Annotated in this window: 102 protein-coding genes (1 of these 102 cut by a window edge); 62 read left to right on the top strand and 40 right to left on the bottom strand. The window is 71.2% G+C overall.

Annotation, left to right across the window (positions count from 1 at the left end):
• The 4 genes in view from nudC to VMR06_RS05620 are tightly spaced (at most 59 nt apart) and all read right to left on the bottom strand, a layout consistent with a single transcriptional unit that may run on beyond the window.
• Positions 1-813, bottom strand: the 5' portion of a protein-coding gene (gene nudC / locus VMR06_RS05635; RefSeq protein WP_325373906.1) for an NAD(+) diphosphatase. It extends 147 nt beyond the left edge of the window; the window shows 813 of its 960 coding nt (coding positions 1-813); its start codon is at positions 811-813; its stop codon lies beyond the left edge, outside the window.
• On the bottom strand, positions 810-1,178 hold the full coding sequence (gene erpA, locus VMR06_RS05630) for an iron-sulfur cluster insertion protein ErpA (protein WP_325373904.1): 369 nt from the start codon (positions 1,176-1,178) through the stop codon (positions 810-812). The genes nudC and erpA overlap by 4 nt, the downstream gene beginning before the upstream one ends.
• Positions 1,179-1,237: 59 nt before the next feature.
• Complete coding sequence (locus tag VMR06_RS05625; protein WP_325373901.1) at positions 1,238-1,651, bottom strand: polymer-forming cytoskeletal protein; 414 nt, start codon at positions 1,649-1,651, stop codon at positions 1,238-1,240.
• Positions 1,641-2,363 carry a DUF6776 family protein gene (locus VMR06_RS05620; RefSeq protein WP_325373899.1) on the bottom strand — a complete coding sequence of 241 codons (723 nt, stop codon included), beginning with the start codon at positions 2,361-2,363 and terminating at the stop codon, positions 1,641-1,643. Before VMR06_RS05620 ends, VMR06_RS05625 begins: the two co-directional genes overlap by 11 nt.
• Positions 2,364-2,499: 136 nt before the next feature.
• On the opposite strand from VMR06_RS05620, the gene VMR06_RS05615 reads away from it, so the two are divergent.
• The 3 genes from VMR06_RS05615 (at position 2,500) to VMR06_RS05605 (ending at position 8,008) form a co-directional block, all read left to right on the top strand.
• Complete coding sequence (locus VMR06_RS05615) at positions 2,500-2,916, top strand: CopD family protein (RefSeq protein WP_325373897.1); 417 nt, start codon at positions 2,500-2,502, stop codon at positions 2,914-2,916.
• Positions 2,917-3,036: 120 nt separating this feature from the next.
• On the top strand, positions 3,037-5,712 hold the full coding sequence (locus tag VMR06_RS05610) for an EAL domain-containing protein (protein WP_325373895.1): 2,676 nt from the start codon (positions 3,037-3,039) through the stop codon (positions 5,710-5,712).
• Positions 5,696-8,008, top strand: a complete 2,313-nt coding sequence (locus tag VMR06_RS05605) for a hybrid sensor histidine kinase/response regulator (protein ID WP_325373893.1) — start codon at positions 5,696-5,698, stop codon at positions 8,006-8,008. Before VMR06_RS05610 ends, VMR06_RS05605 begins: the two co-directional genes overlap by 17 nt.
• 19 nt (positions 8,009-8,027) lie before the next feature.
• On the opposite strand, the gene bfr is transcribed toward VMR06_RS05605, so the two are convergent.
• The 4 genes from bfr to VMR06_RS05585 all read right to left on the bottom strand — a co-directional run bounded on the left by bfr (position 8,028) and on the right by VMR06_RS05585 (position 10,119).
• Positions 8,028-8,498: a bacterioferritin gene (gene bfr / locus VMR06_RS05600; protein WP_325373891.1), complete on the bottom strand. Its 471-nt coding sequence runs from the start codon at positions 8,496-8,498 to the stop codon at positions 8,028-8,030.
• Between the two features lie 118 nt (positions 8,499-8,616).
• The gene (locus VMR06_RS05595) at positions 8,617-8,826 is read right to left on the bottom strand and encodes a (2Fe-2S)-binding protein (protein ID WP_325373888.1); all 210 of its coding nucleotides are present in this window, start codon (positions 8,824-8,826) and stop codon (positions 8,617-8,619) included.
• A gap of 48 nt (positions 8,827-8,874) precedes the next feature.
• The gene (locus tag VMR06_RS05590; RefSeq protein WP_325373886.1) at positions 8,875-9,414 is read right to left on the bottom strand and encodes an RNA pyrophosphohydrolase; all 540 of its coding nucleotides are present in this window, start codon (positions 9,412-9,414) and stop codon (positions 8,875-8,877) included.
• 114 nt (positions 9,415-9,528) lie between these two features.
• A complete protein-coding gene (locus tag VMR06_RS05585) occupies positions 9,529-10,119 on the bottom strand; it encodes a hypothetical protein (RefSeq protein WP_325373884.1) in 591 nt (196 codons plus the stop codon).
• A 170-nt stretch (positions 10,120-10,289) separates the two neighbouring features.
• On the opposite strand from VMR06_RS05585, the gene VMR06_RS05580 reads away from it, so the two are divergent.
• From VMR06_RS05580 to VMR06_RS05560, 5 genes are all read left to right on the top strand, one after another.
• Positions 10,290-11,615, top strand: a complete 1,326-nt coding sequence (locus VMR06_RS05580) for a Zn-dependent exopeptidase M28 (protein WP_325373882.1) — start codon at positions 10,290-10,292, stop codon at positions 11,613-11,615.
• A 57-nt stretch (positions 11,616-11,672) separates the two neighbouring features.
• Positions 11,673-12,224, top strand: a complete 552-nt coding sequence (locus VMR06_RS05575) for a LemA family protein (RefSeq protein ID WP_325373880.1) — start codon at positions 11,673-11,675, stop codon at positions 12,222-12,224.
• Positions 12,221-13,972, top strand: coding sequence for a DUF2207 domain-containing protein (locus VMR06_RS05570; protein WP_325373878.1), 1,752 nt, complete (start codon positions 12,221-12,223; stop codon positions 13,970-13,972). The genes VMR06_RS05575 and VMR06_RS05570 overlap by 4 nt, the downstream gene beginning before the upstream one ends.
• Before the next feature lie 87 nt (positions 13,973-14,059).
• Positions 14,060-16,588 (top strand): circularly permuted type 2 ATP-grasp protein, encoded by a 2,529-nt coding sequence (locus tag VMR06_RS05565; protein WP_325373876.1) that lies wholly within the window; start codon positions 14,060-14,062, stop codon positions 16,586-16,588.
• Between the two features lie 10 nt (positions 16,589-16,598).
• Positions 16,599-17,522, top strand: a complete 924-nt coding sequence (locus VMR06_RS05560) for a transglutaminase family protein (protein WP_325373874.1) — start codon at positions 16,599-16,601, stop codon at positions 17,520-17,522.
• Between the two features lie 70 nt (positions 17,523-17,592).
• On the opposite strand, the gene VMR06_RS05555 is transcribed toward VMR06_RS05560, so the two are convergent.
• The 3 genes from VMR06_RS05555 to VMR06_RS05545 form a co-directional block, all read right to left on the bottom strand.
• A complete protein-coding gene (locus tag VMR06_RS05555; protein ID WP_325373872.1) occupies positions 17,593-18,978 on the bottom strand; it encodes a hypothetical protein in 1,386 nt (461 codons plus the stop codon).
• Positions 18,979-19,153: 175 nt separating this feature from the next.
• Complete coding sequence (locus VMR06_RS05550) at positions 19,154-21,595, bottom strand: winged helix-turn-helix domain-containing protein (RefSeq protein ID WP_325373870.1); 2,442 nt, start codon at positions 21,593-21,595, stop codon at positions 19,154-19,156.
• Positions 21,596-21,689: 94 nt separating this feature from the next.
• Positions 21,690-22,850: an acyl-CoA dehydrogenase family protein gene (locus tag VMR06_RS05545; protein ID WP_325373868.1), complete on the bottom strand. Its 1,161-nt coding sequence runs from the start codon at positions 22,848-22,850 to the stop codon at positions 21,690-21,692.
• A 155-nt stretch (positions 22,851-23,005) separates the two neighbouring features.
• On the opposite strand from VMR06_RS05545, the gene VMR06_RS05540 reads away from it, so the two are divergent.
• The 4 genes from VMR06_RS05540 (at position 23,006) to VMR06_RS05525 (ending at position 28,281) form a co-directional block, all read left to right on the top strand.
• Positions 23,006-23,935, top strand: coding sequence for a metalloregulator ArsR/SmtB family transcription factor (locus VMR06_RS05540; RefSeq protein ID WP_325373866.1), 930 nt, complete (start codon positions 23,006-23,008; stop codon positions 23,933-23,935).
• Positions 23,932-25,017: a homocysteine S-methyltransferase family protein gene (locus VMR06_RS05535; protein ID WP_325373864.1), complete on the top strand. Its 1,086-nt coding sequence runs from the start codon at positions 23,932-23,934 to the stop codon at positions 25,015-25,017. The genes VMR06_RS05540 and VMR06_RS05535 overlap by 4 nt, the downstream gene beginning before the upstream one ends.
• Entirely contained in the window at positions 25,014-27,728 is a 2,715-nt protein-coding gene (metH, locus tag VMR06_RS05530; RefSeq protein ID WP_325373862.1) for a methionine synthase, read from the top strand. The genes VMR06_RS05535 and metH overlap by 4 nt, the downstream gene beginning before the upstream one ends.
• A gap of 115 nt (positions 27,729-27,843) precedes the next feature.
• Positions 27,844-28,281, top strand: a complete 438-nt coding sequence (locus VMR06_RS05525) for a hypothetical protein (RefSeq protein WP_325373860.1) — start codon at positions 27,844-27,846, stop codon at positions 28,279-28,281.
• Between the two features lie 11 nt (positions 28,282-28,292).
• On the opposite strand, the gene VMR06_RS05520 is transcribed toward VMR06_RS05525, so the two are convergent.
• The 9 genes from VMR06_RS05520 to gcvPB all read right to left on the bottom strand — a co-directional run bounded on the left by VMR06_RS05520 (position 28,293) and on the right by gcvPB (position 36,544).
• Positions 28,293-28,781 carry a TPM domain-containing protein gene (locus VMR06_RS05520; protein WP_325373858.1) on the bottom strand — a complete coding sequence of 163 codons (489 nt, stop codon included), beginning with the start codon at positions 28,779-28,781 and terminating at the stop codon, positions 28,293-28,295.
• Between the two features lie 11 nt (positions 28,782-28,792).
• Positions 28,793-29,689 (bottom strand): YgcG family protein, encoded by an 897-nt coding sequence (locus VMR06_RS05515; RefSeq protein ID WP_325373856.1) that lies wholly within the window; start codon positions 29,687-29,689, stop codon positions 28,793-28,795.
• 11 nt (positions 29,690-29,700) lie between these two features.
• Positions 29,701-30,309, bottom strand: coding sequence for a LemA family protein (locus tag VMR06_RS05510; RefSeq protein WP_325373854.1), 609 nt, complete (start codon positions 30,307-30,309; stop codon positions 29,701-29,703).
• A gap of 120 nt (positions 30,310-30,429) precedes the next feature.
• Positions 30,430-30,738 carry a lipid-A-disaccharide synthase N-terminal domain-containing protein gene (locus VMR06_RS05505; RefSeq protein ID WP_325373852.1) on the bottom strand — a complete coding sequence of 103 codons (309 nt, stop codon included), beginning with the start codon at positions 30,736-30,738 and terminating at the stop codon, positions 30,430-30,432.
• 225 nt (positions 30,739-30,963) lie between these two features.
• Positions 30,964-32,874 carry a sulfate adenylyltransferase subunit CysN gene (gene cysN, locus VMR06_RS05500; RefSeq protein ID WP_325373850.1) on the bottom strand — a complete coding sequence of 637 codons (1,911 nt, stop codon included), beginning with the start codon at positions 32,872-32,874 and terminating at the stop codon, positions 30,964-30,966.
• On the bottom strand, positions 32,874-33,776 hold the full coding sequence (gene cysD, locus VMR06_RS05495; protein WP_325373848.1) for a sulfate adenylyltransferase subunit CysD: 903 nt from the start codon (positions 33,774-33,776) through the stop codon (positions 32,874-32,876). The genes cysN and cysD overlap by 1 nt, the downstream gene beginning before the upstream one ends.
• 54 nt (positions 33,777-33,830) lie before the next feature.
• Positions 33,831-34,574, bottom strand: a complete 744-nt coding sequence (locus tag VMR06_RS05490; RefSeq protein WP_325373846.1) for a TerC family protein — start codon at positions 34,572-34,574, stop codon at positions 33,831-33,833.
• Between the two features lie 109 nt (positions 34,575-34,683).
• A complete protein-coding gene (locus tag VMR06_RS05485; RefSeq protein WP_325373844.1) occupies positions 34,684-35,055 on the bottom strand; it encodes a diacylglycerol kinase in 372 nt (123 codons plus the stop codon).
• Positions 35,056-35,080: 25 nt separating this feature from the next.
• The gene (gcvPB, locus tag VMR06_RS05480; protein ID WP_325373842.1) at positions 35,081-36,544 is read right to left on the bottom strand and encodes an aminomethyl-transferring glycine dehydrogenase subunit GcvPB; all 1,464 of its coding nucleotides are present in this window, start codon (positions 36,542-36,544) and stop codon (positions 35,081-35,083) included.
• Positions 36,545-36,694: 150 nt separating this feature from the next.
• On the opposite strand from gcvPB, the gene VMR06_RS05475 reads away from it, so the two are divergent.
• The 9 genes from VMR06_RS05475 to VMR06_RS05435 all read left to right on the top strand — a co-directional run bounded on the left by VMR06_RS05475 (position 36,695) and on the right by VMR06_RS05435 (position 45,599).
• Entirely contained in the window at positions 36,695-37,330 is a 636-nt protein-coding gene (locus tag VMR06_RS05475) for a phosphatase PAP2 family protein (RefSeq protein WP_325373840.1), read from the top strand.
• 187 nt (positions 37,331-37,517) lie between these two features.
• Entirely contained in the window at positions 37,518-38,057 is a 540-nt protein-coding gene (locus VMR06_RS05470; RefSeq protein ID WP_325373838.1) for a hypothetical protein, read from the top strand.
• Positions 38,021-39,049 carry a M12 family metallo-peptidase gene (locus VMR06_RS05465; protein ID WP_325373836.1) on the top strand — a complete coding sequence of 343 codons (1,029 nt, stop codon included), beginning with the start codon at positions 38,021-38,023 and terminating at the stop codon, positions 39,047-39,049. Before VMR06_RS05470 ends, VMR06_RS05465 begins: the two co-directional genes overlap by 37 nt.
• Complete coding sequence (locus VMR06_RS05460; protein WP_325373834.1) at positions 39,036-40,478, top strand: hypothetical protein; 1,443 nt, start codon at positions 39,036-39,038, stop codon at positions 40,476-40,478. Before VMR06_RS05465 ends, VMR06_RS05460 begins: the two co-directional genes overlap by 14 nt.
• A gap of 72 nt (positions 40,479-40,550) precedes the next feature.
• On the top strand, positions 40,551-41,255 hold the full coding sequence (locus VMR06_RS05455; RefSeq protein WP_325373832.1) for a response regulator transcription factor: 705 nt from the start codon (positions 40,551-40,553) through the stop codon (positions 41,253-41,255).
• Position 41,256: 1 nt separating this feature from the next.
• Positions 41,257-42,657: an ATP-binding protein gene (locus VMR06_RS05450; protein WP_325373830.1), complete on the top strand. Its 1,401-nt coding sequence runs from the start codon at positions 41,257-41,259 to the stop codon at positions 42,655-42,657.
• Positions 42,658-42,723: 66 nt separating this feature from the next.
• Entirely contained in the window at positions 42,724-43,737 is a 1,014-nt protein-coding gene (locus VMR06_RS05445) for an alpha/beta hydrolase (protein WP_325373828.1), read from the top strand.
• Position 43,738: 1 nt separating this feature from the next.
• Positions 43,739-45,049: an ATP-binding protein gene (locus VMR06_RS05440; protein WP_325373826.1), complete on the top strand. Its 1,311-nt coding sequence runs from the start codon at positions 43,739-43,741 to the stop codon at positions 45,047-45,049.
• Entirely contained in the window at positions 45,042-45,599 is a 558-nt protein-coding gene (locus tag VMR06_RS05435) for a response regulator transcription factor (RefSeq protein ID WP_325373824.1), read from the top strand. Before VMR06_RS05440 ends, VMR06_RS05435 begins: the two co-directional genes overlap by 8 nt.
• A 263-nt stretch (positions 45,600-45,862) precedes the next feature.
• On the opposite strand, the gene VMR06_RS05430 is transcribed toward VMR06_RS05435, so the two are convergent.
• Entirely contained in the window at positions 45,863-46,738 is an 876-nt protein-coding gene (locus VMR06_RS05430) for a pirin family protein (protein WP_325373822.1), read from the bottom strand.
• A 164-nt stretch (positions 46,739-46,902) separates the two neighbouring features.
• Between VMR06_RS05430 and VMR06_RS05425 the strand changes: the two genes are divergently transcribed.
• Positions 46,903-47,397 (top strand): DUF2782 domain-containing protein, encoded by a 495-nt coding sequence (locus VMR06_RS05425; RefSeq protein WP_325373820.1) that lies wholly within the window; start codon positions 46,903-46,905, stop codon positions 47,395-47,397.
• Positions 47,398-47,443: 46 nt separating this feature from the next.
• Here the strand turns inward: VMR06_RS05425 and hemF are convergent, their stop codons facing one another.
• The gene (gene hemF / locus VMR06_RS05420) at positions 47,444-48,349 is read right to left on the bottom strand and encodes an oxygen-dependent coproporphyrinogen oxidase (protein ID WP_325373818.1); all 906 of its coding nucleotides are present in this window, start codon (positions 48,347-48,349) and stop codon (positions 47,444-47,446) included.
• 154 nt (positions 48,350-48,503) lie between these two features.
• Between hemF and VMR06_RS05415 the strand changes: the two genes are divergently transcribed.
• Positions 48,504-49,250, top strand: coding sequence for a glycosyltransferase family 2 protein (locus tag VMR06_RS05415; protein ID WP_325373816.1), 747 nt, complete (start codon positions 48,504-48,506; stop codon positions 49,248-49,250).
• Positions 49,251-49,339: 89 nt separating this feature from the next.
• On the opposite strand, the gene VMR06_RS05410 is transcribed toward VMR06_RS05415, so the two are convergent.
• Positions 49,340-50,290 (bottom strand): acyltransferase, encoded by a 951-nt coding sequence (locus VMR06_RS05410; RefSeq protein ID WP_325373814.1) that lies wholly within the window; start codon positions 50,288-50,290, stop codon positions 49,340-49,342.
• Positions 50,291-50,378: 88 nt separating this feature from the next.
• Between VMR06_RS05410 and VMR06_RS05405 the strand changes: the two genes are divergently transcribed.
• The 19 genes from VMR06_RS05405 (at position 50,379) to VMR06_RS05315 (ending at position 67,619) form a co-directional block, all read left to right on the top strand.
• Positions 50,379-51,116: a beta-ketoacyl synthase chain length factor gene (locus tag VMR06_RS05405; RefSeq protein WP_325373812.1), complete on the top strand. Its 738-nt coding sequence runs from the start codon at positions 50,379-50,381 to the stop codon at positions 51,114-51,116.
• The gene (locus VMR06_RS05400) at positions 51,109-51,930 is read left to right on the top strand and encodes a lysophospholipid acyltransferase family protein (RefSeq protein ID WP_325373810.1); all 822 of its coding nucleotides are present in this window, start codon (positions 51,109-51,111) and stop codon (positions 51,928-51,930) included. Before VMR06_RS05405 ends, VMR06_RS05400 begins: the two co-directional genes overlap by 8 nt.
• A 95-nt stretch (positions 51,931-52,025) precedes the next feature.
• Positions 52,026-52,289, top strand: coding sequence for a phosphopantetheine-binding protein (locus VMR06_RS05395; RefSeq protein ID WP_325373808.1), 264 nt, complete (start codon positions 52,026-52,028; stop codon positions 52,287-52,289).
• Positions 52,286-52,552: an acyl carrier protein gene (locus VMR06_RS05390; protein ID WP_325373806.1), complete on the top strand. Its 267-nt coding sequence runs from the start codon at positions 52,286-52,288 to the stop codon at positions 52,550-52,552. The genes VMR06_RS05395 and VMR06_RS05390 overlap by 4 nt, the downstream gene beginning before the upstream one ends.
• An 87-nt stretch (positions 52,553-52,639) precedes the next feature.
• A complete protein-coding gene (locus tag VMR06_RS05385; protein WP_325373804.1) occupies positions 52,640-53,194 on the top strand; it encodes a hypothetical protein in 555 nt (184 codons plus the stop codon).
• Positions 53,191-54,885: an AMP-binding protein gene (locus VMR06_RS05380; protein WP_325373802.1), complete on the top strand. Its 1,695-nt coding sequence runs from the start codon at positions 53,191-53,193 to the stop codon at positions 54,883-54,885. Before VMR06_RS05385 ends, VMR06_RS05380 begins: the two co-directional genes overlap by 4 nt.
• Positions 54,882-55,619, top strand: a complete 738-nt coding sequence (locus tag VMR06_RS05375) for a glycosyltransferase family 2 protein (RefSeq protein WP_325373800.1) — start codon at positions 54,882-54,884, stop codon at positions 55,617-55,619. Before VMR06_RS05380 ends, VMR06_RS05375 begins: the two co-directional genes overlap by 4 nt.
• The gene (locus VMR06_RS05370; RefSeq protein ID WP_325373797.1) at positions 55,616-56,554 is read left to right on the top strand and encodes an acyltransferase; all 939 of its coding nucleotides are present in this window, start codon (positions 55,616-55,618) and stop codon (positions 56,552-56,554) included. Before VMR06_RS05375 ends, VMR06_RS05370 begins: the two co-directional genes overlap by 4 nt.
• The gene (locus tag VMR06_RS05365) at positions 56,535-58,079 is read left to right on the top strand and encodes an aromatic amino acid ammonia-lyase (RefSeq protein ID WP_325373794.1); all 1,545 of its coding nucleotides are present in this window, start codon (positions 56,535-56,537) and stop codon (positions 58,077-58,079) included. The genes VMR06_RS05370 and VMR06_RS05365 overlap by 20 nt, the downstream gene beginning before the upstream one ends.
• A complete protein-coding gene (locus tag VMR06_RS05360) occupies positions 58,072-58,503 on the top strand; it encodes an acyl-CoA thioesterase (RefSeq protein ID WP_325373791.1) in 432 nt (143 codons plus the stop codon). Before VMR06_RS05365 ends, VMR06_RS05360 begins: the two co-directional genes overlap by 8 nt.
• A 29-nt stretch (positions 58,504-58,532) precedes the next feature.
• Positions 58,533-59,210 (top strand): outer membrane lipoprotein carrier protein LolA, encoded by a 678-nt coding sequence (locus tag VMR06_RS05355; protein ID WP_325373789.1) that lies wholly within the window; start codon positions 58,533-58,535, stop codon positions 59,208-59,210.
• Complete coding sequence (locus VMR06_RS05350; RefSeq protein WP_325373786.1) at positions 59,203-61,557, top strand: MMPL family transporter; 2,355 nt, start codon at positions 59,203-59,205, stop codon at positions 61,555-61,557. Before VMR06_RS05355 ends, VMR06_RS05350 begins: the two co-directional genes overlap by 8 nt.
• A 184-nt stretch (positions 61,558-61,741) precedes the next feature.
• Positions 61,742-62,968: an NAD(P)/FAD-dependent oxidoreductase gene (locus VMR06_RS05345; protein WP_325373784.1), complete on the top strand. Its 1,227-nt coding sequence runs from the start codon at positions 61,742-61,744 to the stop codon at positions 62,966-62,968.
• Positions 62,956-63,519, top strand: a complete 564-nt coding sequence (locus VMR06_RS05340) for a DUF3261 domain-containing protein (protein ID WP_325373782.1) — start codon at positions 62,956-62,958, stop codon at positions 63,517-63,519. Before VMR06_RS05345 ends, VMR06_RS05340 begins: the two co-directional genes overlap by 13 nt.
• Positions 63,516-64,703, top strand: coding sequence for a beta-ketoacyl-ACP synthase (locus tag VMR06_RS05335; protein ID WP_325373780.1), 1,188 nt, complete (start codon positions 63,516-63,518; stop codon positions 64,701-64,703). The genes VMR06_RS05340 and VMR06_RS05335 overlap by 4 nt, the downstream gene beginning before the upstream one ends.
• Entirely contained in the window at positions 64,700-65,161 is a 462-nt protein-coding gene (locus VMR06_RS05330; RefSeq protein WP_325373778.1) for a hotdog family protein, read from the top strand. The genes VMR06_RS05335 and VMR06_RS05330 overlap by 4 nt, the downstream gene beginning before the upstream one ends.
• Positions 65,154-65,885, top strand: a complete 732-nt coding sequence (locus tag VMR06_RS05325) for a 3-ketoacyl-ACP reductase FabG2 (RefSeq protein WP_325373776.1) — start codon at positions 65,154-65,156, stop codon at positions 65,883-65,885. Before VMR06_RS05330 ends, VMR06_RS05325 begins: the two co-directional genes overlap by 8 nt.
• Positions 65,886-65,895: 10 nt before the next feature.
• Positions 65,896-67,146 (top strand): beta-ketoacyl-ACP synthase, encoded by a 1,251-nt coding sequence (locus tag VMR06_RS05320; protein WP_325373774.1) that lies wholly within the window; start codon positions 65,896-65,898, stop codon positions 67,144-67,146.
• Between the two features lie 29 nt (positions 67,147-67,175).
• On the top strand, positions 67,176-67,619 hold the full coding sequence (locus VMR06_RS05315; protein ID WP_325373772.1) for an excinuclease ATPase subunit: 444 nt from the start codon (positions 67,176-67,178) through the stop codon (positions 67,617-67,619).
• Here VMR06_RS05315 and VMR06_RS05310 read toward each other — a convergent pair.
• On the bottom strand, positions 67,598-68,245 hold the full coding sequence (locus VMR06_RS05310; RefSeq protein ID WP_325373770.1) for a hypothetical protein: 648 nt from the start codon (positions 68,243-68,245) through the stop codon (positions 67,598-67,600). The two genes, VMR06_RS05315 and VMR06_RS05310, sit on opposite strands and share 22 nt — an antisense overlap.
• Before the next feature lie 117 nt (positions 68,246-68,362).
• Between VMR06_RS05310 and VMR06_RS05305 the strand changes: the two genes are divergently transcribed.
• Positions 68,363-70,564: a hypothetical protein gene (locus VMR06_RS05305; protein WP_325373768.1), complete on the top strand. Its 2,202-nt coding sequence runs from the start codon at positions 68,363-68,365 to the stop codon at positions 70,562-70,564.
• Between the two features lie 101 nt (positions 70,565-70,665).
• Entirely contained in the window at positions 70,666-73,110 is a 2,445-nt protein-coding gene (locus VMR06_RS05300; protein ID WP_325373766.1) for a winged helix-turn-helix domain-containing protein, read from the top strand.
• A gap of 90 nt (positions 73,111-73,200) precedes the next feature.
• On the opposite strand, the gene VMR06_RS05295 is transcribed toward VMR06_RS05300, so the two are convergent.
• Complete coding sequence (locus VMR06_RS05295) at positions 73,201-73,551, bottom strand: GFA family protein (protein ID WP_325373764.1); 351 nt, start codon at positions 73,549-73,551, stop codon at positions 73,201-73,203.
• 227 nt (positions 73,552-73,778) lie between these two features.
• On the opposite strand from VMR06_RS05295, the gene VMR06_RS05290 reads away from it, so the two are divergent.
• The 5 genes from VMR06_RS05290 to VMR06_RS05270 all read left to right on the top strand — a co-directional run bounded on the left by VMR06_RS05290 (position 73,779) and on the right by VMR06_RS05270 (position 82,149).
• Positions 73,779-75,233 (top strand): choice-of-anchor J domain-containing protein, encoded by a 1,455-nt coding sequence (locus VMR06_RS05290; protein WP_325373762.1) that lies wholly within the window; start codon positions 73,779-73,781, stop codon positions 75,231-75,233.
• Positions 75,234-75,310: 77 nt separating this feature from the next.
• Positions 75,311-78,799 carry a S8 family serine peptidase gene (locus tag VMR06_RS05285; protein WP_325373760.1) on the top strand — a complete coding sequence of 1,163 codons (3,489 nt, stop codon included), beginning with the start codon at positions 75,311-75,313 and terminating at the stop codon, positions 78,797-78,799.
• A gap of 173 nt (positions 78,800-78,972) precedes the next feature.
• Complete coding sequence (locus VMR06_RS05280; protein ID WP_325373757.1) at positions 78,973-79,536, top strand: ECF-type sigma factor; 564 nt, start codon at positions 78,973-78,975, stop codon at positions 79,534-79,536.
• On the top strand, positions 79,533-81,722 hold the full coding sequence (locus VMR06_RS05275; RefSeq protein WP_325373755.1) for a protein kinase domain-containing protein: 2,190 nt from the start codon (positions 79,533-79,535) through the stop codon (positions 81,720-81,722). The genes VMR06_RS05280 and VMR06_RS05275 overlap by 4 nt, the downstream gene beginning before the upstream one ends.
• Positions 81,723-81,825: 103 nt before the next feature.
• The gene (locus tag VMR06_RS05270; protein WP_325373753.1) at positions 81,826-82,149 is read left to right on the top strand and encodes an EF-hand domain-containing protein; all 324 of its coding nucleotides are present in this window, start codon (positions 81,826-81,828) and stop codon (positions 82,147-82,149) included.
• A gap of 49 nt (positions 82,150-82,198) precedes the next feature.
• On the opposite strand, the gene VMR06_RS05265 is transcribed toward VMR06_RS05270, so the two are convergent.
• From VMR06_RS05265 to VMR06_RS05255, 3 genes are all read right to left on the bottom strand, one after another.
• Positions 82,199-82,918 (bottom strand): pseudouridine synthase, encoded by a 720-nt coding sequence (locus VMR06_RS05265; RefSeq protein ID WP_325373751.1) that lies wholly within the window; start codon positions 82,916-82,918, stop codon positions 82,199-82,201.
• Entirely contained in the window at positions 82,915-83,985 is a 1,071-nt protein-coding gene (locus VMR06_RS05260; RefSeq protein ID WP_325373749.1) for a class I SAM-dependent methyltransferase, read from the bottom strand. The genes VMR06_RS05265 and VMR06_RS05260 overlap by 4 nt, the downstream gene beginning before the upstream one ends.
• An 81-nt stretch (positions 83,986-84,066) precedes the next feature.
• A complete protein-coding gene (locus VMR06_RS05255; RefSeq protein ID WP_325373747.1) occupies positions 84,067-85,548 on the bottom strand; it encodes a hypothetical protein in 1,482 nt (493 codons plus the stop codon).
• Positions 85,549-85,845: 297 nt separating this feature from the next.
• On the opposite strand from VMR06_RS05255, the gene VMR06_RS05250 reads away from it, so the two are divergent.
• The 4 genes from VMR06_RS05250 (at position 85,846) to VMR06_RS05235 (ending at position 94,176) form a co-directional block, all read left to right on the top strand.
• Positions 85,846-88,227: a TonB-dependent receptor gene (locus VMR06_RS05250; protein ID WP_325373745.1), complete on the top strand. Its 2,382-nt coding sequence runs from the start codon at positions 85,846-85,848 to the stop codon at positions 88,225-88,227.
• A 12-nt stretch (positions 88,228-88,239) separates the two neighbouring features.
• Entirely contained in the window at positions 88,240-89,835 is a 1,596-nt protein-coding gene (locus VMR06_RS05245) for a tetratricopeptide repeat-containing sulfotransferase family protein (RefSeq protein WP_325373743.1), read from the top strand.
• 128 nt (positions 89,836-89,963) lie between these two features.
• Complete coding sequence (locus VMR06_RS05240) at positions 89,964-91,964, top strand: serine/threonine-protein kinase (RefSeq protein ID WP_325373741.1); 2,001 nt, start codon at positions 89,964-89,966, stop codon at positions 91,962-91,964.
• Positions 91,957-94,176, top strand: a complete 2,220-nt coding sequence (locus tag VMR06_RS05235; RefSeq protein ID WP_325373739.1) for a hypothetical protein — start codon at positions 91,957-91,959, stop codon at positions 94,174-94,176. Before VMR06_RS05240 ends, VMR06_RS05235 begins: the two co-directional genes overlap by 8 nt.
• A 61-nt stretch (positions 94,177-94,237) precedes the next feature.
• Here the strand turns inward: VMR06_RS05235 and VMR06_RS05230 are convergent, their stop codons facing one another.
• From VMR06_RS05230 to hemB, 10 genes are all read right to left on the bottom strand, one after another.
• The gene (locus tag VMR06_RS05230; RefSeq protein WP_325373737.1) at positions 94,238-95,788 is read right to left on the bottom strand and encodes a DHA2 family efflux MFS transporter permease subunit; all 1,551 of its coding nucleotides are present in this window, start codon (positions 95,786-95,788) and stop codon (positions 94,238-94,240) included.
• A gap of 24 nt (positions 95,789-95,812) precedes the next feature.
• Positions 95,813-97,009 carry an efflux RND transporter periplasmic adaptor subunit gene (locus VMR06_RS05225; protein WP_414648063.1) on the bottom strand — a complete coding sequence of 399 codons (1,197 nt, stop codon included), beginning with the start codon at positions 97,007-97,009 and terminating at the stop codon, positions 95,813-95,815.
• A gap of 32 nt (positions 97,010-97,041) precedes the next feature.
• Positions 97,042-98,490, bottom strand: coding sequence for an efflux transporter outer membrane subunit (locus VMR06_RS05220; protein ID WP_325373735.1), 1,449 nt, complete (start codon positions 98,488-98,490; stop codon positions 97,042-97,044).
• A 22-nt stretch (positions 98,491-98,512) separates the two neighbouring features.
• Complete coding sequence (locus VMR06_RS05215; RefSeq protein ID WP_325373733.1) at positions 98,513-98,971, bottom strand: MarR family transcriptional regulator; 459 nt, start codon at positions 98,969-98,971, stop codon at positions 98,513-98,515.
• Between the two features lie 138 nt (positions 98,972-99,109).
• Positions 99,110-99,295, bottom strand: a complete 186-nt coding sequence (locus VMR06_RS18180) for a DUF1156 domain-containing protein (RefSeq protein ID WP_414648062.1) — start codon at positions 99,293-99,295, stop codon at positions 99,110-99,112.
• Positions 99,292-100,008, bottom strand: coding sequence for a retron system putative HNH endonuclease (locus VMR06_RS05210; RefSeq protein WP_325373731.1), 717 nt, complete (start codon positions 100,006-100,008; stop codon positions 99,292-99,294). The genes VMR06_RS18180 and VMR06_RS05210 overlap by 4 nt, the downstream gene beginning before the upstream one ends.
• Positions 100,005-101,426 carry an AAA family ATPase gene (locus tag VMR06_RS05205; RefSeq protein ID WP_325373729.1) on the bottom strand — a complete coding sequence of 474 codons (1,422 nt, stop codon included), beginning with the start codon at positions 101,424-101,426 and terminating at the stop codon, positions 100,005-100,007. Before VMR06_RS05205 ends, VMR06_RS05210 begins: the two co-directional genes overlap by 4 nt.
• Before the next feature lie 432 nt (positions 101,427-101,858).
• On the bottom strand, positions 101,859-102,116 hold the full coding sequence (locus VMR06_RS05200) for a YkgJ family cysteine cluster protein (protein ID WP_325373727.1): 258 nt from the start codon (positions 102,114-102,116) through the stop codon (positions 101,859-101,861).
• Between the two features lie 3 nt (positions 102,117-102,119).
• The gene (aroE, locus tag VMR06_RS05195) at positions 102,120-102,944 is read right to left on the bottom strand and encodes a shikimate dehydrogenase (protein WP_325373725.1); all 825 of its coding nucleotides are present in this window, start codon (positions 102,942-102,944) and stop codon (positions 102,120-102,122) included.
• The gene (gene hemB, locus VMR06_RS05190) at positions 102,941-103,936 is read right to left on the bottom strand and encodes a porphobilinogen synthase (RefSeq protein ID WP_325373723.1); all 996 of its coding nucleotides are present in this window, start codon (positions 103,934-103,936) and stop codon (positions 102,941-102,943) included. The genes aroE and hemB overlap by 4 nt, the downstream gene beginning before the upstream one ends.
• Positions 103,937-104,229: 293 nt before the next feature.
• Here hemB and VMR06_RS05185 point away from each other — a divergent pair, with 293 nt between their 5' ends.
• The 7 genes from VMR06_RS05185 (at position 104,230) to VMR06_RS05155 (ending at position 111,639) form a co-directional block, all read left to right on the top strand.
• A complete protein-coding gene (locus VMR06_RS05185) occupies positions 104,230-106,821 on the top strand; it encodes an EAL domain-containing protein (protein WP_325373721.1) in 2,592 nt (863 codons plus the stop codon).
• 454 nt (positions 106,822-107,275) lie between these two features.
• Positions 107,276-107,734 carry an SPFH domain-containing protein gene (locus VMR06_RS05180; protein WP_325373720.1) on the top strand — a complete coding sequence of 153 codons (459 nt, stop codon included), beginning with the start codon at positions 107,276-107,278 and terminating at the stop codon, positions 107,732-107,734.
• An 89-nt stretch (positions 107,735-107,823) separates the two neighbouring features.
• Entirely contained in the window at positions 107,824-108,474 is a 651-nt protein-coding gene (rsmG, locus tag VMR06_RS05175; protein WP_325373718.1) for a 16S rRNA (guanine(527)-N(7))-methyltransferase RsmG, read from the top strand.
• On the top strand, positions 108,471-109,271 hold the full coding sequence (locus VMR06_RS05170; protein WP_325373716.1) for a ParA family protein: 801 nt from the start codon (positions 108,471-108,473) through the stop codon (positions 109,269-109,271). Before rsmG ends, VMR06_RS05170 begins: the two co-directional genes overlap by 4 nt.
• An 11-nt stretch (positions 109,272-109,282) precedes the next feature.
• Positions 109,283-110,143 (top strand): ParB/RepB/Spo0J family partition protein, encoded by an 861-nt coding sequence (locus tag VMR06_RS05165; RefSeq protein WP_325373714.1) that lies wholly within the window; start codon positions 109,283-109,285, stop codon positions 110,141-110,143.
• A 193-nt stretch (positions 110,144-110,336) separates the two neighbouring features.
• A complete protein-coding gene (locus tag VMR06_RS05160) occupies positions 110,337-110,735 on the top strand; it encodes a plastocyanin/azurin family copper-binding protein (protein ID WP_325373712.1) in 399 nt (132 codons plus the stop codon).
• Positions 110,736-110,922: 187 nt separating this feature from the next.
• On the top strand, positions 110,923-111,639 hold the full coding sequence (locus VMR06_RS05155) for a glycosyltransferase family 2 protein (RefSeq protein ID WP_325373710.1): 717 nt from the start codon (positions 110,923-110,925) through the stop codon (positions 111,637-111,639).
• Positions 111,640-111,739: 100 nt separating this feature from the next.
• Here VMR06_RS05155 and VMR06_RS05150 read toward each other — a convergent pair whose 3' ends face one another.
• Positions 111,740-111,997, bottom strand: coding sequence for a hypothetical protein (locus VMR06_RS05150; protein ID WP_325373708.1), 258 nt, complete (start codon positions 111,995-111,997; stop codon positions 111,740-111,742).
• Positions 111,998-112,289: 292 nt separating this feature from the next.
• On the opposite strand from VMR06_RS05150, the gene rpmB reads away from it, so the two are divergent.
• Positions 112,290-112,526, top strand: coding sequence for a 50S ribosomal protein L28 (gene rpmB / locus VMR06_RS05145; protein WP_325373950.1), 237 nt, complete (start codon positions 112,290-112,292; stop codon positions 112,524-112,526).
• 16 nt (positions 112,527-112,542) lie between these two features.
• Positions 112,543-112,707 carry a 50S ribosomal protein L33 gene (gene rpmG / locus VMR06_RS05140; RefSeq protein WP_067650256.1) on the top strand — a complete coding sequence of 55 codons (165 nt, stop codon included), beginning with the start codon at positions 112,543-112,545 and terminating at the stop codon, positions 112,705-112,707.
• A gap of 91 nt (positions 112,708-112,798) precedes the next feature.
• On the opposite strand, the gene VMR06_RS05135 is transcribed toward rpmG, so the two are convergent.
• Complete coding sequence (locus VMR06_RS05135) at positions 112,799-114,004, bottom strand: DesA family fatty acid desaturase (RefSeq protein ID WP_325373703.1); 1,206 nt, start codon at positions 114,002-114,004, stop codon at positions 112,799-112,801.
• Between the last annotated feature and the right edge of the window lie 213 nt (positions 114,005-114,217).

Raw genomic sequence — 114,217 nt, 5'->3', positions numbered from 1 at the left:
GAACCAGCGCGCATCGGCCAGCTCCGGACCGCAGCGGATCGTCGGATCGTCCGCGCGAGCGGTGAAGCCGACCATCAGCGAGGCCGGAAACGGCCACGGCTGCGAGGAGTGGTAGTCGCAGTCGACGACGCGTACGCCGGCCTCTTCCATGACCTCGCGGCGCACGGCGTCCTCGAGCGTCTCGCCGGGCTCGACGAAGCCGGCCAGCGTCGAATAGCGCGCCTCGGCCCATTTGGCGTGACGGCCGAGCAGACAGCGGTCTTCGTGGCTGACGATCACGATGATCGCCGCGTCGGTGCGCGGGAACTGCTCGGCTTCGCAGTAGGCGTTGGTGCAGCGTGCGCGATGGCCGCCGGCGACGATCGCCAGCGCGGCGCCGCAGACCGGACAGTGCCGCGTGCGCGACTGCCAGTGCGACAGCGCGCGCGCATAGGCGAACAGGCCGGACTGGAACGGATGCAGACGCAGGCCGGCGCTGCGCAGGTCGAGCCAGGCCGCGCCAAGATCGGCCGCCAGGCGCTCCGCACGGGCTTCTTCGACGCGCAGCACGAAGCGCGGGCCGTGCTCGTCGGCACCGAGGAAGCTCGCCGTCGCATGCGCGAACCAGGCCTTGCGTTCGCCGGCATCGAGCAGGCGCAGCGCGTCGCAGTCGGTCCGCACCAGGGCGCGGCCGTCGGCAGCCAGCACGAGGAACTGCGCGCGCGGGTCGTCGATCTGCCCGCTCAGCCATTCGACGTCGTCGCGCTGTTCGGCGTGGCGATCGAGCGCCAGCCCGGCGAACACGTTGTTGCGGCTGCGGCGGTCGGCGCTCACATCGAGAACGAGGATCCGCAGCCGCAGGTGGTCTTGGCGTTGGGGTTGCGGATCACGAACTGCGCACCGGTCAGCGACTCGGTGTAGTCGATCTCGGCGCCCATCAGATACTGCAGGCTCAGCGGATCGACCAGCAGGGTCACGCCTTCGCGGTCGACCGCGAAGTCGTCCTCGGCGCGCTCCTCGTCGAACGTGAAGCCGTACTGGAAGCCCGAGCAGCCGCCGCCGCTGATGTAGACGCGCAGCTTGAGATCGGGATTGCCTTCCTCCGCGATCAGCTCCTGGACCTTGTGCGCCGCCGCCTCGCTGAACAGCAGCGGCGATTCGGGGGCGTCCAGGTAGGTGGGTACGGCCTGTTCGGACATGACGGCTCGGAAACGAAGCGGAGGGTAGCCGGACTAGATCGGACCGGCGCGGGGCGATTTCAAGCTTCGGCGGGCACCGGCTCGGGGCCGGCCAGCTGCCGCACCGCCTCGCCCTGGTAGATCATCTTGCCGTTGATCTGCGCACCGGCCGCCATCTCGAGCACGCGATAGTAGACGTTGCCCTCGACGCGCGCGTCGCCGGCCAGCTCCAGACGCTGCACCGCGACGATGTCGCCGAGCACCTGGCCGTTGATGACCGCGTTGGAGGTGCTGATCTTGCCGTGCACGCGGCCCTTGTTGCTGAGCGTCAGCACCGCCTCGCTGCCTTCGGCGGTGATCGAGCCTTCGATGATGCCGTCCAGATGCAGCCCGCCGTCGAACTGCACGTCGCCGCGGATCACCGTGCCCTCGGCGATCAGCGTCGTGATCGCCGCCACCGGCTTGCCGCTGCCGCTCTTGCCGTTACCCCACATCGGTCGTCTCCTGGATCTTCACCGCGTCTGCCCACTGGAAATCCTGCTCGGCCCGGTTGCCGCTGCCGTCGGCCTGCAGATGCAGACGGTTGGGCGTGAACCCCTCCGGGAGCATGATCGTACCTTTGACCTGCTCGAAATACTTGAAGCCATACCCGATTCCGGACGCCGCGCCGCCGTCGACCAGCGATTTCCAGTCCAGCGTGACCAGCTTGCCGTCCTGCACGCCTTCCACGCTCAGCGTCAGGCGGCCGCGGATGTCCTGTCCGCGCTTGATGTTCTGGGTCAGCGTGGCGACGAAGTTCCATGCGCGCGAGCCGGCGACCGGCGTCAGCCGCAGATCGTGCACGGCCAGGCCCTCACGGCGCGTACCGCCGACCAGGCGCCCGTAGAAGGCCAGATCGGCACGCAGGCTGGCGATCTCCTCGTCACGTTCGCCGAGCGAGCGGCGCAGGTCCTCCAGCGCGACCCTGGCGACCTGCTCGGCACGCTGGACGATCGCGACGCGCGCCTTCAGTTCGTCGTTCTGCGTCTTCAGGTCGGCCAGCGTCTGCGCATCGGCCGCGCCGTTGCCGCGTTCGGTCGCGGCCCGCCCCAGCCACGCGGCGACCAGCAGGCTGATCAGCCAGACGGCCGCGATCAGCAGCGCACGGCGCCGCTCGCGGCTGCGGTCGAGCGGGCGGATCACCAGCGGCGGCGGGTGGCGGATCATCGGCATCACCGGCGAGGTCGGGACCGCCAAGCATACCGGCTCGCCCGGCCCGGCGCCGCGCAGCCGGCGCGGCGCTTTCATCGCCGTGGCGGGCCGCCGATAATCACGGCCCGCTCGACCACGCCATCGGCCCGCCATGCTCTGGCTGAAAGCCTTCCACATCGTCTTCGTCGTCACCTGGTTCGCCGGCCTGTTCTATCTGCCGCGCCTGTTCGTCCACCACGCCGAAGCGACCGAGCCGGCCGTCCACGCGCGGCTGGCGGTGATGGAACGGCGCCTGCTGGTGATGACCCACATCGGCGGCGTGCTGGCGATCGCGTTCGGCCTGCTGACGCTGTGGCAGGTGCCGGGCTGGCTGGCCGCCGGCTGGATGCACGCCAAGCTGGCCCTGGTGCTGGCGCTCGTCGTCTACCACCTGCAGCTGGTGCGCATGGTCCGGCGCTTCGCGGCCGGCGCCAACCGCTGGTCGAGCCGCGCGCTGCGTCTCTTCAACGAGCTGCCGGCGCTGGCGCTGATCGCGATCGTGATCCTGGTCGTGGTCAAGCCGTTCTGAGGGCCTGGCGCCGGCCACCGGCGCCCGGCCGCGCACGGTGTCGCAGCGCTCAGTCGCGCGATCGCCGGCTTGGTATAGTCCCCGGCCTGGCAGGGTGTCCGAGGTCCACGAGGGGGCACGATGCACGCCGAAGACATCGACGTCGAAGACGCGGAGGACCGTCGCCGAGCCCAGGCGGCGCTGACCGGCCGCGTCGACCGGCTCAAGGCGCGCGGACGGCGCCTGCTCGACGAGGGCTGGGACGTCAACACGCTGATCCTGCTCGCCGACGACGCGACGCGTCTGGCCGAGGTGGGCCGCCACGTCGGTGCCGACGAACTGGTCGAGCCGCTGACCGCGGTGTCGAACCTGCTGCGTCCGTTCGCACGGCCGCCGCGACTGCCCGATGCGGCGACGCGCGACGAACTCGCCGACCGCATCGCCGCCCTGGCCGGCGCCTGCGCGGGCTTCCGGCCCGATGATCCGGTGACGCTCGCCTCGCAGGCGCTGGTCGAGCGCACGCGCAGCGAGGAGAACGGATTTCCGCTGCTGGTCACACCGCCCGCCGAGCATGCGCAGAGCCATGCGCACGTGATCGTGCCGGCGCCGGCGGCCGAGCCGGCACTGCCCGCCGCGGCGATCGCGACACCGCCGCCAGCCGTCGAGCCGGTGTTCCTGCCCGATCCCGAACCGCCGCACGAGGCCGCGCCGCAGGCGGCCGCGGCCCGCTTCGATGCCGACGGCGACGTCGCCGCGACGGCCGCCGCTGCCACCACGCTCGATGCCGCCGGCGAGGCCGCGCGCGAGCTCGCGCTGTGCTACTACCTCGGCGCGGCCGGCGAACTGGCGCAGGCGGTCACGCAGCATCTGGCGCTGCGCGGCATCGTCGTGGAGCGCTTCGATCGCGTCGACGCGCTCAAGAACCAGCTGAGCCGGCATCCGCCGGGGCTGGTCGTCGTCGATGCCGGTTTCGAATCCGCACTCGATCAGATCGGCGCCCTGGTCAAGAGCGCGCGCGAGCGCGTCGTGCACCGCGTGCACCTGGCCGCGTTCTCGGACGGCGGCGACCTGGGCGCGCGCCTGCAGGCGATGCGCGCCGGCTGCGACGCGTTCATCGCGCTGCCGGCCGCGACGCCGGCGATCCTGGCGCGGCTCGACGAACTGGCCGAAGCGCAGGTCGCCGATCCGTACCGGATCATGATCATCGAGGACGACCGCACGCAGGCGCTGTTCGCCGACTCGATCCTGCGCAAGGGCGGCATGCAGACGCTGACGCTGACCAGCGCGCTGACGGTGTTCGACGAGCTGGACCGGTTCCGGCCGGACCTGATCCTGATGGACCTGTACATGCCCGATTGCGACGGCATGGAGCTGACCGCGCTGATCCGCGAACGCGAAGCCTTCGTGTCCACGCCGATCGTGTTCCTATCCGGCGAACAGGACGCCGACAAGCACTTCGAGGCGCTCAGCGCCGGCGGCGACGATTTCCTGTCCAAGCCGATCCGCCCCAAGCATCTGATCTCGGCCGTGCTCAATCGCGTGCGGCGCGCGCGCCGCCAGCAGCGGCGTGCGCCGAGCCTGCCGGCCGAGCCGCAGCCGGCGTCGGGCACGGTCGAGCAGGCGCGGCTGCTCGAGCGGCTGTCGGGCCTGCTCGCGATGGACGACGCCGGCACGCGCAACGGTGGACTGCTGTTCTTCGGCGTCGATACCTCCGCGGCGCAGGAGCGCATCGGCTGGTCGCGGCTCGATCGCGCGCTGGACGGCCTCGGCCGGCAGATCGCCGACGCGCTCGGCGCCGGCGCCCTGCTGACGCGCTGCGGCGACCGCGGCCATGCGGTGCTGATCCAGGACCGCGACGCGCCGACCCTGGCCTCGTGGGCCGCCGCGCAGCGCGCGCGCATCCTCGACGCGCTCGCCGAACCGGCGTTTCGCGTCACGGTCGGCCTGTGCCCGTTCCGCGCCGGCATCGGCGACGCGGCGGCGATGCTCGACGCGGCCGAACGCGCCGCCGCCGAGGCCGGCCTGGCCGGCGTCTCGATCGTGCACGGCGCGATGCCGGTCGATCCGGCGCTCGGCGAACGGATCCGCGCGGCGCTCGAGGGCGGCGGCTTCGATCTGGTGTTCCAGCCGATCGTCTCGCTGCACGGCGAGGAGCAGGCGCAGTTCCAGGTGCTGCTGCGCCTGGCCGGCGAGGACGGCCGGCTGCATACCGCGGCCGAGATCATCCCGGCCGCCGAGCGTGCGGGCCTGATGAGCGAGGTCGATCAGGGCGTGCTTGCGCGCTGTCTGGCAATCGCGGCCGAACGCTACCGTCTCGAGCAGCCGCTGCGGCTGTTCGTCAGCCAGTCCGCGGCCAGCACGCGCGACCCGGCGCATCTGGCCTGGCTGCGGTCGCAGCTGGCCCTCGGCGAGCATCCCGGCGACTGGCTGTCGATCGATCTGCGCCTGGCCGATCTGGACGACGACGCCGAAGCGCTGCAGCGCTTCGTCGCCGGCGCGCGCGCGCTCGGCGTCCTGGTGACGATCAGCGGCTGCGACACTTTGGCCGCGGCCCACCGCATCGTGGCCGGACCGCCAGTAGACTTCGTCAAGCTCGGGCCCGGTCCGGCCGGCGGCCGCACCGACGCGCAATGGGCGGAGCTCAAGGACATCGTCGCCCTGGTCCACGAACACGGCGGCCGCGTGATCGCGCCGCGCATCGAGGACGCGCGCGGCGCCGCCGCACTGTGGAGCGCCGGCGTCGACTACATCCAGGGCAACTTCGTCCAGCAGGCCACTGGCGATCTCGGCTACGACTTCCATGCCTCAGCACCCTGACCCGGCTCCGACCGCGATCGCCACCGCAACCGGGTCGCCCTGGCGCGGCGTCGCGGCGCTGGCCGCCCTCGCGCTGATCGCCGCGGCGGCGCTGGCCGCATGGCGCTGGCCCGGCCACGGCGCCCAGATCGCCGCGGCCCTGGTGCTGGCCGCGATCCTGGTCGCGGCGGCGACCTGGCCGCGCCGCGTGCCGCCGCCCGTCGCGGCGGTCGAGCCGGCACCCGAGCCGCCGCCGATCCCGCCCGAACTGCTCGGCGAGCTCGAGTCGCTGCGCGCGATGCAGAAGGAGCTGGTCGCCGCCAAGCAGACCGCCGAGGCCGCCACGCTCGCCAAGAGCGAATTCCTGGCGACGATGAGCCACGAGATCCGCACGCCGCTCAACGGCATCCTGCCGCTGCTCGACCTGGTGCTGTCGAGCCCGCTGCCGCCCGATCAGCGCGACTACCTGGCGACCGCGCACGACTCGGCGCACGAGCTGCTGCGCATCGTCGACGACATCCTCGACTACTCCAAGCTCGAGGCGAACAAGCTGGAACTGGAGACGGTCGGCTTCGATCTGCGCGAGCTGGTCGACTCGGTCGCGCGCCTGATGGACCGCGCCGCCGGCGCGCGCGGTCTGCGCCTGACCACCGCGATCGATCCCTCGCTGCGGCCGATCCTGCGCGGCGATCCGGCGCGGCTGCGCCAGGTACTGACCAATCTGGTCAGCAACGCGATCAAGTTCACCGAGAGCGGCCGCGTCGCGGTCCAGATCAGCCGTCGCAACGAGACCGGCACCGGCTACTGGATCACCTTCGCGGTGCGCGATACCGGCATCGGCATCGCGCCGGAGATCGCCGAACGACTGTTCCAGCCGTTCTCGCAGGCCGACGCGTCGACCACGCGCGTATTCGGCGGCACCGGCCTGGGCCTGGCGATCTGCAAGCGGCTGGTCGACGCGATGGGCGGCCGCATCGGCGTGCGCTCCGAACCCGGCAAGGGCTCGCTGTTCTGGTTCGACGTGCCGCTGCTCAAGGCGATCGGCGACATCCGCCAGCGCCAGGACCTGCAGGGTGTCAAGGCGCTGGTGCTGTGCGCCGACGCGACCACGCGCGCGCGGATCGACCGCGGCCTGACCACGCTCGGCCTGTCCTGGCAGCCGGCCGGATCGACCGCCGAGGCGCTGGCGCTGCTGCGCGCGGCGGCCGGCGTCGGCGCGGCCTGGAACTACGAGCTGGTCGTGATCGACCGCGCCGGCTTCCGCTCGGAGATCCGCAGCTTCCTGCACGGCCTGCTGCGCGAGGCGAAGATGGAACATCTGCACGTGCTGGTCCTGGACGACGCCGATCAGCTGCCGCCGGATCTCGCGCGCGGTGATCGCGTCGCGCGCGTCGCGCGCCAGCACGAGGCCGGCGAGCTGCGCGAGGCGCTGCACGCGCTGCTCAACGTCAAGCCGCCGATTCCGTCGCTGTCCGACCCCGGCAGCGAGGCGCTGGTGCGCAGCGCCGGCGAACTGGCGGCCACCGACGTCGACACGATGCGGCTGCGCGGCCGCGTGCTGCTGGTCGAGGACAATGCGGTCAACCGCAAGGTCGCCGAGCGCCTGCTGGCCCTGCTCGGCCTGGTCGTCGACAGCTGCGAGGACGGCCGCTCGGCGCTGCAGCGGCTGCAGCACGGCGGCTACGACCTGGTGCTGATGGACTGCCAGATGCCGGTGATGGACGGCTATGCGGCCAGTCGCGCCTGGCGCCGCCACGAGGCGTCCGCCGGACTCCCGCACGTGCCGATCCTGGCGATGACCGCCAATGCGATGCCCGGCGACCGCGAGAAATGTCTGGACGCCGGCATGGACGAATACCTCAGCAAGCCGCTCGACCGCCGCATGCTGGTGCGCATGCTCGCGCGCTGGCTGGCACCAGCGCCGGCCGGCAGCGGCACCGCGGCGCCGGCGGCAGCCGCGGCGATGCCGGCCTCGCCGGCGCTCGACGCCTCGATCGTCGAGGATCTCGTCGACATCATGGGCGACGGCTTTCCGGAACTGGTGCGCATCTACCTGGAGGAGACGCCGCGCCGCGTGCTGCAGCTGCGCGACGCGGCCGCGGAAGGCGACGCCGAGGCGATCGTCGCCTGCGCGCATACGCTGAAGTCGAGCAGCGCCAATCTCGGCGCCACCGCGCTGTCGGAGCTGGCGCGGCGCATCGAGTACGATGCACGCAGCGGCATGACCGGCCACCTCGCGCCGATCGCCGAGGCCGCCGTGATCGAGTTCGAGCGCGTCGCCGCGGCGCTGCGCGAGCTGATCGACCCGCCGCGCTGAGGCGCGGCCGCGCGGCCGCTCAGCTGCCGACCTTGGTCTGCAGGTACGGTACCGCGCCGAGGTCGGCGATCAGGCTCTGCTGGGTCTCGAGCCAGTCGATGTGGTCTTCCTCGGATGCGAGGATTTCCTTGAGCAGGTCGCGGCTGACGTAGTCGCCGACCTGTTCGCAGTGCACGATGCCTTCCTTCAGATCGGGCACCGCGGCGCGCTCCAGCGCCAGGTCGCAGTCGATCGCCTCGACCGGCTTCTCGGCGATGCGCAGCTTGCCCAGCTGCTGCAGGTTCGGCAGGCCGTCGAGGAACAGGATGCGCTCGATCAGGCGATCGGCGTGCTTCATCTCGTCGATCGACTCGTGGTATTCGTGCTCGGCCAGCTCCTTGTAGCCCCAGTTCTTGTACATGCGGGCATGCAGGAAATACTGGTTGATCGCGGTCAGTTCGTTGTAGAGCACCTTGTTGAGGTGCGCGATGACCTTCGCGTCGCCTTTCATCGAATCGTCCTCCGGCCGCGGAACGCGGTATCGGGGGGACTATATCGACGGCGGCGCGGTGATGCTCAAACGAAAATCGCACGCATTGGCGCGTGCAACCGGATGATGCGGTACCGGCTCAGGCGGCCAGTGCGAGCGGCAGCGGAAACGCACGCGGCCGGGTCTGCTCGACCGCCTCGGCGAGGATCTCGCCGGCCAGCGGGGCGCAGGTGCCGCAACAGTCGGAGCAGCCGGTCCGCTCGCTGAGCTCGGCCAGCGTCGAGACGCCGTCGGCGGCGGCCTGGCGGATCTGGTGGTCGGTGACGGCGTTGCAGATGCACACGTACATGGAAGCGCTCCTCAGCGCTCCGCATTTGAATGCAAACGCGAATGATTGTCAACCAGGACCGGCGCAGGCCAGCGAGCCGAGCGTCCAGTCGCGGCTGCGCGGCGCCAGCGGCGCGATCAGCGCCGCGACCGGGGCCAGATGATCGAGCGCCTGCTGGTAGACGCGGCGCTTGAACGTGACCACGTGGTCGGCCGGGTACCAGAAGTCCACCCAGCGCCATTGATCGAATTCCGGATCGGCCGACTCGTCAAGCCGGACGTCGGCGTCCTCGCCGAGCATGCGCAGCAGGAACCAGACCTGCTTCTGGCCGATGCAGACCGGTCGCTGGCGCTGCCGAACCAGGCGCTGCGGCAGGCGGTAGCGCAGCCAGCCGGGCGTCGCGCCGAGCACGTCGACGTGCCGCGGCCGCAGGCCGGTTTCCTCTTCGAGTTCGCGGTACATCGCCTCGATCGGTGTCTCGTCGGTGCGCATGCCGCCCTGCGGGAACTGCCAGCCGTCGCGCGTCACCCGGCGTGCCCAGAACACCCGGCCGTGCGGGTTGAGCAGGATGATGCCCACATTGGGGCGATAGCCGTCGGGATCGATCACGGTTCGCGCTCCGGTTGCGTTTCATTCTTCCACAGCGCGGCGGACCGCGGCAAGAATGCCGCGGACACGCACCGGAGCGCAGGGAAGCGGCCCGCACCGGCGGGCCGCCGGCGTTCAGTCGATCGTGAACTCGGTCAGCGAAACCGGGAAGGTACCGCTCACGTTCAGCGTGTACGGGCCGGCGCCGGGCTCGTCGCCGCCGCTCGGCGGATAGTACGAGTCGACGTAGAAGTAATAGGTCTGACCCGGCGTGAACGAGGACGTCACGGTCGGCGTGCGCTGGCCGCCGACGTCGTCGGTGCCGATCACGCAGCTGTTGGCGTCGCCGCAAGTCTCGAGGATGTAGATCGCCGGATCCCAGCTGTCGGCGCCGGAGATCGAGAACGTCAGATTGTTCGACGCGCCCGGCGTGAACACCCAGATATCCTCCGGGCCGTCGCGGTTGTCGGGCTCCCACGGGTACTCGTCGCAGAGGCCGCCGGTATCCGGCAGGCCCGGCACGTTGTTGGCACCGCCGCTGGTATTGCCGCTGCCGGTCGATGGCGAACCGGTGATTTCGCCGGTCGGCGAAGCGCAGCTGCCGGCCGGCAGGACCGTGGCCGGCGACACCGTCGGGGCCAGGCTGGTCAGCGGCGAGCGGGCCTGGGCGGCACCGGCGAACGCCGTCACCAGGACGGCGGAAAGGAGTAGCGGTGCTGCTTTCATATCGTGGGATCCCCTGAGATTGCGATGGCGAACGGATCCGGAACGGGTGTCGCCGGACCCACCGTGCTGCACCGCGAGATTAGCAAACGCGCCCGGCAGGTAGGAAGCGCCGACGACGGGTGATGCCGGCCCCTTGGCGTTACCATGGCCGACTCTCCGAGGAGCTCCCGATGCGCCTGCGTACCGCCTCGATACTCGCCGTCCTGATCGGGTTCGGCGGCATGCACGCCGCCGCCGCGCAGCCGGTGATGGCCCGGATCGATCTCGCCTCGCCGCAGACCGTGCAGGCGCTCAAGACGGCGCCCGGCGTCGCCTGGTGGGCCGAGTTCGGCGATCACCTGCTGCTGGTCGGCGACACGCCGCGGCTGCTGTCGCAGCGCGGGCTGGCGCCGATGCGCATGCTCGACGGCGTCGATCCGGCACGTCTGTACCTGCACGCCGACGGCTGTGCACACGGCGCGGCCGCCGCACACCGCGAGCTCGGCGTCGCGCTCGCGCGCGTCGGCCACTGGGAACTGCGCGCCCTGCGCGACGGCGAGACCATCGCCGCGGACGATCCGGGCCACTGGCAGCCGCTGCCGCGCAACCGCACGACGATCGGGCGCTACCGCCCCGACGGCGCCGCCGCGACGCCCGATCCGCTGGTCGCGCCGCTGGTCGCGGCGATCGACGCCGAGCGCTGGTACGGCGATGTCGAGACGCTGGCCGGCTGGGACCGCAACAGCTTCGGCAGCGGCATCCTCGCCGCGCGCGACTGGCTGAGCGAGCGCTTCTCGGCGACCGGACTGCAGGTCACCCAGCCGAGCTTCACGCTGCAGGGGCGCACGCTCCATAACGTGGTCGGCACCTGGACCGGCAGCGCCGAGCCGGACGACTGGATCGTCGTCGGCGGCCACTACGACGCGATCGGCTCCGGCTTCGCACCGGGCGCCGACGACAATGCGTCGGGCTGCGCCGGCGTGCTCGAGCTGGCGCGCGCCGCCACCGCGTTCCGTCCGCGCCGCACGATCGTCTTCGTCTGCTATTCGGGCGAGGAACAGGGCCTGCACGGCAGCGCCGCGCACGTAGCCGCGCTGCGCGCCAGCGGCGACCTGGACAAGGTCTCGGCGATGATCAACATGGACATGATCGGCTACAGCCGCGACGGCCAGCTCGACGTGCTGCTCGAGACCAACTCGCAGAACCGTGCCTACATCGAGCGCTTCGCGGCGGTGGCCGCCACCTATGCGCCGGAGCTGGGCACCCTGCTCAGCACCAACCCGTACGGCTCCGATCACATCCCGTACCTGCAGGCCGGCGTGCGCGCGCTGCTGACGATCCAGGGCGACGACACGAACTATCCGCACTATCACGCCAGCACCGATACGCCGTCCAATATGGACGCCGGCGGCTGGTCGCGGCCGATCGGCGGCGCGATCCTGCGCATGAACGCAGCGATGCTGGCCGAGCTGGCCGGCGCCGGCGACCGTATCTTCGCCGACGGCGCCGGCGGTTGACGCGGACTGGCTGGCTCCGGTGGTCCGGCTGGCACGACACGTAACAGGAGACCGAGGGTGACCTGGATCGTAGGGACGATGCTCGCGGCGCTGCTGCTCGGCGCCGTCTGGGTGTTCAACCGGCTGGTGCGGCTGCGCAACCAGATGCGCAGCGCCTGGGCCGACGTCGACGTGCAGCTGACGCGCCGGCACGACCTGGTGCCGCCGCTGGTGACGGCGGTCAAGGCCTACGCCGGCCACGAGCGCGCGCTGCTCGAAGCGGTCACCGACCTGCGCGATCAGGCGCTGACGATCGACGGGCCGGCGCGGCTGGCGCCGGTCGAGGCGGCGCTGGAGCGCGCCGTGACGCGCGTGCTCGCGCTCGAGGAGGCCTATCCGGACCTCAAGGCCAGCGAGACCTTCCTGCAGCTGCAGCGCGACCTGGTGCGGATCGAGGAGCAGTTGCAGTACGCGCGGCGCTACTACAACGGTGCCGTGCGCGACTACAACGATGCGGTCCAGCGCGTGCCGGATCTGCTGATCGCGCAGGCATTCGGCTTCGGCCCCGGCGAGTTCTACCAGGCGCACGAGGACGAGCGGCCGGCCGTCCGGGTGGAGACCACGCGATGAACCGCCTGCGCTCGCGCCTGAGGCGGATCCTGCTCGCCGGCCTGCTCGGCTGGTGCGCAGCGGCGGGTTCGGCTGCCGCCGACGAGCGGATCGTCTCCTATGACAGCGTCGTCGCGATCCAGGCCGACGGCATGCTCGAGGTGACCGAACACATCACGGTCCGCGCCGAAGGCGGCCAGATCAAGCGCGGCATCTACCGCGACTTTCCGACCCGCTATCGCGACCGCTACGGCAACCGCGTGGTCGTCGGTTTCCAGATGCTCGGCGTCGAGCGCAACGGCGTCGAGGAGCCCTGGTTCACCGAGCGTCGCCGCAACGGCGTGCGCATCAACACCGGCGACGACACGGCGATCGAGCGCCCGGCCGTGCACCGCTACACACTGCGTTACCGCACCTCGCGGCAGATCGGCTATTTCGCCGACCACGACGAGCTCTACTGGAACGCGATCGGCACCGGCTGGGCGTTTCCGATCGATGCCGGCAGCGTCGAGGTCACGCTGCCGCAGCCGGTCCCGGTGGCCGCGCTCGCGGCGGAAGGCTACACCGGACCGCAGGGCGCCAAGGGACAGGCGTACACCGCGACGCTGCCCGCACCCGGCCAGGCGCGGTGGCGGCTGAGCGCGCCGCTGGCGCCGGGCGAGGGCTTCACGATCGTGCTGTCGTTCCCGAAAGGCGTACTCGCCGAACCTGCGGCCGGGCAGCGCCTGGCCTGGTTCTTCTCCGACAATCGCGCGTTGCTGGTCGCGCTGGCCGGGCTGGCGATCCTGCTGATCTATTGCCGGGCGCGCTGGCACCGGGTCGGCCGCGATCCGCCGGCCGGCGTGATCATCGCGCGCTACGAGCCGCCGGCCGGCCACTCGCCGGCCGCGCTGCGCTTCATGCGCCGCATGCGCTACGACACGCGCTGCTTCAGCGCCGGCGTGCTCGCGCTCGCGGTGGCCGGCCGTCTGCGCATTCGCCACGACGAGGCCGAGGACGCCGAAGCGCCGTGGTCGCTGCTCGCGACCGGCGCGACCGGCGCCGCACTGCCGGAGGACGAGGCGGCCTTGCTGGCCGGCCTGTTCGCCGACGGCAGCGAGTCCCTGGTGCTCGACAACGCGCAGGCGCAGACGCTGCGCAACGCGCAGAGTGCGCAGCAGGCCGTGCTCGAGAAGGCGTTCCATCCGGCTTTTTTCGCGCGCAACCTCGGCAGCACGCTCGTCGCGCTGGCGATCGCCCTGGCCACCGCGATCGCCGCGCTCGTGCTGGCGCGCACCGGCGGCGGCGGCATGCCGCTGGTGCTGGCGGCGTGCCTGGCGATGTTCGTGGTCGTGATCGTGTTCGGCTTCCTCGTACACGCGCCGACCGCGCAAGGCCGGCGCCTGCTCGACGAGATCGAGGGATTCCGGCGCTACCTCGGCGTCGCCGAGCGCGCCGAGCTCGGCAGCCTGCGCGGCCCGGAGCCGGCGATCGACGCGGCGCATTACGAGCGCCTGCTGCCGTACGCGGTCGCGCTCGACGTCGAGGAAGCCTGGACGCGCCGCTTCACCGCCGCCGTCGGCACCGCGGCGGCCGCCGCCGCGACCGCCGGCATCGCCTGGTACCACGGCAGTTCCGTGCTCGACCCGACCCGGCTGACGCACGCGGTCGGCAGCGGCCTCAGCGCGACGATCGCGTCGGCCTCGACGCCGCCCGGCAGCGGCTCCGGTGCCGGCGGCGGCGGTTTCTCCGGCGGTGGCGGAGGCGGCGGAGGCGGTGGCGGCCGCTGAGCGCGACGGCGCCGGCTTGCCGGAACCTGAATGCATGGTCATTCTTCGCGCATCGCCCGCTGCAGACCGCGCGCACCGAACGACCGCATGACGCCCAGCCCCGATCTTCGCACCGCCGCCCTGCTCGGCCAGTACGAGCTCGACCCGGCGCGCCATCACGAACTGCTCGACGCGCGCGGCGAACTGCGCGCGCACTGGCGGCACTTCATGACCGGCATCGAGCGCGGCGGCGCCGCGCAGATGCGGCATCGCCTGGACCTGGTCGCGCGCCAGATCCGCGAGAACGGCGTCACCTACAACGTCTACGCCGACGCCAAGGGCACCGACCGGCCATGGGAGCTGGACCTGCTGCCGCAGATCCTCGAGGCCGACGAATGGCAGACGCTGGCCGCCGGCGTCGCCCAGCGCGCGCGCGTGCTCGATGCGGTCCTGGCCGACCTGTACGGCGCGCAGCGCCTGCTCGCCGACGGCCTGCTGCCGCCGGAACTGATCTTCGGCCACGACAACTTCCTGTGGCCGTGCCAGGGCATCGTGCCGCCGGGCGGGCGTCATCTGCACCTGTACGCGGTCGATCTGGCGCGCGCCCCGGACGGCCGCTGGTGGGTCGTGGCCGACCGCACGCAGGCGCCGTCCGGTGCCGGCTATGCGGCCGAGAACCGGCAGATCATCTCGCGCGCGTTTCCCGAGCCGTTCCGCGACCTGCGCGTGCAGGACATCGGCGGCTTCTTCCGCGCGCTGCAGACGACGCTGCAGCGCCTGGCGCCGGCCGCGCCCGGCGAGTCGCCGCTCGGCGTGCTGCTGACGCCGGGCCGCTTCAACGAGACCTATTTCGAGCACGTCTATCTGGCGCGCCTGCTCGGCATGCCGCTGGTCGAGGGCCAGGATCTGATCGTGCGCGCCGACACGGTGTTCATGAAGACGCTGGACGGCCTGCGCCGCGTGCACGCGATCCTGCGTCGCGTCGACGACGACTACTGCGATCCGCTGGAGCTGCGCGGCGATTCGGCGCTCGGCGTGCCGGGCCTGCTCGCCGCAGTGCGTGCCGGCCGCGTGCTGGTCGCCAATGCGCTCGGCAGCGGCGTGCTGGAATCGCCGGGCCTGTTCGGCTTCCTGCCGGCGGTCTGCCAGCGCCTGCTCGGCGAACCGCTAAAGCTGCCGGCGGTCGCGACCTGGTGGTGCGGCGAACCGCCGGTCTGCGCCGAGGCCTTGAACGAGCTGCACCGTCTGGTCGTCAAGCCGGCGTTCCCGTCGCGCCGCAGCGAACCGCTGTTCGGACCCGAACTGGGCCGCGCGCGTCTCGGCGAGCTGCGCGCGCGCATCGCGCAGGCCCCCGGCCAATGGGTCGCGCAGGAGCTGGTGCAGCTGTCGCAGGCACCGGTCTGGCAGCGCCAGCACGCGCGCACGCCGATCGTGCCGCGCGCGGTCAGCCTGCGCGCGTACGCAGTCGCGACCGCCGACGGCGGCTATCAGGTCATGCCCGGCGCGCTGTCGCGGATCGCCGCCAAGGCCGGCGCGCGCGTCGTGTCGATGCAGCGCGGCGGCGGCAGCAAGGACACCTGGGTGCTGGCGCCGGCGCGCATCGCCGGCGCCGAACCGCCGCAGCAGCGCCCGCTCGGCGCGCGCGACATCGTCCGCTACGACGACTTCCTGCCGTCGCGGCTGATCGAAAACCTGTTCTGGGTCGGCCGCTATGCCGAGCGCAGCGAGGACACCACGCGCCTGCTGCGCGTCGTGCTGAGCCGCTACGTCGAGACCGGCGGCGGCGTCTCGACGCCGGCGCTGGCCGCCGCGCTCGACACCTGCCGCCACCTGGAGCTGATCGCGGCCGGGCGGCCGGTGCGCGAGGCGCTGCTGGCCGCGGTCACCGACGACGCTGCGCCGAACAGCCTCGCCCAGGTGCTCGGCGGCCTGCTCTGGTCGGCCTCGCAAGTACGCGGCCGGCTCTCGCAGGAGAACTGGCGCGGGCTGATGGAGATCCAGCGCGAAGCGCAGGCGCTGGCGCGCGAACGTGCCGACCTCGGCGAGACGCTGGACCTGCTCAATCGCGTGCTGCTGGCGACTTCGGCGCTGGCCGGCTTCGCGTTCGACGACATGACGCGCGACGACGGCTGGCGCTTCCTGGTGATCGGCCGCCGCATCGAGCGCCTGCAGTTCGTCGCCGACGTCACCGCCTGGCTGCTGCGGCATCGGCCGCGCAGCGACGCGGCCACGCTCGAATGGCTGCTCGAGCTGGCCGACAGCATCATCACCTACCGCATGCGCTACGTGTCGGCGCCGCAGGCGATCCCGGCGCTCGACCTGATCGTCTGCGATCCGGCCAACCCGCATTCGGTCGTGTTCCAGGCGCGCGAACTGGCGCGCGAGCTCGAAACGCTGGACGCCCGCTTCGACAGCGCCTGCGCGGCGCGTTTCGCCGCGATCGCCGACCGTCTCGACGGCTGCGACCTGGCCGCGCTGGAGGATTCGCTGTTCGGCGAGGCGCTGCGCGACGAGGCCGCGCGCGCGATCGCCGCCCTGCTCGAGGATGCCGCCGCGACCGCGCGCGAGGTCTCCGACGAGCTGGCGCTGCGGCATTTCGCGCACGTCGACGTCAGCCGTCCGATCGTGTCGGCCTGAGTACGCACCGATGAACGCCAGACCGCTGCCGCGCCGCGCCGCCGCCCGCTACCGCGTCGTGCACGAGACCGAGTACCGCTACTCGAGCACCGTCTCGGTGTCGCGCCAGGCGATGCATCTGGCGCCGCGGGCGTGCGCGCGGCAGCGCACGCTCGATCATCGGCTGACGATCGATCCGCTGCCGACCTATCGCCAGGAGGGCGTCGATTGCTTCGGCAATCCGCTGACGCGCATCGAGATCGACCATCCGCATCGCGCGCTGCTGGTGGTCGCCGAATCGGACGTGACGATCACCGCGCGCGGCGACCTGCGCGATCCGGCCGATTCGCCGGCGTGGGAGTCGGTCGCCGAGCATCACGCCTATCGCGCCGGCCGCGCACCGGACGCCGCGGCACTCCAGGCCTGCCGCTTCCGCGCCGATTCGCCGTTCGTGCGCGCCGGCACCGAGCTGATCGATTTCGCGCATCCGTATTTCGCGCCGGGCACCCCGCTGCTGGTGGCGGTGCACCGGCTGATGCACGCTATCCACCGCCAGTTCCGCTTCGACACCGAGGCCACCCAGATCGCGACGCCGCTGCTCGAGGTGCTGGCTCAGCGCCGCGGCGTCTGCCAGGACTTCGCGCATCTGATGATCGGCTGCCTGCGCGCGCTCGGCCTGCCGGCGCGCTACGTCAGCGGCTATCTGCTGACCGCGCCGCCGCCCGGCCAGCCGCGACTGGTCGGCGCGGACGCCTCGCACGCCTGGGTGTCGGTGCACTGCCCGCGCAACGGCTGGGTCGACTTCGACCCGACCAACGACGTGCTGCCGGACCTCGGTCACGTGACGATCGCCTGGGGACGCGACTTCGGCGACGTCTCGCCGCTGCGCGGCGTGATCCTCGGCGGCGGCGCGCACGAGCTCGACGTGCGCGTGACGGTGCTGCCGCTGGGCTGAGGCGGCAGCACACAGCCGCTCGCGACGCCGGACGTCCCCGTCCCGAGGTGCGGTGCGCCGGGCCGGCCGGTCAGGGCGCGTAGCGGACGCTGCAGCGCTCGCCGCCGGACCGTCGCGCCAGCAGGCGCTCGCCGACGGCGGGCGGCGCATAGCGCAGCGCAGGCGGCAGCGCGAAGCGGCAATCGGTGTCGACCAGGGTGCCGGCCGCGATCTGCGCCGGCGGCGCCGCCTCGAAATCGTCGGCGAACAGCACGTCGTCGACCACGTCGGGCTCGTAGACCTGAGCGCCGCCGCGCGGCAGCGGCGGGTTGTCCGGATCCAGGCCGCCGGCGACCAGGGCGCGGCCGCCCGGCAGCGGCGCGACGACGTGGTAGATATGCTTGCGCAGCATCGTCAGGCGGCGCTTCGCGCCGCCGGCGACATCGATCAGATCGGCCGTGTTGGCCTGGTCCTGATCGCCGCCGGCGAACAGCACGCGACCGTCGCCCAGCGTCACGCCGAGGCCGAACAGCGGCCGATCGGCCAGTGGCGCGCCGATCGCCGAGAACTGGCCGGTCGCCGGATCGAGCAGCTCGGCGGCGGCCGGGGCCGGCAGCATCTTGACGTCGAACGCGCCGTAGGCGACCAGCACGCGGCCGTCACCGAGCAACGCCGCGGCGTGGCCGGCGCGGCCCTGCGCCATCGTGCCGGGCAGCAGCGTGAACTGCGCGGAAGCGGGGTCGAAGCGCTCGACCGTGGCCAGCGCCTCGTTGACGACGCGGATCTCGCCGTCGACCTCCTCGACCGTCTCGCGGTAGCCGCCGATCACGACCGCCCCGCCGTCGGCCAGCGGCAGCAGCGCGGTCAGTCCACGCGATGAACTCATCGCGCCGGCCGCGCTGAACTGCCCGGTCTGCGGATCGTAGAGCTCCACGACCTCGGTATCGCGCAGCGTCGACACGCCGCCGCCGAGGTCCAGGCAGGGCCCGCAGCCGCGGCCGCCGGCGATCAGCACGCGGCCGTCGGCCAGCAGCGTGGCCGAGCCGAGATCGCGCTCGACCAGCAGCGGCGCGGTCGCGCTGAACGTGCCGGTGGCCGGATCGTAGATCTCGGCCGGCGTGCCGGGATCGCCGTTGAGCGGCGCGAACAGGTCCCCGCCGTTGAACACGAGCACGCGGCCGTCGGCCAGACGGACCGCATTGTGGTCCTGGCGTGCGGTCAGCATGTCGCCGGTGGCCGTGAACGTGCCGGTGGCCGGATCGTAGATCTCAGCCTTGCGTGTCTTGGACATCGCCGCCGGGCTGATGCGCCCGCCGGTGATCAGCACGCGGCCGTCGGCCAGCGGCGTGGCGACCGCCTTCTGGCGTGCGGTGATCATCGAACCGGCGGCGACGAAGCCGTCGGCCGCGGCCGGCGCGGCATCGAGGCCGAGCGCGGCGGCGAGGAGTAGGGGAAGTGCAGCGTGGCGAAGGGACATGGCGATGTTCTCGATGGACGTGGGAGCCGGCGGCGCGTCAAGCGCGCCGGACCGTGCCGCTGGATACCCCGATGCTGCGCGAGGCGCATTCGCTTTGCGCTAGCGCGCCGCATGATCGATGCCGCGCAGACTCCAACCGATTGATTCTAAAAAAACTCGTCGGAACGGAGCGCGCTCAGGGCGCAGCCGCCGAAGCGGCCAGGAAATCCGGCCGGCGCAGCTCCTCGGGAATCTCGCGCTCGCCGGCGAGCCGGATCGCGCGGTCCAGGCTGAGCCGCCAGGCGCTGTGCCGCCCCTGCGCGCGCAGCACGCGCAGTTCGATCAGCGCGGCGACGAAGCTGCGCCGCGGCATCGCGTCCAGCGTCGCGAGCACGCCGCCGGCGCGATCGATCGCGCCATGCGCCATCAGCCACGGCACGTAGGCCTCGGCGATCCGCTCGCGATCGATCGGGATCGCCTCGGCAACGCCGGCGGCCGCCTCGAATGCACGGTCCGCGGCCGCCGCGTCGCCGCGGGCCACCGCGACGTCGGCGTCGATCAGCGACAGGTAGACCTCCGCGTAGGCGTGTCCGGCGAGCCGGCGCGCCAGCTGTGCGCGGACCGCCGCCGCCGCCGACGGGTCGGCCGGCAGCGCGGAGCGGGCCAGCAGCAGATGCAGATGGGCCAGATCGCGACCGTCGCCGGTGGCACAGACGTCGCCGCTGCACAGCACGCCGAGCGCGCGTCCGATCGCCTGCCGGGCCTGCTCGGTGTCGCCGAGCGCCCAGGCCTGGCGGGCTGCGATCGAATGCGCGCGGTAGGTGTTCGGCAGCGGGCCTGCGGCCGCCTCGCGGGTGGCGCGATCGAGCAGCGGTGCGGCGGCGCGCAGGCGGCCATTGGCGATCAGCACCTCGGCGCGCGCCAGGTCCAGCGAGGTCTGCAGCTGCGGCCACTGGCTGCGCCCGGCCAGCGCCGCGAGCCGGCCGTCTTCGGCCAGCGCCGAGACCGGATCGGCGAGGTCGAGCAGGGTCGTCACCAGGTGGACGCGCGCGACCGACTCGTCGTCGGTGGCCTGGAACAGACTCAGCCGGTCGGCGGTCCGCTGCAGCCGCGGCAGCGCCTGCTCGATCAGACCGCGCTGGCGCAGCGCGATACCGAAGTTGGAGTCCACGCGCGCCGCGTCGAGCCAGTTGCCGGCGCCGGCATGCAGCTCCCGAGCGCGCGCATAGTCGGCGAAGGCCGCCTCGTAACGGCCCTGCAACGAGGCGGCGACCGCGCGGCCGTGATAGGCGCTGCCGAGCTCGCCGGCTGCGCCGCCGGCGGCTTCGAGCAGGTCGATCGCCTGCTGCGCCCGCTCCATCACCGCGTCGGTATCGCGGCGCACCAGCGCAACGTTCGCCAGGCCGATCAGCGCCCGGGCGCGCCAGTCCGGCCGATCCTTCGCCAGCGCGGCGAAGCCGGCCTCGGCCTGTTCGAAGCGGCCGGCCCGGAACGCCATCCACGCCAACCGGAGGTCGAGTCCGGGTGCGTCCGGGCGGGTCGCCCGCGCGTCGGCGAGCAGATCCGCCGCCGCGTCGGGGCGCCCGCCGAGATGGATCGCCTCGGCCTTCTTGAGCACGAAATCGAGCGCCGCATCGCCGCCCGCCAGCGGCTGCGACGCCGGCGCCCGGGCCGGCGGCAGGTGGCTCGCCAGGCGGTCGGCCGCGTCGCGGGCCGCGTCCAGCACCTGCCCCGCCTCGGCGGCCACCTCCAGCGGCGCGGCACCGTGCACGACGGCCAGGCGGACCCGCCAGCGCGATCCGGACCGCTCGATCGCGACCGCGATCACGCGCTCGGCCCGCGTCACGCCGGCCAGGCGCGCGTAATCGGACGCGTCGAATGCGGCCACTGCCAGCCCGCGCGTCAGCGTGGCGACGTCGTCGCTCGGCACCACGATCTGTCCGGCATCGGCCAGGCGCTCGCCGACCAGGGCCATCACGCCCAGGCGCAGCCATGCCTCGTCCGGACCCGCCTCGAGCGCCGCCGGCAGCACCAGCAGCGGGCGCGCTTGCGCGATCGTCTCGTCGCGATCGGCCGCGGCCGGCCGGGGAGCCGCCGCCGCGGGCAGCGGCTGCGGCGCGGCGCGCGGCCACCAGACGCCGGCGGCAGCCGCAACCGCCAGGGCGACGGCCAGACCGGCCGCCACGCGCCGCGAGCGGCGCGGCGCGGGCGCCGCCCGATCGCAAGCGTGGGCACCGCCGCCGGGGTCGCCCTCGGCATCTGCGGCGGCCGATGCGGACGCGGTGCCGGCTGGAGATGGCGCCGCCCCGGGCGCGCCGTCCAGGCACCGCGTCGGCGCGATCCACTGGTAGCCGTAGCCCGGCAGCGTACGGATCACCCTCTGCTGCTCGCCGGTGTCCTCGAGCAGCCGCCGCGCACGCACGACGAGCTGGCCGAGCAGGTTGTCGCCGCTGTCCGGGCGCTCCCAGATGACCGCGATCAGCTCGTCGCGGCCGACCGCGCGCGCGCGATGCTCGAGCAGATGGACGATGCAGTCGAACAGGCGCGTCGGCAGCGGGATCGCCTCGCCGTCGCGATACAGCAGCCGCGCATCGACGTCGAGACGGAAGCGGCCGAACGCATAGATCGGAGCAGGCATGCGCGGTAGATACGTGGCGCTCCGGCGCAGGTCAAGCCGCCGCAGCGGTCCGCGCGAGGCGGCGCCCGCGGGCGCCGGCGCGCGGACCGGAACCTCAGCGCACGCCGCTCTCGTTGCGCGCGATCACCAGGCGCTGGATCTCGCTGGTGCCTTCGTAGATCTCGGTGATCTTGGCGTCGCGGAAGTAGCGCTCCAGCGGCATCTCCTTGGAGTAGCCCATGCCGCCGTGGATCTGCACGGCCTGGTGCGCGACGAACATCGCCGCCTCCGACGCGTAGAGCTTGGCGATCGAGGCCTCGGTGCTGAAACGGCCGCCGGTGCGGGCCGCCTCGCTCTTGGCGAACGCCGCGCGCAGCGTCAGCAGCGTGGCCGCGTCGAGCCGGCACTTCATGTCGGCGATCTTGGCCTGGATCATCTGGAACGAGCCGATCGCATGGCCGAACGCCTTGCGCTCGCGCACGTACTGCAGGCTGGCCTCGTAGGCCGCGCGCGCGATGCCGACCGCCTGCGAGGCGATGCCGATGCGGCCGGCGTCGAGCACGCCCATCGCGATGCCGAAGCCCTTGCCTTCCTGGCCGAGCAGATCGGCGGCCGGACAGACGTAGTCGGTCAGCTCGATCTCGCAGGTCGCCGAGGCGCGGATGCCGAGCTTGGGCTCGGTCTTGCCGGCGTGGAAGCCCGGCCGGCCGGTGTCGACGATGAACGCCGAGACGCCCTTGGCGCCGATCCCCGGCGTGGTGATCGCGAACAGCACGATGTACTTGGCGACCGGACCGGACGTGATCCAGCTCTTCTTGCCGTTGATGACCCAGTCGCCGTTGGCGTTGCGCGCGGCGCGCGTGTGCATGTTCGAGGCGTCCGATCCGGACTGCGGCTCGGTCAGCGCATAGGCGCCGATCGCCTCGCCTGCGGCGATCGCGCGCACGTAGGTCTGCTTCTGCTGCTCGCTGCCGTAGCTCAGAATGCCGTTGCAGAACAGCGAGTTGTTGACCGACATGATCGTCGAATGGGCGGCGTCGGCGGCGGCGATCTCGATCATCGCCAGCGCGTAGGCCACCGTGTCCATGCCGGCGCCGCCGTATTCGGGCGCCACCTCGATGCCCATCAGGCCGAGCTGGCCCATCTCGCGGATCGTCTCGAGCGGAAATTCGCCGCTGCGGTCGAAGTCGGCGGCGATCGGTGCGATGCGCTTCTGCGCGAAGTCGCGCGCGATCGCCTGGATCGATAGCTGGTCGTCGGTGAAACGGAAATCCATGAGGCGGCCCGCAAAAAAAGGGCTGCGATTCTACCGCGAGCCCTCCGACCGCCGTGCTGCGGCGCAAAAGACACCACGTGCATCGCATTGACGGACCCGGGCCCGGCCGTTACGCTGCACAGCCATCTTTCAATCAAGATAAAGGGATATAAACCTTGGATCTGGCCGCGACCTCGGCCCTGCTGCGGCTGCTGTCGGACGCGACCCGGGTCCGCCTGCTGGCGCTGCTCGAGCGCGAAGAACTGACCGTCGCCGAACTGTCGGCCGTGCTGCGCCTGGCGCAGCCGCGCGTGTCCACGCATCTGGCCAAGCTCAAGGAAGCCGACCTGGTGCGCGACCGCCGCGCCGGCGTGTCCTCGTACTACCGCTACAACGGCGAACTCGACGCGCGCGCCGGCGCCCTGCTGCACGCGCTGCGCGACAACGTCGACGACGCACTGCTGCGCGAAGACGAACGCCGCCTGCCCGGCGTGCTCGCGCAGCGCGCGCGCGCCGAAGGCTGGGCCGACACGGTCGCCGGCGACATGGAGCGCCACTACTCGCCGGGCCGCACCTGGGAGACGCTGGCGCGCTCGCTGACGCGTCTGGTCGATCCCGGCGACGTGCTCGACATCGCCTCCGGCGACGGCGTGCTGGCCGAACTGCTGGCGCCGCGTGCCGCCTCGATCGTCTGCGTCGACGCCAGCGCCCGTGTGGTCGCGGCGGCGCGGCAGCGCCTGGCACCGTTCGCGAACGTCGAAGTCGTCGAGGGCGACATGCACGCGCTCGATCTCGGCGAGCGGCGCTTCGACCTGGTGCTGCTGATGCATGCGCTGACCTACAGCGAGCATCCGGCCGCGGTCGTCGCCGAGGCCGCACGCCTACTGCGGCCCGGCGGCCGCCTGCTCGCCGCGACGCTGGCACGGCACGCGCACCGCACCGCGGTCGAGCCGTTCGACCATCGCAATCTCGGCTTCCGCCCCGACGAGCTCCGCGAGCTCGCGGTCGCGGCCGGCCTCGGCGTCTTGTCGTGCGAGCGCATCACGCGCGAGAGCAAGGCGCCGCATTTCGAAGTGATCGCGCTGCTCGCGCACAAGGCCCCATGACCCGCACCCCGACCTGGCTCCATCCCGCCCGCGTCGCCGCGCTCGAAGCGGCGCTGGCCCAACGCATCCTGATCATCGACGGCGCGATGGGCACGATGATCCAGACCTGGAAGCTCGACGAGGGCGACTACCGCGGCGCGCGCTTCGCCGGCGGCTACGACGCCAGCCACGCGCATGGCCCGCAGTGCGGGCACGACCTCAAGGGCAACAACGACCTGCTCGTGCTGACGCGTCCGGACGTAATCGCGGCCGTGCACGAGGCGTATCTGGACGCCGGTGCCGACCTGCTCGAGACCAACACCTTCAACGCGACCTCGATCAGCCAGGCCGACTATCACCTCGAGCATCTGGTCTACGAGCTCAACCGCGAAGGCGCGCGCCTCGCGCGGGCCTGCTGCGAGAAGTTCGAGGCGCAGACCCCGGACAAGCCGCGCTTCGTGATCGGCGTGCTCGGCCCGACCAGCCGCACCGCCTCGATCAGTCCGGACGTCAACGATCCGGGCTTCCGCAACACCAGCTTCGACGAGCTGCGCGGCACCTACCGCGAAGCCGTCGAGGGCCTGATCGACGGCGGCGCCGACACGCTGATGGTCGAGACGATCTTCGACACGCTCAATGCCAAGGCCGCCCTGTTCGCGATCGAGGAAGTGTTCGACGCGCGCGGCGGACGGCTGCCGATCATGATCTCCGGCACGATCACCGACCGCTCCGGCCGCACGCTGTCGGGTCAGACCGCCGAGGCGTTCTACGCGTCGATGGCGCATAGCCGGCCGCTGTCGATCGGGCTCAACTGCGCGCTCGGCGCGGCCGACCTGCGCGAGCACGTCGAGACGCTGGCGCGCGTCGCCGTGGGCCACGTCAGCGCGCATCCGAACGCCGGCCTGCCGAACGCGTTCGGCGAATACGACGAGACACCCGAGGAGATGGCCGCGACGCTGCGCGAGTTCGCCGAGTCGGGCCTGCTGAACCTGGTCGGCGGCTGCTGCGGCACCACGCCGGCGCATATCCGCGCGATCGCGCAAGCCGTGCACGGCGTCGCGCCGCGCCGCCTGCCCGGCGACCCGATCCGCGACGCCGCATGAGCACCATGCCCCGCTACACGCGCCTGTCCGGCCTCGAGCCGCTGCTCATCACGCCGGACCTGCTGTTCGTCAACGTCGGCGAGCGCACCAACGTCACCGGCAGCGCGCAGTTCCGCAAGCTGATCAAGGAAGAGCGCTACGAGGAGGCCGTCGAGGTCGCGCGCCAGCAGGTCGCCAACGGCGCGCAGATCCTCGACGTCAACATGGACGAGGGCCTGATCGATTCGGAAAAGGCGATGACGCGCTTCCTGAACCTGATCGCGTCCGAACCGGACATTGCACGCATTCCGGTTATGGTCGACTCGTCCAAATGGAGCGTGATCGAGGCCGGCCTCAAATGCCTGCAGGGCAAGGGCGTGGTCAACTCGATCTCGCTCAAGGAAGGCGAGGCGGCGTTCCTCGACCAGGCGCGCAAGGTGCTGCGCTACGGCGCCGCCGCGGTGGTCATGGCATTCGACGAGACCGGCCAGGCCGACACCTGCGCGCGCAAGGTCGAGATCTGCACGCGCGCCTATCGCCTGCTGGTCGAGGAAGTCGGCTTTCCGCCCGAGGACATCATCTTCGACCCGAACATCTTCGCGGTCGCGACCGGCATCGAGGAGCACGACAACTACGCGGTCGACTTCATCGAGGCCACGCGCATCATCAAGGCGACGCTGCCGCACTGCCACGTCTCCGGCGGCGTCTCCAACGTCTCGTTCTCGTTCCGCGGCAACGAGAGCGTGCGCGCGGCGATCCATTCGGTCTTCCTGTACCACGCGATCCGCGCCGGCATGGACATGGGCATCGTCAACGCCGGCGCGCTGCCGATCGTCGACGACCTCGACCCGGAGCTGCGCGAGCGCGTCGAGGACGTGATCCTCAACCGCCGACGCGACGCGACCGAGCGCCTGCTCGAGATCGCCGACCGCTACAAGGCGAAGAAGGGCGAGGCCCAGGTCGAGAACCTCGCCTGGCGCGACAAGCCGGTGCGCGAGCGCCTCGCCCACGCGCTGGTCAACGGCATCGACGCCTACGTCGACGAGGACACCGAGGAAGCGCGGCTGCAGACCACGCGCCCGCTCGACGTCATCGAGGGCCCGCTGATGGACGGCATGAACGTCGTCGGCGACCTGTTCGGCGCCGGCAAGATGTTCCTGCCGCAGGTCGTCAAGTCCGCGCGCGTCATGAAGAAGGCGGTCGCCTGGCTGCTGCCGTACATCGAGGCCGAGAAGGCGCGCACCGGCGACCAGGCCAAGTCCAACGGCAAGATCGTGATCGCGACCGTCAAGGGCGACGTGCACGACATCGGCAAGAACATCGTCGGCGTGGTGCTCCGCTGCAACAACTTCGACGTGGTCGACCTCGGCGTGATGGTGCCGACGCAGAAGATCCTCGACGCCGCGCGCGAGGAGAACGCCGACATGATCGGCCTGTCCGGCCTGATCACGCCCTCGCTCGAGGAAATGAGCCACGTCGCGCGCGAGATGCAGCGGCAGAACTTCCGCATGCCGCTGCTGATCGGCGGCGCGACGACCTCGCGCGCGCACACCGCGCTGAAGATCGAGCCGCACTACGGCGCGCCGACGGTCTGGGTCAAGGACGCCTCGCGCGCGGTCGGCGTCGCGCAGTCGCTGATCTCCCGGGACATGGTCGACGCGTTCATGGCGAAGATCCGCGCCGAGTACGCCGAGATCCGCGAACGCCACAAGGATCGCAGCGGCGCCAAGAAGCTGGTGACGCTGGCCAAGGCGCGCGCCCAGCGCTTCGACGGCGGCTGGGACGCCTACGTGCCGCCGGCACCGAGCGTGCCCGGCCTCACCGTGTTCGACGACTATCCGCTGGACGAACTGATTCCGTTCATCGACTGGTCGCCGTTCTTCAACGCCTGGGAACTGGCCGGCCGCTATCCGGCGATCCTGACCGACCCGGTCGTCGGCGTGCAGGCCAGCGAGCTCTACCGCGACGCGCGCGCGATGCTGACGCGCATCGTCGAGGAGAAATGGCTCCAGGCGCGCGGCGTGATCGGCTTCTGGCCGGCTGCCGCGGTCGGCGACGACGTCGAGCTGCGCGCGGCACCGGCCGCAGCGGACGGCACGCCCGGGCCGCGCCTCGCCACGCTGCACTTCCTGCGCCAGCAGGCCGACAAGCCGGTCGAGCGGCCGGACTTCTGCCTGGCCGACTTCGTTGCGCCGGCCGGCTCCGGCGTGCAGGACTGGGTCGGCGGCTTCGCGGTCACCGCCGGCATCGGCATCGACGCGCACGTCGCACGCTTCGAGCGCGAACACGACGACTACTCGGCGATCCTGCTCAAGGCCCTGGCCGACCGCCTCGCCGAGGCCTTCGCCGAGTGCCTGCATCAGCGCGTACGCCGCGACTACTGGGGCTACGCGGTCGACGAGGCGCTCGACAACGAGGCGCTGATCGCCGAACGCTACCGCGGCATCCGGCCGGCGCCGGGCTATCCGGCCTGTCCCGACCACACCGAGAAGGACACGCTGTTCCGCCTGCTCGACGCACCGGACAACGCCGGCATCACGATCACCGACAGCTACGCGATGCTGCCGACCGCCGCGGTCTCCGGCTGGTACTTCGCGCATCCGGACAGCCAGTACTTCGTGGTCGGCCGCGTCACGCGCGAACAGGTCGAGGACTACGCCAGGCGCAAGGGCTGGACGCTGGCCGAGGCCGAGCGCTGGCTGGCGCCGAACCTCGACTACGATCCGGAGTAGCGCCGACGCCGACCGCGATGCGACACGGCGCGCCGAGGGCGGCGTCCGGCAGCAGGCCAGGAACTCCGGTCCTCCTGCCGCCTCCAAGACGCACCTTCCCGTCCGGACGCCCCCCATGCGCCACACTCTGCTCGGCTCGGTCGTCGCACTCGCACTCGCCGCCGGCGTGCATGCCGAGCCCTCGGCACCGCTCGATCTGCGCTTCGCGCTGAGCGTCGACGGCCGTCTCGTCGGCTCGCCGCGCCTGCGCGTGCAGCCCGGTACGCCCGGCGAGATCCGCGTCGAGGCGGACGACGGCGGCGGCTACCGGTTCGAGGTCCGTGCCGATCCGCCGGCCAGGCCGACCGACCCGCCGAGCATCGTGCTGAAAGCGGCGTTGCACACGCGTGTCGACGGCGCTTGGCAGACGCTCGGCGAGCCGGTGCTGCAGATCGGGCTCGACGGGCAACCCGCCTCGATCGAGATCGGCAGAGCCGGCGGCGACGCCGCGCACTATCACATCGAGGTCACCGCCAGGCCGGCCGAGGATCGATCGCCGGCCGCGCGCCGCTGAGCGCACCGCGGCTACAGCACGACCGGCCGGTCCGGCAGCTCGTCGGGGTTGTCGTCGGGTTCGGCCGGAAACTGCGCGGCGAGCAGCACGTTGGCGCGCTCGACCGCGGCGATCGCGCCGGCCTCGAACGCGCCGGCCGCGAAATGCTCGCGGATGCATGCGCACAGCGCCTGCCACTCGGCATCGCCGATGCGCGCGGCGATGCCGCGGTCGGCGACGATCTCGATCGCGTGCTCGGCCAGCAGCACGTAGATCAGCACGCCGGTGTTCTCGCGCGTGTCCCAGACGCGCAGATGAGCGAACACCTCGGCCGCACGCTCGCGGACGCTCAGCCGCGACAGCACGAGCCGCCACGGCAGCGCGCCCTCGACCGCGAAGCAGACCTCGCCGCGATGGCCGCGCTCGCCGGCGGCGATCGCGCGCTGGATCGCATCGAGCGTGGCCGGCGGAAAGTGCCGTGCCACCGGGTCGCCCGCGAACAGATGCCGCAGCCATCGCATCGCGCGCACCCTCACCAGCTGCCCGAAGCGCCGCCGCCGGCGGAGATGCCACCGCCGCCGCTGAAACCGCCGCCGCCACCACCGCCACCCCAGCCGCCACCGCCCCAACCGCCGAGGCCACCGCCGCTCCAGCCGCCGCGGCCGCCGCCGTTGGCGAAGCCGCCGCCGCTGCCGCCGGCGAAGCCGATCAGCAGGCCGAACAGACCCATGCCGAGCCCGACCGGCAGCAGCGCGCTGATCAGCCAGGCGACGCCGCCGCCGGCCGCGGCGACGAGTCCGGCGCGCGGCAGCGGCGCCACACGGCCGAACAGGCTGCGTGCCCAGACCGCGGCGATGAAGCCGAACATCAGCGCGCTCATGAAGTCGCCCTCGCCGCGCTCGCGGCCGCCGCTCCACGGCTCCGGCAGCGGTTCGCCGTCGATCAGCCGGGTCAAAGCGCCGACCGCTTCATCGATGCCGCCGGCGTAGTCGCCCTCGCGAAAGCGCGGCGTCACGTACTCGCGGATGATCCGCATCGCCGCCGCGTCCGGAATCGCGCCTTCGAGGCCGCGCGCGACCTCGATGCGCACGCGCCGGTCGTTCTTGGCGACCAGCAGCAGCACGCCGTCGTCGACGCCGCGGCGGCCGAGCTTCCACTGGTCCTGGACGCGGATCGCATAGGCCGCGATGTCCTCCGGCGCCGTCGTCGGCACGATCAGCACGGCCAGCTGCGCGCCCTTGCGCTGCTCGAGCGCGGCGAGCTCGGACTCGAGCGCCGCGCGCTGCGCTGCGTCGAGCGTGCCGGTCAGGTCGGTCACGCGCGCGGTCAGCGCCGGCACCGGCTGCGGATCGCCGTCCGCCGCGACCGCAGCGCCGGCGAGCACACAGACGGCCAGCCAGGCCAGCGCGCATCGGAACAGCGGCGTCATCGCGGGCGCCGTCAGCCGCCGGCGGGTGCGGGCTTGCTGAAATCGACCGCCGGGGCGGTCGAGATCGCCTTCTCGTTCTCGACCGAGAAATTGGCCTTGGTCGGATAGCCGAAGAGCTTCGCGGTCAGGTTCTGCGGAAAGCTGCGCACGTAGGTGTTGTAGTCCTGCACGGCGGCCACGTAGCGGTTGCGCGCGACCGCGATGCGGTTCTCGGTGCCTTCCAGCTGCGCCTGCAGGTTCTGGAACAGGCCGTCGGCCTTGAGGTCCGGATAGTTCTCCGACACCGCCATCAGCCGCGTCAGCGCGCTCGACAGCTCGCCCTGGGCGGACTGGAACTTCGCGATCGCAGCCGGATCGCTCAGCATCTCCGGCGTGATCTTCAGCGTGCCGACCTGCGCGCGCGCCTCGGTCACGCGCGTGAACACCGACTCTTCGTGACTGGCGTAGCCTTTGACGGTGTTGACCAGATTGGGCACCAGATCGGCGCGCCGCTGGTACTGGTTCAGCACTTCCGACCAGGCCGCGGTGACGGCCTCGTCCTTCTGCTGGATCGCGTTGTAGCCACAGCCCGACAGCAGCATCGCCGCCAGACCGATCAGCACCAGCCGGAATCTACGCATCGCCGCTCTCCCGAATAGGCCTGCAGCGCACTGTGCGCCGCGGCCCGGAGCTGTGCAAGAGGCGGCCCCTCGTCAGCGATCGGCCGGCACGGCCTCCGCGTCCGCGCCGGCCGCGAAGCCTCAAGCCGTGCTGCCGCCGCGCCGGTGGCGCAGGTCCACGACCAGGTTGTAGATCGCCACCACCGACGGGAACAGGTTCGACAGGATGCCGACCGAGTCGTTCTTGCCGAACGTGAAGTAGCTGACCAGCAGCAGGCTGCCGAACACCGACAGCCACCAGAACGCACGCGGCATGTGCACGCGCTTGAGCTTGCGCGTGGCATACATCTGCACGAACCAGCGGCTCGTGAACAGGAACACGCCCAGATAGCCGATCAGCTTCCATGGCGTGACGCCGATGCTGTGCACGTAGAAAAGGACTTCGTTCATCGGATCGCTCGTAACGCATCGGGCAGCGCGGGGGTGGCGATTCTATCGGGATCGCAGCGCGGAGGCCGTCGAGGCGCGCGTCCCGGCCGCGGGTCGACCGGTTCGCCGCGGCCGCAATCGCGGCCGGCGCGCTCGAATCGCGAACCCGGGCGGCAGCGGCGGCGCGTTCCGGGTCGCTGCGACAGCTCGGCCGACCGGCCATCGCATCGGCCGGCGTACGCGACGTCAGCCGCGCGCCGGACCGTGCGGGACGATGCCCTGCTCGGCGAGCCGCGCCAGGATCCGCTCGACCGCGGCGTCGACGCCGGTCTCGTCGCTGCGCACGTGGACCTCGGGCGCCTCGGGCGCTTCGTACGGCGAGTCGATGCCGGTGAAGTTCTTGAGCTCGCCGCGGCGCGCCTTGGCGTACAGGCCCTTCGGGTCGCGCCGCTCGACGACCGCCAGCGGCGTGTCGACGAAGACCTCGACGAACTCGCCCGCGGCGACGCGGCGGCGCGCCAGCTCGCGCTCGGAGCGGAACGGCGAGATGAACGCGCAGATCACGACGAGGCCGGCATCGACCATCAGGCCGGCCACCTCGGCGATGCGGCGGATGTTCTCGACGCGGTCGGCGGCGGTGAACCCCAGATCCTTGTTGAGGCCGTGACGGATGTTGTCGCCGTCGAGCAGATAGGTGTGCACGCCGAGCGCGTGCAGGCGCTGCTCGAGCCGGTTGGCGATCGTCGACTTGCCCGATCCGGACAGGCCGGTCAGCCAGACCACGGCCGCGCCGTGCCCGTTGCGCGCCGCGCGCGCCGCCTGGTCCACGCTCAGTGCCTGCCAGTGCACGTTCTGCGAGCGGCGCAGCGCGAAATGCAGCAGCCCGGCGCCGACCGTGCGATGGCTGATGCGGTCGATCACGATGAAGCTGCCCATGTCGCGGTTGTCGGCATACGGGTCGAACGGCACCGCGCGGTCCAGCGTCAGCGTACACACGCCGATCGCGTTCAGCGCCAGCGTGCGCGCGGCCAGATGCTCGAGGCTGTCGACGTCGATCTGGTACTTCGGCGCCGCCAGCGTGCCGCCGGTGGTCGTCGCGCCGATCTTCACGAGATAGCCGCGGCCCGGCAGCATCGGCTCTTCGTCCATCCAGACCACGGTGGCCTCGAACTGGTCGGCCACTGCCGGCGGCGCCGTGGCGGCCGCGATCACGTCGCCGCGACTGACGTCGACCGGATCGGCCAGCGTCAGCGTCACCGACTGGCCGCAGACCGCTTCGTGCAGATCGCCGTCGTAGGTCACGATGCGCGCGACCGTCGAGGTGTGGCCCGACGGCAGCACGCGCACCGCGTCGCCGGGCCGGACCCGGCCGCCGAGCACGCGGCCGGCATAGCCGCGAAAATCCGGATCGGGCCGCTGCACGCCCTGCACCAGGAAGCGCAGCGGCGCGGTCAGGGCCGGCGGATCGACGGCGACGCTCTCCAGATGCGCGATCAGGCTCGGCCCGCGATACCACGGCGTGTTCGGACTGGGCGCGGCGATCAGATTGTCGCCGCGCAGCGCCGACAGCGGCACGCTGACGACCGAGGCGATGCCGATGCGCTCGGCGAACGCGCGGTAGTCGGCGTCGATCGCCTCGAATACGGCCTGGGAGTAGCCGACCAGGTCGAGCTTGTTGACCGCCAGCACGACATGGCGGATGCCGAGCAGCGCGACCAGATGGCTGTGCCGGCGCGTCTGCGTCAGCACGCCCTGGCGCGCGTCGACCAGGATCACCGCCAGGTCCGCGGTCGAGGCCCCGGTGACCATGTTGCGCGTGTACTGCACGTGGCCGGGCGTATCGGCGACGATGAAGCGGCGTCGCGCGGTCGCGAAGTAACGGTAGGCGACGTCGATCGTGATGCCCTGCTCGCGCTCGGCCGACAGGCCGTCGACGAGCAGCGCGAAATCGAGTGCGCCACCCTGCGTGCCGACCCGGCGCGAATCGGCCGCGAGCACGGCCAGCTGGTCCTCGAGCAGGGCCTGCGTGTCGTAGAGCAGGCGGCCGATCAGCGTGCTCTTGCCGTCGTCGACGCTGCCGCAGGCGATGAAGCGCAGCAGCGTCTGCCCGTCGGCGGTTGCGGCAGCAGGCGGCGCGGGCGCGTCGGACGGCGTCATCAGAAGTAGCCCTCGGCCTTCTTCTTCTCCATCGAGCCGCTGCTGTCGTGATCGATCAGGCGGCCCTCGCGTTCGCTGCTGCGCAGCGTCAGCATCTCGGCGATCACCGCCTCGACGCTGTCGGCCTGCGATTCGATCGCGGCGGTCAGCGGCCAGCAGCCGAGCGTGCGGAAGCGCACGCTGCGCAGCACCGGCACCTCGCCGTCGGCCAGCGGCATGCGCTCGTCGTCGACGACGATCAGGCGCCCGTCGCGCACGACCACCGGCCGCATCGCCGCGAAGTACAGCGACACCACGGCGATGCGCTCGCGCGCGATGTACTGCCAGACGTCGAGCTCGGTCCAGTTCGACAGCGGGAACACGCGCAGGCTCTCGCCGGGATGCTTGCGCGCGTTGTAGAGCCGCCACAGCTCCGGCCGCTGCGCCTTCGGATCCCAGCGGTGCTGCGCATTGCGGAACGAGAACACGCGTTCCTTTGCGCGCGACTTCTCCTCGTCGCGCCGCGCGCCGCCGAACGCGAGGTCGTACCGGTGCAGGTCGAGCGCCTGCTTGAGGCCTTGAGTCTTCCACACGTCGGTGTGCAGCGCCGAGCCATGCGTGAACGGGCCGATGCCGCGCGCGACCGCCTCGGGATTGCGATGCACGACCAGCTCCATGCCGGCCTCGCGCGCCGCGCGGTCACGCAGCTCGTACATCGCGCGGAACTTCCAGCTGGTGTCCACGTGCAGCAGCGGGAACGGAGGCCGGCCCGGAAAGAACGCCTTGCGCGCCAGATGCAGCATGACCGCGCTGTCCTTGCCGATCGAGTACAGCATGACCGGCCGCTCGGCCTCGGCGACGGCCTCGCGCAGGATGTCGATGCTCTCCGCCTCGAGCCGCTGCAGATGGTCCAGGCCGGTCATCGCGGCGCACCCGCAGGCGCGGCCGGGCGCGCTTGCGACGATCGGCGCGCGCGCTCAGCCATCGCGCTGCGCGCCACTGGTGCGGCGGCGTGCCCACAGATTCAGCGACTCGACCGCGATCGAGAAGCCCATCGCGAAGTAGACGTAGCCGCGCGGGATGTGCAGCTCGAAACCGTCGGCGATCAGCACCATGCCGACCAGGATCAGGAACGCCAGCGCGAGCATGCGGATCGTCGGATGGTGGTCGATGAACTCGCCGACGGTGTTGGCGGCGAAGATCATCACCGCCACGGCCAGGATGATCGCCGCGACCATGATCGGGATGTGGTCGACCATGCCGACCGCGGTGATCACCGAGTCCAGCGAGAAGACGATGTCGATCACCGCGATCTGCGCGATCACGAAGCCGAACGAGGAAAACACGCGCCCCTCCTCGTCGCCGCCGCCGCGCGCGCCTTCGAGCTCGTGATGGATCTCCATGACCGCCTTGACCAGCAGGAACAGGCCGCCGCCGACCAGGATGATGTCGCGCAGCGAGATCACCTGCCCCGCCGCCGTGAACAGGCCCATGCGCTCGTCGTCGAAGCCGGCCAGCGTCGCCAGCACCAGCAGCAGCGCGATGCGCGTGATGCAGGCCAGCGCCAGGCCGACGCGCCGCGCCAGCGGGCGCTGCGGCGGCGCCAGGCGGCTGACCGCGATCGAGACGAAGACCAGGTTGTCGACGCCGAGCACGATCTCCAGCGCCGCCAGCGTGAACAGCGCGATCCAGGCCTGCGGGTCGGAAAGGAGTTCGATCATCGTGCGCTCCGGTCAGCCGATGGCGCCGGCGGCGCGCCGGCGTCCGCGACGATCGCCGCCGGGCACCCAAGCGCCGATGAACGGTGCGACGCGGAGACGGGCCGCGCGCTCACGCGAAACGCTGCCACAGGATCAGTCCCCAGCACAGCGCGACGTTGGCCAGCAGCAGGAACACCGCGGCCGATCCCATGTCCTTGGCGCGCCCGGCCAGTTCGTGGAACTCCGGGCTGACCTTGTCGACGACCGCCTCGACGGCCGAGTTGATCAGTTCCATCGCCAGCACCAGCAGCAGGCTGCCGGCCAGCAGCGCCTTCTCGACCGCGCCCCGGCCGAGCCAGAGCCCGGCCGGCAGCAGCACCAGGCAGATCAGCACCTCGAGCCGGAACGAGGCTTCGTACGACCAGGCCGCGCGCAGCCCCTTCCACGACCATCGCAGCGCGCGGACGATCTGCCGCGGGCCGCGCGGTTCGGTACTGGGCATGGCCGTGCGATCGCCGACCGCGCGCTCAGGCCGCAGCGGGCGGCTGCCAGGCGATGTCGAGCTCGCGCGCGGCCTTGACGTCGTCGAGGCGGCGCACCGGCATCGTCAGCGGCGCGTCCTTCATCGCCTGCGGATCCGAGGCCGACAGCGCGAGCAGCTCGGTCATGACCTCGACGAACTCGTCGAGCGTCTCCTTGCTCTCGGTCTCGGTCGGCTCGATCAGCAGGCACTCGGGCACCAGCAGCGGGAAGTAGTTGGTCGGCGCGTGGATGTTGCGGTCGAGCAGGCTCTTGGAGAAATCCAGCGCGGTGATGCCGTTGGCCTTCTTCTGGCGCGCCACGGTCACGATGAACTCGTGGCTGGCGCGGCGCTCCGGGTAGGCCAGGTCGAAGCCGGCGTCGGCGAGGCGGCGCGCCAGGTAATTGGCGTTGAGCGTGGCGTATTCGGCGACGCGGCGCATGCCCTCGCGGCCGAGCATGCGCGCATAGACGTAGGCGCGCAGCAGCACGCCGGCGTTGCCGGCGAACGTGGTCAGGCGGCCGATCGACAGCGGGCGGTCCTTGCGGCGGACCCAGCCGTAACGGCCGTCGTCCTTCTTCTCGATCATCGGCACCGGCAGGAACGGCTTGAGCCGCTCGGACACGCCGACCGCGCCCGCGCCCGGACCACCGCCGCCGTGCGGCGTCGAGAAGGTCTTGTGCAGGTTCATGTGGATCGCGTCGAAGCCCATGTCGCCCGGCCGCACCTTGCCGAGGATCGCGTTCAAGTTGGCGCCGTCGTAATAGAGCAGGCCGCCGGCGTCGTGGACCAGCCTGGCAATCTCCTGGATGCGCCGCTCGAACACGCCGATCGTCGAGGGATTGGTCAGCATGATGCCGGCGGTCCTCGGGCCGAGCACCTTCTTGAGCGCCTCGATGTCGATGTCGCCGTCGTCCTTGGTCGGGATCTCGCGCACCGTGCAGCCGCACATCGTCGCGGTCGCCGGATTGGTGCCGTGCGCGGCGTCGGGCACGATGATCTCGGTGCGCTCGGTGTCGCCGCGGTGGCGGTGGTAGGCCACGATCATCGCCACGCCGGCCAGCTCGCCCTGCGCGCCGGCCATCGGCGCCAGCGACACGCCGCCCTTCATGCCGGTGACGTCGGCGAGGATCTCCTGCAGGTCGTACATGCACGACAGGAAGCCCTGGCTCAGCGATTCAGGCGCGTACGGATGGCGCGCCAGGAAGCCGTCGAGCATCGCCAGCGTGTGGCAGGCGCGCGGGTTGTACTTCATCGTGCACGAGCCGAGCGGGTAGAACTGCGTGTCGATCGAGAAGTTCTTGCGCGACAGGTTGGTGTAGTGGCGCACCGTCTGCAGCTCGGACACCTCCGGCAGCGCCGGGCGTTCGCGGCGGCGCAGCGCCTCGGGCAGGTCGGACGGGATCGCGGTGTCGGCGGGAAGCTGCGCGGCCGCGGTACGGCCGGGCTGGGAAAGCTCGAAGATCAGCATGGACGGGCACGCCAGAGGAGGAAAAATCAGCGCGCAATGATGCCACAAAGCACCGCGGCGACGGGGCCATGCCCGGCTGGCGCTGACGGTCGTACCGCCGTCCCGGGCGCGCCGCTACGATAGCCGCCTTGGCCCGGGGAGCCCGTCCGAATGAACCGCCGTCTCGTGCTGTGGACCGCCGCGATCGCCGCGGCGCTGATGCTGATCGGCCTGGCCGGCCTCGACGTGCCGCTGGCGCAGGCGATCCGTGCGGCCGGGCTCGAGGATGCCGCGCTGTTCCGGGTCGGCCTCGACGTGCTCGATACCGTGCTCGGCGTCCACCTCTGGTTCTGGCTGGCCGGCACCGTCTGCATCGCCACCGGCAGCATCGGCCTGCTCTGGCCGCGCCCGCCGCTGCCGCGCCGGCTGCCGGCGGCCCTGTTCGCGGCCGGCCTGGTCCAGGTCGCGACGATCGCGACGATGATCCAGGGCAAGAACGCGTTCGGCCGCCTGCGCCCGATCCAGTTGTTCGAGTCCGGCGACTGGTCGCGGATCTGGTTCGCCGGCGGCGGCTCGTTCCCGTCCGGCCACGGCGCGTTCTACTTTGGCCTGTTCCTGCCGCTGGCCGCGATCGCGCGGCCAGCCTGGCTGCGCGCAACCCTGCTGGCGGTGCCGACCTACGTCGTGATCGCGCGGATCGATCTGGCGCGACATTTCCTGTCCGACGTCATGGCCTCGGCGCTGATCGCGGCGCTGTACGCGCTGGTCGCCTCGTTCGTGCTGAGGCGGTGGTTGCCGCCACGCTGAGCGGAACCACGAAGGCATCACGTCGAATCGGCAACATGATCCATCGAAGTCCTTGCACGAAGAGTCCATGACGGCGCTCGATCGATTCATCCGGATCGTCACTCGGCACGGCGCGCGACATGAAGTTGCGGCATCGACGTAGCCTGGGTAGGCTGCCCTGGTCACAGGGGGAACAGGGATAGGTATCGTGCACCGATCGGCAACGACGTCGTTTTTTCTCGCGTGCTTGGGATTTTTGGCCGCATCGCCAGCTCTTGCACAGGACCAGGCACCGCGCCTGTTCGTCTCGATCGACCGACAGCCACCGCCGCAGGAACCCGGACCCTGGCTGCAAAGCTGGCATATCGCCATCGATCAGCAGGCGATACAACAACCGGCCCAGGCAATCACGCTGAATCTTCCGGACCAGCGCGAAGTCATCGTGCGGCTTGATCGCTGGTCGCCGAAAGCGGGCTACGTCTCGGAGCTGATCGGCGATGGACCCGAAGTGCGCTGGTTCCCGGACCCGAATGCCGAACCCGACGAGTTCGCGTGGGAATGGTATGGCCGCTCGGAGGGCCACACGATCTCGCTCATCTTTCATCATGGCGTGGTTGCGGCACGTCTCTGGACGCGGAGCACAAGTACGGATTGGAACCGCGCGCAGGTGGAGTTACCGAACTGGCCGAGGTCAATCCGGATTGGTGGCAAATGCATCCGGAGCGCGAGAATCAGTCCGAGCAAGTAACCTCGCCTGGTGATACTCCCAATGGTCTTACACCATCCGGCGGCCCGACCTGGAACTCGTCCTGTCCTGACCCTCTGCCCACAGCCGTTAGCGTAATCGATGTGCTGGTGATGTACACCCCGGCGGTTTTTGGCTCATATGGCTCCACCCTCGCTGGCGTCGAGGGAGCCGCAATCAGCGCTATCGCCAACGCCAACAACAGCTTGAAGAACAGCAACATCACTACTGTACGCTTCTCTTTGCGCGGCGTAGAGCCGGTGCCCAACCCGGAATCTTTCGACTACGACCAGCCAAACATTGGGAACGCGCTCTTCCATTTGGCAGGCGTGACCGGCGAGACGCCAGGCCAATACCCAGGCTGGACTTATGCGAGCAATGCCGGCGTCATCAACCGACGTAACGCGATTGGCGCCGATGTCGTCGCTCTGGCCCGAAGGAATCAAGCCTCGAATACGTGCGGGGCCGCTTTCGTGCATCGCCTGTACAATTTAGTCGGCGGCTGGATCGAGCCCGGCGCAGAGTTCGAACGAAAATCGTATCTGGTCTTCGATCCTAGCTGCGACGTCGACCGGCTCAATCTCGCCCATGAACTCGGCCATCTGCTGGGCATGGAACATGACCCGCTCAACACACAAATGCCAGGCTTCGCGTCTCCGACTTGCCCCTGGTCTTACGGGCATCGCAACTCTCATTCCAACCCGAATATCGGCTTCCGCACAGTGATGTCATACCCCACCGGGGTCGGAACTGGAGGGCCGATATGCACCGGGAAGCATGCCTGCCCCCTCATCGATGCTTACTCCAATCCAGACTTCGCATGGAACGGCGCAATTGTTCCCAATCCAACCTCCGGCGCCATACCCATTGGCGTCCAGAATAGCGGAAGCGCTGGACCCGCAGCGCGAGCCAACGATACGCTTGCGCGGCTAGCTCCCATTGTCGCGGAATTCCGGGCGAGGCCTGAGGTAATTTTCGCCAATGGCTTCCAGTAGTCTCATCCTGACGGGCTTAGCCGCACTGCTGCCTGGTTCCGTACACGCAGCTTTGACAGTCGGCGCTCCCACACTCGAAACATCGAGCCTTTATGGTGGGCCGGCTTACGGGCCATGCATCAATCCGTCACTCTCGGCCTCGGCACGCCTGCTGCTTTTCATGTGCCACTCCAGCGACATCGTCGCTGATGACGACAACGACCGCTACGACACCTTCCTGCTCGATCGTCAGACACGACATCTGCAGCGCGTCAGCGTCGACAGTTGGGGGAACGACCATCGATTCCACAGCGATATCGGCATCCCCTACGACAACGGACATCTGGTCGTCTTCGGTTCCAACGCGAAACTGGATCCGGTCATCCCATGGGAGTACTACGACCTTGGCATCAGCAATGTTTTTTTGCGTGATCTGCAAGAAGGCACGACCACGCTCATCGGCTTGAACCATCTTGGCGAATCCGAACGACTCGGCACTCGGTTTTCTGCTGCCCTATACGACAGAACGGAGGCCGTCCTTACCAGCGGAGCCAATCTTTTAGGAGAAGACACCAACGGCGCGCTCATGGAGGACGTCTACATTAGGAATTGGCGCACCGGCGCCATCGAGCTTATCTCCGGCTCGCCAAGTGGAGAGCAAAGCAACTGCTACACCGACAATGGCACGCTCGTATCGGAGAACGGGCGTTACGTCGTGTTCTCCAGCTGTGCCAGCAACCTCACCGATGACAATCCGCTAGGCGCACGCAATCTGTTCCTGCGTGACCGCTGGCTCGGAACGACTCGACGCCTGACCCGACACTGGGCGGGCGGGGAGTTCATCACGCCGCCGTACTTCTATCTCGACTCCGGCGCCGGCCGGATCATCGGCGAGCGCTACGTGCCTTTTTCCGCCATTGGCGGCGAACTGGTGCCCGGGGGAAACCCTATCCAGTTCCATACCTACCTGCTGGATATCCAGACCGGGGAAGTCGAGTTGATCTCTCGCTCCTGGACCAGTCCACCGTCCGCAGTCGATGGGTGGCGTCCCTCAATGAGCGCCGACGGCCGATACCTGGCGTTCCCTTCGCGATCGCCTGACATCACGGCCGATCCGGGCCCGACGCCCGCCGTGTATCTCAAGGATCGGTTTACCGATGAGATCGTGAACGTCAGCGCGGGATTGCCCGGCTCCTCATCCGATCTCTCGATCGTGAACATCTCGGCCGATGGCTCCACGCTTGCCTTCACCTGGCGCTACGACGCCAGCGCGCCGCAACCTTACGCCGGTCGAACGCTGATCTACACCGTCTCGATCCACGGTACGCCGCTCGAGCCGCCGACACCCGAACCCGTTCCGTCGACGAGCTGGACGGGACGCTTCGCCGCGTTGATGGCCTTGCTGCTCGGCGCCTGGATCGCTCTGCGCCGTCGCCGACAGGCGACGTAAAGCCTTGCAAAACCTGGAAATTGCCGGACAGCCCGGCCCGCAGGCGGCGGACGCGGCGCTATGCTTGCGCGCATGACCAAGAACCGGATCCTGCTGGCCGACGACGACGTCGAGCTGGCCCAGCTGCTGCGCGATTTCCTCGTGCGCGAGGGTTTCGACGTGGTGCTCGCGCACGACGCCGATGCGGCGATCGCCGCGGTGCACGGCGACAAGCCGTTCGATGCGATGGTGCTGGACGTCATGCTGCCGGGCCGCTCGGGGCTGGACGTGCTGCGCGAGCTGCGCCGCGACAGCACGCTGCCGGTGCTGATGCTGACCGCGCTCGGCGAGGACATCGACCGCATCCTGGGCCTGGAGCTCGGCGCCGACGACTACATCCCCAAGCCGTGCAATCCGCGCGAACTGGCCGCGCGGCTGCGCGCGGTGCTGCGGCGCGCGCACGGCGAGACCGGCACCGAGACGATGAGCGACCTGCAGTGCGAGAACGTGAGCTTGCGCGCCGCCGCGCGCAGCGTCAGCGTCGATGGCGAGCCGGTCACGCTGACCGCGACCGAGTTCGACCTGCTCGCGCTGCTGATGCGCGAGGCCGGGCGCGTGGTCACCAAGGAGCGCATCTCGCAGACCGTGCTCGGACGGCCGCTCGGTCCGTACGACCGCTCGATCGACGTGCACGTGTCGAACCTGCGCCGCAAGCTCGGCAATGCCGCCGACGGACAGTCGCACATCACGACGATCCATCGCAGCGGCTACCTGTTCCGCAAGCTCGACGAGCACTGACATGCGGCGGCTGTTCTGGCGCATCTTCGCGGCCTTCTGGCTGGCCATGGTGGTCCTGGTCCTGGCGATGGTCTGGATCACCACGCGCAACTTCGAGACCGAGAAGATTCCGGGTCTGGACGTCACGCGCCTGCAGGCGACGATGGACGACCAGCTCGCGCGCGTCGCGCGCGACCTGCGCCGCAACGGACCGGACGGCCCGCATCGCTGGCTGCGCGCCAGCGACGCGCGCGGGCCGGTGCGCCTGTATCTGCTCGACCGGCAGGGCCGCGATCTGCTCGACCGGCGCGTGCCGTCGGAGGCGGCCGAGGCGGCGCGCACCGCGCTGCTCGGCCTCGACCCGGCCGACCCCGCGCGCAGCGCGGCGGCCGAACCGGATTCGGACCGGATCCGGCTGCGCCTGGTGATCCTGCGCGACGGGCGGCGCTATGCGGCGGTCGCGGTGTTCGACGGCTCATCGTTCGGCCGCCTGCTCTACCACCGGCCGTACGCGTTCTGGAGTCACATCGGCCTGGCACTGGTCGTCAGCACCCTGGTCAGCGGCCTGCTGGCGTACTACGTCGCGCATCCGATCGGGCGCATCCGCGGCAGCATGCGCCGTTTCGCCGAGGGCGATCTCGACGCACGCGTGGGCCGGCTGCGCTTCGGCCGCAGCACCGAGATGACCGGCCTGGCCGGCGAGTTCGACCGCATGGCCGAGCGCATCCGCGCGCTGATCGAGAACAACCGCCGCCTGGTCCGCGACGTCTCGCACGAGCTGCGCTCGCCGCTGGCGCGTCTGCGCGTCGCGCTGGAGCTGGCGCGCGAAGGCGATCCGGCCGAGACCCGGCGTTCGCTCGACCGTATCGAGCGCGAGGCCGACCGCCTGGAGGCGATGCTCGCTCAGGCGATCGAGCTGTCGCGGCTGGAAACCGCCCACGAGCCGCGCCGCGAGCGCGTCGCGCTCGACGAGCTGGTCGACCACGCGATCCGCAACGCCGACTACGAGGGCGCGCTGCGCGAGCGCAAGGTGGTGCAGACCGCGACGGCGCCGATCCGCCTGCAGGGCGCGCCCGATGCGCTGTACAGCGCGGTCGAGAACATCATCCGCAACGCGCTGGCCTATACCGCCGACGGCACCACGGTCGAGGTCGCGCTGCTGCGAGATCCGGCCGATCCGGCGCTGGCGCGGATCGTCGTGCGCGACCACGGGCCGGGCGTGCCCGAGAACGAGCTGGTACGCATCTTCGAGCCGTTCTACCGCACCGACGCGGCGCGCACGCGCTCCAGCGGCGGCACCGGGCTGGGCCTGGCGATCGCGCGGCGCGCGGTGATCAACCACGGCGGCCACATCATCGCCTGCAATGCCGACGGCGGCGGCCTCGAAGTCACGATCAGCCTGCCGGTCGAGCCCGCGGCCTGACGCGGCAGCGCAGCGGCCGAAGACGGCGCGCTATCATCGAGGGCCGTCCGTCGCCGGAGCCCGCCGATGCGCCCATCCGACCGTCCGTCATCGCGCCGCCGGCGCGCCGGCGCCGCGCTGCTGGCGGCGCTTGCGCTGGCGCCGCTCGCAGCCGTGGCCGAAACCGAGGCTCCGCCGCTGCCGGCGGCCGAGGCATTCCGCTTCGAGAGCCAGAACCAGACGCTGACGATGCGTTATCGCGACGTGGCGCCGACCGCACCGGCCAACGGCCGCACGGCGCTGTTGCTGCACGGCAAGAACTTCTGCGCCGACTACTGGCGCCAGACCGCCGCGACGCTGGCCGGACACGGTTTCCGCGTGATCGTGCCCGAGCAGATCGGCTTCTGCGCGTCGGACAAGCCCGAGCGCTACCACTTCAGCCTGCACCAGCTGGCCGCCAACACGCAGGCGCTGCTCGCCAAGCTCGGCGTCGAGCGCGCCGAGCTGGTCGGCCATTCGATGGGCGGCATGCTGGCGCTGCGCTACGCGCTGCTGTATCCGCAGACGACGGCGCGGCTGGTGCTGGTCAATCCGATCGGACTGGAGGACTGGAAGGCCAAGGGCGCGCCGTACCGCTCGATCGATGCGGCCTACGCGGCCGAGCGCAAGAGCAGCTACGAGAGCATCGCCCGCTACCAGCGCGCCAACTACTACGACGGCGACTGGAAGCCGGCCTACGAAGCGCTGGCGCGCGGACTCGCCGCGGTCTACGCCGGTCCCGACGGCAAGGCGTACGCATGGAACGCCGCACTGACCTCGGACATGATCTACACGCAGCCGGTCGTGTACGAGTTCGAGCGCATCGCGGTGCCGACGACGCTGATCATCGGCCAGCGCGACCGCACCGCGATCGGCCGCGAAGGCGCGCCACCGGCCATCGCCAAGGCGCTCGGCGACTACCCGGCGCTCGGCCGCGAGGCCGCACGGCGCATTCCCGGCGCGCGCCTGATCGAGATGCCGGGCCTGGGCCACCTGCCGCAGATCGAGGCGCCCGACCGCTTCCGCGCCGAGCTGCTGAAGGCCTTCGAGCTGGCACGCTGACATGAGTGCCACGACGACCGCGGCCAGCGGCACCTGGCCGCACGGACCGCGCCAGCTGGTGTCGACGCTGGCCTGGCTGCGCCTGTGCGCGGTCGCCGGCCAGGCGCTGACGGTGACGTTCGTCGCGGTCTGGCTCGATCTGCCGATCCCGGTGATACCGCTCGCGATCGGCATCGCGGTGCTGGCCGCGTTCGCGCTGTTCGCGTTCTGGAGACTGGCGCAGCCCCGGCCGATCGGCAGTGCCGAGGCGGTGGTCCACATCGCGATCGACACGATCGTGCTCGGCTATCTGCTGTACCTGACCGGCGGTGCGACCAACCCGTTCGTCTCGCTGCTGGTGATGCCGATCACGCTGACCGCCGCGGCGCTGCCGCGGCTCTACGTCGCCGCGGTCGCGACGCTGGCGGCGACGACCTATCTGGTGCTGCTGCGCTGGTATCTGCCGCTGCCGTACGTGCACGGCGACCGCAGCTACAACGTGTTCAACCTGCACGTGGCCGGCATGGCGATCAGCTTCGTGATCACCGCCGGCCTGCTCGGTTTCTTCATCGCCGGCCTGGCCGGCGCGCTGCGTGCGCGCCAGGCCGCGTCCGAGCACGAGCGCGAGCGGGCGCTGCGCGACGAGGGCATCCTCGCGATCGCGACGCAGGCGGCCGGCACCGCGCACGAGCTCAACACGCCGCTGTCGACGATGCGCACGCTGCTGACCGAACTGCGCCGCGAGCACGGCGACCAGCCGCAGCTGGCCGAGGACCTCGCGCTGCTGGCCGGCCAGGCCGACCGCTGCCGCGACATCCTGCGCGAGCTGGTCGCGGTCGGCCGCAACCAGCTGGCCGGCAAGCCCGAGCGCACGACGATCGGCGCCTACGTCGACGCCGCGCGGCGCTCGTTCGCGCTGCTGCGACCGGAGATCGAACTGGACTACACGCCCGACGAGATCGTCGCCGAGCGCGCGGTCTACATCGTGCCGGCGCTGCGCCACGCGCTGATCAACCTGCTCAACAATGCCGGCGACGCTTCGAGCAGCGCCGGCCAGCTGCGCGTCGCGCTGCAGGCGGCGATCGTCGGCGGCTGGCTCGAGCTGCGCGTGCGCGACTACGGACCCGGCCTCGATGCGCCGGCGCCGGGCGGCGCCTCGATCGGCTTCTTCACGACCAAGCGCGACGGCCTGGGCCTCGGCCTCGCGCTGACCAAGGCCACCGCCGAGCGGCTCGGCGGCGAGCTGATCGCACAGCGTCCGGACGGCGGCGGCACGCTGCAGCGATTGCGCCTGCCGGTGTCGGTGCTGGAGAATGCCGGCCACGATGTCTGAGCCCGCTGCCACGATCCTGCTGATCGACGACGACGAGGTCTTCGTCCGCGTCCTGTCGCGTGCGCTGACCGCGCGCGGCTTCACGGTGGCGACCGCGCACGACCGCGCCTCGGCGCTGGCGGCCTGCGCCGAGCACCGGCCCGACCACGCGGTGCTCGATCTGAAGCTCGGCAGCGAGAACGGCCTGGGCCTGATTCCGGAGCTGCTCGCGGCCAGTCCGCGCCTGCGCATCCTGCTGCTGACCGGCTACGCGTCGATCGCGACCGCGGTGGAGGCGATCAAGCGCGGCGCACACGACTATCTGGCCAAGCCGGTCGATGCCGACCAGGTCGTGCATGCGCTGCTCGGCGACGGCCACGACGATGCCGAGCTCGAAGCCGCCCTGCCCGATGCGCCGCCGCCGCTGAAGCGGCTGGAATGGGAGCACATCCAGCGCGTGCTGGCCGAGTGCGACGGCAACATCTCCGAGACCGCGCGCCGGCTCGGCCTGCATCGGCGCACGCTGCAGCGCAAGCTGGCCAAGCGGCCGGTCCGCGAAGCCGGGCACTGATCGGCCAGGCTCGATCGCGGCACCGGTCGGGTGCTCGGCCGCGAGTCTTGGCGGCGGCACTTGTCGACACACCTGCCGATCGGCAGCGATACGCGACGCGTTGCCGATCGCCGAGGCGAAGGCTGTTCGCATAGCCGCGCAGCACGCGCTCGCAGCGACGCCGACGGACGCGCCGCGCTCGTGGATGCAATGCCTGCGAGCGAACCTCGCCGAACCTGACCGGTCATGGCGGGCGGCGCCACGATCGCGGCGCGCGCCGCGTATCAGCGCTCCGGCAGCGGAATGAACTCGGTCTCGCCGGGCACCTGGCCGAAGCGCTGCTCGGTCCAGTCGCGCTTGGCCTGCTCGATCCGTTCGCGCCGCGACGAGACGAAGTTCCACCAGATGTAGCGCTCGCCGTCGAGCGGATCGCCGCCGAACAGGAACAGGCGCGTCGGCGCCAGCGCCTGCAGTTCGCAGGCGCCGCGCTCGGGCAGCACCAGCATCCGCGAGGCGGTCAGCGTGTGGCCGCCGATCGCGACGGCGCCGTCGGCGACGTGGATGCCGCGCTCGCGATGATCGTCGTGGATCGTCAGCCGTGCGCCGGCGTCGCACTCGACCGCGACGTAGAGCGTGCGTGCGAACACCTGCACCGGCGAGGTCAGGCCGTAGGCGTCGCCGGCGACCACGCGCAGCCGCACGCGGCCGCCATCGAGGTTCAGCGTCGGCAGCGTCGCGGCCGGGTGGTGATGGAACGCCGGCGCGGTCTCCTCGTCGCTCTGCGGCAGGGCCACCCAGGTCTGGATGCCGTGCACGCGATGGCCGGCGGCGCGCTCGGCCGCCGGCGTGCGCTCGGAGTGGACGATGCCGCGGCCGGCCGTCATCCAGTTGACGTCGCCGGGCCGGATCACCTGGTCGAAACCGAGGCTGTCGCGGTGCTCGATCGCGCCGTCGAACAGATACGTGACCGTGGCCAGGCCGATGTGCGGATGCGGGCGCACGTCCATGCCGATGCCGGGCGGCATCTGCGCCGGGCCGATGTGGTCGAAGAACACGAACGGCCCCAGGTGGCGCCGCAGCACGTGCGGCAGGAAGCGCGCGACCTCGAGATGGCCGACGTCGTGGATGCGGGGCTCGATCGCCTGGAACGAATCGGACATGGACGCCTCTGCGGGAACGGATGTTGACCAGCACAGCATACCGGCCGCGCCGGCGCTTGCATGCGCGTGCGCAGCCGCACGCCTCGCCGCCGGTTTCTTGTCCGGGGTCAAACCGCATACAGCCGTGGTTTGCTAGGCTGCGGTCCCCGTCCGGAGATCGCGCCATGACCCGCCCCGTGCTGTTCGCTACGCTCCTCGTCCTGGCGATGCCGCTCGGCGCCGCATCGCCGCCGCGTCAGCAGACGCCGGTGCTGCCACCGCCGACGCTGGAGGATCCGGGCGTCGCGGCGCAGGCGCCGGCCAAGGACGCCGCCCCGAAACGCGATCCGGCAGCGGCCGGACAGGCGGTCCCGGCGACGCCGCCGAACGAGACCGACGCGCTGCCCAAGCCCGATACGCGGCCGGCGCGCGAACGCAGCGCACGCGGCGCGGCCGGCCTCGCCGAACGCACCGCCGCCAGCGACATCGCGATCCGCAAGCAGGGCGACGACACCGTCGAGGAGTACCGTCAGGACGGCAAGGTCTGGATGATCCGCATCGTCCGGCCCGACGGCAGCGACCAGACCTTCATGGACATGACCGGCAACGGCCGTCTGACGCGCGACCCGAACATGGGTCCGGTCGCGCCGGTGTATTTCCGCCTCTACGAGTGGAACTGAGCACCGGCGGCGCGCGATCGCGCCGCGGCACCGACGCCGCGGTGCGCTAGAGCCAGTCGCGCGGTCTGAGATAGTCGGCCAGCCGTGCCTCGGCGCTGTCCGGGGCCGGCTGGTAGCCGTACTCGAAGCGCACGCGCGGCGGCAGCGACATCAGGATCGACTCGGCGCGGCCGCCGGACTGCAGGCCGAACAGCGTGCCACGGTCGTAGACCAGGTTGAACTCGACGTAGCGTCCGCGCCGGTACAGCTGGAACTCGCGCTCGCGCTCGCCGTACGGCGTGTCCTTGCGGCGCGCGACGATCGGCAGGTAGGCGTCGAGAAATCCGTTGCCGACCGCCTGCATCAGTGCGAAACAGCGATCGAAGCCGCCTTCACTCAGATCATCGAAGAACAGACCGCCGACGCCGCGCGTCTCGTTGCGATGGCGGATGAAGAAGTACTCGTCGCACCAGCGCTTCCAGCGCGGATACAGATCCTCGCCGTACGGCGCGCACAGGTCGCGCGCGACGCGATGCCAGTGGTGCACGTCCTCGTCGACCGGATAGAACGGCGTCAGGTCGAAGCCGCCGCCGAACCACCACACCGGTACCCGCCCTTCGGCGGTCGCCTCGAAGTAGCGCACGTTCATGTGCGTGGTCGGCAGATGCGGATTGCGCGGATGGAACACCAGCGACACGCCGGTGGCGGTCCAGGAGCGGCCGGCCAGCTCGGGCCGGTGTGCGCTCGCCGACGGCGGCAGCGTCGAACCGTGCACGCGCGAGAAGCCGATGCCGGCCTGCTCGAACACCGCGCCGTCGCGCAGCACGCGCGTGCGCCCGCCGCCACCCTCGCTGCGCTGCCAGCGGTCCTCGGCGAAGCGCGCGGTGCCGTCGACCGTCTCGATCGCCGTGCAGATGCGGTCTTGCAGGTCTTGCAGGAAGGACTCGACGGGCAGGCTGGACGGCGGGGTCATGAAGATCGGCGATCGGCGGCGAAGCGCAGATGGTAATCGACGCGGGCGCCGCGCCCACGCGCTGAACGAACGCGCGTGCCGCCTTCGCAACGCAGCAAGCGATCGGGCGCGGCTGCGCTATTGTCGTCTCCCTCGCCTCGCCGCTCGCGCTTCCATGTCCGACGATACGAACGCCGTCGCCGTCCTGATTCCGGCTCTGAACGAGGCGGCGACGATCCGCGAGGTCGTCGGCGCGGCGCTGGCCGAATGCGCCCGGGTCATCGTCGTCGACGACGGCTCCAGCGACGGCACCGCCGAGCGCATCGCCGACCTGCCGGTGACCGTGCTGCGTCACGCGACGCCGCGCGGCAAGGGCCAGGCGCTGCGGGCGGGGTTCGAAGAAGCGCTGCGCCAGGGCTGCGCGGCGGTCGTCACGATGGACGCGGACGGCCAGCACGACGCGCGCGACATTCCGCGGCTGCTGGCCGCCGCGCGCTCGTATCCGGACCACCTCGTGATCGGCGCGCGCCTGCTCGGCCGCGAGCGTCAGCCGGCCGCGCGCCGGCGCGCCAACGCGGTCGCCGACTGGGGCATCTCCTGGGGCTGCGGACTACCGGTCGCCGACACCCAGAGCGGCCAGCGCTACTACCCGCGGCGAGTGCTCGAGCGCTTCGACCTCGCTGCCGACGATTTCGTGTTCGAGGCGGCGATCCTGATCGCCGCGGCGCGCGAATGCGGCGTCGGCATCGTCTCGGTGCCGATCGCGGTGCGCTATCCGGAAGGCGGCGCCAGCCACTTCCGGCCGGTCCGCGACATCACGCGGATCACCTGCTACACGATCGGCCAGGTGATCCGCCACGGCCACGTGATCGCCAGCTACCGGCGTTCGCACGGTCGCCGCCCGCTGATCTTCGAGGCCTGAGCGCAGCGGGCGAACGCAGCGACCGGCGGGGCGTGCGGCGGGGTGCGTCCGCGGCGGCGCGAGCGGCGGCGATGCGGCCCGGCACCCGATCAGGACCGTGGGTGGTCGCCGGCGTCCGGATCGGCGTCGGCCCAGAAGTCGTAGAAGTTGAACCAGTTGTACGGATCCTCGCGCACGACCGCCTCGAGGCGCCGCGCATAGCGCTGCACGACCTCGCGCAGCTCGTCCTCGCGGCGTTCGCGGGTCAGCGTCAGCGCGTCGGCGAACGGCTCGAACGAGAGATCGTAGCGGGCGCCGCCGCGGTACAGGCCCAGGCACAGGATCACCGGCACCTTGACCAGGGCCGCGACCAGGAACGGCGCGGTCGGGAAGCGCGCCGGCGCGCCGAGGAAGTCGACCGCGACGGTCTGTTCGTGCGGCCGCGCGCGGTCGCCGAGCACGGCGACCAGGGCACCCTGGCGCAACGCCCGGTCCATCGCGAAGACCAGCTCGGGCCCGGGCCGCGAGGCGTCGATCACGCGCCGCGCCAGATCCGGATCGAGGCCGTGCAGCAGCTCGGTCATCGCCGGCGTCTTGCGCGTGTCGAGCACCACGCGCACGTCCAGATCGCCGCGGCCGTGCGGCAAGGCGCGCAGCACCTCGAAACTGCCGAGGTGGGCACCGAGCAGCAGGATGCCGCGGCGCGGATCGAGCCGTGCGCGCAGCGCGTCGAGGCCCTCGACGCGGACCTCGAACGGGCGGTGGCGGTCGGTCAGCAGGAAGACCCGGTCCAGCGTGGTCGCCGCATAGGCGTGCAGATGGCGCAGCACCTCGCGCGGGCGTGCCGGCCGGCCCCAGACGCGGCTCAGAAAGGCCCGCGAGGCCTCGCGCTCGTGTGCGCGCCGCAGATAGAAATACCAGGTGACCGGATGCAGGATCAGGCGCGCCAGCCGGCGCCCCCCGCGCAGCGCGATCGTGCGGAGCAGCCACAGCGCGAAGCGCCCGCCGCCCTCGGGCCGGTCGCTCCAATGTACGCCTGCCGATCGTCCCGGCTCGATCACGCCACCCCTCCCCCAGCTGCGGCCGGCGAGGATAGCAGGGCCGGACCGCGGTAGGATGCGCGGTTTGCAGCCGCCCCGACGAATCGCGATGACCCCACGCCTGCAGGTGTCCCACCTGGCGACCTGGCCGGACGATCTGACCGGATCGCCCGCGGCCGGTGGCGGTGCCGACGCGCCGCTGCCAACGCTGAGCGCGATGGCGCCGATGATGCGCCGCCGCGTCGAACCGCTCGGCCGCATGGCACTGCACGTGGCCTATGCGAGTCAGGGCCAGGACACGCCGCTGCCGGTGGTCTTCGCATCGCGCTACGGCGACGTGCCGCGCTCGATCGCGCTGCTGCGCCAGCTGGTCGACGGCCAGACGCCGTCGCCGACGGCGTTCAGCCTCTCGGTGCACAACGCGATCGGCGCGCTGTGGTCGATCGCCAATGGCCATACGGCGCCGTACACCGCGATCGCCGCCGGCGAGGAGACCGTCGAGGCCGCGTTCACCGAGGCGATCGGCCTGCTCGTCGACGGCGCGCCGGCGGTCATGGTGGTCTGCTACGACGAGCCGCTGCCGGTGCCCTACGACGTCTACGCCGACCATCCCGACATGCCGCACGCCTGGGCCTGCCGGCTGCGTCTGAGCGACGGCGCCGGCATCAGCCTGAGCGCGCTGCCGGCCGCTGCGGACGCGAGCGCCCCGCAGGCCGGCGCCGCAGCGGACACGCCGGCGCCGGATCTCACCGCCGACCGCCGCGTGCTCGGCTTCCTGCGCTCGGACGCGCCGGGCCTCGACCACCGCGCCGGCGCGCGGCTGTGGCAGTGGCGGCGCCATGCGTGAGGCGCTCGACCGCGGCTGGCGCGTGATCGGCACGGGCCTCTCGTTCGCGACGTTCGGCGTCGGCGGCGTGCTGCTGTGGCTGATCTGGTTTCCGCTGCTCGGCCTCGCGGTGCGCGATCGCGCGCGGCGCACGCGGCTGGCACGGCGTTCGGTGCACCACGCCTTCGGTCTGTTCATCGAATGGATGCGTCTGCTCGGCGTGCTCGACTACCGCATCGAGGGCCGCGAGCGCCTGGACCGCCACGGCTTGCTGATCCTGGCCAACCACCCGACCCTGCTCGACGTGGTGTTCCTGGTCTCGCTGGTGCCCGAGGCCGACTGCGTCGTGCGCTCGGGGCTGGCGCGCAACCCGTTCACGCGCGGACCGATCCGCGCCACCGACTATCTGTGCAACGACTCCGGCGCCGGCCTGGTCGAGGATTGCATCGCCTCGGTCAAGAGCGGCAGCAACCTGATCATCTTCCCGGAAGGCACGCGCACGCCGGTCGACGGACCGATGCGTCTGCAGCGCGGCGCCGCGAACATCGCCGCGCGCGGACCGTGCGACATCACGCCGGTGCTGATCCGCTGCGAGCCGCGCAGCCTGACCAAGGGACTGCCGTGGTGGCGCGTACCGCCGCGCCGCATGCAGTACACGATCCGGATCGGCCAGGACATCCCGGTCGCGCCGTTCCTGGCGGCGGCCGGCGGCGAGGCCGGCTTGGCCGCGCGCCGCATCACCGATCACTTGCACCGCCATTTTTCGTATGGAGACGCAGGCGCGGCGGAGGCGGCGGACGATGCGTCGTCCGAACGGCTGCCGCAGAGCGGCTGAACGCGCCGGATGCGCGCCGCGCCGGCCTCCGCCCCGCCGCCCCAAACCGATCGACCCGTTCTAAACTTCGCCCCCACCGTCACCAAGGCCCCCTCATGCACGAACCGCTGGAGCAGGAGATCAAGCTGCTGATCATCGAAGCCCTCAACCTCGAGGACGTCGGCGCCGACGACATCGATCCGGACGCGCCGCTGTTCGTCGACGGACTCGGGCTGGACTCGATCGATGCGCTGGAGCTCGGCCTGGCGCTGCAGAAGCGGTACGGCGTGACGCTGTCGGCCGAGTCGGAGGAGACCCGCCGCCATTTCGCCAGCGTGCGGGCGCTGGCGCGCTTCGTCGCCGATTCCCGCACCGCATGAACGCCCCCGCGATGGCCATGACGCCCGACGACATCTTCCAGCGCCTCTCGGCGATCCTGCAGGAGACCTTCGAGATCGACCCGGCCGCGATCCGGCCCGAGGCGCGCCTGTACGAAGACCTCGATATCGACAGCATCGACGCGGTCGATCTGATCGTGAAGCTCAAGCCGATCGTCGGCGTGCGCCTGCAGCCGGACGCGTTCAAGTCGGTGCGCACGCTGCAGGACGTGGTCGATGCGCTGCACGGCCTGCTCGACGACTGACCTGCCGATGCGCTCCGGGCCCACCCGCGCGCGCCGGCCGGCGCGGTCCCGACCGCAGCGCCCGCCCGGCGCCGCCGACCGCACGCCATGCGCCTGGCCCTGATCGCGCTGGCGACGCTGGCCTATCCGCTGCTGGTATGGCTGGGCATGGCCCATCTGGAACCGCGCTGGCTGGCGGTGGGTCTGGCCGTGCTCGCGGTCGCGCGCGCGGTGGCCACGCGCGAGCGCCTCTGGCTGGTCGCCGCCGGTGGCGCGCTGCTGCTGGCCGCGGCCGCCGCACTCGGCAATGCGCTGCTGCCGCTCAAGCTCTATCCGGCCCTGGTCAACGCGGTGCTGCTGACCGTGTTCGCGGTCAGCCTGGCGCATCCGCCGAGCGCGATCGAGCGCCTGGCACGCCTGCGCGAACCGGATCTGCCGCCGGCCGCGGTCGCCTATACGCGCAAGGTCACCTGGGTCTGGTGCGGCTTCTTCGTCGTCAACGGCACGCTGGCGCTGGCGACCGCGCTATGGGCCGACGCGGCGACCTGGGCGCTCTACAACGGCCTGATCGCCTATGGGCTGATCGGCGCACTGTTCGCCGCCGAGTGGCTGGTGCGCCGCCGCGTCCGCGCGCGCCACGCGGCGGCCGGAGCGCAGCGATGAGGCCCTCGTTCGTCGCGCCCGATCGGCTGCTCGCGACCGGCCGACCGGCCGGCCACGCGGTCGCCGCGCGCGATGGTGCGCCGCTGTCGTTCGAGGCCTTCGCCGCAGCCGCCGCGGCCTGGCGACAGGCGTTCGTGCAGGCGCGCGCCGGCTCGGTCGGCCTGTACCTCGAGGACGGATTCGAATTCGCCGCGGCATTGTTCGGCGCCTGGCACGCCGGCACCCGGGTGTGGCTGCCAGCCGATGCCCTGCCGGCCACGCTGGCGCGCCTGGGCACCCAGGTCGAGCGCTTCGCCGGCGACGTGCCGGCCGCGCTCGATCCGCTGCGGCCGGCGCCGGCGGCGGCCGCGCCCGACTGGCAGCCGCTCGATCCGGCCTGGACCGGCCTGACCGTCTACACCTCCGGATCGAGCGGCGAGCCGGCGGCGATCGGCAAGCGGCTCGGCCAGCTGTTCGACGAGGTCGGCGCGCTCGAACGCGCCTGGCCGGACCTGCCGGCGCAGGTCTGCGTGCACGCGACGGTCTCGCACCAGCACATCTACGGCCTGCTGTTCCGCGTGCTGTGGCCGCTCGCGGCCGGACGCCCGTTCGCGACCGCGCGCCTGGCGTTTCCGGAGGACATCGCCGCCGCGCTCGCGCAGGGCCCGTCGCTGCTGATCGCCAGCCCCGCGCATCTGAAGCGGCTGCCGCCGGCGCTGCCGTGGGCGGCGGCGCGGGCCGGACTGCACGGCGTGTTCTCGTCGGGCGGCCCGCTGCCGGATCAGGCGCTGCCCGATTGCCGCGCCCTGCTCGGCCATGCGCCGGTCGAGGTCTACGGCAGCTCGGAGACCGGCGGCGTCGCCTGGCGCCGCCGCGACGCCGACGGCGATGCCGCGTGGCGTCCGCTGCCGGACGTGGAGATCCGCATCGAGGACGGCACGCTGTGGGTGCGCTCGCCGCACCTGGCCGAACGCGGCTGGCAGCCGAGCGCCGACCGTGCCGAAGCGGCCGCCGGCGGTTTCGTGCTGCTCGGCCGCCGCGACCGCGTCGCCAAGATCGAGGAGAAGCGCATCTCGCTCGACGCGATCGAGCGCGTACTGGCCACCGACGAGGCCGTCGAGGCCGTGCGCGTCGTCGTTCTGCCGGGCTCGCGCGTGCAGCTCGGCGGCGTGGTCGTACCGAGCGAACGCGGCTGGGCTCGGCTCGACGCCGACGGCCGCCGCGCGTTCGGCGAGCGCCTGCGCGGCCTGCTCGCCGCGCACGTCGATGCCAGCGTGCGGCCGCGGCGCTGGCGCTACCCGTGGGCGCTGCCGCTCGACAGCCAGGGCAAGACCACCGAAGCCGCCCTGCGGGCACTGTTCGACCCGCGCCGGCCGCACGCGCGCCTGCTCGAACGCGACGCGACGACGGCGCGGCTGCGGCTCGCGATCGACGCCGAGCTGCCGTGGTTCGACGGCCATTTCCCCGGCACGCCGATCGTGCCGGGCGTGACCCAGGTCGACTGGGCGATCGGCTTCGCGCGCGAGTTGTTCGCGCTGCCGCCGGCGTTCCGCGGCCTGGAGGCGCTGAAGTTTCAGCAGGTCATCGTGCCGGGCGGCGAGGTCGAGCTCGATCTTGCCTACTCGGCCGAGCGCGGCCAGCTGACGTTCCGGCTGAGCTCGGCGGCCGGTCCGCACGCCGGCGGCCGCATCGTGTTCGGCGAGGCGCCGTGAAGACCTGTGCGGTGATCCCGGTCTACAACCACGGCCAGGCGGTCGGCGCCGTGGTCGAGGCCGTGCGCGGCCACGGGCTGCCGTGCATCCTCGTCGACGACGGCAGCGACGCGGACTGCGCGAGCGTGCTCGACCTGATCGCCGGCGCCGACCCGGACGGGGTCCGCCTGCTGCGGCTGCCGGTCAACCAGGGCAAGGGCGGCGCGATGATCGCCGGCCTGCGTGCCGCGCATGCGCGCGGCTACACGCACGCGCTGCAGATCGACGCCGACGGCCAGCACGACACGCGCGACATCCCGTGCTTTCTCGAACAGGCCGCGCGCTATCCGGCCAGGATCATCTGCGGCTGCCCGATCTTCGACGACAGCGTGCCCAGGGGCCGCCTGTACGGCCGCTACGCGACGCACGTCTGGGTCTGGATCAACACGCTGTCGCTGGCGATCCGCGACTCGATGTGCGGCTTCCGCGTCTATCCGCTGGCGCCGGCGATCGCGCTGTTCGACGCGGTGCGGCTGGGCCGGCGCATGGATTTCGACAGCGAGGTGCTGGTGCGGCTGCACTGGCGCGGCGTGGGCATCGTCAATCTGCCGACGCAGGTGCGCTATCCGGCCGACGGCATCTCGCACTTCGACGTGCTGCGCGACAACCTGCTGATCTCGCGCATGCACGCGCGGCTGTTCTTCGGCATGCTGCTGCGGCTGCCGCGCCTGCTCTGGCGCAAGGTGGCGTCTTGAGCGCACGGCACTGGGCGCAGATCGGCGAGAACACCTTCGTCGCCGGCATCTGGCTGCTGTACTGGGTGCATCGCCTGCTCGGCCGCTGGCCGTTCCGGCTCGCGGTCTATCCGGTGATCGGCGTCTACTGGCTGGCGCGGCGCGACCTGCGCGCGGCCTCGCTGCAGTACCTGGAGCGGCTGCAGGCGGCGACCGGCGCCCTCGGCCATGCACCGACCTGGCGCGACGGCATGCGCCACGTCGGCCTGTTCGCCGAGACCTTGCTGGACAAGCTGCTGGCGGTGTCGGGCCGCTACCGGTTCGCGAACGTGCACACCGAGGGCCGCGAGGAGATCTACGCGATCGCCGGACGCGGCGTCGGCGGCCTGCTGGTGACCGCGCACCTGGGCTGCCTGGAGATCGGCCGCGCGATGGCCGGCCATCGCGGCGTGTTCCGGCTCAACATCCTGGTCCACACGCGCCACGCCGCGCAGTTCAACCGCCTGCTCAAGCGGCTCAATCCGGCGCAGGACGTCAACCTGATCGAGGTCACGTCGATCGGCCCGGAGACCGCGCTGCTGCTCGGCGAGAAGGTGGCCGCCGGCGAATACGTCGTGATCGCCGGCGACCGCGTGCCGGTGTTCGCGAGCCAGACCGTCGCGGTCGACTTCCTCGGCCACCGCGCGCCGCTGCCGGCCGGTCCCTGGGTGCTGGCGGCGCTGCTGAAGTGTCCGGTGCACTTCCTGGCCTCGATCCACGAGCGCGGCAGCTACACGATCCGCTTCGAACCGCTGGCCGAGCGCGTCGAGCTGCCGCGCGGCCGCCGCGAGGAGGCGATTGCCGACTATGCTGGGCGCTACGCCGCCGCGCTGACGCGCATGCTCGAACGCTCGCCGTATGACTGGTTCAACTTCTTTCCTTTCTGGGATCAGAGCGATGGCTCCGAGCGTTCCTGAGGCGGTCCGTTTCGACGGCCGCGCGCTGTCGATCGAGGACGTGCTCGCCGTCGCGCAACGCCGGCGCGGCGTCGAGCTGTCGGCCGACCCGGCGTTCCGCGACCGGATCGGCCGCGGCGCGGCCTTCCTCGACCGCCTGCTCGCGACCGACGGCGTGATCTACGGCGTGACGACCGGCTACGGCGACTCGTGCACGGTGACGATCCCGCCGGCCCTGGTCGCCGAGCTGCCGCATCACCTGTACGCGTACCACGGCTGCGGCGCCGGCCGCCTGCTGACGCCGGAGGAGACGCGCGCGGTGCTGGCCACGCGGCTGGCCTCGCTGGCGATCGGCATGTCCGGCGTCAGCACCGGCCTGCTCGAGCAGTTCGAGCGGCTGCTGCGGCACGACATCCTGCCGCTGATTCCGGCCGAAGGCTCGGTCGGCGCCAGCGGCGACCTGACGCCGCTGTCGTACGTGGCCGCGGTGCTCTGCGGCGAGCGCGAGGTCTGGTACGGCGGCGCGCGGCGCGCCACCGCCGAGGTGTTCGCCGAGCTCGGCATCGCGCCGCTGCGGCTGCGCCCGAAGGAAGGCCTGGCGATCATGAACGGCACCGCCGTGATGACCGCGCTGGCCTGCCTGGCCTGGGCGCGCGCGGACTATCTGGGCCGGCTGGCGACGCGGCTGACCGCGTTCAACGTGCTGGCCAGCGCCGGCAATGCGCACCATTTCGACGAGCGGCTGTTCGCGGCCAAGCCGCATCCGGGCCAGCAGCGCGTCGCGGCGCGGCTGCGCGCCGATCTGGCCAGCGACCGGCCGCCGCGCAACGAGCAGCGCCTGCAGGACCGCTACTCGCTGCGCTGCGCGCCGCATGTGATCGGCGTGCTCGAGGATCTGCTGCCGTTCCTGCGCGGCCTGATCGAGAACGAGCTCAACAGCGCCAACGACAATCCGCTGGTCGATCCGGACGACGCGCGCGTGCTGCACGGCGGCCATTTCTACGGCGGCCACATCGCGCTGGCGATGGACACCCTCAAGAACGCGGTCGCCAACCTCGCCGACCTGCTCGACCGCCAGCTGGCCCTGCTCGTCGACACGCGCTTCAACCACGGCCTGCCGAGCAATCTCAGCGCGGCCGAGGGCCCGCGCGCGGCGATCAACCACGGCTTGAAGGCGCTGCAGATCAGCGTGTCGGCGTGGACCGCCGAGGCGCTCAAGCTGACGATGCCGGCCTCGGTATTCTCGCGCTCGACCGAATGCCACAACCAGGACAAGGTCAGCATGGGCACGATCGCCGCGCGCGACGCGCTGCGCGTGCTCGAGCTGACCGAGCAGGTCGTCGCGGCGATGCTGATCGCGGCGCGCCAGGGCATCACGCTGCGCGCACGCGTCGATCCGGCGCTGGCGCTGAGTCCGCCGCTGGCGGCGATGCATGCCGATCTGGAGCGGCGCATCGCCCTGGTCGACGAGGACCGCGCGCTCGACGCCGACCTCGCCGCGCTGATCGAGGCGATCCGCACGCGCGCCTGGAGCGTCCATGACTGAGCGCGCCGCCGACGACCGCTTCAGCCATGCGATCGAGCTGACGCCGGCGTTCCACGACTTCGACCCGATGAACGTGGTCTGGCACGGGCATTACCTCAAGTACCTGGAACTGGCGCGCTGCGCGCTGCTGCAGCGCTTCGACTACGACTATCCGCAGATGCGCGACTCGGGCTATTTCTGGCCGATCGTCGATCTGCGCAGCAAGTACATCCGGCCGGCGACCTGGGGCCGCGCGCTCGAGGTGCGCGCGACGATCGTCGAGTGGGAGAACCGGCTGAAGATCGACTACCTGATCCGCGACGCGGTCAGCGGCGAGCGCATGACGCGCGCACACACGATCCAGGTCGCGGTCGAGATCGCCAGCGGTCAGATGCAGTACGTGTGTCCGCGCGTACTGTGGGATCGTCTCGGCATCAGTCCGTGACGCCCCGTCCAGACCTGGAGGACCGTTCCATGAGAGCCATGCCCGCGACCCGTACCGCAGCGCGAACGGCACCGCTGCGCGCCACGCCGCGCGCGATCGCGCTCGCGGCCGCGCTGCTCGCGCTCGGCTCCGCGCCCGGTGCGCTCGCGGCCGATCCGGCCGCGCTGGCGGCCGCGATCGGCGGCCGCCTCGCGCAGCCGGCGGTGCTGCGCGGACGCTTCGAACAGACCAAGCAGGTGGCCGGCTTCAGCCGGCCGCTGCGCTCGAGCGGCGACTTCCTGGTCGCACGCGACCACGGCGTGCTGTGGCGCACACGCGAGCCGTTCGCCGGCGAGCTCAGGCTGACGCGCGAGGCGATCGTCGCCACGCAGGCCGGCGAGACCGCGTTCCGGCTCAGCGCCGACGAGGAGCCGACCGTGCGCGTCATCAACGGCCTGATGTTCTCGCTGCTCAACGGCGAGGTCGACCGGCTCGCCGAGCATTTCACGGTCGATGGCCAGGCCGGCGATGCCGGCTGGGAGCTCGCGCTGACGCCGCGGCAGCCGGGCCTGGCCAAGCTGCTGAGCGGCGTGGATCTGCAGGGTGACCGCCACGTCCGGCGCATCGTGCTCGACGAGGCCAACGGCGACCGCACCGAGATCGTGTTCTCCGATCAGCGCGACACGCCGCCGGCGCTGACGGCCGAGGAGGCCGCCGGCTTTGAATGAGGCCCCCGCATCGGCGCGGCGGTTCGCGATCGGCTGGCTGCTGGTCGTGCTGGCGATGGCCGGCCACGGCCTGTGGCTGTGGAGCGGCGACCGCCTGCAGCTGGAGACCGACATGCTGGCGATGCTGCCGCAGCGCGCCGACGACCGCGCGGTGCAGGACGCGACGCGCCAGCTCGCCGACGCGGCCGGACGCCGCGTCGTGGTCCTGGTCGGCGCCGCGGACTGGCCTTCGGCACGCGCTGCGGCCGATGCCTACGCGGCCAGCGTCGAGGCCGCCGATGCCTCGCTCGGCCTGCGCTACCGCGTCGGCGCCGACCTCGCCGACGACTGGATCGGTTTCTTCGCGCCGTATCGCGGCCAGTTGCTGACCGATGCGCAGCGCGCCGAGCTGACGACCGAATCGACCGAACGACTGGCGGCCAAGGCGGTCGAGGCGCTGTACCGGCCGTTCGGCATGCCGCGCATCGGCGCCTGGCAGGACGATCCGCTGAACCTGTTCGGCGGCTGGCTCGCCGCGCGCGCGGCCGACAGCCCGGTGCGCGTCGTCGACGAGCGGCTCTCGGTCGCCGGCGACGGCCGGCAGTACGCGCTGCTGATGGTCGAACAGCACGGATCGGCGTTCTCGATCGCCGCACAGCGCGCGCTGGTGCCGGTGCTCGAGGCGGCGCGCGCGGCCGCGCTGGCCGCCGTGCCCGGCGCCGAGGTCATCAACGCCGGCGTGCCGCTGTACGCGGCGCATGCGGCCGAGCAGGCGCATCGCGAAGTGCACACGATCGGCCTCGGCTCGCTGGCCGGCATCCTGATCCTGACCGTGCTCGCGTTCAACGGCCTGCGTCCGCGCCTGCTGGTCGCGCTGTCGATCGGCGTCGGCCTGCTCGCGGCGATCTCGGTCTGCGCGCTGCTGTTCGAGCGCGTGCACCTGATCACGCTGGTGTTCGGCGCGAGCCTGGTCGGCGTTGCCGAGAACTACGGCACCAACTGGTTCTGCAACCGGCTCGGCCGGCCGCCCGAGGAACGCTGGGCGATGCGGCGGCGCCAGGCGCCGGTGATGTGGCTGGCGATGCTGACGACGGTGATCGGCTATGCGCTGCTCGCCTTGGCGCCGTTTCCGGGGCTGCGCCAGATCGCGGTGTTCTCGGGCGTCGGCCTGCTCGCGGCGTTCGTGACGGTGCTGTGGTGGTTTCCGTTTCTGGACCGCCGGCCGATCCCGTTCAACCGCTTCGCCGACTGGCTCGGCAGCCGCCGCGCGTACTGGCCGGCACTGGGGCGCAACCGCTTCACGCTGGTGTTCTCGGCGCTCGTGCTCGCGATCGTCGCGGCCGGCGCGTTCAAGCTGCGCAGCAACGACGACATCCGCCTGCTGCAGAACTCGCCGCCGGCGCTGATCGAGCAACAGCTGGCGCTCGGCAAGCTGCTCGATCTGCCGAGTCCCGCGCAGTTCTTCCTGGTCACCGCACGGAGCCCGGGCGAGGTGCTGGCCGCCGAGGAGGCGGTCAAGCGCGCGCTGGCCGGCCTGGCCGGCGAGGGCGTGCTCGACGGCTGGCAGGCGGTCTCGGACTGGGTGCCCTCGCCGGCGCGCCAGGCCGAGGACCGCGCCCTGATCGCAGGCCGCATCGGCGGCGCCGACGGCGTGCTCGCGCAGGCCTCGGCGCGGCTCGGCGAGACCTTCGCGCCGCCAGCGCCCGCAGCGGCGCCGACGCTGCGGATCGAGGACTGGCTCGCCGCGCCGGTATCCGAGCCGCTGCGCCATCAGTGGCTGGACCGCTTCGGCGACGGCTACGCCAGCGTGATGCTGCTGCGCGGCGCGCACGATCCGGCACAGTTTCCGCGGCTGGCCGCGGTCGCCGACGGCGTGCCCGGCGTGCGCTTCGTCGATAAGGTCGGCGAGGTGTCCGAGGTGCTCACGCACTACCGCCAGCGCATGAGCATGGTGATTCTGGCCAGCTATGCGCTGGTGCTGGTCGCGCTGTGCCTGCGCTTCGGCCGGCGCGGCTGGCGCGCCCTGGCACCGACCGCGATCGCCAGCGTGCTGTCGCTGGCCCTGCTCGCGCTGCTCGGCCAGTCGCTGCAGCTGTTCAACGTGCTCGCGCTGCTGCTGATCCTCGGCATGGGCGTGGACTACGGCATCTTCCTGCTCGAGCAGCCCGGCCGCGGCGAGCGCCGCCCGTTCCTGTCGGTGACGATCGCCGCGGCCTGCACCCTGCTCGCGTTCGGTCTGCTGGCACTGTCGCAGACGCCGGCGCTGCGCGCGTTCGGCCTGACGATGCTGTTCGGCATCTTCCTGGCCTGGCTGCTGACGCCGCTGTTCATGCCGGCGTCCGGACCCGCGGGCCGTGATCGGATATGACGCGATCTTGCGTCAGAAAGGCCACGGGGGCGTGCGTGGCGGCGACCCGCCGTCGACGCACCGCGCCCGCGCAGGCTGAACGCGGCGTTCTTCTGCGCCGGCCGCCATTCCCGGCATACTGCGCGCGCCGCCGGGGAGGCGGCCGCTCCGCCTCGCTCGCTTTCGCATCCGGGAACCGCTGACCATGCTGATCGAACGCACCGAAATCCTCATCGTCGGTGCCGGCCCGGCCGGCTCGGTCGCCGCCGGCCTGCTGCGCCAGCAGGGCCGGCGCGTGCTGATCATCGAGAAGGAGCAGTTTCCGCGCTTCTCGATCGGCGAGAGCCTGCTGCCGCAGAGCATGCAGTATCTGGAAGAGGCCGGCTTCCTCCGCGACGTCGTCGAGGCCGGCTTCCAGTACAAGAACGGCGCGGCCTTCGTGCGCGGCGAGCGCGCCACCGCGTTCGACTTCCGCGACAAGTCCTCCCGGGGCTGGGGCACCACCTATCAGGTGCAGCGCGCCGACTTCGACCACGTGCTGGCCAAGGCCGCCGGGAAGGCCGGCGCCGAGGTGCGCTACCGCCACCAGGTGGTCGCGGTCGACGTCGAGGGCGAGCGCCCGAGCGTCGACGTCGTCGCGCCGGACGGCACGATGTACCAGGTGCACGCCGACTTCCTGCTCGACGCCAGCGGCTTCGGCCGCATCCTGCCGCGCCTGCTCAAGCTCGAGACGCCGTCGAACTTTCCGGTCCGCGGCGCCTATTTCACGCATGTCGAGGACCGCATCGCGACCGGTGCGTTCGACCGCAACAAGATCCTGGTCAGCGTGCATCCCGAGCACGTCGACGTCTGGTTCTGGACGATCCCGTTCTCGAACGGCCGCTGTTCGCAGGGCGTGGTCGCGCGGCCGGAGTTCCTCGACCGCTTCCCGGGCGACGAGACCGAGCGGCTGCGCGCGATCATCGCCGAAACGCCGACGCTGAACCGGCTGCTCGCCGACGCGGTCTGGGACACGCCGGCGCGCAAGCTGGTCGGTTACGCGGCCAACGTCAGCTCGCTGTGGGGCAAGCGTTTCGCGCTGCTCGGCAATGCCGGCGAGTTCCTCGATCCGGTGTTCTCGAGCGGCGTGACGATCGCGTTCAAGTCGGCCAGCCTGGCCGCGGCCGCGCTCGCGCGCGAGGCGGCTGGCGAGACCGTGGACTGGCAGCGCGACTATGCCGATCCGCTCAAGCGCGGCGTCGACACGTTCCGCGCGTTCGTCGACAGCTGGTACGCCGGCGGCTTCCAGGACGTGATCTTCCATCCGCGCCAGTCGGCCGAGATCCGCCGCATGATCGCGGCGATCCTCGCCGGCTACGCCTGGGATCTGGACAACCCCTACGTCGCCGAACCGCGTCGCCTCAAGACGCTGGAGCAGCTGTGCGCGGTCTGATCGTCGCGGCCGGCCTGGCCGTGCTGCTGGCCGCCTGCGCGCAGGCGCCGCGCCGCGCCGGCGCACCGCTGCCGGCGCTGGCACTGGCCCCGGCCGCGTTCGGCGGTGCGATCGGCCTGGCCCAGCAGCTGCGCTTCGCGCGGCTCGACGGTGCCGCGGTCGGCGCCAAGCCGCTCGATGCCGCGCTCGAGATCGACGCCGAGCGCGTGCGTCTGGCCGCGCTGGCGCTGAGCCGGCGCGTGCTGACGCTGAGCTGGGACGGCCGGACGCTCGACGTGGAGCGCGATCCGCAGCTGCCGCCGCAGGTCGATCCGGCGCGCGTGCTGCGCGACGTGCAGCTGGTGCTGTGGCCGGCCGCGGCGATCGCGGCGGCCCTGCCGGCCGGCTGGACGCTGCACGAGAGCGGCCTGCGGCGCGAGCTGCGCCACGGCCCGAGCGTCGCGGTCGCGATCGAGTACGCCGCCACGCCGGCCTGGGCCGGCACGATCGTGCTCGAGAACCGCCACGAGGGTTATCGGCTGACGATCGACTCGCGCGAGCTGGCGCCGTGAACAAGCCGGTCTATCTCAACGCGCTCGGCGTGGTCTGCGCGCTCGGCCGCGGCCAGGACGCGTTGCGCGAGGGCCTGTTCGCCGCGGCGCCGGGCGGCGTCGCCGCGCACACCGGCGTGCTGCCGGGCCAGACGCTGCATCTGGGCGTCGTCGGCGCGACGCTGGCCGACGACGGCGTACTGCCGGCCTGGCAGCGCAGCCGCAACAATGCGCTGCTGCTGACCGCGCTGGCCGAGATCCGGCCGGCCGTCGACGCCGCGATCGCGCGCTACGGCGCCGACCGCGTCGGTCTGGTGCTCGGCACCAGCACCTCGGGCATCGGCGAGAGCGAGACCGCGATCGCGCACTACGCGCGTGAAGGCGTGCTGCCGCCGCACTATCACGTCGGCCAGCAGGAACTCGGCTCGCCGGTGATGGCGCTGGGCGGCCTGCTCGGCCTGGCCGGCCCGTCGATCGTGGTCTCCACGGCCTGCTCGTCGAGCGCCAAGGCGATGGCGAGCGCGGCGCGGCTGCTGCGCGGCGGCCTCTGCGACGCGGTGATCACCGGCGGCGGCGATTCGATGTGCGCGTTCACGGTGGCCGGCTTCGCAGCGCTGGAGGCGATCAGCCCGGCACGCTGCAATCCGCTGAGCCGGCATCGCGCCGGCATCAACATCGGCGAGGGCGCGGCGCTGTTCCTGATGACGCGCGAGCCCGGACCGGTCACGCTGGCCGGCTGGGGCGAGTCGTCCGACGCGCATCACATCTCGGCGCCGGACCCGAGCGGCCGCGGCGCGTCGGCCTCGATGCGCGAGGCGCTGCAGCGCGCCGCGATCGGTCCGGACGCGGTCGACTACGTCAACCTGCACGGCACCGCGACCGAGCAGAACGACCAGATGGAATGCCTGGCCGTCAATGGCCTGTTCGGCGACCGCGTCCCGGTCAGCTCGACCAAGCCGCTGACCGGGCACACGCTCGGCGCCGCCGGCGCGATCGAGGCGGCGATCGCCTGGCTGACGCTGGCCGACAATCCCGAAGGCCGCCTGCCCGCACACTGGTGGGACGGCGCGGCCGATCCGGCGCTGGCGCCGGTCGCGATCGCCGAACCCGGCAGCGCGCTCGGCCGGCCGCTCGACTACGTGCTCAGCAATTCGTTCGCGTTCGGCGGCAGCAATGCCAGCCTCGTGCTCGGCCGCGCCCGATGACGCCGGTCACGCTGCCGATCGCCGACCTGCTGCCGCATGCCGGGCGCATGCGCCTGCTCGACCGCGCGATCGAGGCCGACGCCGACGGCCTGGTCGCCGAGGTCGACATCCGCGCCGACGGCCTGTTCTTCGACGGCGAAGGCGTCGGCGCCTGGGTCGGCATCGAGTACATGGCGCAGGCGATCGCGGCCTGGGCCGGCCTGCGTGCACGCGGCGGCGGCGGCGCGCCGAAGATCGGCTTCCTGCTCGGCAGCCGGCGCTACCGCTGCACGGTCGCGCGCTTCCTGCCGGGACAGACGCTGCGCGTGACGATCCGCTGCGACTACCTCGCCGACAACGGCCTGGGCCAGTTCGACTGCCGCATCACGCACGATGCGCAGACCGTGGCCGAGGCCGCACTGACCGTGTTCGAACCGGCCGATGCGGCCGCCTTGCTGCAACGGGGACGCGATGACTGACAAGACGATCCTGGTCACGGGCTCCAGCCGCGGCATCGGCCGCGCGATCGCGCTGCGCTTGGCGCGCGACGGCTACGATCTGGTCCTGCACTGCCGCAGCCGCAAGGCCGACGCCGACGCGGTCGCCGCGGAGATCGGCGCGCTCGGCCGCAGCGCGCGCGTGCTGGTGTTCGACGTCGCCGACCGCGCCGCCGCGGCCGCGGCGCTGCTCGCCGAGGTCGACGCGCACGGCTGTCCGTACGGCATCGTCTGCAACGCCGGCATCGCGCGCGACAACGCCTTTCCGGCGATGCCGCCGGAAGACTGGGACGCGGTCGTCCACACCAATCTGGACGGCTTCTACAACGTGCTGCATCCGCTGACGATGCCGCTGGTGCGCCGCCGCAAGCCCGGCCGCATCGTCACGCTGGCGTCGGTTTCGGGCATCATCGGCAACCGCGGACAGGTCAACTACAGCGCCGCCAAGGCCGGCATCATCGGCGCCACCAAGGCGCTGGCGGTCGAGCTGGCGAGCCGCGCGATCACCGTCAACTGCGTCGCGCCCGGCCTGATCGACACCGAGATGGTCGACCCGCGCGTGCTCGACGAGGCGCTGAAGCTGATTCCGGCCGGCCGCATCGGCAGGCCGGCCGAGGTCGCGGCGGTGGTCAGCTTCCTGATGGGCGAGGACGCCGCCTACGTCACGCGCCAGGTGATTTCTGTCAACGGAGGTCTGGTGGGATGAGGGTGCAGGCATGAGGCCGGCGGCAATGCGGCGCGTCGTGGTGACCGGCGTCGGCGCGATCAGCCCGCTCGGCAACGATTGGCCCAGCGTCGAGGCGCGCCTGCGCGGCGGACGCAATGCGGTCACGTACATCGACGAATGGGACGCCTACGAAGGGCTCAACACGCGGGTCGGGGCACGCGCGGCCGCGTTCGAGCTGCCGGCGGACACCTACAACCGCAAGAACACGCGCAGCATGGGCCGCGTCGCGCTGATGGCCACGCGCGCCAGCGAACTGGCGCTGGCCGACGCCGGCCTGCTCGGCGATCCGCTGCTCGGCAGCGGCCGCATCGGCATCGCCTACGGATCCTCGTCCGGCTCGCCGGTCGCGATCGGCGACTTCGGCCGGATGATCGCCGAGAAGACCACCGAGGGCATCAACGCGACGACCTACATCCGCATGATGTCGCATACCGCGCCGGTCAACATCGGCGTGTTCTTCGGCATCACCGGCCGTGTCGTGACCACTTCCAGCGCCTGCACCTCGGGCAGCCAGGGCCTGGGCTACGCGTACGAGGCGATCAAGGCCGGCCATCAGGTGGCGATGCTCGCCGGCGGCGCCGAGGAACTGGACGCGACGCAGGCGGCGGTGTTCGACACGCTGTTCGCGACCAGCGTGCGCCACAACCACGAGCCGCAGCTGACGCCGCGTCCGTTCGACGCCGAGCGCGACGGCCTGGTGCTCGGCGAGGGCGCCTGCACGTTCGTGCTCGAGGAGCTCGAGCACGCGCAGGCGCGCGATGCGCGGATCCTCGGCGAGATCGTCGGCTTCGGCACCAACAGCGACGGCCGCCACGTGACCCATCCCAACAGCGAGACGATGGCCGCGGCGATGCGCCTGGCGCTGGCCGACGCCGGCCTGCCGGCTGCGGCGATCGCCTACGTCAACGCGCACGGCACCGCGACCGACCAGGGCGACGTCGCCGAGGCCGCGGCCACCCATGCGGTGTTCGGCGAGCGCATCGCGATCTCGTCGCTGAAGAGCTACATGGGCCATACGCTCGGCGCCTGCGGCGCGCTGGAGGCCTGGATCACGCTGGAGATGATGCGCCACGGCTGGTTCGCGCCGACCGTCAACCTCGCCGGCGTCGATCCGCGCTGCGCGCCGCTCGACCACGTGACCGGCGCCGGCCGCGCGATCGACACCGATCTGGTCATGACCAACAATTTCGCGTTCGGCGGCATCAACACCTCGCTGGTGCTGCGCCGCTGGCGCGACTGACCCCCACCGTTTTCCGAAGGAGACCACTGATGAAGACCGTCATCGCCACCACCCTGGCCACGCTGCTGCTGGCCGCCGCCGCACCCGCGTCCGCCCGCGACGATGCCCACATGCTGCCGCTCAAGGACGTCATCGAGCTCGGCAAGGCCGAGGGCAAGCTCGACGGCTCGGTCGCGTTCTATCTGGAAGGCCAGAAGACGCCGAAGGTGCTGCAGAAGATGAGCTCGGACGTATCGAACAAGAAGACCAACAGCGCCGGCAAGGACATCGACCGCGCCTGTCAGTGGGCCGCGCTGTCGGCGCTGATCGCGTTCCAGCAGAAGGCCAAGCAGATCGGCGCCAACGCCGTGATCGACATGGTCAGCTACTACAAGAAGAACACCAAGGCCAGCCCGACCGACTACGAATGTCACGACGGCGCCTTCGTCACCGGCGTCACGCTGAAGGGCAGCTACGCCAAGGTCGCCGAGTAGGCGGCGCCGCACCAGCCCCCGGCGCGCAGGCCCGCCAGCGGCCGCCTGCGCGCCGATCCATGCAGGATCGCGCCGCGCGACCGCAGCGCCGATCGATCCTGAAACGGACGCGCACGCGCCGTGCGATCGCGGCCCGGCCGCCCGAAGCGGCGAGAACCGATCGCCCGGTTGTGCGAGCGCGATGGACCGTCCATCGTGCACAGACGGCGCTCGACGCCGCGATACGTGCCGCGGCGCAGCACGCCCTTCAAGCCGCCGCTGCCGACGCGACCGGCCCGAGGCCGGAGGGCCGTGCGCACCATCCTGGCCGGCACCGCCCTGACCTCCGCATCGCGCATCGCGCGACCGCGTCCTCGCCCCTGACGCCCCGCAAGGCCGCGCGCGCCGCCTCGCATGCCCGCGCTCCGGCTCGCGGCGGCGTCCTGGCGTGCGCGCATCGACGGATGCGCGGCGCTGACGGTCCGCATCGGCGATGCGGCCGCGGCACGCCGTGCGATGCCGCGTTTCGTGCTCGCGTTCACTGTTTCGGCGACCGCGCAAACACGAACGAAAGACGCCGCAAACGCATTCGGCGATCGATTGCGGCAGGCTAAGCGTCTGCCATCCGGCCTGCGGGCGACCGGCACCGCGTCCGAGCGAAGAGGGCCCGGCGCCGCGGTCGCGCAGCGGGTGGCGGCTTCCGCCGCGGCCTGGCCCGGATGCCGTGCCGCGCATGCCTTCAGCCCCCTGCAACGAGGTGTCCGATGACCCAACGCAGCCTGATCCTGACCCTGACCTGTTGCGCCGCCGCAGCGACCGCGCTCGCCGCCGGCGCGGCGACGCAACCGCTCCCGGCCGGCGCCGCCGGCTTCGATGCGCGCCATGCCGAACGCGGCGACCATGCCGGCCGCCGGCCGCTGCAGGCCGCCCGGCTCGGCCATGCCGCAGCGTCGGCGCCGCGTGGCGGCGGCGTACCGGCCGCCTGGAGCGCGCTCGGACCGTACGGCGGCGACGTCACCAGCGTCGCCGCGTCGCCGACGCAGCCGGACCTGGTGTTCGCCGGCACCGCGCCGGGCGGCGCCGGCGGCGGCACGCTGTACCGCTCGACCGACGGCGCCGCGCAGTGGAGCGCGGTGCCCGCGCTGGCGTTCCGCAGTGTCTTCGACATCGCGTTCGCGACCACCGGCACCGTCTACGTCGGCACCGACGGCGGCCTCTTCAGCAGCAGCGACGGCGGCACGACCTGGACCCAGCACGATCTGGGCATCGGCGCCAATCAGCTGACCGCCGCGATCGCGGTCGACCCGGGCAATCCCTCGACGATCTGGGCCGGCATCGACGATGCGTTCGGCACCCAGGCCGCCAACGTCGTGCGCTCAACCGACGGCGGCGCGACCTGGACCGACGTCACGCCGGCACGGCCGACGCCGATGAGCGCGACCGCGATCGCGATCCATCCAGCCGACCCGCAGATCGTGATCGCGACGTTCGGCGGCTGGATGGGCGGCGGCGAGGTCTGGGTCACCACGAACGGCGGCAGCAGCTGGACCAACCGCTCGGCCGGCCTGCCGGCCAATCCGCTGCGCGCGGTCCATTACGACGGCATCCGGCTGCTGGTCGGCGGCGGCCAGATGTTCGGCTCCCAGTTCGTCGGCCTCTACGCGTCGAACGACCTCGGCGCGACCTGGACCGCGCTGCACGACGCCGGCTGGCCGCTGCGCGTGGTGACCGACATCGCCGTGGATCCGACCGATCCGCAGACGATCCTGGCCGCGATCGACGGCGGCGGCATCAACCGCACGACCGACGGCGGCGCGACCTGGGAGACCGGCGTCGGCGGCAGCACGATCCTGTCGGCACAGTCGGTGCGCTACGCGCCCGGCGACCCGGACCGCGTCCTGGTCGGCGCGGCTTCGCTCGGCGTCTATCGCTCCGACGACGGCGGCGACGCGTTCGCGGCCTCGACGATCGGCATCGCCGAGCTGCCGCTGATGGCCGTGGACACCAGTCCGGCCGAGGCCGACCACGTCGCGGTCGCGTTCCAGGGCAACAACAACGGCGGCATCCTGACCTCGACCGACGGCGGCGCCACCTGGACCGCCGAGCCGGTGCCGCCGACGCGCTACAGCAACGTGCGCTACGCGCCGGACGGCACGCTGTTTGCGCTGTCGAGCGGCCCGAGCTCGGTCGCGCCGGAAGGCCTGTACCGTCGCAACGGCGACGGCAGCTGGACCAGCCTCGGTCCCGATCAGGGCACGCTGTTCGAATCGGACCTGGTCGCGATCCGCTTCGGCGCCACCGCCTCGACGATCCATCTCGGCGGCGCCGATTTCGGCGTGGCCGGCTCCGAGCGCACGGTCTGGCGCTCGACCGACGGCGGCGGCACCTGGACCAAGACCCACGAGGGCACCGACGGCGACAAGGTCGTCGACATCGAGATCGTCGCCGGCAGCGGCGGCCAGCGTCTGGTCGCGACCTACGACGGCCCCGAGGGCGGCGCGCTGCGCTCGGCCAGCGGCGGCGCGGACTGGTCCGCCGCGGTGACCGGCCTGCCCGGCTTCGCGCGGTTCGGCCGGCTGTGCTCCTCGGCCACCGCACCGGGCATCACCTACATGTCGATGTGGGACAGCTGGAGCACCGGCGCGGTGTACCGCAGCACCGATGACGGCGCGTCGTGGACCTCGACCGGCTGGTCCGGCGGCAATCTGTCGGACGTCGCCTGCCATCCGCAGGAGGCCGGCGTGCTGTACGCGGCCCAGCAGGGCGCCACCGCGGTGATCCGCTCGACCGACGGCGGCGCCAGCTTCACGGCGTTCGCGGCCGGTCTCGACGCGGCCGGCGCGCCGACCGAACTGGCGCTGTCGCGCGCCGGCGAGCCGCGGCTGTACCTGTCGACGACGCGCGGCAGCTTCGTGACGCCGCGCGACGGCGCCGCCGATCCGATCTTCGCCGACGGCTTCGATTGACCTCCTCCGCCCTGCCGGCACCGGGCGGATTCGCGACCGGGGCGCCGCCGTCCGCGGCGGCGCTCTGGTCACGCGCGCACGCGGCGTTTACCCTCGCCCCGGTGACAAGACGGCTGCGTTTCGGTTCCCATCTGATCGATCTTGCGACGCGCGAGCTGTCCGAGGACGGCCGCCTGCGCCCGTTGTCGCCGCGCGTATTCGACTGTCTGGCCTATCTGATCGAGCACCGCGACCGCGCGATCGGCCGCGACGAGCTGATGGCCGCGGTCTGGGGCAAGGCCGACGTCGCCGACACCCAGCTGGCCCAGGTCATGCTGAAGGCGCGGCGCGCGGTCGGCGATTCCGGCGAGACGCAGCAGGCGATCCGCACCGTGGCCGGCTTCGGCTACCGCTGGGTCGCCGAGGTCGTGCCGTGCGAGGAACCCGCCGAGCCGGCGCCGGCCGAGCCGGCCATCGCCGCGGCGGCGGCCGCCGAGACGGCACCCTCACTGCCGCTTGCCGGCACGGACGGCACGGACGGCACGGAACAGGCGAGAGCCACGCCGCCCGCCTCCGGCCGCCGCACCGCGCTCGCGGTCGCGGTGCTCGTGCTGGTCGGCATCGCGCTGGCCGCGCTGTGGCTGCGGCATCGTTCACCTGCAACGCCGGCGCCGGCCGTACCGGCCCGCAGCGGCGCGGCCGCCGGGCCGGCGCAGCCCGACGACCTGATCGCGGTGCTGCCGGCCAGCGTCGACGCGCCGGCCGAGTGGACCTGGCTGCGGCTCGGCGTCATGGAATTCGTCGCTGGCCGCCTGCGCCAGGCCGGCAAGCGCGTCGCGCCGAGCGAGAACGTAGTGTCGATGCTGCGCCACGACGCGGCCGCCGGCGAGCTGTCCGAGCGCGTCGAGCGCGCATTGTCGCCGCGCTGGCAGATCGCCGCGCGGCTGCGCCGTGCCGACACCGGCTGGACGGTCGACCTCGACCTGCGCGAGCGCGGCGGCAGCGTGCGCAGCTTTCCGGCGCGCGCCGACGAGCCGATGGCGGCGGCGCGGATCGCCGCCGACCTGCTCGCCGCAGCGCTCGGCGCGGCGGCGCCGGCCGATGCCGCACCCGGTCCCGGACCGGCCGAGGAAGAGCGCCTGTCGCGGATCGACGCCGCCCTGCTGATCGACGATCTGGAGAACGCGCAGCGCCTGATCACGACCGCGCCGGCCGCGATGCGCACCACGCCGGAACTGCGCCTGCGCGAAGCCGAGATCGATTTCGTGGCCGGACGCAACGAGGAAGCCGGCCAGGTGCTGACGCGCCTGCTCGACGATCTGCCGGCCGAGACCTATCCGCTGCTGCGCGCGCGCGTCGTCAGCGGTCTGGGCGCCGTGCACGTCCGCCTCGGCGAGATCGCGCAGGCCGAGCAGGACACCAGCGCCGCTCTGGCGCTGCTCGAAGGCCGCGGCGATCCGATCCTGATCGGCAAGACGCACATGCGGCGCGGCGTCGCGCGCAGCCTGCTCGAACGCTACGACGAGGCGCTGGCCGACTTCGCGCAGGCACGCATCGCGATGCAGCTGGCCGGCGATTCGCTCGGCCTGGCCCAGGTCGAGCTCAACGAAGGCGCGCTCAACGGCATGCGCAACCATCCGGATGCCGCGCTGACCAGCTTCGAGCGCGCCGCCGACCAGCTCGAGCGCTTCGGCGTACCGAACGAACTGGCGACCGCGCTGACCAACCAGGTGGTTGCCCATCGCGCGCTGCTGCAGCCGCGCGCCGCGCTGGCCGCGAGCGAACGCGGCATGGCCCTGCTGGCCGGACCGCTGACGATCGACACCGCGCATCTGATCCAGCTGCGCCGCGCGCAGGCCCTGCTCGACGTCGGCCGCTGGCGCGAGGCCGACGGCCTGCTCGGCGAACTCGCGCGCGCGATCGATCCGGCACGCGAGCCGGGCTCGGCGCCGCTGGTCGCGGTCGAGCGCGCGCGGCTGGCGCTGGCGCGCGACCAGGCCGAACAGGCGCTGGCGCTGGTCGCACCGGTGCTCGAGGAGCCGCTCGGTCCCGAACTGGAGAACGCACAGGCCGAGGCCTGGACGATCGCGCTGCGCGCGCAGCGCCGGCTCGGCCGCAGCGGCGCAGCGGCCGCCGCCATCGAACGCTTCGGCGCCTGGACCGAGCCCTCGACGAACAGCTCGGTACGCATCCGGCTGGCGCTGGCGCAGGCCGAGCAGGCCTTCGCCGAAGGACGCGTCGCCGCCGCCGACGCGCTCTACGCGCAGGCGCTCAGCGACGCCAACCGGCAGAACGTGCCGCTCGACCTGGCCGAGGTCGCGATCGCCTATGCCGACAGCCTGATCGCGCGCGAGGAGCTGCGCCGCGCGGTGCCGGTGACCGGTCAGCTCGACCGCTTCGCCACGGAGGATTTCGACTGCGCGCTGCTGCAGGCGCGGCTCTATCTCGCGCTCGGCCAGGCCCAGGCCGGCCGCACGGCACTCGATCGCGCGCGCCTGCTGGCCGGCGAGCGGCCGCTGCCGCCGGATGTGGCGCCCGAATCCGGCATCCGTCCCGGGCCGGATTGACCGCACGTATCGGCACCGCACCGGCCCGACGCTGCCTGAGGCCTGGCCGTCCCGTGGAACGGGCGCCGTCCTCCCCGCATCGCTGCGTCGTCAGTAGCTGCGGCCGTCGAACGGCGTGCGCTCGAGCGCGGCGAGGTCGATGCCTTCCAGGCAGCGCACGTTGATCGCGGCCGTGGCGCGGCCGTCGGGACCGGTGCCGAAACCGAACGGCGCGCAGCCGCAGTGCGTACAGAAGCGGTGCTGGATGTGGTGCTTGTTGAAGGTGTAGGTCGCCAGGTCGGCCTCGCCCGATCGCAGCGTCAGCTGCTCGCGTGGCTGGAACCACAGCAGGTAGCCCTTGCGGCTGCAATGGGAGCAGTTGCACTCCACGACCGCGCCGATCGGCGCGTCCACGGCGACCTCGAACGCCACGCGTCCGCAATGACAGCTTCCCGAGTACATGCCCGCGCTTCGCAGAAGAGGGAAGGCCGACTATAGGCGTGCGCCGCCGGCACCGGCAAGCGACCGGGACCGCGCCGGCCGGCCGGCATCGTCTTGCGTGATCGGCCGCCGTTTTGCCTATTGCCATCTATCTATCGATCCGCAGGGACGTCCCGCCCACCGGGACCGCCGATGAAACGATACGCGCCGAGCGGAACGCGCGGTATCCCGTGTGCATGGGGAAGGTTATGAAGACAGCAACGATCGCGCCGGCGCTGCTCGCGCTGCTGGCAGCTATGTGCGGCGGCCAGGCCGCAACCACGACGGCCGCGCCGCCGCGCTGGGAGCGGCCGCCGACGGTGGCCGAAACACCATCCGGCAGCGCGCCGGGCGAATGCAGCGAAGGCTTCGAGGACGTCGAGTCGCTGTTCGCCGAAGGCGGCTGGCTGCGCCGCAACAACAGCACGCTGGCGCAGGAATGGGACCAGGCGCTGATGCCGGGCAAGGGATCGCGCTGGGAGCGCAAGATCGAATACCTCGATTCCAACGCCGAGGGCCTGTTCTTCAACGCCCATGCCGGCACGCCGCATTCGGCGATCTTCACCAGCCTGTATGCGCACTCGGTCCTGATGGTGCCCGATACCGGCAGCGGCACCGGCGTGCTCAGCAACTGGCTGCTCACGCCCGAGATCGCGTTCCGCCCCGGCATGACGCTGAGCTTCTGGACGCGCAAGGGCTTCTACGAATACGCGCCGATCTGGGGCGACGCGCCGGACCGCATGGTCGTGCGCCTGTGCAACAGCGGCGACTGCACCGACGTCGGCGCCGGCCCGCACGACACCGGCAGCTTCGCGACCACGCTGCTGACGGTCAACCCGGACCTCGGCCTGGCCGACGATCCGGCCGGCCTGCTCGGCTACCCGTACAACAGCTGGCGCCAGTTCACGCTGACCGACCTGCCCGCATCGGGTACCGGCCGCATCGCGTTCCAGTACTACGTCACCGGCGCGATGGACGTGGAAGGCGCGTTCTCCGGCATCGGCAACGGCAACATGATCGCGCTCGACAGCGTCGAGCTGCACGGCGCCGCCAGCTGCCCGCTGCGCGCGACGCCGCTGTTCGCCGACGGCTTCGAGTCGGATGCCTCGCGCGTCCTCACGCAGAACACCGGCGAGTTCGCACCGGTGGACGGCCTGGTCGTGACCTGCGTGGCCCCTACGTCGTGGCTGCGCCGTTTCGACCTCGACGGCGAGTTCGGCCTGGACGGACCGGTGTCGGTCGATTCGGTCGACTTCGCCGTGGAGCGCAGTCTCAGTACGGTGCCGGTGGAGGTGCGTCTCTACGCGCTCGCCGCCGATGATCCGTTCGCCTACGCGAACCTGCAGCAGATCGGCTCGCGCACGATCACCGTCGACCAGGACGACCGCCTGTCGATCCGCAACGTCGCCGTGACCGGCACGGTGCCCGACGCGGCCACGCACGACCTGGTCGTGGAGATCCGCAAGAACGAGTTCCACCGCGAGCTCTACGTCGGCTTCAACGCGCAGACGCAGACGGCGCCGTCGTACATGGCGTTCCGCGGCGACAACTGCGGCCATTACCCGGAACCGACCGACATCGCGAACATCGCCGGCACCCCGGACGCGAGCCTGCTGCTGCGGGTGAACCTGGCCGATCCGGCCGGCGCAGCCGGCACGCCCTGAGCACCGGCTGCGCAACCGCCGCGCCTGCGGCCTTCCTCCATCCGCCGATCGATCCGCCGACCAGGAGTCTCCGTCCGATGTCCGTTCTCACCCTCTCGCGGCAGGCGCTGGCCGCCGCCGTCCTGCTTGCGCTGGCCACCCGCGGCGATGCCGCCGCGCCGGCGCTGCGCACCCTGCCGCTGCACACGCCGCACCCGGACACGATCCAGAGCCTGCGCGAGGACGCGACGCTGCTGGTGCTGCAGGCCGGCGCCTTCGATCCGCTGCGCGAGCGCATCGCGTTTCCCGCCGGCCGCATCGCGCCGCGCCCGGACGCGCGCTACGGCATCGTGCAGTACCACGCCGGCCAGGCGGCCGGCGCCCGCGACGCGATCGCGCGCGCCGGCGCTGCGATCGTCGGCCACCTGCCGAACACGGCGTTCCAGGTGCGCGGCGACGCGCAGGCGCTGGCGCGCATCGGCAGCGCACCGGCGGTGCGCTGGACGGCGCCTTACGAGGCGGGCCTGAAGCTGGCAACCGGCCTGCTCGACGGCAGCGTCGCCGCGCGCCATGCGCCGTCGGCGCGCGTCGCGCTCGAGGTCCACGGCTTCCGCGGCGAAGCGGCCGAGCGGCTGGTCGAGGTACTGCGCGCGACCGGCCTGGACCTCGGCTTCGGCACGCGCGCCGGCGCGTTCGACCTGCCCTCGGTCCGGGTCGACGTCCACCCGGCCCAGCTCGACGCTCTGCTGCAGGCCGCTTCGTCGATCGAAGGCGTCGCCTGGATCGAGCCGTACCTGCCGGCCACCACGCACAATCGCGATTCGATCGGTCCGATCCAGGCCAACCGGCCCTCCTGTGCGACGCCGGACGCCGCGGCCGCCTGCCCGGACGGGCTGGACCCGGCGCGCGCTCCGCTCTGGCAGCGCGGCCTGACCGGCCACGGCCAGATCGTCGCGATCGCCGACAGCGGACTGGACCGCAACGAGGGCTGGTTCGCCGGGCTCGACTTCGGCGCCGGCGCCACCGTCGCGATCACCGATGCCGATGATCCGGCGCCGGGTCCGCTGGCGACCGGTGCGATCTATCCGGACCGCAAGGTCTATGCCTACTGGGTGCAGCCGGGCGCCAGCGCCTACGACAACAACCAGCTCTGCGGCGCCTTCAACCGCTATCACGGCACCCACGTGACCGGGACCGTGCTCGGCGACGCCGCGCCGTACGCCGTGCCGGGCCGGGTCGACTACGGTGACGGCGACGGTATGGCGCCGGGCGCCCAGGTGCTGTTCCAGGACCTCGGCGAGGACGTCAGCGGCTGCCTGGCGATCGCCGATTTCGGCGCGACGGTGGCCCAGGCCTACGCCGGCGGCGCCGGCATCCACAACGACAGCTGGGGCAATTCCAGCGGCGGCTACTACGTCGGTCACGACGTCCGCGCCGATGCGGCGCTGTGGGCGGGCGAGAACCTGCTGGTGGTGGCCGCCGCCGGCAACTCCGGTCCGAGCGCGACGACGACCGGATCGCCGGCCAACGCCAAGAACGTGCTGGCGGTCGGCTCGACCCAGCACGGCCACCAGGCCACCGTCTCGAGCTTCTCCAGCCGCGGCCCGACGATGGATGGCCGGCGCAAGCCGGACCTCATGGCGCCCGGCGATGCCATCGTCTCGGCGCTCGGCAACGACGACAACGGCAGCGCCATGCAGGCGCCGCAGACACAGGCGCTCAGCGGCACCTCGATGGCCGCGCCAACGGTCTCCGGCGGTGCCGCGCTGCTGCGCCAGTACTTCAGCGACGGCTGGTATCCGGCCGGCCGCGCGGCGCCGCGCGAGCGCAGCGAACCGGCCGGCACCCTGCTCAAGGCCGCGCTGATCAACGGCGCCGCGCCGATCTCGACCAGCTGGCCCAGCCACAATGTCGGCTGGGGACGGATCTGGCTCGAGAACAGCCTCTACTTCCAGGGCGCGACACGCGGCCTGCGCCATTGGGTCCGAGACAACGGCGCCGGCCTGGAGAGCGGCGACGCCGACGCTTTCACGGTGACGGTGGCGGCGGGCGAGGAGCTGCGCGCCACGCTGGCCTGGTTCGATCCGGAAGCGGCGCTGGCGGCGAGCCCGGCCCTGGTCAACGATCTGGACCTGGTGGTGGTCGCGCCGGACGGAAGGCAGTACCTGGGCAACGTGTTCTATGCCGGCCAGTCGGCGACCGGCGGTATGCCGGACCGGCTCAACACGGTCGAGCACGTCCGCGTGATCGCGCCGGCGCCCGGTCAATGGACGCTGCGCGTGGCCGCGCACGACATCCCCGGCAACGGCCGGCCGACCAGCCACCGCCAGGGTTACGCGCTGGTGGTCGGGGCGCGCATGGGCGTGCTCGGCGACCGGCTGCTGGCCGACGGCTTCGGCGCGGATGATGCGCCGGGTGTCGCCGCGCCGGCGGCACTGGACGCCACCGGCAACGGCGAGGAGGGTGTGCGCATCGCGGTACAGCCGGTGGCCGGCGCCGAGGGCTACCAGCTCTATCGCGCCGACGGCAGCTGCGCGGCGGCCGACCCGGGCCGGTTCCGCTTCGCCGGCCAGTCCGCAACCACCTCGCTGCTCGACACACGCAGCCAGGGCGGCCAGACCTACGCCTACCGCGTCCGCGCCGTGAAGGACGGCGCCGAGGGACCGCTGTCGGACGCCTGCGTGGACGTGGTCTCGGCCGATGCCTGCTCGATGTCGCTGGATTTCGACGGCGGCTCGCTGGCGGCCGCCTCGGCCCATGCGACCTGCGCCGTCGATCTGTCGTGGCAGACGGCGTTCGCGAACTGCCCCGGCAAGGCGGTCGCCTACCGGGTGCTGCGCGACACGACGCCACTGTTCACCGCGCCCCAGGTCGTCGCGACCGTGGACCTGCCGGCCTATCGCGACGGCGACGTCGCCGACGGCCAGCCGCGCTTCTACCAAGTCGAGGCCTTCGACGAGGCCGGCAACGCGTCGCGCTCGCACATCATCGGCACGACGCCGAGCGGCACCGGCAGCGCCGGCGTCGGCGTCTGGATCGACGACGCCGATACGCGTACCACCCTGCGGCAGGAATGGCCGTGGTCGATCACCAACGCGGCGGCCGCCGGCGGCAGCTTCAGCTACCGCAGCGCTTCGGGACCGGCCTACCCGGCCGACACCTGCGCGGCGATCGCCACCTTGCCGGTCCGGCTGGCGGCGGGCACACCGCGGCTGCGCTACGCGGCGCGCTACCAGCTGGAATGGGAATGGGACGGCGTGGTCGTGGAACTGTCTGCCGACGGCGGCACCACCTGGACGCCGCTGATCCCCGACGGCGGCTATCCCGGCAGCTTCGCGCAGACGATGGATCCGCCGGCCAACGCCTGCGGCTACCCGTCGGTGCAGGGCGCGTTCAACGGCGAGTCGGCCGGCTTCGCCGCCGGCCAGTTCGTCGAGATCAGCCATGACCTCGGCGCCTATGCCGGCCAGGACGTGCAACTGCGCTGGCGGCTGAGCTCGGATCCGGCCAGCCAGGCGGCGGGCTTCTTCCTGGACGACGTCCGCATCGACGCCGAACTGCCCGGCGCGTGCCAGGCCGGACCTTGAGCGGGCCGGGCGGCCTGCCGGCGCCCGACCGCCTGCACGGCGGCGCGCACCGGCGCCGCGCGGCGCGCGAGGACGGCGCGGCTTGCGGCGGTCGCACGCGGCCGCCGGGCCGATTGGACGCCGGCGCGCCGCTCATATCACTATGTCCGCCGGTCATCTCCGGCGGATCGGCAGTGGAGCCTCTCGACGACATCACCCGCCTGCTCGATCAGGCCCGCGATGGCGAACGCGAGGCATGGACGTGCCTGCTGCGCTCGGCCTACGGCGACATCAAGCGGCTGGCGCGCCGGCAGCTGGCGCTGGGCGCGACGATGCCCACGCTCAACACCACCGGCCTGGTCAACGAGTGGTATCTGCGCGTCGCCGACGGCGGCGATGCGATCCCGGAGAACCGCCGGCACTTCTTCGCGCTGACCGCCAAGATCATGCGCCAGGTCATCTGCCGCTACGCCCGCGAGCGCGCCGCCGCCAAACGCGGCGGCGACCAGACGCGCATCGACATCGGCCTGGTCGACCGCGAACTCAGCGAGCAGGCCCATCGCTTCATCGTGCTCGACCAGGCGCTTTCGCGGCTCGGCCAGGAGAACGAGGACATGGTGCGCGTCGTCGAGTGCCGCTTCTTCGCGGGCATGACCGAGCCGGAGACCGCCGAAGCGGTCGGCATCCCGATGCGCACGGTGCAGTGGCTCTGGGCGCAGGCGCGCGGCCGGCTCGCCCACATCATGGAGGAGCCGTGAGCGGCTCGACGGTGACGTTCGAGCCGGGCGGCGCGCTGCGCTGCCGGCTGGTCTCGACGATGCGGGGGCAGACCTTGCACACGCTGGAAGCCGGCACCCCGGTCGGGCCGTTCCGCGTGCTGCGGCCGATCGGCCATGGCGGCCTGGGCGTGGTCTACCTCGCCGAGCGCGCCGACGGCGCCTTCGAGCAGCAGGTGGCGCTGAAGCTGATCGCGCCGGAGGCCGATCCCGGCGTCGCCGAGATCCTGCTCGAGCGCGAGCGGCGCCTGCTGGCGCGCCTGCACCATCCGAATATCGCCCGCCTGCTCGACGGCGGGCGCAGCGGCGCGGGCCTGCTGTGGTTCGCGATGGACCACGTCCAGGGCGTGCGCATCGACCAGTGGTGCGACCAGCGCCGGCTCGACGCGCATGCGCGCGTCGCACTGGTGGTCGAGGTCTGCGCGGCGATCGCCTACGCCCACGCGCGGCTGGTGGTCCATCGCGACATCAAGCCCTCGAACATCCTCGTCGACGACGGCGGCGTGCCGCGGCTGCTGGACTTCGGCATCGCGGCGGCGCTGGACGACGCCAGCGACGATCCGGCGCGGCGCGCGGCGACCCCGGGCTATGCCAGTCCGGAACAGCGCCGCGGCGCACCGGCCGGCGTCGCCCAGGACATCTACCAGATCGGCCGGCTGCTGCAGACCCTGCTCGAAGGCCGGCTGGCGCGGCGCGACCGTGCCGACGCCGAGGCGATCCTGCGCCGTGCGCTGGCCGAGCAGCCCGAGCGCCGCTACGCCAACGTCGACGCGCTGGCGGCGGACCTGCGCGCCTTGCTCGAGCACCGTCCGGTCGCCGCACGCGACGGCGCCGCCGCGTACCGGCTGGGTCGCCTGCTGCGGCGCCACCGCCTGGCCGCCGGCGCGCTGATGCTCGGCACGCTGACCCTGATCGGCGTGGTCGGCTACTTCCTCTGGAGCCTGGACCGCGAACGCGATCGTGCCGAGCGCGAGGCGCGGACGGCCCGCCACGTCAGCGAGTTCATGGTCGGCCTGTTCCGCGCCGCGGACCCGGCGCTGCACGGCGGCCGCATCCCGAGCATCGACGCGGTGCTCGCCGACGCGCCCGAGCGGATCGGGCGCGAGCTGGCCGGCGAGCCGCAGGTCATGGCCGAGCTGCTGACCACGATCGGCCGCACCTTCATCGCGCTGCGCGACTTCGCGCGCGCGCAGCCGCCGCTGCGCAAGGCGGTCGAGCTGACGCGCGGACAGCCGCAGACGCCGCCGCTGGTGCGCGCCGAGCGCCTGCGCGCGCTGGCGATCACGCTGCACGACGTCGACCGGATCGGCGAACGGCGCGCGCTGCTGGTCGAGGCGATCGCCGGCCTGGACCCGGACTCGCGCGAACACGCGCGCACCTACAACATCGCGCAGCAGAACCTGGCGATGGCCGATCTGTCGGGCGGCGACCGGAACGCCGCGATCGGGCGCCTGCGCCTGGCGCTCGAGCATGGCCGCCGCCTGCTCGCCGAGGGCGAGCCCGCGCTGATCGCGGACCTGCTCGGCCTGGGCAACGCGCTGGCCGAGGACGATCCCGCCGCAGCGCTGTCGTTCTACGAGGAAGCCTACGGCAGCGCGCGCGAGTACCTGGGCGCGAGGCATCCGTATGCGATCCTGGCGGCGGGCGGTCTGGCCGGCACGCTGGCACGGTCCGGACGGCATGCCGAGGCGGCGGCGCCGATGCGCGAGGCCGTGAGCGGCGCCTTGCAGATCTATGGGAATCCCTCGCCGAACTATGCGCTGGCGCTGCTGCAGAGCGCGTCGGTTACCGCAGCCGCGGGCCGACAGGCCGAGGCGATAGCGACGCTCCGGCAGGCGCTGGCGGTCTGCGAGCAGCTGTCGCCCGGCAACGACACGCTCAGCGTGGACGTGCTCGAGGCGCTCGGCGATACGCTGCTGGCCGGCGGCGACGCGAACGCGGCCGAAACGAGCTACCGCCGCATGCTCGAGCGCGACGCCAGCGGCAGCCATGCCCAGACGCTGGATCGCGGCCAGCGGCCGCTCAAGCTGGCCGGCGCCCTGGCCGCGCAGGGCCGTTGTGCCGAGGCGGATCAGTGGCGGCAGACGGCGCGGCAACGGGCCGGCGGCTTTCCGCCCGACGCCGCACTGCTGGCCCTGCTCGACGCACCGCTCGGCGCCTGCGACTGACCGCCGGGAGACGGTCCGCAGGCCGGGCGCGAACCGGTCCATCGGCGATTCAGGTGGCGGGACTAGGCTGCGGAGACCGAACTTGCGGGGAGTTGCCGCGATGATGAACCGCCGACCCATCGTCCACTGTGCCGGCCTCGCGCTGGCGTTCACCGTCGCCAGTGCCGCCTGGGCGCAGGGCGATCGCGTCCATCGGTTCCAGGACCGTCAGGGCGTCGAAGTGGAGCTGCACTCGGGCCAGCCGCTCTACCGCTCCGACGGCCCGGCCCCGGCCTTCGCCATGCTCGATGCCGATCGCGACGGCCGCATTTCCGCCGACGAGGCGCGCGCCTATCCGCTGCTGGCGACCGACTTCCTCTACGCCGACGGCAACCGCGACGGACGCCTGTCCGAGCGCGAATACGCGCGCTGGACCGCGCAGCGCTGAGACGCAGTCGATGACGCAAGCGCCGGACGCGTGCATCGCATCCGGCGCTTCATGCGTCGGGCGTACGGCCGCCGTCGAAGATCTGCGTGATGTCGCCGGCGTCCAGCGCGCGCCACTGACCGGACGCGAGATCCCCCAGGGTCAGGCCGCCGACCGAGACGCGATGCAGCGCCAGCACATGATTGCCGGTCGCCGCGAACATCCGTCGCACCTGGTGGTAGCGGCCCTCGGTCACGGTCAGCCGCGCCCGCCGCGGCGCGATCACCTGGAGCGCGGCCGGCGCCAGCGGCGTGGTCTCCGAATCGAGCATCAGCGTGCCGCTCGCGAACAGCGCGGCCTCCTCGCCACTCAAATCCGCGGCGAGCTCGGCCTCGTAGCATTTGGCGACCTGCGCGCGCGGCGAGATGATCCGGTGCAGCAAGCCGCCGTCGTCGGTCATCAGCAGCAGGCCGGAAGTGTCGCGATCGAGCCGGCCGACCGTCGACAGCACCGGATCGCGGCGGCGGTAGCGCTCGGGCAGCAGGTCGTAGACGAGGCGGCCGGCATCGCGCGTCGAGCAGGTGTAGCCGACCGGCTTGTGCAGCATCAGCGTCAGCCCGGGCGGCGGATCGAGCGGCTCGCCGTCGACGCAGACCTCGGCCGGTTCGACGCGATCGTCGGCATAGAGCACCTCGCCGTCGCGGCGCGTGATGCGTCCTTCGCGGAACATTGCCGCGACCTGCTTGCGGCTGCCGTAGCCAAGATTGGCGATCAGACGCAGCAGTTTCATCGGCGCACCTCGGCGGCCGCGATGACCTTGAAACCGTCGCGCTCGGCCAACGTGTCGACGACGGCGAAGCGCCGCGCCAGCTCGGCCTCGTACGGCAGGTGGCGGTTGGCGACCAGCCACAAGCGTCCGCGCGACGCCAGCGCGTCGGCCGCGGCCGCGATGAATGCCTGCCCGATCTGCGGCTGGCCGTCGCGGCCCTGGTGGAACGGCGGGTTGCTGACGATCGCGTCGTAGCGCTGCGGCAGGCCGGCGGTCACGTCGTGCCAGTGCACGGACCACTCGACCGGCGCGGCGCGGCGCCGCGCGGCGCGCTCGAGGTTGATCCGCGCCGGCTCCAGTGCGCGCGCGTCGGCCTCGTACAGGTCGATCGCCTGCACCGACGGGCAGCGTTCGAGCACCTGCATCGACAGATAGCCGTAGCCGGCGCCGAGATCGGCGACGCGGCCGGCCAGCGTCGCCGGCAGCGTCTCGGCCAGCAGGCGCGAGGCCGGATCGACGCGGTCCCATGCGAACAGGCCGGGCCGGCTGACGACGCGGCCGTCACCGATCGGACGCGGCCGGTCGAGCGCGCGCCAGGCGGCGGCGAGCTCGGCGTCGACGCGGCGATCGTCCGGCGGCGACCAGAACACGCGGCACTTGTGCTTGCTGAGGACGCGCACCGGTCCGGCGAGCCGCACGAAATCCGCCTCGGCCGAGCGCGCGCCCTCGAGGTTGGCGACCGCGACGGCGACGACCGCGTCCGGCTGCGCATGATGCAGCGCAGTCGCGAACAGCGCGCGCGCCTGATCGCGCTGCCGCGGCGGCAGCACCAGGACCGCGGCGTAACGATCCGGCTCGGCCGGCTCGATCACCCCCAGACCCTGGCGCGCCAGCGCATCGGCGAACGGCTTGAAGCCCTGCACGCAGTGCCAGTCGACGCCGCGGTGCGCGAACGTCCAGGCGCCGGCGCGCGCGCCGAGGAACAGCACCGGCTGCGCGGCCGGCAGCGTCAGCGTGCCGTCGGCGAACGGGACGAACAGCGCATCGAGGACCGCCTCGGCGGCGGCAGGGGGCGCGACGGGACTCACGGACGGTTGGGCTTTCGACGGCAGCGGGAAGCCGGCGATTCTAGAATGCCCGCGCCCGCCGCGCCCGCGCGATGCACGGCGCTACGGCGGTGGCGCGCGGCGCCGCGCGATCCAGGCACCGATCGCCGCACCGATCGCGATGATCGCGAACGCCAGCGCGGCATTGACCAGCAGATGCCCTTGCTTGGCGACGTCGGCCAGGCCGTCGCCGAGCACGGTGATGACCAGGGTGACGACCATCAGCACCACCGTCAGCGCGGCGTAGTCGCGCAGCGGCGCGTCGCGGCGCAGGCCGTGGCGCGCGACCAGCACGAGCAGGGCGATCAGCGGCAGCGCGAGCACGCCCGCCTGCAGCGGCGGCGCCGCGTGCAGCGCCTGTCCGAGGCTCGGCGTCGAGGCCGGGATCAGCGCGAACTCGGTGCCTTCGACGTGGCCGATGTTGCGCGCGAGCCAGGGATCGAGCGCCCGCACGCCGCCCCAGACCACGCGCGCGGCCATATCCGGATGACGCAGCAGCGTGATCAGCTCGGTGCCGCGCGTGAACCGGGCCAGCCCCGGGCAGGCGCGATCCGGCATGTCCGGCAGCTGCCAGGCGCGCAGGCCACTGAAGGCCTCGCAGCTGCGGTCCAGGCCGAGCTCGTCGAGCAGCGCGACGCGATCGCCGGCCATCGGCAGGAACGCCGTGAACACCACGTGCGCCTGGTTGTACTGGCGGATGCTGTCGACCATCTGGCCGGGCCGCTGCAGCTGGATGAACTGCATCCACAGGCCGGCCAGCGCGCCGATCAGGACCGCCGCGCTGCGCCAGCTGGTATGGCGCAGGCGCAGGCGGTCGGCGATCACCAGCACGATCGCCAGCGCGAGCGGCAACAGCAGGTGCTGGATCTTGCTGGCCGCCAGCGCGAACGCGAGCAGCAGCAGCGCGAAGAAGCGCCAGCGCGAGCGCGCCTGATGCCGCCACAGCACGAGCAGTCCGAACAGCGCCCAGGCCGCCAGCAGCGCGGTCCATTCGGCATAGAACGTATTGAGATAGAGCGTATTGCCCGGATCGGCGAGCACCACCGCCACGATCACGGCATGGACCAGCGCCGCGCCGGGCCGGCCGCGCCGCAGGAATCCGATCGTCAGCGCGATCGCCAGCGCCGCCCAGGCCGCCAGCCGCAGCAGACCGATCACGCGGACCGAATGCAGAGGCCCGCCGCCGAATGCCTCGGCCAACGCGTAGAGGCCGGCCGTCGCGCCCTGAAACAGCAGCTCGCTCGACCAGTAGCACATCGGATCGTCGGTGGCGATGAAGCGGTACTGCGCGTACGGCGCCTGCGGACTGTTCTGCGTCGGCGGCACGTCGGCCGGCCGATCCGGATACAGATCGAAGCAGGCCGTATAGCGGACCTGGTCGTAGCTGTTGGCGTACGCGTACAGCGGCTGATGCGCCCACAGCGTCAGCGCGCGGATCAGGCCCAGGACCAGCAGCAGCGCGATCGCGATCCGCCAACCGCGCGCGACCGGCGGCGGCGCGGTGACGGCGGCTTCGGGATCGCGGCGGTTCTCGGTGACGCTCATCGCTCGGCTCTCGTCAATGACGGGCGGTGCGATGCAGTGTCGCGCGGCGCACCAAAAGGTGGCAAACGGCGATCGCGGGCCGCCTCATACGAGTGCAAAAAATCTCAATCAAATGGGCTGTTTGCATCAGTTTCGTGCAAACGGGACAGGCCTTAAAAAAATCGCGCGAAGGCGATTGACGCATTGCAATACTCGATGCTATCTCGATGACGCCGGTGCGACGAAACACCGGTCTTGGCGCACCGCCGATCCATTCCTGTTCCTGCCGTCCAGCCATCGCCGCGGAGATCCCAGAGCATGAATGCACCACGTCCTTTTCGCCCGTTGCGGCGCCGTCCGCTGACCGCCGCGATCGCCCTGCTGCTCGGCGGCGCCGGCGTACCGGCCGCCGCCCAGGAAGCCGATGCCGACGACGACACGCAACTGGACACGATCGTGGTCAGCGCGACCCGCCGCGACGAAAGCCTGCAGGACGTGCCGATCAACGTGACCGCGGTCAGCGGCCGGGAGATCGAACGGCAGGGCCTCAAGGATCTGGCCGATCTGGTCCGTGCGGTGCCCGGCCTGTACCTGGTCGACCAGGGCGGACGCGACTCCAACCTGCTGACGGTGCGCGGACTCAACGTCAACAGCCTATCGGCCAGCGAAGGCGTCGGCAACGACGGTGGCGGCGTGGTCGCCCAGTACATCGGCGACATTCCGCTGTATCTGGATCTGCGTCTGCTCGACATCGACCGCGTCGAGACCCTGCTCGGACCGCAGGGTACGCTGTACGGTTCGGGCACGCTCGGCGGCGCGATCCGCTACCTGCCCAATCGCCCGCAGCTCGGCCAGACCTCGCTGGAGGTCTCCACCGGCGTCACCGCGCTCAGCCACAGCAGCGGCACCGGCAACGAGACTACGCTGATCGGCAACCTGCCGGTCGGCGAAAAAGGCGCGTTTCGCGCCGCGGTCGGCTATTTCGACGATCCGGGCTTCATCGATTACGGTCATTTGATACGTCAGCCCGGCCTCTCCAATCCACAGCCCGATCCGGACGACCCGATCGCCGTCGCCGAGAACCTGCGCCGCGAGAAGGACGCGAACTTCCAGCGCACGCTGAGCGGACGGCTGGCGTTTCGCTACGCGTTCACCGACACGGTCGAGGCCAACATCAGCTACTTCTATCAGGATCAGAAGTCCGGCGGCCGCACGATCAACCACGTCGAGGCGTTCGGCACCGGCCGCTACGCCTCGGCCAATCGCTTCCTGGAACCCAACGACCGCAGTAACGAACTGCTGGCGCTGGAGCTGACCGCCGACCTCGGCTTCGCGACGCTGACCTCGGCCAGCGGCTATTCGAAGTACGACGAGGACGGCCAGCGCGACCAGACCGATCTGCTGCTGAACTTCGAATACGGCTACGAGGATTTCCCGAGCTTCGCCGCCTACACGCACGAGCGCGCCGAGGAGAAGCGCTACAACCAGGAGCTGCGCCTGGTCTCCAACAGCGAGGGGCCGCTCGACTGGATCGTCGGCGTGTTCTACAACAAGGCCGACCTCGACGCGACCAGCGCCGAGTTCGTGCCGGGCATTCCCGAGTTCTGGGACATCGACCGGCCCGACAACCTCGAGTATTTCCAGGCGACCTACGACACGTTCACCGAGAAGGCCGTGTTCGGCGAGATCGGCTACGACCTGACCGACCGCTGGAACGTCACCGTCGGCGGCCGCTGGTTCGAGTTCAAGGACGATCAGAAGGTCGGCTTCGCATTGCCGCTGATCGACGGCTCGGCACCCGACGAGATCCTGCTCGACTACGATCCGGTCAAGGTCAGCGATCGCGACCACATCTTCAAGTTCAACACGTCCTACCGTTTCGGCGACGGCCTGCTCGGCTACTTCACGCTGAGCGAGGGCTACCGTACCGGCGGCTCCAATGCCGTGCCGGCCTGCGAGGATCCGCTGCCGCCGGGCCAGAACGTCTGTGCGCTGCCGAACGAGCGGCTGATCAAGCCCGACAAGACGACCAACCACGAGATCGGCCTGCGCAGCAGCTGGCTGGACGGCCGCCTGATCCTCAACGGTGCGCTGTACATGATCGACTGGGAGGACATCCAGGTCGCCGGCACCACCGTCAACGGCGCGATCCCGATCACCGTCAACGCAGCCGAGGCGCGCAGCCAGGGCCTGGAGCTGTCGGCCCAGGCGCGGCTGTCGCCGGCCTGGCGCCTGACCGGCTCGTATACCTACAACAAGGCCGAACTGACCCGCGACGCGCCGGCGATCGTCAGCGGCGAGGACGCCTTCGACGGCGACCGCCTGCCCGGCTCGCCCGAGCATCAGGCCAATGCGACGCTGAGCTATCTGCGCCCGCTCGGCGACGGCATGAGCATCGGGATCGACTACGGCGTGTCGGCACAGAGCGACGTCTACACGCGTGTGGGCCTGCGCAACAACGGCGAGATCCTCGGCGGCTACGCGATCCACAACCTCGCCGCCAATCTCTACGCGGACCGCTGGACGCTGCGCTTCTACGTGCGCAACCTGTTCGACAAGTACGCCCTGACCGGGGTGCGCAACACCTACGCGTCGATCCGCGACATCGAGGGCGACGGCACCTCGTTCCGTCTGCGCAGCTACTACCACTCGGTGCTCGAACCGATGCGCGTGGGCGTCAGCGTGTCGTATACGTTCTAGGCCGGCACGCGCGTGGCCGGCCTGACGCACCTTGCGCACGCGGACGCGCCGGATCGGGCGCGCCAGCGTGCGCAGGCCGCCGCCGCCGCGCAGGACTGGCCGGCCGTCGAGCGCCTGAGCACGGACTGGCTCGCCATCGCGCCGGACGCGGCCGATGCCTGGCTGCTGGCCGGCGTCGCCGCGCTGGAGACGCGACGGCCCGGCGCCGCGCTGCCGCGGCTGTGCCGGGCCGTGCAGCTGGCGCCGCGGCGCGCCGATGCGATGGCGCAGCTGGCGCGGGCATTGTCGATCGTGCACCGGCTGGCCGAAGCCGGGGACTGGGCGCGGCGCGCGCTGGCTCTGGCACCCGAGGAAGCGCTGACGCTGGACACGCTCGGCGTCGTGCTGAGCCGCATCCAGGACCACGCCGGCGCCGCGCAGGCATTCGCCGCCGCCACCCGTATCGCGCCGGCCGTGGCCGGCTATCAGTTCAACCTGGCCTCGTCGCTGAAATTCCTCGGCGACTTCGAAGGCGCCGAACGCGCCTACGAGGCCTGCATCGCGGCCGACCCGCATTACTGGAAAGCGCATTCGGCCCTGGCCCAGCTCGGCCGCCGGCAGTCCGGCGATGCGCGCCTGGCGCGGCTGAACGCGCTGCTGCCGGCCGCGGCCCGCGACGCCGACGCGCTGCTGCACCTGCACCACGCCTTGGCCAGGACGCACGAGGACCTCGACCAGCCGGCGAGCGCGTTCGCGCATCTGCGCGCCGCCAAGCAGGCCGGACGCAGCCGCCTGCGCTACGACTTCGCCGAGGACGCCGCGCTGTTCGACGCGATCGAGGACGCGCCGCTGCCGGCCGGCGAGGGACATCCCAGCCGTGAACCGATCTTCGTCATCGGCATGCCGCGCACCGGCACCACGCTGATCGAACGCATCCTGTCGGCTCACTCCGCGGTCTACGCCGCCGGCGAGCTGCAGCACTTCCCGCTGGCGTTCAAGCGCGCCACCGGCAGCCGCACGGCGCGCATGCTCGACGCCGACACGCTGGCGCGTGCGGCAGCGGTCGATCCGCGCGCGGTCGGTGCCGCCTACCTCGACGCGACGCGGCCGGCGACCGGTCATACCGCGCACTTCCTCGACAAGATGCCGCTCAATTTCCTGTACGCCGGTGCGATCGCGCGCGCGCTGCCGCAGGCGAAGATCGTCTGCCTGCGCCGCGATCCGCTCGACACCTGCCTGAGCAATTTCCGCCAGCTGTTCGCACGCGACTACTCGTACTACAACTACGCCTTCGATCTGCTCGACTGCGGCCGCTACTACCTGCGTTTCGACCGCCTGATCGCGCACTGGCAGCGCCTGCTGCCGGGCCGGATTCTCGAGGTCCGCTACGAAGACGTCGTTGCCGATCTGGAAGGCCAGGCGCGGCGCCTGCTGGCGCACTGCGAACTGCCCTGGCAGCAGGCCTGTCTGTCGTTCGAGCGCAATCGGGCGCCGGTCGCGACGGCCAGTGCCGTACAGGTGCGCCAGCCGCTGTACGCCTCGGCGGTCGGCCGCTGGCGCCGCTACGCGGCCGAACTCGCGCCGCTGCGCGCACTGCTCCAAGCCGAAGGCCTCGCCCTGGAAACGTGACCGGATTGGCAGTGGCGGCGTGCGCCGCGCACGCCCGCGCCTGCCAAGCCGGTCCGCGCATGGCCCCGGCAGGCCGGTGCTAGGATGCCGGCCATCGACAGGGGATGATCCCCGGGAGTGGCAAGTCCATGAAGCAGCGCGTGGGTCACTACGACATCGTCGCCGAGCTCGGCCGCGGTGGCATGGGTGTGGTCTACAAGGGTTTCGAGTCGACCCTTGGCCGCTACGTCGCGATCAAGGTGCTGGCCGATTCGCTGGCCCACGATCCGGGCGTGCGCGAACGCTTCCTGCGCGAGGCGCGCAGCATGGCCGCGCTGAACGACCCGCACATCATCCAGATCCATTCGATCGGCGAGGACGAGGGCCATCCGTACTTCGTGATGGAGTTCGTCGAGGGCGAGTCGCTCGGCTCGCTGCTCAAGCGCGAAGGCCGCCTGACGCTCGAGCAGTCGCTGAAGGTGATCCACCAGACCGCCTCGGGCCTGGCCACCGCGCACGACCGCGGCGTGGTCCATCGCGACATCAAGCCCGGCAACCTGATGATCAGCAGCCGCGGCTCGGTCAAGATCGCCGACTTCGGCATCGCGCTGTCGAACCAGGACCTGTCCAAGAAGCTGACCTCGACCGGCGAGTTCGTCGGCACGCCGGGCTATTTGTCGCCGGAGGTCTGTCTCGGCAAGCCGGTCGACCAGCGCTCGGACATCTTTTCGCTCGGCATCGTGCTGTTCGAGATGCTGACCGGGAAGATGCCGTTCACCGACGAGTCGCCGCTCGGCCTGATGCTCGAGGTCGTGCGCGCCGAGATTCCCGACGTGCGCCAGCTCAATGCGAACGTCGACGACACGACCTCGCGGATCCTGTCGCGGATGATCGCCAAGGACCCGGCCCATCGCTATCAGAACTGCCACGAGCTGGCCGCCGACCTGCTCGCCCATCCGCTGGTCGCGCGCGGCGGTCCGATCACGCTGCAGCCGAAGCTGTCGCCGGCCGCCGCGACTCTGGTCGGCCAGAAGACGCCGCTGCCGGCCGCGCTGACGACGCCGATCACCGCGCCGACGCCGATGCGCGCGCCGGGCGGCGCGCCGACCCACATCACCGCCGGCGACGCCGCGCCGCCGCCGCTGCCGGGTGCCGCGGCACCGGCGCGTCCGTCGGTGCTGGACCGGCCGACCGTGCATGCGTCCGCGCCGCGCCGCAGCAGCGCGCTGCCGTGGGCGATCGCCGCCGTCCTGCTGCTGGCGGCCGGGGCCGGCGCCTGGACGCTGCGCGATCGCATCCCGGGCCTCGGCGCCGGCAGCATGACGACGACGCAGCCGGCGACGTCGCCGGACCCGGCCGCGGGCCTGCAGGCGAGCGCGCCGAACGGTTCGGCGACGACCTCGACGAGCGGCGCCGCCGCCACGGCCGATCCGACGCGGACCGCCTCGACCGAACCGGCACCCGCCCCGACGCCGAGCGTCGCCGAGCCGGCCACGCTGGCCGCGAACACGGCCGGCGCGAACGCACCGTCGACGCCGCCGTCCGAACCGCCGCCGATCGCACCGGCCTCGGTGCCGGCTGCCGACAGCGAGCCGCCGGCGCCGCGTGCCTCGCAGGCCGACGTCGACGCGCTGCGCAATCTGCCGGCCGCCCAGGCCGAGAGCAGCGCGCCGCCGCAGATCGCCAAGGCGCCGCCGCCGTCGAAGCCGGCCGCATCGGCCCGGCCGAGCGTGCCGACCGTCGCGGTCGTCTACGGCGGCGACGAGGTCATCGCCGAGCCGGCGCGCGACGCGATCACCGATCTGCTGCAGAGCCGCGGCTTCCGCGTGATCGAGGCCGGCCGCGTGTCGGGCAGCGCGCCCAACCTGAAATCGCTGGCCGGCCGCGCCGATGCGGTGGTCTTCGTGCAGGCGCGCCCGGTCGGCAGCGAGCAGATCCACTACTACGGCCAGAGTTCGACGCTGTACACGGTGCAGGTCGGCGTCAAGGCCTACCGCACGCGCGACGGCAGCGTGCTGTGGAGCAGCCCGGCCGAGCAGGTCAACTTCACCACGCTCAATGCCGCCGAGAAGGCGCGCGAGGCGGTCGATCCGATGCTCGACGCGGTCGACCGCAACCTGGCCGAGTTCCGCAGCGGCGGCCGTGGCTGAACCGCCGCGGTCCGGCCCGGCCCGCTCCACGACCGGACCGCGCGGCACAGGCCGGCCGCTCGCGCTGCGGCGCGCCGGCTGGATCCTGCTCGCCCTGCTCGGCGCGTACTGGATCGCCGGCAACCTCTTCCTCAACACGGCGCTCGGACCGTGGGCGATCAACCGCAAGCCCGACCGCTTCACGATGCAGTGGTCGCACGGGCTCACCTGGTGGCCCGGCAGCGCGATGCTGTGGAACGTCGAGCTGCGCGGCCACGTGCGCCGCGTGGCCTGGACCGCGCGCACCAAGCGCGGCCGCGGCCATCTCGCGCTGTGGCCGCTGCTGCAGCGCGAACTGCGGCTGACCTCGATCGACGCGGTCGACGTCAGCGGCGAGGTCCGTCGCGCCGACGAGGACAAGCGGCCGCCGCCCCCGCGTCCCGATGCCTGGGCGCTGCGCTTCGACCGGATCGTCGCGCACGGCCTGCGCGAGGTCGACCTCGGCCCGCTCCGCCTGAGTGCCGAGGGCGAGGCGCGCGTCGGCTTCTACAAGCAACTGCGCGGCGGGCCGCTCGAGATCTACCCGTCCGAGGCGCGCCTGACGGCGCTGGATCTGGCCTGGGGCGAACAGGCCCTGCTGCAGGGCGGCCGCGCCGAGGCGAGGTTCGCACTGCCGCGGCACCGGCCCGACGAGGCGATCGGCATCGCCAAGCTGATGCTGGCCGAGGCGAGTCTCGATCTCGATACGACGCTGCCGGCACTGGCGGTCGATCTCGACGCCGACGGCCGCATCGCCGGCCGCTTCGACGCAGCAACCGAGCCCGGCACGCTGAAGACGCGGCTGACCTGGCGCCGCGGTGCGCTGGTATCGGGCGGCACGCTCGCCGCGCAGCTGCCGCTGCGCGCGAGCCGCGCCGGCAGCCACCTCGCCAATACGCTGACGCTCGGGCTCGCCGTCCACGACGAGGCGATCGCGTTCGACCTGGACCTGCCGCGCGACACGCACGATCCGCGTTCGCTGCAGGCGCATCTGAGGCTCGACGGCACCGGCTTGGCGCTGCCGCCGGACGCGGCTGCGCTGGCGCGCCGCCTGCACGGCGAGATCGCGATCGACTGGCCGTTCGAGTCGCTGGCCTGGCTCGGCCCGTGGCTGACCCGCGTACCGTGGCTGCAGCTCGACGGCGCCGGTGCGGTCCGGGCGCAGCTGGCGATCCGCGCAGGCCGCTTCCAGCCCGGCAGCACGCTGTCGGTGCCGGCGGTCGCGGCCGCGGCGACCGTGGCCGGGCACCGCTTCTCCGGACGCGCCCATGCCGACGGCCGTGTCGTCGAGCGCGACGGCCAGGCGGTCGCCGAGGTCGCCCTGGCGATCGAGCGCTTCGACGTCGCCGCGGCCGACGCGCTCGACCGGCCGCTGGTGCAGGGCCGCGACCTGCGCATCGACCTGACCGCGCCCGAGGGCCTCGACGGCCTCGGCGCGGCGCATGCGCAGCTGCGCTTCGAGCAGGCCGAGGTACCCGATCTGCGCGCGTTCAACGTGTATCTGCCCGACGCGGACCTGCGCCTGCTCGGCGGCCGCAGCCGGCTCAGCGGCGATCTGGCGCTCGACGCCGCCGGCGAGATCGCGACCGGCCGCGTCCGCGTCGAAGGCCGCGACGGCCGCGTCCGCTTCGGCCGGCTCAGCTTCGCCGGCGACTTCGACCTCGACGGCCGCCTGACGCGCGCCGATCTGGCTGCCGGCCGCTTCGATCTGGACGGCAGCACGCTGCGCCTGGACCGCGTGCAGGTACTCGACGCCGGCCGCAGCGCCGGCGAGCGCTGGTGGGCGCGGATCGGCGTCACGCGCGGTCACGTCGTGGCCGGACGGCCGCTGTCGCTGCACGGCCGGGCCGCGATCGAGATGGAGAACATCGGTCTGCTGCTGACGCTGTTCGCGCAGCGCAAGGACTATCCGCGCTGGGTGCTCGGCCTGGCCGACAAGGGCCGGCTGCATGCGACCGGCCAGATGCAGGTCAAGGGCGATTCGATCGTCTTCGACCACGTCGAGGCCGCCAACGACCGCTTCGACGTCAAGGCGCGCCTGCGTATCGCCGACGCGCGCGCGTACGGCGACCTGCTGCTGCGCTGGGGCGTGCTCGCGCTCGGCATCGAACTGCGCGACGAGGAGCGCGACCTGCACCTGATCGGCGCCAAGGACTGGTACGCCGAACGCCCCTCGCTGCTGCCGGCGCGCTAAGGCGGCATCCGCCGGCACCTGCGGCGCGAGCGCGGCACGACCGCGCCGCCCGCAGCGCCGGTCAGTGCCCGCCGCCCGGCGGCGCGCCGGTCTTGGCGCCGAACGGCGGCTTGGCCAGCCACAGCACCAGCACCAGGCTGAAGAACACCCAGCCGAGCAGGTGGAAGACCTCGTTGAACGAGATCTGGTAGCTCTGCAGCGTGATCATGCGGTCGAGCAGGCCTGCCGCGCGCGGCAGGTCGCCGTTGCCGAGCGTCGCGATCGCCTGCTGCGCGGCCGGATCGTAGACGGTCACGTGCTCGGTCAGGTGCGCGTGATGGACCTCGGCGCGGCGCTGCCACAGGAACGTGGTCAGCGACGCCGAGAAGCTGCCGCCGAGCGTGCGCAGGAACGTCGCCAGGCCCGAGCCGTCGGCGATCTCGCCGGGGGCGAGGTCCGACAGCAGGATCTGCGTGACCGGCATGAAGAACAGCGCTACGCCGATGCCCTGGATCAGCTGGATCGTCGCGACGTGGTTGAAGTCGACGTCGAGATTGAAGCCCGAGCGCATCAGGCTGGTCGCACCCATCGTCAGGAATGCCAGCGACGCCAGCAGGCGCAGGTCGAACCGGTGCGCGTGGCGGCCGATGAACGGCGACAGCAGCACCGGCAGGATGCCGATCGGCGCGGTCGCGAAGCCGGCCCAGGTCGAGGTGTAGCCGAGCTGGCGCTGCAGCCATTGCGGTATCAGCAGGCTGATCGCGAAGAACGCCGCGTACGCGAACACCAGCACCGTGGTGCCGGCCGCGAAGTTGCGGTGGCGGAACAGGCGCAGATTGACGATCGGCTCCTTGTCGGTGAGCTCCCAGATCAGGAACACCGCCAGCGAGATCGCCGAGATCAGCGAGGTGACGATGATGAAGGTCGATTCGAACCAGTCTTCGTCGTTGCCCTTGTCGAGCACGATCTGCAGTGCGCCGACACCGATGATCAGCGTGATCAGGCCGACGTAGTCCATCTTCGGCCGCTCCAGGCGCTTGGGCCGCGCGCCGAGCTGGCTGCGCACGACCAGGCACGCGAACAGGCCGATCGGCACGTTGATGAAGAAGATCCACGGCCAGGAATAGTTGTCGGTGATCCAGCCGCCGAGGATCGGGCCGGCGATCGGCGCCACGATCGTCACCATCGCCAGCAGCGCCAGCGCCTGGCCGCGCTTCTCGGGCGGATAGATCGAGATCAGCAGGCTCTGCGTGACCGGGTACATCGGGCCGGCCACCGCGCCCTGCAGCGCGCGGAACGCGATCAGCATCGGCATGCTCTGCGCGATGCCGCACAGGAACGAGGCCAGCGTGAACAGCAGCGTGGAGGCGACGAACAGCGGCACCTCGCCGAAGCGGCGCGTCAGCCAGCCGGTCAGCGGCAGCGAGATCGCCATGCAGACCGCGAACGAGGTGATGACCCAGGTGCTTTGGTCGGCGCTGACGCCGAGGTTGCCGGCGATCGTCGGCAGCGAGACGTTGGCGATCGTCGTGTCGAGCACCTGCATGAAGGTCGCCAGCGACAGCCCGAGCGTGGTCAGGCCGACGCTGGCCGGGCGGAAGGCGTCGGGCCGCGGCGCGGCGACGGCATTCATCGGAGGATCCTCGGTCGGCTCGCGTCAGGGCGTCTTGGCCGCGACCGCGTCGCGGGCGCCGGCGCTGTTGGCGTGCACGATGCGCGCGATCAGCGCGTCGGCCTCGCCGAGTTGACCGGCGTAGACGTCGGTCGCGAACGGCGCCTGTGCCGGCGGCTGCTCCGCCAGTATCGGGCCGGAGCGGTCGTGCAGGTTCACTTCCACCTGCATCGACAGGCCGATGCGCAGCGGATGCGCCTTGAGCTGCGCCGGATCGAGCGCGATGCGCACCGGCAGGCGCTGCACGATCTTGATCCAGTTGCCGGAGGCGTTCTGCGCCGGCAGCAGCGAGAACGCGCTGCCGGTGCCGGCGCCCAGGCTCAGCACGCGGCCGTTGAAGCGCGCCTCGCTGCCGTAGAGATCGGACTTGAGCTCCACCTCCTGGCCGATCCGCATGTGGCGCAGCTGGGTCTCCTTGAAGTTGGCGTCGACCCAGACCTGATCGAGCGGAATCACCGCCATCAGCGGCGCGCCGGGCTGCACGCGCTGCCCGACCTGTACGCTGCGCCGCGCGACATAACCGCTGACCGGTGCCAGCACCTCGACGCGCGCGCGGTCGAGGAACGCCGCACGCAGCCGCGCCGCGGCGGCCTGCACGTCCGGATGCGAGGCGATCACGGTGTCGTCGACCAGGGCGCGCGTGGTGACCAGCTGCTCCTGCGTCGCGGCCAGCGAGGTCTCGGCGGCGGCCAGCGCGTCACGCGCATGCGCCAGCTCCTCGGCCGAGATCGCGCCGCTGGCGGCGAGATTCTTGCGGCGGCGGAAGTCCTCGCGCGCGCGATCGAGTGCGACCTTCTGCGCGGCGACCTGGGCGCGGCCGCTGTCGACGTTGCTGTAGAGACCGCGCACCTGGCGCACGCTGGCGGCCAGGCCCGCCTCGGCCTGCGCCAGCGCGACGTCGGCATCGCTCGGATCGAGCGTCGCCAGCGTCTGGCCCTGGCGCACGAAGTCGCCGTCGTCGGCGCCGATGCCGATCACGGTGCCGGCGGTCTGCGGCGTGATCTGCACGATGTTGCCCTGCACGTAGGCGTCCTCGGTGTGCTCGAACCAGCGGCCGTGCAGCCAGTACCACGCGGCCCAGGCGATGCCGGCGGCGGCGAGAGCGAACGTCAGCAGCATCAGCAGGCGCCGGCGGCGCCCGCGCTGCGTCGTGGCGGCAACTTCGGTATTCGGACTGCTCATGGAGAATGTCCTTGCGGAAAGGCGATGAATCGTCAGGAATGGGGTGCGCGATCGGACGGCGTCTGCGCATCGGCCTCGAAGCCGCCGCCGAGCGCCTGCACCAGCACGATCGCGTCGTCGACGCGCTGCGTCTCGAGGTCGGCCACGCGCTGCTCGGCGCTCAGCAGCTGCTGCTGCACGATCAGCACGTCCAGGTAGTTGCCGATGCCGTTGCGGTAGCGTTCCTCGGCCAGGCTGTGCGCGGCGGCCGCCGTCCCGGCGGCTTCGCGCGCGGCCTCGATCTGCGGCGTCAGCGAGCGCAGCGCGGCGATCCGCGCGGCGACCTCGCGCAGCGCGGCGACGAGGTTCTGGTTGTATTCGGCGACGGCCAGGTCGTACTGGGCGTCGGCACCGGCGAGATTCGCGCGCAGGCGGCCGCCGTCGAAGATCGGCAGCGAGATCGCCGGCGCGAACTGGTAGTAGCGGCCCTGCGCCGAGAACAGACCGTCTCCGCCGAGCGCGGCCAGACCCACCGCCGCGCTGAGATCGACGTTCGGATAGAACGCGGCGTGCGCGCTGTCGATCGTGTGCCGCGTGGATTCGACGCGCCAGCGCGCGGCGACCAGATCCGGACGCCGGCCGAGCAGTTCGGCCGGCAGCCGGCCCGGCAGGCGCAGCGCGGCCGGCGTCGCCAGCTGCGGGCGCGCGATCGTCAGGCCGCGATCGGGACCGGCACCGAGCAGCGCCGCCAGCGTGATGCGCTCGTCGTCGATGCGCGCCTGCGCGGCCAGCCACTGCTGCTCGGCCATCGGCACCGCGGCCTCGGCCTGGCGCAGCTGCAGCGCGCTGTCGATGCCGGCCTCGACGCGCTGACGCGTCAGGTCCAAGGCATGCCGGGCGCGCTCGCGCTCGCGATCGGCGATGTCGGCGCGCTCGAACGCGTGCGCCAGCTCCACGTAGCTGCGCGCGACGTTGGCCGACAGCGTCAGGCGTGCCGCCTGCGCGTCGATCTCGGCCGCGTGCGCCTCGTCCACCGCGGCCTCCCAGGCCGCGCGCTTGCCGCCCCATAGATCGAAGCCGTAGCTGAAGCTCAGCGACAGCGAATTGAGCGCACTGTAGTGACCGCCGATCGGCGGTTCGATCACGGTCTCGGGAATGCGCAGGCCCGACGAGGACGCGCCCGCGCCGACGGTCGGCTGACGGTCGGCATCGGCGGTACCGACGCGCGCCAGCGCCTGGCGGCTGCGCGCGTCGGCGACCTCGAGACCCGGATTGCCGGCCAGCGCCTCGTCGATCAGCGCATCGAGCTGCGGATCGCCGAGCGCGCGCCACCAGTCGTGCCGCGGCCACGCAGCCGGCGACACCTCGACCTCGCCCAGGCTGCGCTGCGCGGCGAGGCTGTCCGGGTCGCGCAGGCGACCTTGAGGATGCAGGCCCTGCGTGCTGGCGCAGCCCGCGACCAGCAGGGCGGAAACGACGAGCGTCACGAAAGAGGAACGCATGATGGAAGGGTCCGGATGGGAATCAGGGCGCGTGGGCCAGCGTGTGCAGGATGCGGCGCAGAATCGTCTCGAGCTGTTCGCGCTCGGCCGCGTCGAGGTCGACCAGCGCGCGTTCGATGCAGGCATCGGCGGCCGCGCGGATGTCCTGCCAGAGCCGCGCCCCGACTTCGGTCAATTCGATGCGCAGGGCGCGGCGGTCGCGCGGATCGGCCTGGCGGCGCAGATAGCCCTTGGCCTCGAGCTTGGCGAGCATGCGCGTCATCGCGCCGGGATCGTGGCGCAGCGCCTGCGCAAGCTCGCCGGCGCTCATCGGGCCGTGAGCGGCCAGCTGCTTGAGCGTCAGGAACTGCGACATCGTGATGTCGAAGCCGCCGCGCGCCAGCGTCCGCTCGATCGAACCGACCAGCGCGCTGCGCGTCTGGCCGATCAGCGAGCCGAGGCTGTAATGGGCGTCAGCCGAGGTGGCAGCGGAGGAGCACATGGGCGGCGCATTCTAAACTCGCTAGTTTAGTTGTCAAGGCAATTAATTGCGCCGCCTCGCCTACGTAAGCCCACATTCAGCATTAAGTCGTTGAAAACATTACAGCGGACGACGGGCACTTGGGGGCTACGCGCCGCCTCAGGGCGCTGTTGTGCGAGGCGCACGCGATGCCGTGATGAGAAGCGATGCTCGCCGTGCCCAGTACAGATGCAATGTGCTGGCATGCCCATGCCGGATCGACTTCTCGCGCGCCGCAGCTATGTCGATGTCGTCGAGCGGGAGCGCACTTCGATGAATTTTTGGGGAGTGGATGGGATGATTCATCTCAGTTGCGGCGCTTGGGCTTGCAGCACTCGTTCTGCGACAATGCCATAGAATTGTCGAGTTAGGGAGAAGAAGCGACGCAGCAAGTTGTTCGTGGGAATCAGATCAATACTTGCCAAGTCGTCAAGACTCCATTGTCTGGATTGATGCTCCTGAAACACGTCTTCCAGTTCGTCCCACCACTTGCGCCGCAGCGTGCGCAGGTAGGGACTGTTCAAGTTGAGCAGGTCGATAGTGTATTGCGCGCTGTCGGCTTCCACCTGGTTCAGGCGATGCGATGGAACAATGCGACCGTCCGACACATAGGCGAAGAAGCGTCTGCAATCGAGCTGGTGACAGGAAACGAATCGCGCCATGTCGCAGCCGGCTCGCTTGCCAATGGCATGACCGCCAAAAGCTGCAACTGTATTGAGGGTCTTCAAGTCGTCGGAATGCAAAGCGCTGGCGGCCAGATTCGCGTAGTCGAACGTGCGTGGCGGATTCCGGCTTTTGTTCTCGACATGCTCGATGTGACAACCCAGCCCTTCCTCGTCCGCACGAAGCTCGCTGTAGCAGCACAGACCGTACTGTTCGGCCAGCAGGGAACTCAGAACGGCTTGTTTGTGGGAAAATCTACTCCAGCGCGTCGCGGCCTGCGCCGCTGTAGCGGGAGGATTCGCGTGCGACTGGTTGAGATGATAGCCGCCGTTCCCCTGCTTGGTGATCGCCCTCATTTCTTGAGATTCCGCTGACGCTGACGACTGCGCTCAAGCCTTTGTAGCTGCGGATGCTGGTCGCCAAGAGCTTGCTTCAAGTCTTCCCAAAGTCGACTCGCCGCGTCGCTGTCGTATTCGCCTTGATCAACAAGATCGGTCAGCCGCTCCAACTGCGCACGTTCCGGCACAGGCGGCATTGGGTTCACTTGCATCACGCTTTCCAGCACGTCGCCGCTTGGTTCACCGTAGGTTCTAGCGATGGGCTGGCTGGATATGGCGTCGCCTGCCGCGTTCTGCGCCAACACACGGATATTCTCCCTACGGATGGTACTGAGGATCTGCGGGCTGTGCGTCGTCACGATGAACTGCGTGCCGGGAAAAGTTCGCATCAGGTCACCAAGCACCCGCTGCTGCCATGAGGGATGCAGGTGCAGGTCGATTTCGTCCACCAACATGATGGCGGGAGCGAGTTTCGTGGCGTTGCCGGTTCCTATTCCTTCCATCGAACGGCCAAGGCTGCGCATATGATTCAACAAGTCATTGACAGCAGCTCCGTTATGTACGATATCCAGATGATCGTTCCCGAGCGCCAATCTTCGGGCGAAGTCCATCGCCAGTGCAAGCATACTCTGATAACCCTGACTTAATTGTTTGACACGAAGCGGAGTGCCACCTTCGTTCTTCAGTACGACAAATCGATGTTGATCATTGAAATATGGATTTCCGAAATCGCCATTCAACAATAGCCGGATTGCTTCGCGCACCGCATCCAACGTAAGCGAAGTCTCCCATTCCTCAGGCGAGAACCCCTTGTTTCTTCTAAATTCGGAGGCTTCTTCGTCATCGAACCACGCCAGCATCTCACGAAAGTCGGTTAGGGGATTCAATGCGTCGCTCAATGCCGACGTTGGATGATCATAGTTATTCTTGTTCTCACGCAAACGCTGCGGCTCTTCGATTCGGCCGCGTTGCACGCCGTAGTAGGCACAGATCGGGAGTAGTTCACGATCTACTCGCTTGAAGCTCTCTGAAATATCGGAAAGGAGTGATTCAAGAGCTTTCTTCCCAATACGCTCTTCCGGGGCAATGCCTTTGTTCTTGGTCGAGGCTTTCCACTCATCCCAGCGCAATCCATCAGTTGTCTCGATAATGACCTGCGCGTAATCACAAGCACCCCATCGATCTCTACCACCCTTTTTTCCGAATGGCATCAGGCGGAAATCAGTATCCAAAATCTTGGCACCCTTGGTGGAAAGGCGCTGATTGGCTGAAGAAAGGTAACTCAGGATTGGAGCCAGACCCACGGTGATACCATCAAGAATGGCTGTCTTACCCGCGCCGTTGGCGCCGACGATCACCGTCAGTTGCGGATGCAGATCAATGTCGATGCTCTCGAAGCATCTGTAGTTCTTGAGCGTGACTTTCTTGAGGTACATCGTCGTCTACCAGATTCAGAACGTTTGCGCGCGGCGAAGCAACTAAGGCAGTTCTAGATTCTTTTGCTGACGCCCAGTCCGACGCTTAAGAGACGGGTGATGGGAACATAGTACGGCCCCCGGTGCTGCCATCCTCTCCGACCAGGATGAGGCCGAGCAAGTACTGGCCGGATTTGTTCAGGGCGCCAGGCATTCATTCCTGCTGAGCGTGATGTGGCGCCCCTCTTAGCGCGACCTTTGACTTCAATCAGCCGTGATGGCGGCAACGCGCTACGGTGATGGTTCGGGCTGGGGTGGTCCCAGCCCAGTTCTGCGTCGAGACATCGGGCGGCACATGGCTTCGGGGCGGCTTCTACGTTGATGACGACTCCATGAGCTACAAGCGAAAGACGCACCTCATGGCAGCCGCCACGCGCTGCTTGCATCGGATTGCTAGCCGGGCGTGGTCTGTTCCTCAAGTAGGCTCAGCCACAGCAATGCCTGCGCACTGCTCTGCCCGCACATGGATAGGGACGGTCTGAGAGATGCGCACACCACCGGCCGCTCCGGCCGGCCGAAGATCGCGCAGCGGTTGTCATCGGTCAGCTGCACGCAGCGCACGCCGGCCGGCTTGCCGTGCGGCATGCCAGGAATCGGCGAGGAGATCGACGGCGCGATGCAGCAGGCACCGCAGCCGGGGCGACAGTCCATCGCTCAGCGCGCCTGCGCGCGCAGCGCTGCGTAGACCGGCGCGGTATCGGGCGCATGGCCGTGCCAGATCGCGAACGAGGCAGCAGCCTGCTCGACCAGCATGCCGAGCCCGTCGACGGTCCGCGCGGCACCGGCGGACTTTGCCAAGGCAAGAAACGGGGCCGCCGCGGCGCCGTACGAGAGGTCGTAGGCGAGACGCGCCGAGCGCAGAATCTCATGCGCGACCGGCGGCGCGGCGCCGTGATGACCGGCCGCACTGGCGTTGACGATCAGATCGAACGGGCCGACCGGTGCCGCATCGGCCGCGACCGCGGTCGCGCGCGGATCGGCCAGTGCGGCGGCCAGCTGCTGCGCGCGCGCCGGTGTGCGATTGGCGATCACGAGACGGTCGATGCCGGCGTCGAGCAGGGCGAACGCGGCCGCGCGCGCGGCGCCGCCGGCGCCGAGCATCAGCACGTGCAGGCCGGCCGGCTGCAGGCCGTGGCGCATCGCGAGATCGGTCAGCAGGCCGATGCCGTCGGTGGTATCGCCGACCCAGCCGCGCGGGTCGCGCGTCAGCGTGTTGACGCTGCCGGCGCGCTGCGCGCGCGGCGTGATCGCGATGCACAGCGCCGCGGCCCGCTCCTTCAGCGGCAGCGTCACGTTGGCGCCGTGGCCGCCGGCGCCCGCGAACGCGGCAAGCGCATCGGCGAACGCCTCGGGCGCGGCCTCGATGCGCCGATAGTCGAGGTCGATGCCGGCCTGCGCCGCGAACGCGGCGTGGATCCGCGGCGACAGCGAATGCGCGACCGGCTGGCCGAAGACCGCGTGGAGGAACCGCTCGCTCATCCGCCCTTCTGCAACCAGCGCGCAGCGTCGATCGCGAAATAGGTCAGGATCGCGTCGGCGCCGGCGCGCTTCATCGCGGTCAGCGTCTCGAGCACGACGGCGCGCTCGTCGAGCCAGCCGTTTTGCGCGGCGGCCTTGAGCATCGCGTACTCGCCGCTGACCTGGTAGACGAAGGTCGGCATGCCGAAGCGGTCCTTGACCCGGCGCAGCACGTCCAGATACGGCAGGCCCGGCTTGACCATGACCGCGTCGGCGCCCTCGCGGATGTCGAGCTCGACCTCGCGCAGCGCTTCGTCGCTGTTGCCGACGTCCATCTGGTAGGTGTGCTTGCCGCCGCCGCCGAGATTGCCGGCCGAGCCGACCGCGTCGCGGAACGGTCCGTAGAAAGCCGAGGCGTACTTGGCCGAATAGGCCAGGATCCGCGTGTGCACGTGGCCGGCGCGCTCCAGCGCGGCGCGGATCGCGCCGATGCGGCCGTCCATCATGTCCGACGGCGCGACGAAGTCGTAGCCGGCCTCGGCCTGGGCCAGCGCCATGCGCACCAGCGCGTCGATCGTCGCGTCGTTGATCACATAGCCGGCGGCGTCGATCAGGCCGTCCTGGCCGTGCGTGGTGTACGGATCGAGCGCGACGTCGCCGATCAGGCCGAGCTGCGGATACTGCGCCTTGACCGCGCGCGCGGCGCGCTGGAACAGGCCCTCGGGATTCCAGGCCTCGCTGGCGTCCTCGCTCTTGACGTCCTGACCGGGCGCCGGGAACAGCGCCAGCGCCGGAATGCCGAGCGCCACGCACTCGCCGGCCAGCTCGACCAGGGCATCGATCGAGAGGCGCTGGACGCCCGGCATCGACGGCACGGCCTCGCGGCGGCGCTCGCCGTCAATGACGAAGGCGACCATGATCAGGTCGTCGGCGGTCAGCGTGGTTTCGCGCATCAGGGCGCGCGAGAAGGCGTCGCGGCGCATCCGGCGCAGGCGGATGGACGGATAGGACATGGCGGCTCCGGCGGGCGGTCGGCGTGCGGGAGGCGGCATTGTAATGAAAGCCGGCCGGCGGCCCGCTGCGGTGGGATGTCCCGTCCAGCGGCGCGCCGTGCCGGCGCGCGCGGCCGCTTGCCAGCGTCGGCGCGCTTTGATCTGATGGGCGGGCTGGGCTCCGGCCGCCCCGGACGGGTGGCGAGGTGGGCGTCGCCGCACACGAACGGCCGCGCCGGCACACCGATCGGGGCACCCGCCTGCACGGCGTGGGGACGTCGCTCGACGGTTCGCAACGATCATCCGGGGGTCTCTTGAGCGGCATCTTGCTAGTGGAGCGGTCGAGCACGCTCAGCCATCTGCTGCGGCGCACGCTCAACGCCGCCCGGCTGCCGCCGCGCGCCGAGCTGGCCAGCTATCTGGACGCCCACGATCATCTGCGCAAGTCGGTCGGCGCCAACCAGGCCTATTCGCTGGCCGTGATCGGCGCGCCGCCGCGCGCCAACCGCGAATTCCTCGCGCTGCTCGATTACCTCGGCCGCAATCCGACCGCGCCGTCGGCCGTGCTGCTGGCGCACGAGAACAGCGCCGAGGCGGCGAGCTGGGCACGAAGCTGCCGCAACGGCCGCCTGCTGCTGTGGTCGAACTTCGCGCGGCTGCCGGCGCTGATCGGCGAGCTGCATCCGCTCGGCATCGCGCCGGTGGCGAGCGAGGCGCCGGCACCGGTCCGCGCCGGCCAGCTGCGGATCCTGTTCGTCGACGACTCGCACAGCGTGCGCCACGCCTATCGCCAGCTGCTCGAGCGCAGCGGCTTCGCGGTCGACACCGCCGGATCGGTCGCCGAGGCGCTGGCGCGCGCCGCCGGCGCGCAGCACGACCTGGCGATCGTCGACTACTTCCTGCCCGACGGCACCGGCGACGAACTGTGCCGGCGGCTGGCCGCGCAGCCGGCGCCGCCGCTGCTGGCGGTCCTGACCGGCACCTACCGCGACGACATCATCCAGCGCTGCCTGGCGGCCGGCGCCGGCGAATGCCTGTTCAAGACCGAGACCAAGGACCTGTTCCTCGCGCGCGTCCGGCGGCTGGCGCGACAGATCGAGCTGGAGCGCTCGGCAGCCGCCCAGCGCGAGCGGCTCGAGGGCATTCTCGGCTCGGTCGGCGACGGCGTATTCGGCCTCGACGCGAACGGGCGCATCCGCTTCGTCAATCCGACCGCGCTGGAGCTGCTCGGGCACGCCGACGACACGGCCCTGGTCGGCACCGACGTCGACCGCCATCTCGGCGGCTACGGCGCGACCGCCCGCGCATTGCGCGAAGCGCTCGATGCCGGTGCGCCGGTGCGCGACCTCGAAGCCGTCTTCACGCGAGCCGACGGCGCGCCGCTGGCGGTCACCTACACCCTGCTGCCGCTCGACGATCCACGCCAGCGCGAAGGCGCCGCGCTGATCTTCCGCGACGCCTCCGGCCAGCGCGACATCGAACGCCTGCACTGGGAACTCACGCACGACCACCTGACCGGCCTGCTCAACGGCCGCCGCTTCAACGAGCTGCTGGCCCGCGAGATCGCCCGGCTCGGCGAACAGGGCGGCTACTCGGCCTTGCTCTACATCGACATCGACCGCTTCAACCAGGTCATCGACGCCGGCGGCCAGACGGCCGCGGACCGCATGCTGGCCGAGCTGGCCGACGCGCTGCGCGACCAGCTCGGCCCGCACGACCAGGCGGCGCGTCTCGAAGGCGACCGTCTGGCCGTGCTGCTGTCGCGGGTCGAACTCGACCAGATCCACGCCCAGGCCGAGAACTATCGGGCCCTGGTCCGGCAGCGCCGCTATCGCGCCGGCGACCACTGGCGCGCCGCGACCGCCTCGCTCGGCGTGGCGATCCTCGGGCCCGGCACGCCGTCGGTCGAGCATGCGCTCGAGCAGGCGCGCATGGCCTGCAAGACCGCCAAGCAGCGCGGCCGCGACCAGACCGAGATCAACAGCGGCCAGCGCGACGCGCGCGTCGCGCGCGAGCTCGAGGCCGGCTGGACCGAGCGGATCCGCGCCGCGCTCGAGTACGACCGCCTCGTGCTGCTGGCGCAGGCGATCGTGCCGATCGGCGCGCTGCCCGAGCACGAACATGACGTCCTCGCGCGTCAGGGCTGGCGGATCGGCGGCGGCAGCGGCGATGCCGGCCGCGAATACCTGTTCGAGGTGCTGACGCGCATGGTCGGCAAGGGCGGCCAGCTGATCACGCCGAGCGTGTTCGTGCCGATGGCCGAGCGCGTCGGCCTGATGCCGCGGTTCGACCTGTGGGTGTTCCGTCACCTGCTCGAACAGCTGGTCAAGCTGCCGATCCCGGACGACGTGCCGGTGACCTTCACGGTCAATCTCTCCGGCATCACGCTCGACGACGCACCGACGCTGCAGGCGATCGAGGAGGCGATCGTCGGCTCCGGCGTGCCGCCGCGCCGGCTGATGATCGAGATCACCGAAACCAGCGAACTGGTCAGCCTGAGGCTGGCACGCCGCTTCATCGGCCGCATGCGTGCGCTCGGCTGCCGCTTCGCGCTGGACGACTTCGGCATCGGCTTCTCGTCGTTCAGCCATCTGCGCGATCTGGACGTGGACTTCGTCAAGATCGACGGCAGCTTCGTCGAGGCGATGACGACCAGCGACATGGATCGCAAGATGATCGTGTCGATCAGCCAGCTGGCGCATTCGCTCGGTCTGCAGGTGATCGGCGAGCACGTCGAGAGCTTCGGCAGCGTGCAGGCTCTGCGAGCGGCCGGCGTCGACTACGCGCAAGGCCACTGGATCGGCGAGCCGCGCCTGCTGCACAAGCTCGATCTGCCGACCTTGCTGACGCGCACGGCGGCCCCGGCCGAGCCTGCGACGGCCGCCGAGGTTCTGCTGCAGCCGTAGTGCTGCCCCGGGCCGACGCCGCCGGCGGGGCGCATCGGCGGAACGCGGCCAAGCGCCGATGCAATGCTCGCGGCCAGCCTCGATTGATCGAGCAGGGCCCGGCAGCCCGGCATCGACCACCCGACCGGTCACACGCGCCTTCGCGGCCTCGGAAGCGCAGCCCGCGACTCCGAATCGCGGGCCACCGGCCCCGCGCGACGTGCGTGCACGACGTAGGGCGCCCGCCTCTCGCGCCCGCGAATCGGCTCGCAAAAGCCGCGATCCGCATCCGATCGGCTCCATCCGGGCCTGTCGCAGGCTTGAGCATCGCCGATGTCGATCAGCACATGTTCAGTTTTTGTTAGGTCACTGGCCGCCAAACTGTTAAAGCCGTGTTATGATCAGTTACGGCACTCTCTGCTAGACTTTCCTCAGAAAGTCTCTGCAACTCGTTGTAAACAAGAGAACACAGGACATGTTGTCGCCTCTCGTATGGACATCTCTCGCGGCGCTCGCCGTGCTCGTACTGCTCTCGGTGCGCCGCATTCCTGAAGGCCAGGCCTATACGCTGCGCCGTTTGGACGGCCGCATCCGCCTGCTGCAGTCGGGCACGCACTGGGTCGTTCCGCTGGTCGAGCGCGTCGCGCACAAGATCAGCCTGACCGGCAGCACGCTCGCGTTCGAGGACGCCGCCAGCGACGGCCAGCGCCTGCGCGGCGCGGTCTATTTCCAGGTCCTCGATCCGCAGCGTGCGGATGCCGTGATCGAGCAGGTCGACGACCTGCTGCGCGACCGCACCTGCGCGCTGCTGCACCAGCCGGCGCTGCCGGACGACCTGTCCGAACGGCGCGCCTGGCTCAAGCAGTCGCTGAATCGCGAGCTGCGTGACCAGGGTCTGCTGGTGACCCGCATCGAGCTGGCCGACGCCGCCTGAGCGGGCGCGTGAGGCTCGGCCTCGCGGGGTCGCCGCTGGATTTTGCCGGCGCCGCCCCGGATACTGGCGCGCCCGCTTTCGCCTATCCCATGCCCGCCCGCGACCCGTTGCGGCATCTGCTGACCGGCGGCGCGACCCGTCTCGGCCTCGATCTGGCGGAGGCGACGGTCGAACGCCTGCTCGACTACATCGATCTGCTGGTCCGCTGGAACCGCGCCTACAACCTGAGCGCGGTGCGCGACCCGCGCGAGATGGTCACGCGGCACCTGCTCGATTCGCTGGCGATCACGCCCTGGGTCGCCGGTGACAGCCTGGCCGACGTCGGTTCCGGCGCGGGCCTGCCGGGCCTGCCGCTGGCGATCCTCGCGCCGCAGCGCCAGGTGCTGCTGATCGACGCCAACGGCAAGAAGGCGCGCTTCCTGCGCGCGGCGATCCGCGATCTCGGTCTGCGCAACGCGCGCGTCGCCGAGAGCCGCGTCGAGGACGTCGGCGAGACCTTCGATTGCGTGACCGCGCGCGCGTTCGCGACGCTGGCCGAGATGCTCGAGGGCGGCGGCCAGCTGCTCGGTCCGAAGGGTCGGTGGCTGGCAATGAAGGGCCGTTTCCCTCAGGATGAAATAGACGCCGTCCCCGCCGGATTCCGCATCGAGGCCGTCCACGCCCTGGAAGTGCCGGGCCTGGAGGCCGAGCGGCACCTGGTGGTCATCCAACGCAAGGCCCAGGACCCGGTGCAGTCATGACGCGCATCATCGCCATCACCAATCAGAAGGGCGGAGTCGGCAAGACGACGACCGCCGTCAATCTCGCCGCTGCGCTGGTCGAGACGCGCCGGCGCGTGCTTCTGGTGGACATGGATCCGCAGGGCAATGCGACGATGGCCTCGGGCGTCGACAAGCGCCACGCCAAGCCGAACACCTGCGACGTCCTGCTCGACGAGGTGCGCGCCGAGCAGGCGATCGTGACCACCGAGGGCGGCTTCGACCTGCTGCCGGGCGGTCCCGACCTGACCGCGGCCGAGGTCAAGCTGATGGACGCGCTGGCGCGCGAGTCGCGGCTGAAGTCGCAGCTGGCCGCGCTCGGCGACCGCTACCGCACGATCCTGATCGATTGCCCGCCGAGCCTGCACCTGCTGACGCTCAATGCGCTGACCGCGGCGCACGGCGTGCTGATTCCGGTGCAGTGCGAATACTTCGCGCTGGAAGGACTGTCGAGCCTGCTCGAGACGATCGAGGCGGTGCGCCGTCGGCTCAATCCGGACCTGGAGGTCGACGGCCTGCTGCGCACGATGTACGACGTGCGCAACAACCTCGGCAACGAGGTCTCGGCCCAGCTGACCCAGCATTTCGGCGACAAGGTGCTGCGCTCGGTGATCCCGCGCAACATCCGCCTGGCCGAAGCGCCGAGCCATGGCAAGCCGATCAATCTGTACGACCGCGAATCGCGCGGCGCGATCGCCTACCTCGGCCTCGCCGGCGAGATGCTGCGCCGCGAACGCGGCCCCGTGCCGGCGCCCGCGGCGCCGGCGACCCACGCATAGGAGTCCTTCCCATGGCAGCCAAGAAACGTGGCCTCGGCCGCGGGCTCGACGTACTGCTCGGCGGCGGCGAAACGGCGCTCGCCGAGAGCGAGGGCGAGCTGCGCACGCTGGCGACGGCGAGCATCCAGCCCGGCAAATACCAGCCGCGCCAGACGATCGACCCGGAACGGCTCGAGGAACTGGCCGCCTCGATCAAGGCGCAGGGCCTGATCCAGCCGGTCGTCGTGCGCGCGATCGCGCCGGGCCGCTACGAGCTGATCGCCGGTGAGCGGCGCTGGCGTGCCGCACAGAAGGCCGGCATGACCGAGGTACCGGCGCTGGTCAAGGAAGTGCCCGACCAGGCCGTCGTCGCGATGGCGCTGATCGAGAACATCCAGCGCGAGGATCTCTCGCCGCTGGAGGAATCGCAGGCGCTGGCGCGCCTGATCGAGGAATTCGATCTGACCCACCAGCAGGCGGCCGACGCGGTCGGCCGCTCGCGCGCGGCCGTGTCGAACCTGCTGCGCCTGCTCGAGCTGCCGGCGGAGATTCGCGCGCTGCTCGACGCGCGCAAGCTCGACATGGGCCACGCGCGCGCGCTCGGCACGCTGCCGCCGCCGCAGGCGGTCGCGCTGGCGCGCCAGGCCGCCGAGAACGGCTGGTCGGTGCGCGAACTGGAAGAAGCCGTGCGGCGCGCGAGCGAGCCGATCAAGACGCTGTCGGCCGCCTCGCCGGTGCGCCGCGATGCGAACATCGAGTCGCTCGAGCGCGAACTCGCCGAGAAGCTGGCGACGCGCGTGGCGCTCAGCCATGGGCGCGGCGGACGCGGCAAGATCGTGATCCACTACCACAGCCTCGACGAACTCGACGGCATCCTCGAGAAGATCCGCTGACGGCACGGCCCAAGGCCGGCCGGTACGCAAGAATGCATGCAGCCGGGCCAAGCGCCTGTGCGGCCTCGAAAAAAAATCGCAACGCGTGCGACGAAGCGTCTCCGATGCGCGTCTGGCTGCCGTCGCCCACCGGCCACGGTCTGCAACGTCGTGGACGACGCGACGTGTTCAACCGGACCTGGGAGGGTTTCGTATGTTGCGCATGTCGTTGCTGTGCCTGTTGCTCGAGACTCCGGCCGTGCAGGCGGCCAATCACACGGTCACCGCGCTCAGCGGACCGTTCCGTTTCGAACCGGCCAGCCTGACGATCCAGGCCGGCGATACCGTCACCTTCGTCAACGGCGGCGGCTTCCACAACGTCGTTTCCGATCCGGGGGCCATCGCCACGTTCCGTTGCGCGAACGGCTGCGACGGTGCCGGCGGCAACGGCGACCTCAGCAATACGGCCTGGAGCGCCGTGGTAACGTTTCCGGATGCCGGTACGGCCGGCTACCACTGCGAGGCGCACGGCGGTCCCGGCACCGGCATGGCCGGGACGATCACGGTGATCGACGACGTGCTGTTCGCCGACGATTTCGAGGGCCCCGGCTGACCGGTTGCGGCCGGCCGCTGCCGGCCGGGCCCGCACGCTCTGAGGGGTGTGCACGGGTTCGCTCGCGCGCATGCCCCGCTGCGGCCTGGCGCTCGCGCGTGCTCCGGCACGGCGTATCGGCGCTGGCGGTATCGGCGATAATGGCACTTTCCGGCGGCGCTGCCGCTCTTCGATCGTGGTCCGGTACATGCCCCAGCTCTCCGTCGTCGTTCCGGTGCACAACGAGCGCGACAACGTTCTCCCGCTGATCGCCGAAATCCTCGCCGCGCTGCGTGGCGTATGCGATTTCGAAATCGTCTACGTCGACGACATGAGTCGCGACGACACGCTGGCAATCCTGAGCGGCGCGAAGGCCGCGACGCCGCAGCTGCGGGTCGTGCGCCATCTGGCGCAGAGCGGCCAGAGCACCGCGATCCGCACCGGCGTGAAGGCCGCCCGCGGCGAGTGGATCGCCACGCTCGACGGCGACGGCCAGAACGACCCGGCCGACATCCCGAAGCTGCTGGCGCTGCGCGACGGCGCGCCGGCCGAGGTCAAGCTGTTCGCCGGCTGGCGCGTGCATCGCCAGGATTCGGGCTCCAAGCGCTACGCCTCGCGCATCGCCAATGCGATCCGCCGCCGCCTGCTGCACGACGACACCCCGGACACCGGCTGCGGCATCAAGCTGTTCGAACGCGCCGCGTTCCTCGATCTGCCGTACTTCGACCACATGCACCGCTACCTGCCGGCGCTGATGCAGCGTGCCGGCTGGCAGGTGCGCAGCGTGCCGGTCAACCACCGCGCCCGCGGCGCCGGCACGTCCAAGTACAACAATCTCAACCGCGCCCTGGTCGGCATCGCCGACCTGCGCGGCGTCGCCTGGCTGATCCGGCGCTCGCGCCGCACGCCGGTCGAGGAACTCTAAGCGCCACCGGGGCGTGGCAGACTCGGGCCAATGGCTGGACCTGACGGTGGTGAGCGGCATACCGCCATTGGGTTACGTAGGAAGGCGGGGGCTTCAACAACTAGGCCAGCGGGTCGTGATGCTGCTCAGGAGGCCTATCGGACTTCTCAAGTCCGAACTTCGCAAGCGCGTCCGTTGCGTCATAGTGCGTCGTGTCTGAGTGCCAGTCGTACTCGACCTGAACCCATTCATCGCTGGGCCCGACCGCGAGCACACGGACGTTGTCGGCGTATTCGATCTGAGCCATGACGCCGTATGCAGCTTCCTCGATTCGCGTAAGCAGCGGCCTGATGGGTCTGAACGTGCTCTTGCACTTCATGCTCTCTTCATCCCTAGAGTATTGCCGATAGGTGGCATATCAGAGTTTGGCGCAGAAACCTACCCGAGATTTCAAACTGAGGCACCACCGCCGGCGGCTTGCTCACAGGGATGATTTCCGCTATAAAGCGCGGCTCGCTCCGACCCGCCTGCCTCGGCAGGCCGCCTGGCCACGGTACACGGTCCGTCCCGGCGCCAGGGTCGCAGCGCTCCAGCACCGTGTGGCGCATCGCCGCCGCTGGGCCGCCGCCGCCCTGGCCAAGGGCGGCTCCGACAGTATTTTCGAGGTCCGCATGTCCAGAGTCTGCCAAGTGACCGGCAAGAGCGTTTTGACCGGCAACAATGTTTCGCACGCCAACAACAAGACCCGGCGCCGCTGGCTGCCGAACCTCCACGAACGTCGCTTCTGGGTCGCCAGCGAAAACCGCTGGGTTCGCCTGCGCGTATCGAGCAACGGTCTGCGCACGATCGACAAGAAGGGCATCGACGCGGTTCTGAAGGAACTGCGCGCCCGTGGCGAGAAGGTCTGAGAGGAGCACTTAAATCATGGCATCCAAGCGCGACAAGATCCGCCTGATCTCCACCGCCGGCACCGGTCACTTCTACACGACCGACAAGAACAAGAAGAACACGCCGGAGAAGATGGAAGTCAAGAAGTACGACCCGGTCGTGCGCAAGCACGTCCCGTACAAGGAAGGCAAGATCAAGTAATCGGGCAGCGTCAGCCGCCCCAAGAAAAAACCCGCCTCACGGCGGGTTTTTTCGTTTGCGGCCCGACAGCGGCCGTCGACCCGGCCGCCGGTCAGTGATCGGCGGCCAGCCGGTAGCCCTTCAGGCGCGCGGCGAAATCGACCAGCGCGCGGATGCCGGTCGCCTCGGCCTCGTGGCACCACTGCTTGACGCTCTCGAGCATCGCCTCGGCGTTGCGGCCGTTGCGTTCGGTCAGCGCGGCCAGGCGCGCGCGGAACTCGCACACGGTCGCCAGCAGCGGCCGCTCGCGCACGACCGCCTCGAGCCGCTCGCGCGAGTGCGAGTCGAGCCAGCGTCCGCCGTTGGCGAGCGCCTTGCGCAGTTTGCGCGGCAGCGACTTGATGCTGGCGCCGGCATGCACCGCCTCTTCGCGCAGCGTCGGCGCGATGACGCCGCTGAAATAGTCGCTCATGACGTGGAAGCGGTGCGACAGCAGGGCCTTGATCGTATCGGCGTCCGGCAGCGACACGTTCGGCCGCAGATCGAGCGCCGGCGCGACGCGCAGGACCTTGGCCAGCCGCAGCGTCTCGAACAGGCGGATCGCCGCCCAGCCGATGTCGAACTCGAATTTGCGCAGCGCGAACTTGGCCGAGCTCGGGAACGCATGATGGTTGTTGTGCAGCTCTTCGCCGCCGATGATCAGGCCCCACGGCGAGAGATTGGTCGAGGTGTCGGCCGATTCGAAGTTGCGGTAGCCCCACCAGTGGCCCAGGCCGTTGACGACGCCGGCCGCCCAGAACGGGATCCAGACCATCTGCAGCGCCCAGATCGCGACGCCGACCGCGCCGAACAGCGCGAAGCTGATCAGCAGCAACAGCGTCGGGCCCAGCGACGGCGCGCGCGAATAGACGTTGCGCTCGATCCAGTCCTCCGGCGTGCCGATGCCGTACTTGTCCATGATCGCGGTGTCGCGGCACGCGGCGCGGTACAGGTCCACGCCGTCCAGCAGCACCTTGCCGATGCCGTGCACGACCGGACTGTGCGGATCCTCGGCGGTCTCGGTCTGCGCATGATGCTTGCGATGGATCGCGACCCACTGCTTGGTGACCATCGCCGTGCTCAGCCACAGCCAGAGGCGGAATACGTGCGCGAGCGCCGGATGGAAATCGACGCCGCGATGGGTCTGGCTGCGATGCAGATACAGCGTGACCGAGAAGATCGTCAGCTGGGTGACGACGACGAAATAGAGGATCCAGGTCGTCCACGAAGCCTGATCGAACAGGCCGCGCGCGGCGAAACCGAGAAGCGAGTCCAACATGGGATGCCAAACCTTAGCGGGGAACCGGAAACGCGCACCTGCCCGTTTCCGATCGAAGGGCGCGGACGGAGCCCGCGCAGCCACTCCCGGAACCGGTCGCGCGTGCGAGGATCCGGAGCGATCCGTCCTGGATCGCCTCGGCGGACCGTCGTTCACGATCCTGCCGGAATGCGATGCCCGACTATACGTGAGCCGCGTCGGCGCCCGCCACCG

Source organism: Dokdonella sp., assembly GCF_035511235.1.
In the GTDB taxonomy this organism is placed as follows: domain Bacteria; phylum Pseudomonadota; class Gammaproteobacteria; order Xanthomonadales; family Rhodanobacteraceae; genus Dokdonella.
The sequence above is the reverse complement of the archived record's forward strand: the minus strand, read 5'-3'. Positions and strand labels throughout refer to the sequence as shown.

Excerpts from the sequence above, each read along its gene's own strand:
- erpA (WP_325373904.1), bottom strand. The coding sequence starts at position 1,178 with ATGTCCGAACAGGCCGTACCCACCTACCTGGACGCCCCCGAATCGCCG.
- VMR06_RS05625 (WP_325373901.1), bottom strand. The coding sequence starts at position 1,651 with ATGTGGGGTAACGGCAAGAGCGGCAGCGGCAAGCCGGTGGCGGCGATC.
- VMR06_RS05620 (WP_325373899.1), bottom strand. The coding sequence starts at position 2,363 with ATGATCCGCCACCCGCCGCCGCTGGTGATCCGCCCGCTCGACCGCAGC.
- VMR06_RS05615 (WP_325373897.1), top strand. The coding sequence starts at position 2,500 with ATGCTCTGGCTGAAAGCCTTCCACATCGTCTTCGTCGTCACCTGGTTC.
- VMR06_RS05610 (WP_325373895.1), top strand. The coding sequence starts at position 3,037 with ATGCACGCCGAAGACATCGACGTCGAAGACGCGGAGGACCGTCGCCGA.
- VMR06_RS05605 (WP_325373893.1), top strand. The coding sequence starts at position 5,696 with ATGCCTCAGCACCCTGACCCGGCTCCGACCGCGATCGCCACCGCAACC.
- bfr (WP_325373891.1), bottom strand. The coding sequence starts at position 8,498 with ATGAAAGGCGACGCGAAGGTCATCGCGCACCTCAACAAGGTGCTCTAC.
- VMR06_RS05595 (WP_325373888.1), bottom strand. The coding sequence starts at position 8,826 with ATGTACGTGTGCATCTGCAACGCCGTCACCGACCACCAGATCCGCCAG.
- VMR06_RS05585 (WP_325373884.1), bottom strand. The coding sequence starts at position 10,119 with ATGAAAGCAGCACCGCTACTCCTTTCCGCCGTCCTGGTGACGGCGTTC.
- VMR06_RS05580 (WP_325373882.1), top strand. The coding sequence starts at position 10,290 with ATGCGCCTGCGTACCGCCTCGATACTCGCCGTCCTGATCGGGTTCGGC.
- VMR06_RS05570 (WP_325373878.1), top strand. The coding sequence starts at position 12,221 with ATGAACCGCCTGCGCTCGCGCCTGAGGCGGATCCTGCTCGCCGGCCTG.
- VMR06_RS05565 (WP_325373876.1), top strand. The coding sequence starts at position 14,060 with ATGACGCCCAGCCCCGATCTTCGCACCGCCGCCCTGCTCGGCCAGTAC.
- VMR06_RS05560 (WP_325373874.1), top strand. The coding sequence starts at position 16,599 with ATGAACGCCAGACCGCTGCCGCGCCGCGCCGCCGCCCGCTACCGCGTC.
- VMR06_RS05555 (WP_325373872.1), bottom strand. The coding sequence starts at position 18,978 with ATGTCCCTTCGCCACGCTGCACTTCCCCTACTCCTCGCCGCCGCGCTC.
- VMR06_RS05550 (WP_325373870.1), bottom strand. The coding sequence starts at position 21,595 with ATGCCTGCTCCGATCTATGCGTTCGGCCGCTTCCGTCTCGACGTCGAT.
- VMR06_RS05545 (WP_325373868.1), bottom strand. The coding sequence starts at position 22,850 with ATGGATTTCCGTTTCACCGACGACCAGCTATCGATCCAGGCGATCGCG.
- VMR06_RS05535 (WP_325373864.1), top strand. The coding sequence starts at position 23,932 with ATGACCCGCACCCCGACCTGGCTCCATCCCGCCCGCGTCGCCGCGCTC.
- metH (WP_325373862.1), top strand. The coding sequence starts at position 25,014 with ATGAGCACCATGCCCCGCTACACGCGCCTGTCCGGCCTCGAGCCGCTG.
- VMR06_RS05525 (WP_325373860.1), top strand. The coding sequence starts at position 27,844 with ATGCGCCACACTCTGCTCGGCTCGGTCGTCGCACTCGCACTCGCCGCC.
- VMR06_RS05520 (WP_325373858.1), bottom strand. The coding sequence starts at position 28,781 with ATGCGATGGCTGCGGCATCTGTTCGCGGGCGACCCGGTGGCACGGCAC.
- VMR06_RS05515 (WP_325373856.1), bottom strand. The coding sequence starts at position 29,689 with ATGACGCCGCTGTTCCGATGCGCGCTGGCCTGGCTGGCCGTCTGTGTG.
- VMR06_RS05510 (WP_325373854.1), bottom strand. The coding sequence starts at position 30,309 with ATGCGTAGATTCCGGCTGGTGCTGATCGGTCTGGCGGCGATGCTGCTG.
- VMR06_RS05505 (WP_325373852.1), bottom strand. The coding sequence starts at position 30,738 with ATGAACGAAGTCCTTTTCTACGTGCACAGCATCGGCGTCACGCCATGG.
- cysN (WP_325373850.1), bottom strand. The coding sequence starts at position 32,874 with ATGACGCCGTCCGACGCGCCCGCGCCGCCTGCTGCCGCAACCGCCGAC.
- cysD (WP_325373848.1), bottom strand. The coding sequence starts at position 33,776 with ATGACCGGCCTGGACCATCTGCAGCGGCTCGAGGCGGAGAGCATCGAC.
- VMR06_RS05490 (WP_325373846.1), bottom strand. The coding sequence starts at position 34,574 with ATGATCGAACTCCTTTCCGACCCGCAGGCCTGGATCGCGCTGTTCACG.
- VMR06_RS05485 (WP_325373844.1), bottom strand. The coding sequence starts at position 35,055 with ATGCCCAGTACCGAACCGCGCGGCCCGCGGCAGATCGTCCGCGCGCTG.
- gcvPB (WP_325373842.1), bottom strand. The coding sequence starts at position 36,544 with ATGCTGATCTTCGAGCTTTCCCAGCCCGGCCGTACCGCGGCCGCGCAG.
- VMR06_RS05475 (WP_325373840.1), top strand. The coding sequence starts at position 36,695 with ATGAACCGCCGTCTCGTGCTGTGGACCGCCGCGATCGCCGCGGCGCTG.
- VMR06_RS05465 (WP_325373836.1), top strand. The coding sequence starts at position 38,021 with ATGCATCCGGAGCGCGAGAATCAGTCCGAGCAAGTAACCTCGCCTGGT.
- VMR06_RS05460 (WP_325373834.1), top strand. The coding sequence starts at position 39,036 with ATGGCTTCCAGTAGTCTCATCCTGACGGGCTTAGCCGCACTGCTGCCT.
- VMR06_RS05455 (WP_325373832.1), top strand. The coding sequence starts at position 40,551 with ATGACCAAGAACCGGATCCTGCTGGCCGACGACGACGTCGAGCTGGCC.
- VMR06_RS05450 (WP_325373830.1), top strand. The coding sequence starts at position 41,257 with ATGCGGCGGCTGTTCTGGCGCATCTTCGCGGCCTTCTGGCTGGCCATG.
- VMR06_RS05445 (WP_325373828.1), top strand. The coding sequence starts at position 42,724 with ATGCGCCCATCCGACCGTCCGTCATCGCGCCGCCGGCGCGCCGGCGCC.
- VMR06_RS05440 (WP_325373826.1), top strand. The coding sequence starts at position 43,739 with ATGAGTGCCACGACGACCGCGGCCAGCGGCACCTGGCCGCACGGACCG.
- VMR06_RS05435 (WP_325373824.1), top strand. The coding sequence starts at position 45,042 with ATGTCTGAGCCCGCTGCCACGATCCTGCTGATCGACGACGACGAGGTC.
- VMR06_RS05430 (WP_325373822.1), bottom strand. The coding sequence starts at position 46,738 with ATGTCCGATTCGTTCCAGGCGATCGAGCCCCGCATCCACGACGTCGGC.
- VMR06_RS05425 (WP_325373820.1), top strand. The coding sequence starts at position 46,903 with ATGACCCGCCCCGTGCTGTTCGCTACGCTCCTCGTCCTGGCGATGCCG.
- hemF (WP_325373818.1), bottom strand. The coding sequence starts at position 48,349 with ATGACCCCGCCGTCCAGCCTGCCCGTCGAGTCCTTCCTGCAAGACCTG.
- VMR06_RS05415 (WP_325373816.1), top strand. The coding sequence starts at position 48,504 with ATGTCCGACGATACGAACGCCGTCGCCGTCCTGATTCCGGCTCTGAAC.
- VMR06_RS05405 (WP_325373812.1), top strand. The coding sequence starts at position 50,379 with ATGACCCCACGCCTGCAGGTGTCCCACCTGGCGACCTGGCCGGACGAT.
- VMR06_RS05400 (WP_325373810.1), top strand. The coding sequence starts at position 51,109 with ATGCGTGAGGCGCTCGACCGCGGCTGGCGCGTGATCGGCACGGGCCTC.
- VMR06_RS05395 (WP_325373808.1), top strand. The coding sequence starts at position 52,026 with ATGCACGAACCGCTGGAGCAGGAGATCAAGCTGCTGATCATCGAAGCC.
- VMR06_RS05390 (WP_325373806.1), top strand. The coding sequence starts at position 52,286 with ATGAACGCCCCCGCGATGGCCATGACGCCCGACGACATCTTCCAGCGC.
- VMR06_RS05385 (WP_325373804.1), top strand. The coding sequence starts at position 52,640 with ATGCGCCTGGCCCTGATCGCGCTGGCGACGCTGGCCTATCCGCTGCTG.
- VMR06_RS05380 (WP_325373802.1), top strand. The coding sequence starts at position 53,191 with ATGAGGCCCTCGTTCGTCGCGCCCGATCGGCTGCTCGCGACCGGCCGA.
- VMR06_RS05365 (WP_325373794.1), top strand. The coding sequence starts at position 56,535 with ATGGCTCCGAGCGTTCCTGAGGCGGTCCGTTTCGACGGCCGCGCGCTG.
- VMR06_RS05360 (WP_325373791.1), top strand. The coding sequence starts at position 58,072 with ATGACTGAGCGCGCCGCCGACGACCGCTTCAGCCATGCGATCGAGCTG.
- VMR06_RS05355 (WP_325373789.1), top strand. The coding sequence starts at position 58,533 with ATGAGAGCCATGCCCGCGACCCGTACCGCAGCGCGAACGGCACCGCTG.
- VMR06_RS05345 (WP_325373784.1), top strand. The coding sequence starts at position 61,742 with ATGCTGATCGAACGCACCGAAATCCTCATCGTCGGTGCCGGCCCGGCC.
- VMR06_RS05330 (WP_325373778.1), top strand. The coding sequence starts at position 64,700 with ATGACGCCGGTCACGCTGCCGATCGCCGACCTGCTGCCGCATGCCGGG.
- VMR06_RS05325 (WP_325373776.1), top strand. The coding sequence starts at position 65,154 with ATGACTGACAAGACGATCCTGGTCACGGGCTCCAGCCGCGGCATCGGC.
- VMR06_RS05320 (WP_325373774.1), top strand. The coding sequence starts at position 65,896 with ATGAGGCCGGCGGCAATGCGGCGCGTCGTGGTGACCGGCGTCGGCGCG.
- VMR06_RS05315 (WP_325373772.1), top strand. The coding sequence starts at position 67,176 with ATGAAGACCGTCATCGCCACCACCCTGGCCACGCTGCTGCTGGCCGCC.
- VMR06_RS05305 (WP_325373768.1), top strand. The coding sequence starts at position 68,363 with ATGACCCAACGCAGCCTGATCCTGACCCTGACCTGTTGCGCCGCCGCA.
- VMR06_RS05295 (WP_325373764.1), bottom strand. The coding sequence starts at position 73,551 with ATGTACTCGGGAAGCTGTCATTGCGGACGCGTGGCGTTCGAGGTCGCC.
- VMR06_RS05290 (WP_325373762.1), top strand. The coding sequence starts at position 73,779 with ATGAAGACAGCAACGATCGCGCCGGCGCTGCTCGCGCTGCTGGCAGCT.
- VMR06_RS05285 (WP_325373760.1), top strand. The coding sequence starts at position 75,311 with ATGTCCGTTCTCACCCTCTCGCGGCAGGCGCTGGCCGCCGCCGTCCTG.
- VMR06_RS05270 (WP_325373753.1), top strand. The coding sequence starts at position 81,826 with ATGAACCGCCGACCCATCGTCCACTGTGCCGGCCTCGCGCTGGCGTTC.
- VMR06_RS05265 (WP_325373751.1), bottom strand. The coding sequence starts at position 82,918 with ATGAAACTGCTGCGTCTGATCGCCAATCTTGGCTACGGCAGCCGCAAG.
- VMR06_RS05255 (WP_325373747.1), bottom strand. The coding sequence starts at position 85,548 with ATGAGCGTCACCGAGAACCGCCGCGATCCCGAAGCCGCCGTCACCGCG.
- VMR06_RS05250 (WP_325373745.1), top strand. The coding sequence starts at position 85,846 with ATGAATGCACCACGTCCTTTTCGCCCGTTGCGGCGCCGTCCGCTGACC.
- VMR06_RS05240 (WP_325373741.1), top strand. The coding sequence starts at position 89,964 with ATGAAGCAGCGCGTGGGTCACTACGACATCGTCGCCGAGCTCGGCCGC.
- VMR06_RS05230 (WP_325373737.1), bottom strand. The coding sequence starts at position 95,788 with ATGAATGCCGTCGCCGCGCCGCGGCCCGACGCCTTCCGCCCGGCCAGC.
- VMR06_RS05225 (WP_414648063.1), bottom strand. The coding sequence starts at position 97,009 with ATGAGCAGTCCGAATACCGAAGTTGCCGCCACGACGCAGCGCGGGCGC.
- VMR06_RS05220 (WP_325373735.1), bottom strand. The coding sequence starts at position 98,490 with ATGCGTTCCTCTTTCGTGACGCTCGTCGTTTCCGCCCTGCTGGTCGCG.
- VMR06_RS05215 (WP_325373733.1), bottom strand. The coding sequence starts at position 98,971 with ATGTGCTCCTCCGCTGCCACCTCGGCTGACGCCCATTACAGCCTCGGC.
- VMR06_RS18180 (WP_414648062.1), bottom strand. The coding sequence starts at position 99,295 with ATGAATCATCCCATCCACTCCCCAAAAATTCATCGAAGTGCGCTCCCG.
- VMR06_RS05210 (WP_325373731.1), bottom strand. The coding sequence starts at position 100,008 with ATGAGGGCGATCACCAAGCAGGGGAACGGCGGCTATCATCTCAACCAG.
- VMR06_RS05205 (WP_325373729.1), bottom strand. The coding sequence starts at position 101,426 with ATGTACCTCAAGAAAGTCACGCTCAAGAACTACAGATGCTTCGAGAGC.
- VMR06_RS05200 (WP_325373727.1), bottom strand. The coding sequence starts at position 102,116 with ATGGACTGTCGCCCCGGCTGCGGTGCCTGCTGCATCGCGCCGTCGATC.
- aroE (WP_325373725.1), bottom strand. The coding sequence starts at position 102,944 with ATGAGCGAGCGGTTCCTCCACGCGGTCTTCGGCCAGCCGGTCGCGCAT.
- hemB (WP_325373723.1), bottom strand. The coding sequence starts at position 103,936 with ATGTCCTATCCGTCCATCCGCCTGCGCCGGATGCGCCGCGACGCCTTC.
- VMR06_RS05180 (WP_325373720.1), top strand. The coding sequence starts at position 107,276 with ATGTTGTCGCCTCTCGTATGGACATCTCTCGCGGCGCTCGCCGTGCTC.
- rsmG (WP_325373718.1), top strand. The coding sequence starts at position 107,824 with ATGCCCGCCCGCGACCCGTTGCGGCATCTGCTGACCGGCGGCGCGACC.
- VMR06_RS05170 (WP_325373716.1), top strand. The coding sequence starts at position 108,471 with ATGACGCGCATCATCGCCATCACCAATCAGAAGGGCGGAGTCGGCAAG.
- VMR06_RS05165 (WP_325373714.1), top strand. The coding sequence starts at position 109,283 with ATGGCAGCCAAGAAACGTGGCCTCGGCCGCGGGCTCGACGTACTGCTC.
- VMR06_RS05160 (WP_325373712.1), top strand. The coding sequence starts at position 110,337 with ATGTTGCGCATGTCGTTGCTGTGCCTGTTGCTCGAGACTCCGGCCGTG.
- VMR06_RS05155 (WP_325373710.1), top strand. The coding sequence starts at position 110,923 with ATGCCCCAGCTCTCCGTCGTCGTTCCGGTGCACAACGAGCGCGACAAC.
- VMR06_RS05150 (WP_325373708.1), bottom strand. The coding sequence starts at position 111,997 with ATGAAGTGCAAGAGCACGTTCAGACCCATCAGGCCGCTGCTTACGCGA.
- rpmB (WP_325373950.1), top strand. The coding sequence starts at position 112,290 with ATGTCCAGAGTCTGCCAAGTGACCGGCAAGAGCGTTTTGACCGGCAAC.
- rpmG (WP_067650256.1), top strand. The coding sequence starts at position 112,543 with ATGGCATCCAAGCGCGACAAGATCCGCCTGATCTCCACCGCCGGCACC.
- VMR06_RS05135 (WP_325373703.1), bottom strand. The coding sequence starts at position 114,004 with ATGTTGGACTCGCTTCTCGGTTTCGCCGCGCGCGGCCTGTTCGATCAG.